Below are 92,433 nucleotides of genomic sequence, written 5' to 3' on the forward strand. Positions count from 1 at the left end.
CCATCTGCGCCGCCAGCACCGGCCCGACCAGCGGCCCCGCGCCGGCAATGGCCGCGAAGTGGTGGCCGAAGAGGATGTGTTTGTTGGTCGGGACGTAGTCCAGGCCATCGTTGTTGAGCACGGCGGGGGTGGCCCGGCGCGCATCGAGTTGCATCACGTTGTTGGCGATGAAGAGGCTGTAGTAGCGGTAGGCGACCAGGTAGATGGCCACGGCGGCGACGACGATCCAGAGGGCGTTGATGGGTTCGCCGCGGCGCAAGGCCACGACACTCAACGCACAAGCTCCCAGAACAGCCACGGCAAACCAGGCGAGGTGTTTAACCAGACGGGTTGTCATTGCGTGTCTCCTGCCGATATCCAATGGATTGCGGCGATTGTTTTTATAGTGTGCCCCGGCTATTCGGAGCCGGCCCAATATCCCTGCAAGTCGTCAATAAATAAATCCGTAGTACTACGTAGACCTCCCATTGCCCCTGTGGGAGCAAGGCTTGCCCGCGATAGAGTTAATACGGTCTTTTATAAACCGCGGCGCCAGCGTCGCGAGCAAGCTTTGCTCCCACACGTCTTGCTCCACAGGTTTTATGCCTCATCCATGGGTTTGGCATATGATGCCGCCATTCGCCTCCCCGCCGAGCCCGGACAGGAGTACAGATGCTGCTCAAACACAAAATCGTCGCCCTCGGGATTTTGCCGCTGGTCCTGGCCATCGCCGTCATCTGCGCCCTGGTGATCTCGCTCAACCGCCAGTTGGGCGACCAACAGGCACAACTGATCGAAGACAGCATCCTGGCGAGCAAGCGCGCCGAGTTGAAGAACTATGTCGAGATGGCGCAGAGCCTGATCGCCCCGCTGTATGACAACGGCCAGGGAGACGCGCGGGCGCAACAGCAGGTCCTGGAAGAACTGCGCAAGCTCAGCTTCGGCATCAACGGTTACTTCTTCGTGTATGACCGCCAGGGCCGCAGCCTCATGCATGCCCGCCAGTCGGAGTTGGTGGGGCAATACCTCTGGGACATGAAGGACCCCCACGGCCTGCCGGTCATCCAGGCGCTGATCAAAAGCGCCGAGTCAGGCGAAGGGTTCCAGCGCTATGCCTGGAACAAGCCCTCCTCCGGCCAGGTGACCGACAAGCTGGCCTATGTCGTGATGCTGGACAAATGGGGCTGGATGCTCGGCACCGGGATTTACCTGGAAGATGTCGAGCGCGCCACCCAGCAGGCCCGTGACGAGGTCGCCCATGGCATCCACACCACCATGCAAGCCATCGCCGCGATCGCGTTGGTGGCGGTCCTGCTGGTGTTTGCCGGCGGCATGACCCTCAATGTCAGCGAACATCGCCTGGCCGACAAAAAACTGCAGCGCTTGAACCAGCGCATCGTCAGCTTGCAGGAAGAAGAACGCTCGCGGGTTTCGCGCGAGCTGCATGACGGCATCAGCCAACTGCTGGTGTCGATAAAATTCCAGTTCGAGCTGGCCAGCCACGTCTTGGAGAATGGCCAGGAAAACGGCCTGGGCATCCTGAAGAACGCCACCGACCGGCTCGGCGAAGCCATCGGCGAGATCCGTAATATCTCCCACGACTTGCGCTCGTCCCTGCTCGACACCTTGGGCCTGCCCGCCGCCATCGGCCAGCTCGCCACCGAGTTCCAGCAGCGCAGCGGGCTGGAAGTGTCCTATCGAAGCAACGAATTCGATTGCCGCCTCGAAAATGGCGCCCCTGTCTCGCTGTTTCGCATTGCCCAGGAAGCCCTGACCAATATCGAGCGCCATGCCGGGGCGAAAAGCGTCGGCATTACCCTGTTCGGCTCCAGCCAGTCCCTGCGACTGACGGTGGTCGACGACGGGATGGGGTTCAACGTCCCGCAAGTGGAACGCGGCCATGCCGGCATCGGCTTGCGTAACATCCGCGAGCGGGTCGAGCATTTCGGCGGTCGCCTGGAAGTGACGTCCGTACCGGGCCGCAGCGAACTGGACATCCTGCTGCCCATGAACCTCTCGGTCACGGAAAACTGATGCACGCCCACGCCAACAAGAGCACTCGTCGATGAACCTGCCTCCCGTGATTCGCGTCGCACTGGTCGATGACCATTCCCTGGTCCGCGACGGCATCAGGGCCCTGCTGTCGGTGATGCCTCAACTGGATGTGGTGGGCGAAGCCGAGAACGGCGCGCAAGCGATCGAAATGGTCGGTCGCTGCCAACCGGACCTGCTGCTGATGGACATCGGCCTCAAGGATAAGAACGGGCTCGAGCTGACCCGGCTGCTGGGCAAGCAATACCCCAGCCTCAAGATCCTGATCCTCAGCATGTACGACAATTATGAGTACGTGAGCGAGTCCGTGCGTTCCGGCGCCAGCGGCTACGTGCTCAAAAATGCGCCATCGCGGGAAATCATCGCGGCCATCGAAGCCATCATCAGCGGCGGCACCTTCTACAGTGCCGAGATCGCCCAGCGGCTCGCCACCGACCCACACACCGACAACGAGCTGACGCCACGGGAAAGCCAGGTGCTGTACAAAATGGTCCAGGGCCTGAACAACAAGGAAATGGCCCGTGAACTGGACATCAGCGTACGTACCGTCGAAACCCATCGCCTGAGCATCCGCCGCAAGCTGAACATCGACAAGCCCGCGGCCCTGGTGAAATACGCGATCGATCACGGGATCATTTCCCGCTAGAGAAACCATTGTGGCGAGGGCGCTTGCTCCCTCGCCACAGGTGCCCCTTATCCCGCGTAATAACCAGGGTGTTCAAGATCATCCAACAACCCCGGGCCGCTTGGCATCCAGCCCAGCAAGGCACGGGTGTATTCGCTGGACACCGCCATGTTCGCCCCCGCCATGTGGGCGAACCAGCCGAAATGCTCGCGCTCCCGGGATTCGACCGGCAACCCCAGGCCACGACCGATCGCCTGGGCAATGTCCTTGAACGGCACGGCCTCGTCGGCGACGGCGTGGTAGACGGATTGCGTCACCCCCTGCTCCAAGGCAAGCCGATAAACCCGCGCGGCATCCTGTCGATGCACACCCGACCAGCAATGGCTGCCGTCGCCTGGGTAAGCCGATACGCCGCTTTCCCGGGCAAGGCGAATCAGGATCGGCACGAAGCCATGGTCGCCGAGGCCATGGACCGAGGGCGCCAGCCGCACCGTCGCCACACGCACCCCACGCTCGGCCAGGTCCCGGGCGGCGGCTTCGGACTTGCGGGGCGAGGCCGGGCTCACCACTTCCAGTTCACTCGCGCCCCGCGTCAATCCAAACAGGCCCGACGTCACCAGCAACGGCCGGTCGGAGCCGCGCAACGCATCGCCCAACGTTTCGATGGCGCGGCGGTCCTGCTGGGCATTTTCGGCAAATCGCGAGAAGTCATGATTGAACGCCGTGTGGATCACCGCGTCCGCCGCCGAGGCTGCGCTGTGCAAGATCTCGAGATCATCCAACGTGCCTGAAATCACCTTCGCGCCTGTCGCAGCCAGTGTCGCGCCTTTTTCTTCGCATCGAGCCAGGCCCGTGACCCGATGCCCGGCGGCGATCAGATCCTGTACCACGGACGCCCCAACCCAGCCCGTGGCACCGGTAACGAATACGTGCATATGCAACGCTCCTGTTCTAAAAAAACGAGACCGAAAATCTTCTATAACCCATCGAAGACTCAGGATTTGTATTGAACTTGTGCTTGCCGTCCTCTGAGCAGCATCAAGGCCACCCCGAAGGACATCCCAACGGCAATGGCGCCGCCCAGGTAAACCGCACCGATGCCCCAGCCACTGGCCAACAAACCGGCCAGCGGACTAGTGATGCCCAGGGAAATATCAAGAAACGCGACGTAGGCCCCCATGGCGAGACCGCGTGCCTGCGGTGGCGCACGCCGTACCGCTTCCACGCCGAAGCCGGGAAACGCCAGGGAGTAACCGAAGCCGGTGAAAGCCGCGCCCACATAAGCCATGGTCGCGGTGTCCGCGCTCCAGATCAGCAGCAACCCAACGGTTTCGATCAATACGCAGACCAGGGCGACGCGAGCGCCGCCAATCTTGTCCGGAAGGTGCCCGAAAAGCAGGCGCGCAGCGATGAAAGCCACACCGAACGCCGTGAACGCCAAGGAAGCGTTGCCCCAATCCCTGGCCGCGAACAACAGGGCAATGAACGCCGTGAGGACACCAAAGCCGACACTGCAAAACGCCAACCCCATGCCGGGAACCCATACAGCACCGAGCATCGTGTAGAACGGTGTACGCCGGGTCGCCGTAGGGGCGACAGCGCGCACGCCCGCGACAATCGGCAAGGCCAGCAGCGGAATGAACATCGAGGCCATGGCAATGCCGGTGAACCCCCAGGCGCCGTTGAGCACCACGCCGAGCGGAGCACCCAGTGCGTAGGCCCCGTACATGGCGATGCCGTTCCAGGCCATGACCTTGCCGGCATGCTGCGCCCCCACCAGACCGATGCCCCACCCCAGCGCACCGGTGACAACGAGGCTTTCACCAATTGCCAGCAGCACCCGACCGCCGGACAAGAGCCAGACCGACGTGACCGGCGCGGCAACGAACGCCAGAGAAAGCAGATAGACCAGCCCTGAAACCGCAGCTGTCACCAACCCGGTCATGACGGCGCGTTTGCCACCGCGCATGTCGGCAAAATTGCCGGCCCAGGCCCGTGACAACAGCGCCGCGGCGAACTGTGCCCCGACCACCAGGCCAATCACCAGCGTGCCCATGCCCAGCGCGTCATGCAGATGGAGGGGCAAGACAGGCAGTTGCATGCCGATCGTGAGAAAACCGATGAATACGGTCAGTGTGAGCGGCAACAGCTTGAGCGCCGGATTGGCCTCGACGGCTGCCTGAGGCGCCGAAGAAGCGCCGAGATGAATATTGTCTTGTGTCATAACCCTACCCACGGAAAGGATGCGATGTGACGTTGAACGCTGCCTGCGGAGGCGACTAGAATGCGATCAATTCGTCGCATTCAAGATACGAATAATCCGTCGCATTTCCTATTCGCATTCCCTGCCGAGGTTCAAGCCCACATGTCCGAACGCCCAAGCCCGCAGATTTCCTCGCGTAAACAGCCGAAACAGGCACGCTCCACCGAGCTCGTCGCCGCGGTTCTGGAAGCGGCTGTTCAGGTTCTGGCGACCCAGGGCGCGGCACGTTTCACGGTGGCCCGTGTTGCCGAACGCGCGGGCGTCAGCGTCGGCTCGGTGTATCAATACTTCCCGAACAAAGCGGCGATCCTGTTCCGCCTGCAAAGTGATGAATGGCGGCAAACCAGCGACATGCTGCGCGAGATTCTTGAAGACACCCTCAAGCCGCCCTTCGAGCGCCTGCGTATCCTGGTGCAAGCGTTCATCCAGTCCGAATGTGACGAAGCCCAGATACGCGTCGCCCTCAATGACGCCGCCCCGCTCTACCGCGACGCCCCCGAGCACCAGGCCGCGCGGATGTCGGTGCAACAATCGGTGGACGCTTTCATGCTGCAAGCATTGCCAGACGCCCCCGCACAGGCCCGCGCCCTGGCAGGTGACCTGGTCATCAGCACGCTCAGTGCCGTGGGTAAGCGCTTTTCATCAGCGCCCCACTCTCCCGTGGACGTTGCCATCTACAGCGACGCCATGGCCGATATGTTCTGCGCCTACCTGGAAAGCTTGCAGCGACGCCCCTTTGAGACCGCTGTCTGCTGACGGTTCGTCAGCCATGCTCCAGTGACAGCCTGCCAACACTTTTACTACACTCCCCGATCTTGTTTCCCTCCGCTACGAGACGTCCCCTCACAATGAAAACCATAACAAGCTCGATGACGTTCTGTGGCCTGTTGGCGCTCTCTTGCGGCGCCTTGGCCGAACCGGCACCTTCGCTGCTGGACCAGGTCCTGCAACGCGGCGAACTGAAGGTGTGCACCACCGGCGACTACAAGCCCTATACCTTTAAAACCGAAGCAGGCGAGTACGAAGGCATCGACATCGACATGGCGCGCTCCCTGGCCGCCAGCCTCGGCGTCAAGGTGCAATGGGTGCAGACCACCTGGAAAACCCTGATGCCGGATATGGTTGCAGGCCAATGCGACATCGGCATGGGTGGGATTTCGGTGACGCTGGAGCGTCAGAAGAAAGCCTATTTCAGCACCACCCTGGACGTGGACGGCAAGATCCCCCTGGTGCGTTGCGAAGACAAGGAGCGTTACCAGACCCTCGAGCAGATGAACCAGCCTTCGGTACGCCTTGTCGAGCCGGCCGGCGGCACCAACGAAGCCTTCGTCCGGGCGTTCCTGCCCAACGGCCAGCTCAGCTTCCATGACAACGTGACCATCTTCCAGCAACTGCTGGACAAGAAAGCCGACGTGATGATTACCGACGCCTCGGAAGCGCTCTACCAACAAAAACTCAAGCCCGGCCTGTGCGCCGTCAACCCGACCCGCTACCTGCAATATGGCGAGAAGGCCTACCTGCTGCCACGGGATGACAACACCTGGAAGATGTACGTGGATCAGTGGCTGCACCTGAGCAAGGCCAATGGCAGCTACCAGAAGGTGATTGGCCAGTGGCTGGCCGTTCCAGCCGCCCAGTAACCATTGGCTGAAACACCCGCCCTGTGGGAGCGAGCTTGCTCGCGATGGCGTCAGGTCAGCCGCATTGAGGTTGGCTGACACACCGCTATCGCGAGCAAGCTCGCTCCCACAGGGGGATCTGTGGCGTATATGAATCCTGGGCCAGCCCAAAACAACTGTGGGAGCGAGCCTGCTCGCGATGGCGTCAGGTCAGCCGCATTGAGGTTGGCTGACACACCGCCATCGCGAGCAGGCTCGCTCCCACAGGGGACCTCCTGTGACGGGGTCTGGTCCGGACAGGCCCATTCACCTCACTGTGCCGCGCGCACCTTGGCGATTTCCTCGTACATCGTCTTCACCAGGTCGCCATCCAAGGATTTGGCGAACTTGTCGACCACCGGTTTCACTCGCTCACGCAAGCGATCTTTCTCGGCTGGGGTGATTTCATTGACGGTCATCGCAGCGGCCAATGTGGCCTTGGCCTTGTCCATGCTCGCCGCCGTGACTTCACGCTGGAACGTTTGCGCCTCGGCCGCGGCCGCGCGAATCATCGCTTTCTCATCGTCGTTGAGACGGTTCCAGGTTTTCTGGCTGATGATCAACGATTGCGGATTGAAGATGTGCCCCGTGACGGAAAGGTACTTCTGCACTTCGTAGAACTTGTTGCCCTCAATCACCGTGAAAGGGTTTTCCTGGCCGTCGATGGTGTGCTGCTCAAGGCCGGTGTAGACCTCGGGGAACGCCATCGGCACGGGGTTGGCGCCCAGGGCGGAGAAGGTCTCCAGGTAGATCGGCGACTGGATGACGCGAATCTTCAGGCCCTGCATGTCTTCAAGCTTGGTCACCGGATGCTTGCTGTTGGTCAGGTTGCGAAAGCCCAGGTCCCAATAACCCAGCCCTACCAGCCCTTTGTTGTCCAGTTGCGCCGCCAGTTTCTGCCCGACCGGCCCATCGATGACCGCATGGGCTTCCTCGACGTTGTTGAACAGGAACGGGAAATCGAGCATGGCGTAATCCGGTGCCTGGGCGGCCAGGATGCCGGAGTTGAGCACCGTGATGTCCAGTGTGCCGCCCTGCAACGCCGACACCGTTTGCACATCACCGCCCAACGTACCGCCGGGGAACAGGCGGACCTTGATCTTGCCGCCGCTCTTCTCGCTGAGCAGATCGGCGAACTTCTGCGCGCCCTGGCCCTGGGGGTGTTCCTTGACGTTCTGGAAGGCGAATCGCAAGGTCCGTTCGCGGATTTCGTCCGCGTGGCTGGCCACGCCGGTCAACAGCAAGCCCGTCGCGCACGCCCCGGCCAGCAGGGTTTTCATCAGTTTTCCCATGTCACTCTCCGATCGTTATTGTTTTTAAGGTCGAGCTAACAGCACCGGTGTTAGCCGGTGAAGAATTTCAACGGCCCCAGGACCAATTGCGGGAACAGGACCAACAGGAACAGCACCACGAACTGCGCAAACATGAACGGCCATACCCCGCGCACGATTTCCTCGAAGTCCAGCTTGGCCACCCCGCAAACCACATTGAGCACCGTGCCCACGGGCGGGGTGATCAGGCCGATGGCCGTGTTGATCAGGAACAGCACGCCGAAGTACACCGGGTCGATCCCGGCCTGGATGACGGCCGGCATCAGCACCGGGGTGAGGATGAGGATGGTCGGGGTCATGTCCATCACCGTCCCTACCAGGATGATCAGCACCATCATCACCAGCAACAGAACGGTCTGGTTGTCCATGAACGGCGCCAGCAGCTCCGCCAGTTGGCCCGGCAGGTCGGCGATGGTCACCAGCCACGATGAAACCATGGCCGCCGCCACCAGCAGCATCACCACCGAAGTGGTCTTGGCCGAGGACAGGATCACTTCGTATAACTGGCTGACCTTCATTTCCCGGTAGATCACCAGGGACACGAACAGCGAATAGACCGCCGCGACCACCGCCGCTTCCGTGGGCGTGAAGATGCCGAATTTCAGGCCCAGGATGATGATCAAGGGCAGGCCCATCGCCCAACTGCCGTCGAGCAACGTGCGCAGCACTTCGGCACGGGAGCGCTTGGGCGGCGTCTCGACGTTCTCGCTGCGGGAGATGTACCACCAGGCAACGGCCAGCGAAGCCCCCAGCATCAACCCCGGCACGATCCCGGCCAGGAACAGCTTGGAAATCGACACCCCGGATGCCACACCAAAGACGATGAAGCCAATGCTCGGCGGAATGACCGGCGCAATGATGCTACCGGCGGCGATCAGCCCGGCCGAGCGCCCTCGGTTGTGCCCAGCCAAGACCATCATCGGTATCAGCAACGCCGCCAGAGCCGCCGCATCGGCCACGGCCGAACCGGACAACGATGCCAGCAGGCAGGAAGCGATGATCGCCACGTAACCGAGGCCACCGCGCTTGTGCCCTACCAGCGCCATGGCAATGTTGACGATACGTTTGGACAGGCCACCGACGTTCATGATTTCGCCGGCCAACATGAAGAACGGCACAGCCATCAGCGGAAAACTGTCCGCGCCGTTGAGCAGGTTCTGGGCAATGATCTGCGCATCGAACAGATCCAGGTAAACCATCAACGCTACGCTGACCACCAGCAAGGCAAACGCGATAGGCATGCCCAGTGCCATGCTGCCGATCAAGGACCCGAGGAAAATAACCAGCGTCATGGGCGGGTACTCTTGATCGGATTAGGGGTGCCGGGGTGATGAGTGATCGCGTCGTTGTCCTTGACCATCACCAGCTCGTCATCCCCGAGCTTGCCGAACAGCGCCAGGTAGAGTTCGTAGAGCAGGATCGGTGCGGCACTGGCGCCGAACACCAGGCCGGCGCCATAGAACAGCGCCATGGATAATCCCGACGCCGGGGCGACTACGTTCAGGTTGATCGCCGCCTGTTGCCAACTGCCACTGAAGATCAGCCAACAGATGTACAACATCAGCAGATGCCCGATGACCAGGCAGATCCGCTTGCCTGTCGACGGCAAGCGCCTGACCAGGCTGTCCATGCCCAGGTGGGCACGGTCCTTGAGCGCCACCAGGGCGCCGAGAAAAATCATCCAGACGAAGAACCAGCGCGACAGCTCCTCCGACACACTGATGCCGGAATTGAAGGCATAGCGCAGCACCACATTGCCGAACACCAGCACGATCATTGCGAGCATGCACAGCACGATCAGCAGCTTCAGCAGCTTGAAATACAAATCGACGACTTTTGCCATCTTGAAGACCTCTCGGATTGTCGAGTGCCGGGTTCCAACCGGCGCGATAGAACGGCGACGGTGTCCGCTATCGAGTCCAAATGGAGGTGTTCCGAAGGGCTTCAGGCCAGTAGCGCCAGACCGAGGGAAAGGTGTCGGGCGCTTGCAGACAGGTTCGCATGAGGTGTTCCTCTATTTTTTATTATGGTCTTGGCAATGCGTCGCAAGACGTATGTGGCGCTTAAAATGTACCAACCGGTTAGTTCGGTCAATATCCCAGGCACGAACGCATTACAAAGCGTGCGATTATCGGCTAGAGGGACAAGCGATTTCCGCGGCACCCGATGGGTTTAAGGCAAGCCTCAAGGCGGGTGGCTTACTTAAGGATCGTGCTGTTTTGCGAAGACTAATAATGCCTATCGCAGGCCCTGAACTACTTAAACAAAAGCTCAAACTAAATTGAACTTTCATCAACTTGTAAGACTTGGCACTTAGGTACTAAGGCTTGCGCCCTACTTGACAATATACAGGCGTCATTCTAATGACGAACCCAAGGCTTACATAAACGTTGGCGCTTTCTGTCAAAAAATCGACAGCCACGCGCATTGCTGAGCCAATGGCGATTAACGAAGCCAGAAAGCCTATAAAAATCCTTATTAATCAAACAGTAACAAACGAAATAAAATCAATGCCCAGCGCCTTCCTCCAGCCTTTAATAAACGCTTTAAAAAAATTTATTGAAACTTCACATATAAAACTTTGCGGCAGCGATCTTTAATGTTATTAATTTGACGGTTCAGATCGCAAGATGCCACTACCGTCACGTCCTGTGCACGCAGGTATTTGCCTGACTTTCAGATTTACTAACTTAAACCGCTTGCCTGGCCAGTCACCTACCGTGCCTGGATGGCTGTTGTGCGGCGCAGAAAACTGCGCGAGGAAGGCGTCATCGCAACTCAAGACTCACGGATCAAGATCCTTTCGATCTTCGGTACCCGTCCCGAAGCCATCAAGATGGCTCCTTTGGTCAAGGCCCTCGCCGCCGAACCAGGCATTGAATCGCTGATCTGCGTCACCGGCCAGCATCAAAGCATGCTCAAGCAGGTGTTGGATCTGTTCGATCTCAAGGCTGATTTCACCCTTGACGTGATGACGCCGCACCAGACGCTCAACTCCCTGACTGCCGCCCTCTATAGCGCCATCGACCCGGTCCTGGAACAGACCCGGCCGGATCGGGTGCTGGTCCATGGCGACACCACTTCGGCCATGGTGGCCTCGATGGCCGCCTTCCACCGGCGCATCCCCGTAGGCCATGTCGAAGCCGGGCTGCGCACCGGTGATATCTATAGCCCATGGCCGGAAGAAATGAACCGTCGCTGCATCGACCTCAGTGCCGACCTGCTGTTTGCCCCTACCGGCCAATCCCGCGACAACCTGCTGGGCGAACGCCTGCAGGGCCGCTGCCTGGTGACGGGCAACACGGTGATCGATGCACTGCAACTGACTGCCCAACGTATCAATGACGATGCCCGGTTGCGCGGTGATCTGGACCAACAGTTCCCGTTCCTGCAAACCGGACGCAAGCTGCTACTGGTGACCGGTCATCGTCGGGAAAACTTCGGCGAGGGTTTCCTGGACATCTGCAAGGCCTTGCGCGAGCTGGCCCAGCGCACTGATATCCAGATCGTCTACCCGGTGCATCTCAATCCCAACGTACTGGGACCGGTGACCGAACAACTGGGTGACCTGCTCAACGTGCACTTGATCAAGCCCCTGGATTACCTGGCGTTCGTGCGCCTGATGCAACATGCCCACGTCATCCTCACGGACTCCGGCGGTGTGCAGGAGGAGGCGCCGTCCCTGGGCAAACCCGTCCTGGTGATGCGCGACGTCACCGAGCGCCCCGAAGCCGTGGCCGCCGGTACCGTGCGCCTGGTGGGCACATCCCCGGCCTCGATCATTGCTGGCGTGAACGCGCTGTTCGACGACGCGGCCTTGTGGCGTCGTGCCTCTCAAGCGGTCAATCCCTACGGCGATGGCAAGGCCAGCCAGCGCATCGTCGACACCCTGATGGGACGCGCGGTCGACGACTTTGTCGTGGGTCAGGTGCAACCGGCCCACGAGCCGTCACACACGCCGCTGTCCGAGCCACGCGAGTTGCTCGCCGATTTCACCTCATAACTGCTACCCACCCTTATCAGATCGAGATTTGCCTGAATGAAGCCTTCCGTTGCCATCCCTACGGGCGCGCTCAGCGCCCTTGCCTGTGGCCTGAGCCTGCTCGCGCTCATGCCAAACTTTGCCCTGGCTGCGGATAGCCCGCTCACCCAGGCAATCAACCGACTCAACGCCGATACCCGCCAGGAGCGTGAGATCCGCTTGAGCGACCTGGGCATCACCGCGCCAATCCTGCTGGGTGCCAGCGACGCTCGACGCGAACTGTATTTGCCGGTACCCGCCGGCGTGACCCTGAGCGATGCGACACTGCAACTGGACGCCAGCTATCTCAATGGCGAAGGCGGCCGCAATACCATGCTGCTGTCGCTCGATGGCTACCCGGTGCGCGCCGAAGGCCTCAGCGAAGCGCAGGGCGATGCCAGCGTTAAACTGGGCGTCGACCAGGCCCCACGGGACAACGGCCTGGTGCGCCTGGGCATTGCCTGGTCGTCGGTGGTCTCCCTACCGCTGTGCGAAGAAGACCGGGTCATCGGCAACGTGCTGCGCATTCAGCCTGATACCCGCCTGAACTACAGCTACGATGCCAGCCAACTGAAGGATGTCGGCGTCGCCTGGACGACACTGCCGGCCAACCCTGGCATCCTGGTCGCACCGGGCTCGTTGTCGGCCGGCAGCTATGATGCCGCCTGGCGATTGGGCGTGGCCCTGGAGCGGATCGGCAAGCATGCCCGTATCCTGCCCTTCCCTGCCCTGCAGGACAGCGTCGACCTGAGCAACCTGCGCGTCCCGGCCGAACTGTTGAACATTCCCGCCTTCGCCAGCCTCAACGGCAAGGGCCAGCATACCTTGGCCACCCCAGCCGAAATCGGTGCGCTGCTGATGCTTGGCCAAGTGCCGAACCTGCAGGCCGACCTGGCCATCAGCGACCCGCAACTGCTCCAGGCCATCAACCAGTCCCTGGATGCCTTGCAGAAGCAGGTCCAAGGCGTCGACGCCACGGCAGCAGCGGCCTTGACCCAATGGCGCAATGCGCACGTCAACGCCGCCCTGGTGGGCACCGGCACTGACAACGTGCGCCTGGCGCTGCTGGGCACTCGCCCGGTGCTGACGATCGCCCCGGATGCGACCGGCAAAGCCTTGTCCTTGCTCGGCTCTGCCTGGAACAAACTGGCACGCAGCCGCCAGTTGACCGTGAACGAAGCGCAAACGCCGTTGAGCGAAGATGGCCGCGTGGCCCTGTCGCGACTGGGCGGCGCTCCTGGTAACTTCGATGTGGCCTCGCGATTCGACTGGAGCACTTCGTTCCCTCTGGGCAGCGTGGCGTATGACGGTCGCCTGCCCGTCACCGCAGTGGTCGACGTCTCCGCCGCACCCGGCGCTTCGGACACCGCGCCCGTGGCCTCGCTGTTTTTCAATGACTTCCTGATCGGTGCCCAGCAACTGACCACCGATGGCGAACCACAACGCATCCAGGCTCACATCCCACGCTACGCCCTGGGTTCGAAAAACGTACTGCGCGTCTCGTTCCAGCGCCAACCGGTCAGCGACCGTTGCCTCGAAACGCCTCAGGCGTTCCCGGTGTCCGTACTGCCTACCAGCCATATCGTGCTGGACAAAACCTCCCTGGGTGACGATTTCGCCGGTATCGCCGCACGCTTTGCCGTAGATACCCAAGTGCTCGTTCCCCAGGCATACCTTGACCATCCGGCCAGCAGCCTGGCCCAGGTGATCCCGGTGGCCGACGCCTCGGGTGTTTCGCCGCTGCGCGCGCAGTTGAAAGTCAGCACCGATCCGAAAGCCGCCGTCAGCCCGGACAAAGCGTTCCTGGCTTTCGAACTGCCGCTCAAGGACAGCAAGGAGTCGGTCCAGGTCGACGAACAGGGTCACCTGCGGATCAACCATAAGGACCAGGTGATGCTGGATGTGCAGCGCCTCAACCAGTTGGCGTCGTTGCAAGTGGTGCAGACCTCGGGCCAGCACGGCCTGGTCTATCGGGCCCTGGGCGAACAGCCCCCGAGCCTGGCCAAGCCGGTCGTACTGACTCGTGGCGATGTGGCGATTCTAGGCGACAACGGTGCCGTGGCGATCTTCGATACCCAGGATCCCAACGGCAGCCAGTTGATCGGCGAGGAAGAACCCAAGGGCCTGGATGCCTGGCGCAAACCTTCGCTGCTTTGGCTGATCCCCGGTGGCATTGCCTTGTTCCTTATCTTGTTGCTGGCTGGCCGTAGCGCCCGTCGCAATCGCCAGTAACGGTAACCTTTGATGACGTCGCTTTATTGGCCCTATTGGCTGGCCCACTACTACAACTACCTGGAAGTCGCGACCATTGTGGTCGCGGTACTGATCCTGATCTCCAGCCTGGACGATCTGATCATTGACGTGTGGTACTGGTCTCGTCGCCTGTACCGCAAGTTCACCGTGGATCGCCGCTACCGGCCGCTGACCGTCGAGCAATTGTTGGCCCGGGACGAACAGCCCCTGGCGATCATGGTCCCGGCCTGGCTGGAATACGACGTCATCGCGCCGATGATCGAGAACATGGTGTCGACGCTCGACTACCAGAACTACGTGGTTTTCGTCGGCACCTATGTCAACGACCAGCGCACCATCGATGAAGTCGAGCGGATGCGCCGGCGCTACAAGCAGCTGCACCGCGTGGAAGTGCCCCATGCCGGGCCGACCTGCAAGGCTGACTGTTTGAACTGGGTGATCCAGGCGATTTTCCTGCACGAGAAAACCCATGGCATGACCTTCGCCGGCGTCGTGCTGCACGACAGCGAGGACGTGCTGCATCCGCTGGAATTGCGCCTGTTCAACTACCTGTTGCCGCGCAAGGACATGATCCAGTTGCCGGTGGTCTCGCTGGAACGCAACTGGTACGAATGGGTCGCGGGCGTCTACATGGACGAGTTCGCCGAGTGGCACGGCAAGGACCTGGTGGTGCGTGAAAGCATGACCGACACTGTGCCCTCCGCCGGCGTCGGCACCTGTTTTTCCCATCGTGCCCTGCGGGTGCTGGCCGGTGAAACCGAAAACCAACCGTTCAACACCGACAGCCTCACCGAGGACTACGACGTTGGCGCACGATTGGCCAAGGTCGGCATGAACGCGATCTTCGTACGCTTCCCGGTGCAGTTCCGGGTGCTGCGCAAATCCTGGTTCCGCAAGCCCTATGAATCGACCCTGACGATGCCGTTGTGCGTGCGCGAGTTTTTCCCCGACACCTTCCGCACCGCCTTCCGGCAAAAGGCCCGCTGGACCCTGGGCATCGGCCTGCAAGGCTGGGAACAGATGGGCTGGAATGGCTCGCTGGCCAACCGATACCTGCTGTTTCGCGACCGCAAGGGTGTGGTGACAGCGTTCATCAGCATCATTGCCTACGTGATTCTGGTACAGCTGCTGGGCCTGATTATCCTGCGCAACAGTGGCTTGTGGGACGTCAGCTTCCCAACGCCTTTTGAAACCAGCGACGTGATCAAATACCTGTTGCTGGCCAACGGCGTTGCCTTGGCCTGGCGCATCCTGCACCGCTATTACTTCACCACGGTACTGTACGGCTGGCAGCACGGTTTGCTGTCGATCCCGCGCATGCTGGTGGGCAACTTCGTCAACTTCATGGCCGCCTCTCGCGCCTGGCGCATGTTCCTGGTGGGCAAGGTCATGAACCGCAAGCTGGTCTGGGACAAGACCATGCATGACTTCCCGTCCACCGACCTGGTCGCCACCGCACCACGCCGCCTGGGCAGTGTATTGCTGTCCTGGCAAGCCATTACCGACACCCACCTGCAAAGCGCACTCGACGAACAGCAGTCGCGCAATGTGCCGCTGGGTCGGATTCTGCTCAATAACGGCTGGCTGGACGACGAAACCCTGGCCGAAGCCATTGCATTCCAGAATGACCTGCCGCGGGTCTTTGAGGTGGCCGAGAAAGCAGCGGCCTCAACGTCGTCACTGGCCAGCGAGTTTGCCTTGCGCTGGCGCGTCATTCCCTTGGGGCGCAATGGCGAAGGACGTGAACAGATCGCCGTCGCTAACCCACTTTCCGACGAAGGCCTGGACCAGGTCAGCGCCGAATTGGGCAGCGAGCCGGTGCAATTGATCGCCCGGGAGAGTGAAATTCTCGCGTTGTTGCGCCGATTGCCAGCGAACAACGGTCATGCCGTACCGAATGCCAGCGCGCCGCTACTGGGCGACCTGTTGATCGAAATGGGCCTGCTCGATCGCGATCAGTTCAGCCACGCCATGCTGCAGTATCGTCCGCAGCATCACGGTCGGATCGGCGACTACCTGGTCGACAGCGGCGTATTGCCCCGGGCAACGATCGAACAGGTGGTGGCACGCCAGCACAGCCTCTACCCAATGGAGCTTCCGGCATGAACCGCCCCCTTCTGACCCTCTTGGCCGCGGGGCTGAGCCTGATTCCCGTGCTGGCGTCTGCCGAGACATTGCCGCTGCCGTTGACAGGGCCGGCCTACACCGCCGCCAACGAGGCCTACAGCGCCTACGAGCGCAAGGACTACGACCTGGCCATCGCCAAGGCGCGCGAAGCCCTGCGCCTACGCGCTGATGTGACGCGCTTGAACACGCTGATCGAGTTGGCCGAACGGGACAAGAAACTGCGCGACCAGCCCCAGACCGCCAGGTCATCCCGCGCCGCGCCGGCAGCACCGGGCTTCGCCGCCGCGTCCCAGGGCTTCAAAGCCTATGATCGCGAACAATTCGGCCTGGCCGCGCAATCGGCCCGCAAAGCCATTACCCAGGCGCCCCGTCGTCGCGAGTATCGATTGCTGCTGATCGATTCCTTGCAGCGCCAGCAACACTTGGAAGAAGCCGACCAGGCCACCACGGATGCCCTCCGGACCTTCGCCAACGACAACACATTGCTGCTGCGTCGCCAAGCGATCCGCCGTCAACTGGCGGTGCCGGTGGCGACCCAGGGCTACCGCGCCCTGGAGCAAGGCAATGCGGCCATGGCCGTGGACCAGGCCCGTAAAGCGGTGACCTTGGCTCCGGAAGTTTCCGCCAACCAGCAACTGCTCATCAGCGCCCTGCTCGCGGCCAAGGACTACCCCGCCGCCGAACAGGCCGCGACAAACGCCCTGGCGCTGGACGACAGCAAGACCGCCCCGTGGGTCCTGCGCAGCTATGCTCGTGAGCGTCAAGGCAAGACACCGGCGGCCCAGGCCGACCTGAACCACGCCCTGGCCCTGCCCGGATTGACAGCCGGTGAACGCCGTGACCTGCGCCTCTTTGCCGTCGACGCTACGCTGGCCCGAGGCGAACCTCAGCAAGCGCTGAACCAGTTGCAAGCCTTGGGCGGTGACGACAGTGATGAAGTGACCCGCCGACGTACCGCTGCAAGCATGGCACTGCGCCAGAAAAACAAGGGGTTCGCCACCGCCGTTCAATTTGCGCCGCCGCCCCTGGAATGCCAGGAAAGCACTTTCGGCCTGACCTGCGCCATCTGGCCCGGCAGCGCCCACGATGCAGGCACGGCGCTAGCCTCCCAGGCCTATGCCGCCCTCGCCCGCAAAGACCCGGCAACCGCGGTCGACTTGACGAATCAGGCCATTGCCCGTGCGCCACGGAATCCGTCCTATCGCTACCTGCTGGTCAGTGCCCTGACGGATCAGAAACGCTTGCCCGAAGCTATCGTGGCGGCCGGCCAAGGCCTGCAGGCCAATGGCGAAGACGCCCGACTGTTGGTCATGCGTGGACGCCTGCGCCAACAAACCGGGGATGATGCCGGCGCCCGCGACGACTTTACCCATGCCCTCGCGCTGGGCACCCTGCCGGCCTACGAAGAGGCCGGGCTGTATGCCGCCATCGGCCAGCGCCGCACGGCTCGTGAGCGTCTGCAAGAGGCACGCAGCAGCGGCGAGCTGGCTTCAGTCAGTGACCTGCAGCTGGCGTATGTCTCGATGCAGGCCGGCGACGATGAAGCCGCCCACGATGCGTTCCGCAAGGCCGATGCGGCCACGCCACTGAAGCCGGCGGCAGCCCAGGACGCCGCCTACAACGCCATGCGTGTCCATGAGGACGACGAATCCGTCGCATACTTCAAGCGCGTGATCGATGGGCAAAAAACTGCAGAAACGCCCATGTCCGCGCAACAACTGTTCGATACCCGTCGCACCGTGGGTGACGTTTCGCGCAGGATGGGCCTGACCAGCACCACCAGCTATCGCGGCTCCAGTGGCCTGAGCGGAGCGCCGAGCACCAATAACAGCGGCGGCAGCGAAAGCAACGACCTGCTGCAAAACAGCACCGAACTGTCCTGGCGCCCATTGGGTTATCGCAACGCCCGCTTTGTCGAACTCTACGGGCGTATCACCGACACCCTGTGGAGCAAGAACAGCGACTCGGACACCGGTGCCGATGCCCTGCAGGGCGCCGTTGGCGTACGGGTCAAGCCCTTCAGTTCGATCAACATCATGGCCGCCCTTGAACGCACGTTCCCGCTCGGCTCTTCCAATGTCGACGGCGACTGGCTGGTGCGCCTGGGCTACGGTTCGAGCATCGGTACCGACCTGCGGGTCGACGTGCCGAGCTGGTGGACCTCGCAGTTGTATGCCGAGGTCGGCCATTACATCAATGACTCGCGCAATTACTTCAACAGCGAATGGCAAGTGGGCCGCAGCTACGCCATCGGCGGGACCGGTTCGCGCTGGGTGACCTTCCCCCATGTCGTCGCGGCGATCGACTACGATTCGAAGATGAAGAGCGAAGCCGGTGGCGGCTTTTCTTCCGGCGACGCCGGAGGCATCGGGATAGGAAACAACGTACGCTATTGGTTCCGGGAAGACGCCTACAACGCGCCACGTTCCTATGTGGATTTTTCCCTGCAATACCGAGCCAGGGTGTTCGGCGAGGATCGCGCCAAAGGGGTGTTCGCGCGCTTGACCTACTCCTATTGATCCGGTGGGTGTACCAGTCGGTCCATCGTTACGAAAAGCGGCTCGTCTTGCCGAGCCGCGACTACACTGCATCCAGAAGGAACTTGTTTGAAAAGCTTCGCAACGTTCATCCATCGCAAGACTGTCGCGGCGCTGTTACTGGCCGCGCTCCTCGCCGCAGGTACAGGGACGTACTACATGACCACCCGCACGGCACCGAACATCGTCGGCATCGTCTGGCAGCCGGACAACCAGACCGTCGGCATCAGCGGCAATTGGGAAAAACTGGGCGTGCATGAACTGCTGGTGCAATGGACGGTGGTGGACGACCAGGCCTTCGTGCCCGGCACCGGCCTGACCAGCGTGCCGGTACTGCCGGATTGGGCGCGCATCGCCAAAACGCCCTGGGCCCAGGATGTCATCCTCGGGCTGGCCGGCTATTTTAGCGAGAACCGCTCTCGGGACGATATCGAGCAACTGGCGGCGCTGTCGGAGCGCATCGCTGGGCTGCCCACGCCATTGCATGTCACCGGTTGGTACTTTCCGGCTGAAGTCGACCCCAGTTGGTCAGGCGCCACGGAATTACCGGCCCTGCTCGCCAAGCTGCCGCGGCCGCTGTGGATCAGCGTCTACGACGGTGCCAACATCGGCCCCGCCGCCACCGCTGACTGGCTCAAGCAATGGCTGCCAAACGACATCGGCGTGTTTTTCCAGGACGGCGTCGGCGTCTACGCCCGCACCGCCCCGGTGGCCCGAAACTACGCCGATGCCCTGCGCGATCGGCTTGGCAAGGATCGTGTGCGGATCATCGTCGAAGCCTTCCGCCCCCAATACGGCGGTGGTTTCCGCGCCGCCACCGTCGCCGAGCTCAAGCCACAACTGGCGGCCTATTCGGGCTACCCGCTCTACCTGTTCGATGGCCCGCACTACATGACACCTGCATTGGTGGACCAGCTGAAGCAAGCCCTGGCCACGCCTTGATCAGGGCTTGATGTTCTTCAGCTCATTGAGCAAGGCGAGCAGTTGCTGCATCTTTTCCTCGCCGAACTGTTCTTCGATCCGCCGGTAGTTGCCTTCCATGCCCTCGCTCATCGACACGAAGCACTGCTGGCCGCGTTCGGTCAGGCCGACGAAAACCCGGCGCTGGTCCTGGCTGGACTTCTGCCGACGCACCAGGCCATCGCGCTCCAGGCGACTGAGCACACCGGTCATGCTCGGCTTGAGAATGCAGGCCTGATGGGCGAGCTGGTGGCTTTCCAACTCACCTTGCTGATGGAGGATGCGGATCACTCGCCACTGCTGTTCCGTGAGGTCATGCTGGTTCAGCGCCGGGCGGAAAAAAGCCATCGCCGCTTCGCGGGCTTGCAACAGGGTCAGGGTCAAAGAAGGTCTGGGGTTAGCCATGTTCGAACTGTGTGGATGGGCGAGTCGGCAGCTTAGTGTCGCTGTCACAGGGCTGCAAGCGCTCAACGCAACCCCGATTGCCGTTGGCGATACTCCCCCGGCGTGAGTTGGGCGTAACGCTGGAAAAACCGACTGAAATACGCCGGGTCCTTGAACCCGAGCTGGTAGCAGATTTCATTGGCCGAGCTGCCGGTGAACAACAGCAGTCGCTTGGCTTCCTGCATCAGCCGCTCCATGATCAGGCGCTTGGAAGGCAGGTCGGCGATGCGTCGGCACACGTCGTTGAGGCGCGCCTCGGTCACGCCGATACCCTCGGCGTAACGCGACAGCGGCCAATGTTGCAGGTAGTGGGCTTCGATCAGCTCGTTGAATCGATGAAAGATCTTCAGGTCTTCATGCCGTGCCGGCCTGGCTTCCAGGGAATTGGAACACAGCCGCAACAGGCTGATCATGATCAAGCGCGTCAACCCATCCAGCGCCGCACTGCGCCCCGGACGCCCCGCCACTACCTCCTCGCTCAGCTCCTCGAACAAGTATTCCAACCGTCGCACCTCCCCCGAGTGCCCAGGCCCCAGTTGCGCCAAGGCCACGCAGGCGGCCGGCATTTGCACGCCAGCCGGCGCCAGGCTCGGATCGGCGTCGATCAACTGCCACACCAATTGCTGGCGCACCGTCAGCACATGCCCGTCACTGTCGGCTTCGGTCACGAAGGCATGGGGAATGGTCGGCGGAGTGAGGAAGAACATCGGACCGGATTCGACGTACTGCTGGTCATCGAGGTACACGCGCACAGTGCCGCTCTTGACGTAGTGCACCTGGAAGAACCGGTCGTGGCGATGCACCGGCATGTTGCGGCCGAAAAAACCCGCCAGGTTGGCGAGCCGGTCGTAATGCACCTCGGCGTCGCTGTAGCGCTGGTCATACACCTGACCAATGTTGATGTTCGGGATCGGCTGGCGGTCGGTCATCACGCAGGGCTCGTTTTTATTCTGATTCAGGTACCTGTCGCACTCATCCTGCACCGAATCCGACGAGGCAACCAGTGCCGGTCATTCTGTCACGCTTGACGATAGTTAACATCTTAATTATAACTGTTAACACATTAACAATAATCGCAGAGCCTCATCACTCTGCCATCGCCAGGAGACAAGCATGAGCCGTGCCCTGCATGACGTCGCGACCGGCACCCTGTTCGGGGTCGCACTGAACTATCAGGGGCTGCTGAAGCAGCGCCTCGCCGAGTTCGAGCAACCGCCCTACCAGAAGCCGCCGCTCAAGCCCGTGCTGTTCATCAAGACGCCCAATACCCGCAACCGGCACGGCGCCGCAGTGGTTCATCCGGGTCATGGCGAAAGGCTGCAACCCGGACCGGCCCTGGGCGTGGTGATGGGCAAGTCGGCCAGCCGCGTCAGCACCGCCGAAGCCCTGGACTACGTGGCCGGCTACACCGTCGTCAATGAATTCAGCCTCCCGGAAGACAGCTATTACCGCCCCGCCGTCAAGGCCAAGTGCCGGGACGGCTTCTGCGCCATCGGCCCGGAACTGGTGCCGCTAGCCCAGGTGGCTGACCCCCATAGCCTGGCGATCACGCTGTACGTCAATGGCGAGGTGTGCCAGCAAAACAGCACGGCCAATTTCGTTCGCAACATTCCCCAGTTGATTGCCGAAATCAGCGAGTTCATGACCCTGCATGCCGGCGACGTCTTGATCACCGGCACGCCTGAGGGCCGGGTCGACGTATTGCCCGGTGACCGTGTCGAAGTGGACATCAGCGGCCTGGGCCGTCTGGTCAATACCGTCGTGGCCGAGGAAACAGGAGCAGGTTCATGAAGCACGCGCGCATTCGTTTTGAAGGCCAGGATCACGCCGTCACCGTTGAAGCTCACAACGCCGTACGCCTGGCGGACGGTCGCCTGCTGGCCGAGGACCAGGTCCAGTGGCTGCCCCCGGCCACCGGCAGCATGTTCGCCCTGGGCCTGAACTATGCCGATCACGCCGCCGAGCTGGCGTTCAAGCCGCCGACCGAACCCCTGGCGTTCATCAAGTCGCCCGGCACCTACACCGGCCATAACCAGGTGACGTGGCGTCCCGACAACGTCGCCTACATGCATTACGAGTGCGAGCTGGTGGCGGTCATCGGCAAAGCCGCGCGCAACGTCAAGCGCGAAGATGCACTGGGCTACCTGGCCGGCTACACCGTGTGCAACGACTATGCGATCCGCGACTTCCTGGAAAACTACTACCGCCCCAACCTGCGGGTGAAGAACCGTGACGCGACGACGCCCGTCGGCCCCTGGATCGTCGACGTGGCCGATGTGCCGGACCCGAGCAGCCTGAAGCTGCGCACCTGGATCAACGGCCAGTTGCGCCAGGAAGGCAGCACGAAGGACATGATTTTCGATATCCCCTACCTGATCGAATACCTGTCCAGCTTCATGACCCTGCAGCCCGGCGACATGATCGCCACCGGCACGCCGGAAGGCCTGGCGGACGTGGTACCCGGCGATGAAGTGGTGGTGGAAGTGGAAGGCGTCGGTCGCCTGGTCAATCGAATTGTCAGCGAAGCCGAGTTCTTCGCATCCCGTAAAGAGGCTTGAGCAGCATGATCAAACACTGGATCGACGGCCGTGAGGTCGAAAGCAAAGACGTCTTCGTCAACTATAACCCGGCCACCGGGGAGGCCATCGGCGAAGTTGCCAGCGGCGGCGCCGAGGAAGTGGCCCAAGCGGTCGCGGCGGCCAAGGAAGCGTTTCCGAAATGGGCCAACACCCCGGCCAAGGAGCGCGCCAGGCTGATGCGCAAGCTCGGTGAACTGATCGAGCAGAACGTGCCGAAGCTGGCCGAACTGGAAACCCTCGACACCGGTTTGCCGATCCACCAGACCAAGAACGTGCTGATCCCCCGGGCCTCCCACAACTTCGATTTCTTTGCTGAAGTCTGCACACGAATGGACGGCCATACCTATCCGGTCGACGACCAGATGCTCAACTACACCCTGTACCAACCGGTGGGTGTCTGCGCGCTGGTATCGCCCTGGAACGTGCCGTTCATGACCGCGACCTGGAAAACGGCGCCGTGCCTGGCCCTGGGCAACACGGCCGTGCTGAAGATGTCCGAACTGTCGCCGTTGACCGCCAACGAGCTGGGGCGCCTGGCGGTCGAGGCCGGCATTCCCAATGGCGTGTTGAACGTGATCCAGGGTTACGGCGCCACCGCCGGCGATGCGCTGGTGCGCCACCCGGATGTGCGGGCGATCTCCTTCACCGGCGGCACCGCCACCGGCAAGAAAATCATGCAGACCGCCGGGTTGAAAAAGTACTCGATGGAACTGGGCGGCAAGTCGCCGGTGCTGATTTTCGAAGACGCCGACCTGGAACGGGCACTCGATGCCGCGCTGTTCACCATTTTTTCCCTCAATGGCGAACGCTGCACCGCCGGCAGCCGGATCTTCATCCAGGAAAGCGTCTACCCGCAATTCGTGGCCGAGTTTGCCGCCCGCGCCAAACGCCTGATCGTCGGCGACCCGCAAGACCCGAAAACCCAGGTCGGCTCGATGATCACCCAGGCCCATTACGACAAGGTCACCGGCTACATCAAGATCGGTCTCGAAGAAGGCGCCACCCTCCTGGCCGGTGGCCTGGAACGCCCGGCCAACCTGCCGGCGCACCTGAGCCGCGGCCAGTTCATCCAGCCGACGGTGTTCGCCGACGTGAACAACAAGATGCGCATCGCCCAGGAAGAAATCTTCGGCCCGGTGGTCTGCCTGATCCCGTTCAAGGATGAAGCCGAAGCCTTGCAACTGGCCAACGACACCGAATATGGCCTGGCTTCGTACATCTGGACCCAGGACATTGGCAAGGCCCATCGCCTGGCCCACGGCATCGAGGCCGGCATGGTGTTCATCAACAGCCAGAACGTGCGCGACCTGCGCCAGCCTTTCGGCGGCGTGAAGGGTTCCGGAACCGGCCGCGAAGGCGGACAGTACAGCTTTGAAGTGTTTGCCGAGATCAAGAACGTTTGTATTTCCATGGGCAGTCATCACATACCGCGGTGGGGGGTATGACCCGCACCGATTGATACCCCGTGCACCTATGGCAAGTGATACACCCTGTGGCGAGGGAGCTTGCTCGCGCTGGGCTGCGAAGCGGCCCCCGCTTTTCCTGGCGAGTGCTGCGCAATCGAGCGGGAGCAAGCTCCCTCGCCACAAGGTTCGTCATCGATACTTGATTCACCCGCTGTCCCGAGATTCAACAAGAACAATTTTTCAGGAGAATCATCATGGGCGAAGTCGTCCTGGCGGCGAAAATCTGCCACGTTCCCTCGATGTACCTGTCGGAGCTGCCCGGCAAGCACCACGGTTGCCGCGCCGCCGCGATTGCCGGCCACAAGGAAATCGGCCGTCGCGCCCGTGAGCTGGGGGCCGATACCGCCGTGGTGTTCGACGTGCACTGGCTGGTCAACAGCGCCTATCACGTCAACAGCGGCGAGCACTTCAAGGGTGTCTACACCAGCAACGAGCTGCCGCACTTCATCAAGAACATGGAGTACGAATACTCGGGCGCCCCGGAACTGGGCGAGCTGATCGCCGCCGAGGCCAATGCCGTCGATGTGCGCACACTGGCCCACAACATCCCAAGCCTTGAACTGGAATACGGCACGCTGGTGCCCATGCGCTACATGCACATGGATATCGCGCAAGACCAGAAATTCAACGTCGTGTCGATTGCCGCCTGGTGCGCCTGGCATCGCCTGCAAGACAGCTTCGCCTTCGGCGCCGCTGTACGCCGGGCCATCGAGAAAAGCGATCGCAAGGTGCTGGTGCTGGCGTCCGGTTCGCTGTCGCACCGTTTCTCCGATGATCGCAACGCTGAAGCCAACATCCACAACTGGACACGGGAATTCGACAAGCAGGTCGACCTGCACGTCGTCGAGATGTGGCGCCAGGGCCGCTGGAAAGAGTTCTGCGCAATGCTCCCGGACTACGCCGAACACTGCTTCGGCGAAGGCAAGATGCATGACACGGCGATGCTGCTGGGGTTGCTCGGCGGACCGGACTACGACAAGCCCGCCGAAATCATCACCGAACCTTTTGGCAGCTCCGGCACCGGCCAGATCAACGCCATTTTCCCAGTCTGAGAAACAGCCACACGTTGCAAGCGGACCGCTTGCAACTTGCCGCTTGTAGCTCACCACTCGAAGCTACCGACGCAGGAGGCTCCCATGCCGCATTTCATCGCTGAATACACTGACAACATCGAACGACAAGCCGATCTGCCCGGCCTGTTTGAAAAGGTCCACGCCTTGCTGGGCGACAGCGGCGTGTTCCCCCTGGGCGGTATCCGCAGCCGTGGCGTGCGCCTGGACACCTGGCGCATGGCCGACGGCAAACATGACTACGCCTTCGTGCACATGACCTTGAAAGTCGGCCATGGCCGCGACCTGGCCACCCGCCAGAACGTCGCGGAAAAACTCTTCGAGGTGATCACCGCGCACTTCGCCGAACTCCAGGCCCAACGCCTGCTGGCCCTGTCGTTCGAGATGATCGAGCTGCACGAGCAACTCAACTTCAAGGCCAACAACGTCCACGCCTTTCTCAAGGCCCAAGCCACCTGAATCCGCCTGCCCCACACTCCCCATCGGCCTCTCTGACAAAAAGTACAAGATCATGAGCACAGCCAATACCGCCAACACTGCCGGCACCGTCGCCCACGACCGCACCCATGCCACCATCACTTGGCGGCTGATGCCGTTGCTGCTGGTCTGTTACCTCTTCGCCCACCTGGATCGCATCAACATCGGCTTCGCGAAGATGCAGATGAGCGCCGACCTGCAATTCAGCGATACCGTCTACGGCTTCGGCGCCGGCCTGTTTTTCATCGCTTATGCGCTGTTTGGCGTACCCAGCAACATGGCCCTGGACCGGGTCGGTCCGCGGCGCTGGATCGCCACCCTGATGGTGGTCTGGGGCGCCCTGTCCACCGGCATGTTTCTCGTCGAGAGCGCCGCTGGTTTCTACGTGTTGCGCTTCCTGCTCGGCGTGGCCGAGGCCGGTTTCTTTCCTGGCATCCTGGTCTTTCTCAACCGCTGGTATCCGGCCCGGCGCCGGGCCCAAGTGACCGCCTTGTTTGCCATTGCCGTGCCGATGGCCGGGATGATTGGCGGGCCGTTGTCCGGTGGCATTCTCGAACACTTCCATGACCTTGGCGGCCTGCGCGGCTGGCAGTGGATGTTCGTCATCGAAGGGCTGCCGGTGATCCTGCTCGGCCTCGTGGTGCTCAAGTGCCTGCCGGACAGTTTCGAGACGGTCAACTGGCTCACGCCGCACGCCAAGCAACAATTGCGTGAACAACTGAGCCTTGAAGAACAGCGCAAATCCATTACGTCGTTCTCGGCGATCCTCAACAACCCACAGGTCTGGCTGCTGGTGGCGGTGTATTTCGCGGTGATGCTGGCGGTGAACACCCTGGCCTTCTGGATGCCGACCCTGATCCACGGCGCCGGCATCGGCAGCGACGGCAAGGTCGGGCTGCTCAGCGCGGTGCCCTACCTGGCTGGCTGCTTTTTCATGATCGGTTGCGGGCGCTCCTCCGACCGCAACCGTGAACGCCGTTGGCATCTGTGCGTGCCGCTGCTGATGGCAGCGGCAGGCATTGCCGTCGCCGGACTCTCACCCACCGACCCGACCCTGGTGCTGACTGGCCTGATCGTCGCCGGCATGGGCGCCAGTGCAGCGCTGCCGTTGTTCTGGCAATTGCCGCCGGCCTTCCTGTCCAACGGCACCCAGGCCGCCGGCATCGCCCTGATCAGCTCCTTCGGCAGCATCGCCTCGTTCTTCGCGCCCTACCTGATCGGCTGGATGCGCGACACCACCCAGAGCGCCAGCCTCGCCCTGTACGTACTGGCCCTGCTCATCACCCTTGGCGGCTTGCTGGTGCTGCGCACCCGGGCGGCCATCGTCAATCCTCAATAAGAGACCCTTGCCATGCTTGACCAGACTGTCATCCAACAAGCCGCTGCCCGCCTCGACCGTGCCGAACGCTCCCGCGAACAGGTACGGCAGTTTTCCCTCGATCACCCGGACATCACCCTTGAGGATGCCTACGCCATCCAGCGTGCCTGGGTGGCACAAAAAATCCAGGACGGACGCAAGCTGGTCGGCCACAAAATCGGCCTGACCTCCCGCGCCATGCAGGTGTCGTCGAACATCACCGAACCGGACTACGGCGCGCTGCTGGACGACATGTTCTTCGACGAAGGCACCGACATTCCCTTCGAGCGCTTCATCGTGCCACGGGTGGAAGTGGAGCTGGCGTTCATCCTCGGCAAACCCTTGAAAGGCCCGAACGTGACGGTGTTCGACGTGCTCGACGCCACCGAATGGGTGATCCCGGCGCTGGAAATCATCGATGCGCGTATCCAGCAGATCGACCCGCAGACCAAGGCGACCCGCAAGGTGTTCGACACCATTTCCGACAACGCCGCCAATGCCGGGGTGGTCATGGGCGGTCGCGCCGTACGCCCGACCGAGATCGACCTGCGCAAAGTGCCGGCGGTGCTCTACCGCAACGGTGTGATCGAAGAGTCCGGCGTTTCGGCGGCGGTGCTCAATCACCCAGCCAAAGGCGTGGCCTGGCTGGCGAACAAGCTGGCGGCCTACGACGTCACCCTGCAACCAGGACAGATCATCCTCGGTGGCTCCTTCACCCGCCCCGTGGCCGCCAACCCCGGCGATACCTTCCATGTCGACTACGACATGCTCGGCTCCATCGCCTGCCGTTTCGTCTGATCGGAGACCGCCTCATGGACATGCCCATCAATACCTTCAAGCAACGCCTGCGCAGCGGCGAGGCACAGATCGGCCTGTGGCTGGGGTTGGCCGATGCCTACTGTGCGGAACTGGCGGCCAATGCCGGCTTCGATTGGCTGCTGATCGACGGTGAACACGCGCCGAACGACTTGCGCACCTTGCTCGGCCAACTCCAGGCCGTGGCGCCCTACCCCGGCCAGCCGGTGATACGCCCGGTGGTCGGTGACACGGCGCTGATCAAGCAGGTGCTCGACATCGGCGTGCAAACCCTGCTGGTGCCCATGGTGGAAAGCGCCGACCAGGCGCGTGAACTGGTGCGCGCCATCCACTACCCGCCCCAGGGTGTACGTGGCGTCGGCAGCGCGCTGGCCCGGGCGTCACGCTGGAACAGCATCCCCGGCTACCTCAACAAGGCCGATGAGCAGATGTGCCTGCTGGTGCAGATCGAGAGCCGCGAAGGCCTGGCCAACCTGGATGCCATTGCCGCGGTGGAAGGTGTGGATGGGGTCTTTATCGGCCCGGCGGACCTGAGCGCGTCCATGGGGTTTCGCGGCAACCCCGGCCACCCGCAGGTGCAAGCGGCCATCGAGGACGCCATCGCCCGCATCCGCCAGGCCGGCAAGGCCGCCGGGATTCTCAGCGCCGATGAAAAACTGGCCCGGCGCTACATCGAACTCGGCGCGGCGTTTGTCGCGGTGGGCGTGGATACGACGGTGTTGATGCGGGGCTTGCAGACCCTTGCGGCGACGTTCAAGGACACGCCAAAGCCTGCGGCTGGCGGCGTGTACTGATCGTTATCAAATACCTTGTGGCAGGGATCTGTGGGAGCAAAGCTTGCTCGCGAAACAGGCACCTCGGTCTCTGAAAGACCGCAGCGTCTTCATCGCGGGCAAGCCTTGCTCCCACAGAAAACAACCAGCCCGGGATCTCAGCGCCTGATCATCTTCAGCTCATTGAGCAACCCCAGCAACGTCTGCAGTTTTTCCTCCCCTAACTGGTCCTGCAACCGCTGATAATTCTCTTCCATGCTCTGGCTCATCGAATCGAAGCTCGCCTGCCCTTGCGGCGCCAGGCGCACCAGCACCCGCCGCTGATCCTGTTCGGCCTTGCGCCGCACCACCATGCCCGCCGCTTCCATGCGCACCAACACGCCGGTCATGCTGGGCTTGAGGATGCAGGCCAGTTCGGCCAGGCGATTGATCTCCAGCTCGTCGTGCTGGCTGAGAATCCGGAGGACCCGCCATTGCTGCTCGGTCAAGCCGTGTTGATTGAGGGAAGGCCGGAAAAACCCCATGGCCGCTTCACGGGCTTGTAGCAGGGTCAGGGTCAAGGATTGGCGCGGCTTGGGCATGGAATGGGTTCGCGAGAAGATTTAGTTAATGAGTTAACTAAATCTTAACAGCTTCCACCCATGCCGGACCATCCGTTCACAGAATCTGGATCCAGCGATGGCCCTTGCTCCCGCTGGACTGCGCACATAACCCTGTGGGAGCGAGCTTGCTCGCGATAGGGGCCTGTCAGTCAACATCAGTATCGACGGGGCCACCGCCATCGCGAGCAAGCTCGCTCCCACAGAAATGCATCGGCTTGACCAGGGGTGGATGCCAGTCATGTCGCTCAAGCGCCCTTGATCACCCCCTTGAGCACTTGTTTGAAATGCTCGACCTGTTCCTCGCTGAACTGGCCGAACACCTTGTCCTGCTGTTCCTTGGCGATGGCCCAGAGCCCTTCGGTCTCATCGATGCCCTTGGCGGTCAGGCGTACCCGCTCGCCTTCATCGCTCACCAGCCCCTTGCGCTTGAGGTTGGCCACGGCCTCTTCGATCTCGCGCACCGGCATCGCCACCTCCCGCTGCAGGTCGCACAGGTTCAGCCCGGCGTCGTTCTCCAGCACCATCAACATCCGTGCTTCGCTGGTGCGCAGCCCAGTGGACAACTGACGCGGCTGGTAACTGGCCTGATAGGCCCGCAGCGCCTGGGTCATCAGGTAATACAGGTTATGGCTCAAGCGGCCCTGGAAATGACTGCTGGGGGACTGGCCCTCTTCCCGTTTGGTCATGCGAGTGTGGGGCAGCACCATCGAGTAGGCGCCCTGGTGATAGAGCAAGGGCGAGCGTCCGAAATCGTCAAAGGCCACGACCTTGCCGATCATGATCCAGTGATCGCCACCGTCGACCTGCTGGAATTTTTCACAGTGAAAACGCGCCGAGCAATCGACAAACACCGGAGCGCCACCTTCACCGGTCTCGAACTGGATGTCAGCGAAGCGGTCCTCCTTGGGTCGAGCGAAGTTGTTCGACAGGTCGATCTGGTCGGCGGCCAGCACGTTCACCGCGAAATGGCTGGCGGCTTCGAACACTTCGTGGCTGCTGGAGCGCTTGTCGATGCTCCACAAAATCAGCGGCGGATCCAGGGACACCGAGTTGAAACTGTTGGCCGTCACACCGACCTTGCGGCCATCTTCAGTGGCGGCGGTGACCACGGTCACGCCGGTGGCGAAGTTACCCAGGGCCCGGCGGAACGCGCGGGTGTCGAAAGCGGTATCACAAAGACTGGACATGCAAGACTCCCGGCCGCCTCAAGGGGCGGCCTCGATTATTGTTCTAGGGTTCAGCGAACAGGCGGTCAAACCATGGACGGATCGGGTTCGAGCCCCATCAGCTCACGACCGAGGATCTGCGCGCAGACGTCGTAGTCGGTGTAGGCATGGGCGCCGGTCAGGTGGGCATCGCGGAACAGCCGTTGCAACTCGTTGTTCTCGAACCAGGCGCCACCGCCGGCCGCCTCCATCAAGCGGTCGACGGCCTGGATGCACATCTTGGTGGCGTACCCCTGGTTGGTCCGCCAGAACGCCAGGGTTTCCCGGCTGGGGTACTCGTGGCGCTCGCCATGTTCGGCGTGCTCCTGCCAGGTTTTCTCGAGGAAGGCACGGGCCGCCGCCACCTGGTGGGTGGACTCGGCCAGGCGCATCAACGCCGGGGTGGCGGCACCGACGGCCGCGCCGGTGTAGGCCCGCACACGGTTCCTGGTTTTCTCGCGAAAGACCTCCAGCATGCGTTCGGCCACGCCCAGGCTGACCGTGGAGAAACCACTGGCGAAATACGGCCGGTAAGGCGAGTAGAAAATCTTGCTGTCGGGGTACAAGCCGAATCCACCGGACTTGCCTTCCATCATGTCCTTGGCCTTCTGGATCCGGTGTTCCGGCACGAAAGCGTTGTCGATGATCAGCGTCTTGCTGCCACTGCCGCGCATGCCCACCGCGAACCAGTCGTCGCGAATTTCATAGTCGCTGCGCGGCAGCACCGCGAAGCAATAGTCCTGGGTGCCTTCGGCGTTTTTCCGGCGAAACCCCACGATCGCCCATTCGGCGTGATCGCAGCCGCTGCTCCAACCCATTTCACCGCTGAACATCACACCGCCGTCGACTTCCTCGGTGCGGCCAAACGGTGCGATGCTGCTGCTGGCGGTGGCATCCGGATCATCGCCCCAGACCTCTTGCTGGGCCTTGGCCGGAAACATCGCCAACTGATGGCTGTGGGTGCACAACAGGCTCATGGCCCAGGCCGTGCTGGCGCAGGCACCGGCCAGCAGCGCGATGCAATCGGCGAACTGCGGCAGGGAAATCTCCAGGCCACCGTAGGGTTTCGGCTGGAAGGCCCGGTGCATGCCGATGCTTTTGAGCAGGGCAATATTCTCGGCAGGCACGCTACGGTCTTTCTCCGCCTGGAAGGCGTTGGCGGCGATGGCCGGCAGGAGGGGCTTGAGGTCTTCGAGCAGCGGGTTTGGCTTTTTCATGGACGGGCTCTTTTATTATTGGCATCTGCCGATCCCGCCTCTGCCCGGCAACCTCAGGTTGCACAAACAGCGGGATCCGTGATTAAGGCCGGTCCAGTATGGGCAATCGCTGGCAGGTGAAAAATGCACCTTCCAGATCCAAGATTGTACTTTTCATGGGGCAGGTTTCGGCGCCATGGCGCGCTCGGTCAAATCCCCCGGCACGGATGATCAAGACAAGCGCCCCGCCAAGGCTCTTAATAGGGCCATCCCCTGCAATGCCTTGCGTAGGCGTGGCATCGGAGTTTCCTTTCACTTTGTCAGGTTGCGTCATGATCAATATCGAAACGCCCACCTATTACACGGCCACCAAGAAATACAACCTCAGCTTCCCCACGCTGGAACAGGACGTGGAAGCCGACGTCGTGATCATTGGCGGTGGTTTCTCCGGCATCAATACCGCGCTGGAACTCGCCGAAAAAGGCATCACCAACATCGTAGTGCTGGAGGCGCGTTACCTTGGGTTCGGCGGCACCGGGCGCAATGGCGGGCAGATCATGGCCGGCATCGGGCATGACCTGGAAAAGATCAAGAAGGACGTCGGTGAAGACGGCCTGCGCCAGGTCTTCGAGATCAGCGACCTGGGCGCCGACATCATCAAGGACCGTATCGCCAAGTACGCTATCGATGCCGATTTCTGCCACGGCTACGGCTACATGGGTTTCAACGCCCGCCAGGAAAAAACCCTGCGGGCCTGGGAAAAAGACTTCAAGTCGATCAACAGCAAACATGAGATCCGCTTCCTCGGCGGCTCCGACGTGCAGCAGATCATTGGCTCCAAGGCCTACAGCAGCGCATTGCTGCACATGGGCGGCGGGCATGTGCACTCGCTGAACCTGCTGCTGGGTGAAGCCAAGGCGGTAGTCAGCCACGGCGTACGGATCTTCGAAAACAGCCCGGCCCTGGAAGTCAGCTATGGCGAACGCATCACCGTGCGCACCGGACGCGGCTCGGTCAGGGCCAGCAAGCTGCTCTGGGCCTGCGACAGTTTCCTCAATAAACTGGAACCGGAACTGCACCGCTCGACCATCAACACCTACGCCTTCCAGATGATGACCGAGCCACTGTCGGACGAACTGATCCAGCGCATCAGCCCGATTCGCGGTGCCTACAGCGACATTCGCCCAGTGATCGACTACTACCGCGTCACCAACGAAAACCGCCTGCTGTTCGGTGCCGCCACGCCGTTGGTGGAACACATTCCCCAGGATCTCAAGGCCTGGAACCGGCGCCTGATGCTGAAGATCTTCCCGTACCTCAAGGACGTGAAGATCGACCTGGCCTGGGGCGGCCCGATGGCCTGCAGCCCGAACCTGTTCCCGCAGATCGGCACCCTGCCCGGGCGCAGCAACGCGTTTTTCGTCCAGGGTTACTCAGGCTTTGGCGTCACCCCGAGCCACATCATCTGCAAGGTGCTGGCCGAAGGCATGAGCGAAGGCTCGGCGCGCTACGACCTGGTCAGCTCGATCCACCGCCCGACCATCATCGGCAAAGACGCCATTCGCCCATTGCTGCTGACTGCCGGCAAGTCCTGGCACCAGCTGTCGGGCTACTGGAACGGCCGTCGCTGACGGCCAACCTCCTTCTTCCTTTCAATCATCAGGAGTCACCTGCCATGCCCCTCATCACCCTCGAAAAAGACATCCAGCTGTCCGACCTGGACGCCTGGGGCACCGTCGCCGACCTGGGTTCGCAGATTCTCGAAGGCGAAGTCAAGGCCTTCGGCAAGATGACCTTCGGCGCCCCCACCGACCCGGTCAGCAGCGCCTACTTCGGCACCACTCAAGGCAAGTTCCGGATGGTCTACCCCTTCGCCGAACAAGCCACCGTGGTCACCGGTGAAGTGGTCCTCACCGACGAGGCCACCGGCCAGAGCACCCGCTACAAGGCCGGCGACAGCTGGTTCGTGACCAAGGGCACACCGGTGCTGTGGGAAGTGGTCAGCGAAAGTTTCGTCAAGCACTACTTCGCGGTAGTCTGACCGGACAGGGCTGCCGGCTCACCCGGCAGCCCGCTTGCGAAGGTTGCGACCATGAACGTCATCGCCCAGGACATCGCCGGCCATTGCCTGCACGCCTTCACCCAGCTGGTTCCCGTCAGCCGGGCGGCGTTCTACTGCGTCGATCGGCAGTTGCAAGCCCACGACTTCAGCCTCCATGGGATGAGCGGCGAGATGCACCGCGACTACCTGGACAATTACCGCCAGTTCGACCCCCTGCAGCCGCGCCACTGCACCTCCAGCGAACTGGCCGTGGTGCCGCTGGGCCTGGCGATGGCCCGCCAACCGTTGCGTGACAACCATCGTTATCGCGACTTCCTGCAACGCTACGGCGTGGTCGACGTGGTGGAAGTCTTCGCCCATCGCGATGGTCAGCCCCAAGCCGCGATTTCGTTGTTGCGCACCGCCGAGCAAGGCGTCTTCACCGGTCAGCAGCTGAGCCAACTCAGCGCGTTGCAGACCTTGCTGCAACTGGCCGTGGCCCATTTGCCGGCCCATGAGGATGCACTGGGCGACTTGACGCCCAAGGAGCGCCAGATCGCCTGGCTGTTACGTCAAGGCGTCAGCAACAAGCAACTGGCCCGGGAACTGGGGGTGGGCTTGCCGACCATCAAGACTCACCTGATCCACCTGTTCCGCAAAGTCGGTGTGAGCAGTCGCACCGAGCTGGTCAGCGCACTGTTCCTCTGATCAACCATTCGGTTGATAGGCCGCCACTGCGCGGCGCCGCATGATCCGAGTGGCTAATTCAACCACCGGAACCTTGCAAATGAGCACATCTACAGACTGGATCACCGTCGGCGCCCTGGCCGATGGCTTTGCCCCCGAAGCCTTCATCCTGCCAAACCTGGCCGACCTGGACGGCAAGACGTTCACCCTGCACTTCGCCAACGGCTGGCAGATCGAGCATCGCTTCGAGCAGGACACCCTGACCTGGAACGCCGCCGATGGGCACTCCAGCGGCACCGCCACCTACCGGGCCACATCCGTACGACCGGGCCTGTACCTGGTGGACTTCATCAAGCGCGAAGGCGAGCTGACCTCGTCGATAAGCCTCGTGCTCGATACCGCCAGCGCCGCCTTCACCGCCGTGATCGGCCGCATGCCAAGCCAGCCAGAAACCGGCGAAGGCCTCTACAGCCGGGCATTGGCCGGCAAACCATTGACCTCGGTTCAAGCGCAGTTCCTGCACGGCAGCCTCGACCGTCCCTGGCAGCCTGGCCTGTGCCCGCACGCACCGACCACGGAGCTGGTGGGGCTGCGCAACCTGTATCGCTACAGCCCGAGCGAAGTCTACGAACACATTTACCTCAACGACCAGTTCTACTCCTGGCAGTGCCTCAAAGGCGTTGAGCAAGGCCTGTGCGACACCGATCGCTGCGACACCTACAAGATCGCCGATCAGTTGTACCTGTTCGTGTGGCGAGAAAAGATCATCCCGACCCTGGGGTTGGTGCTGATCGACCTGCAGCAGCACCGCAGTGACGGCAAGATCTTCGGCTATGCCGGTGAGTCCTTCGATGAGTTTTCCAATTTTCCGGTCAGTTCCTACTGCCAGGTGCTCAATCAGACGGAGTATCCCGATGCCTGAAGCACGCACCGTAGTGATCACCGGTGCCGGTACCGGCATCGGCGCCGCCTGCGCCCGCCTGTATGCCGCCGAAGGCGCCAACCTGGTGCTGATCGGCCGCCGTCGCGAGCCCCTGGAAGCACTCGCCGCGGACATCGGCGGCCTGGTGCTGGTGGGCGACGCGGCCTGTCCAGACACCTGGGACGGCTTCGTCGAGCAGATTCGCACACGTCATGGCCGACTCGACGTGCTGCTCGCCTGTGCCGGTGGCTTGGGAATGGGCAGCGCCACTGAGACTCAGCCATCGGCCTGGGAAGCGGCCCTGCGCAGCAACCTCGACAGCGCCTTCTACAGCGCCCGGGCGTGCCTGCCACTGCTGCAGGAAAGCGCCGGCAATATTGTGCTGATCGCCTCCATCGCTTCATTGGCGGCAGGCCCCCACGTGTGCGGCTACACCACCGCCAAGCACGCCCTGCTGGGCCTCAATCGCTCCCTGGCAAGGGATTACGGGCCTCACGGCGTACGGGTCAATGCGGTCTGCCCAGGCTGGGTTCGCACGCCCATGGCCAATGAAGAAATGCAGGCATTGATGCAGTTCCATGGCGAAACGTTGCAGCAGGCCTATGACCGGGTCTGCGCCGACGTGCCGTTACGCAGGGCTGCCAGTGCGGAGGAAATCGCCAACGTTTGCCGCTTCCTGGCCTCGCCTGATGCGTCGATCATCACCGGGGCGACGCTGGTGGCCGATGGCGGCTCCAGCATCGTCGACGTGCCGACGCTGGCCTTCAGCCGGATGGAGGTCAGCGATGTCTGAGGATCTGGATTTCAGCGGCCAGACCGTACTGGTCACGGGCGGCGCCCAGGGCATTGGCCGGGCCATCGTCGAAGCGTTTGCCCTGCGCGGGGCACGCGTGGTCATTGCCGACCTGGGCCTGGCCCGCGCCGAGGCGGTAGCCGACGAACTGACGGCCGTAGGCTGTCAGGTGCAGGCGGTGGGCGTTGACCTGGCCGACGCGACGGCGATCTTCGAAATGATGAGCGCGCTGGAACAGCGCTTGGGGAGGCTGGATACCCTGGTGCACAACGCCGGGTATTTTCCGTTGACGCCGTTCGCCGAGATCACCCCGGCGATGCTTGAGCGAACGCTGGCGGTGAACCTGTCGGCGCTGTTCTGGCTGACCCAGGCGGCGCTGCCGATGTTCCGGCGCCAGGGCCGAGGCTGCGTGCTGGTGACCTCCTCGGTCACCGGCCCGCGGGTAGCGTATCCGGGGCTCAGCCACTACGCGGCCTCCAAGGCCGGGGTCAATGGTTTCATTCGCAACGCCGCGCTGGAACTGGCGGCCGAGAATGTCCGCGTCAACGGGGTCGAGCCGGGCATGATCGCGACACCGGCCATGGCCAACCTGGGCGACGATGAAGTCAACCAGGACATTGCCCGTCGGGTGCCGCTGGGTCGATTGGGCCAACCAAGCGACATCGCTGGCGCCATGCTGTTCCTGGCGTCGAGCCTGGCCAGCTATGTGACCGGGCAGACGTTGGTGGTCGATGGGGGTTCGACGTTGCCGGAGGTTTGAGCCTGAGTGGGAGAGTCAGCTTGCGGTGAGGGTGGATGGACCACCGTCATCGCGAGCAAGCTCGCTCCCACACTTTCCAGTGTCACCCACAAAACTCATGTTCAGCACAAATCCCTTTGTGGGAGCGAGCTTGCTCGCGATAGCGACCGTCCAGTCAGCGACGACCTCATTCAAGCCACCCCCTGCCCCACCTGCAAACGACTGGAGCGAAACTCCTTGGGCGACAGCTCGAACTGCTTCTTGAACGAACGGCTGAAGTGCGCCGAATCGGTAAAGCCCCACTTGTAGGCGATCGAGGTAATGGACTCGTCCCGCAGGAACGGGTTGGTCAGGTCATCGGCGCTGCGCTTGAGGCGGGCCCGCTGGATGTAGCGGCAAACGCTGTCATCCTGCTCTTCGAACAAACGATACAGATGCCGCACCGAAATATTCAGCCGATTGGCCAGGCCCACCGGGCTGAGACCGGGCTGGGTGAGTGATTCGTCGATGACCTTCTGCACGTAGCTGCGCAAGTGACTGCCCTGCAAGGCCACCCCTTCGTCACGGCCATCGCTCCCCTGTTCCAGGGCCGAGCCCAACAGTGAAACGAAGGCACTCTGCAAGGCTTCACCTTCGCCCGCCGCGCCCTCGCCGTCCGGTGTGTCCTTGCACAGTTGGTCCATCAGCACATGCAGCATCCGTCCACACGCCTTGCTGGACGAAACCTTGCCGAAGGTCTTGGTTTCCCCGCCCAATTGTCGCGACACGTCCTGGCGAGACAAGGACAGCACCGCGTGTTCGATCAGGCCGAACGGGGTGATCTCAAGCGCGCCAACGGAGTCCATCAACAACAATTCACCGGGCGCCAACTGGATGCTCCGACCGTTCTGGGTAATGCGGCAGTAGCCACTGCGCTGGCTGACCAGAAGGCAATCCTGGTCATCATCGTGATCGGCGCTGGGTGAGTGACGCTTGATGCTGCCGGCATTGGTGCGCAGGTTCGCGAGGGCAAGGCCACCCCGATGGAAATTCGACACCTCACCAATGAACAAGGCGCGATTGAAGGCCAGCTCGGTATCGAAGTGGCCGCAAGTCGCCCGCAGATCCCGGTTCCAGATGTCCAGACCGTCCTGCCCAACCTGTTGCATGCTCATGGCATTCTCCGCAGTGGCTTTTTGTTTTTGTGCGGCAATAGTTAACATGTTATCTATATGCGCGCAACAAGTACCTGATCGCCAGAGCAGTAGCAGGAATGATGCCAGGACAGCTCAACAGGATCAGAGCGTTGCCAGCACCCGCTGCAGGCCGCTCAAGGTTGCCAGCAAGACGCCGCGTTGCTCGCGGCTCAACGGGATGTAACGTCGAAAGGCCGGCATGCGATTGACCACTTCGCTACCGCCCATGTGTTCCAGGCGCACGCACCACTGGCGCCCCTGCAGATCGATGCGCAGCCGTTTGAAATCCAGCGGCATGAGAGCCTGATACAACGCAGGATCCGTCTCCACGGCCGCCTGCAACCGGGCCGCCAGGTCACTGCGCCCGTCCCGCTGCCGGCAACGAATGCCGCTGCGCCGCAGAGCCCCGCCGTGGTGCAGTTCCAGGCGTGCCGTGCCCTCTCGGGAAGCAGGCACGCGCAGGACGAACTCGGTCATCACCAAGTGCATCAACAACTGCGACTCGGTGCGTTCGACGATCTCCAAGTGCAAGCTGCCGTCGTCGGTGACTGCCGTGGCCATGGCCGGGCCTGCGACCTCGAATCGTGCCAATGCGAGGTTGCGCCGCAGGTGCTCCAGGGTCACCCCGGGCCGATAACCGGCCGGGGCGCGCTGGGTGCCGAACAACTCAGACAGTTTTTGCAGCAGGGTCGATAAACTCGCCCACAGGTTGCCCTGGCTCATGGGAAAACTCCTTGGCCAGCACGTCTTCCACCGACGCTGGCTTGAATGGATTGACCTTCTGCACCACCAGGGTCCAGAACAAGGCGTACGCCGCGGTGCCGCCGAGCATCACCGCGAAGGGCACGTAGATGTCCGCCGGATTCATGCCGGGTGGGGTGATGAACCACATGCCCAACAGAATGCCGACACTGGACAGGATCTGTGGCAATGGGAACCACGGCGAGCGATAGGCGCGCGGCAGATCAGGGCGACGAATCCGCAGGCTGACCACCGACACGGTCACCAACAGGTAGGCAAAACTCCAGGCGCACACCGCGGCCAGCACCAGGTGCATGATGTTGTCGGGATTGCCGCCCAGCCACAGCGCATGCAGGCAAGGAATCAGCATCGCCACCAGGATGCACACCAAAGGTGTCTTGAAGCGTGGATGCAGATAAGTGAAGACCTTCGGCAACGCGCCGTCCACCGCCATGCCGTAGAGAATCCGTGGCACGCCGGCCATCAGGGTGTTGATGGTCGCCGCACCGGCAAACAGAAAACCAATGCCCAGCCACATCGGGCCGATATCGCCCATGACCTGTTCGGCGAACCGTGGAATCGCCATGGGGGTGTCCAGCAAATGTACGCCGCTGGTGGCATCGAGCAGCACGTTTTCCACTTGGCGCTTCATCGCCGCGCCGTAGATGAACATGCAGGTGGCAACGCTGAACAAGCCCAGCATCATCGCCCGAGGCATGGTCCGGGCGGAGTGGCGCAGGTCCGGCGCCAGCGGCGTGACGAATTCGCAGCCGACAAACATGAACATGGCCATGCCCACCAGCGACAGCACCGTGACCAGATCGGTGCCCACCACGGACGCGCCAAACCAGCCCTCCAGCTCCACCGCCGGCGCGGCGATCAGGCCCAACACGCCGAACACCATCAAGGTGGTCCACATGCCGAACGTCAGGATGATTTCGGCCCGGCCAAAAGCACTGACACCGAACGCATTGAGCACCCCGAACACCACCACGAACCCCACGCCCAGCAACCAGGAACCGCCGGCCGATTCGGCCAGTGTGTTGAGGTGTTCGAAGTTCACCAGGGCCATGACGCCGGCCAGGATGGTTTCGGCGGTACCGGCGAACACATGGACAATCAGATAGGCCGACAAGGTGCCGGTGATCGCGAAGAAACGGCCCATGCCGCAGTTGATGTAGTCATAGACCGAGCCGGTGGTTGGAAGAATCGACGCAGCCTCGGCGAACGTCGTCGCCTGGGCCAGCATCATCACCACGGCGATCAGCATCGCCACGGCAAAGGCGCTACCGCCGATGCCAAAGCCCATGGTCGCGGTGAGAATCACGGGGCTTGCCATGATCAGGCCAATGGTGCTGGCCAACGCAGTGGGAAACCCCACCGAACCCCGGTTCAAGTGCTCGGTGAGCCTGTCATTGATCGACATCGTGCAGATCCTCGAAAGCGGATTTTTAGTATGGATGCCACAGCCGTCCAGGAGCCGGCGATCATGCCTTCCCCAACCGGTCCCTGATCGAAACGGCGTTGCGTGCAGCCTTACTCTGCGCCGCCCCGCCCCGGGCGTCTTGCCCGTGTCTGCCGCCGGTTTTGTTGCTGCCTGCCAACGCTGCCACGCTGGCGGCCTGGATCAACTCCATGGCAGGCAGGTGAAAGACTTCCCCGGGTGCCGCTCCCTTTAATGCGCGCTCTGCTGTCCTATCACACTGGGGAATCCACCATGGAGCACACACGCCGTACACCTTTGCTGCGCAATGCCATCGGCCTGGGCATCGCCCTGCTGGTCGCCGATTCATCGGCCCAGGCTTATGAGCTTTACGCCGACGAAGACACCACCGTCACCGGCAACTTCCTGGCTGTCTACGGGCTGTTCAACAGCCGCAAGAACTACGATGGCACCGCCGGTGGTTCGAGCTGGCGCGAAGGCTTCATCAAGTATGGCCTGAGTATCGACCAGACACTCGGCGGCCTGGGCAGTGTCTACGGGACGGCCAACCTGGTCAGCTCCGGGACCTGGGGCGACGGCGATGCGGCCGGCCTGAGCGATGGCTCCGAACGCACCACGAAGTTCGACGAAGCCTTTGCCGGCTGGCGTTCGGGGGATCTGTTCCCGGTACTGGGCAAGGACGGGGTCGACCTGTCCTACGGCCGCCAAGTGATTACCCTCGGCGATGGTTTCATCATCAACGACGATGGCCTGAACCTGGGCAAAGGCGTGGCCGATGGCGAGTTCAACCGCGGTGGCGCCTATTACCTGGCGGCCCGGCATGCCTTCGACGAGACCGCCGTGCTGCGCCTGGGCGGCAAGGAAGGCGTGCATGGCAGCCTGATGTGGCTCAAATCCGACAACCGCGCCCAGGCCAACACCGAAATGGCCGCCGGCACCCTGGAGTACACCGCGGCGCCTGGCACCCTGGGGCTGACCTATATCCATGGCATCGATGTCGATGACCGCTATGCCAGCGATTTCCAGAAGCAACGCGAAGGCATGGATATCTACAGCCTGCGCGGCGCCGGCAATGCTGGCATCGAAAATGCTCACTTCGCCTTCGAGTACGCCTGGCAGGACAAGGACGCGGGCCCGGAGAAAGCCTGGTACGCCGAAGCCGGCTACACCTTCGCCGACCTGCCCTGGACGCCTGACCTGACTTATCGCTACAGCCGCTATTCCAAAGACTGGGACTCGATGTTCAACGGCCAGAGCCGCGGCTATGGCACCTGGTTCCAGGGTGAAGTGGCGGGCAACTATGCCGGCCCGTTCAACAGCAACACCGCCATCCAACACGTCGGCCTCAAGCTCAAGCCCGCAGAAACCGTGACCCTTGGTGCGCTGTTCTTCGACTACCAGACCCTGCACGGCCGCCAAGCGTTGAACCTCGACGCGCAGGAACTGGACCTGTACGTGGAATGGGCGGTGAACGAACACCTGATCGTCACGCCGCTGGTAGGTTTGTACAAGCCGCAGAAGGATGCGGACAGCGGTGGCAACCAGGTCGGCGGCAACGGCACCAACGTCTACAGCCAGTTGGTGGTGGCGGTTCCGTTCTGACAGCCAACTGCCGCAGGCTGTGATCCTTTGATCTTTCCCTTGGGACTCAAGTGCCGGGGGAAAGATCGTAGCCTCGCTCCGCTCGTCAGCTCCTACGGGGTAGCGATTACCTTTATCTGTGCTGGTGCAACATGGTCTGGATCTGATGGGTCGCCTGCCGGGTGCTTTGTGCCAGCTTGCGCACCTCATCGGCCACCACCGAGAAACCGCGCCCGACCTCACCGGCCCGGGCCGCTTCAATCGCGGCGTTCAAGGCGAGCAGATTGGTCTGGTCGGCGATGCCCTTGATCACCCCTACCACCGTGGCAATCTGGGCGTAGGTCACCTGATTCTGCTCCAGCATGCGCTGATGGGTGGACTGGGCCGAGCGCTCATCGCTGATATCACGCACCGCACCGATGACCCGGACCAGTTGCCCGAGCGGGTCGCGTACCGCCCGCCCGCGCTCGCGGCACCAGATGTAATCCCGGCGCTTGTGGCGCATGCGGTATTCGAAGACATATTCACCGCTGCCCTGGGGACCGAGGATCTCCCGGTCGAAAATGGCCATGATCTTTGGCAAGTCATCCGGGTGAGTGATGCCAACCTGGGCATCCCAGCCATCGGGCAAGTCGTCGGGCCCGTAACCCAGCAGCGACCGGAACTGACTGGAAAAGCGCATGGCACTGGCCGGGTGCTGGAGATCACCGTCGACCACGGTAATGTCCCAGCAACCTTCCGTCAGGGTCGACTGCAGCAGCTCCCAGATCTGCGCATCCTGGCGATGTTGCTGCAGCTGCTGGTCGTGTTCGCCCAGACGACGCTCAAGCACCTGCTCGCGCTCGCGGGCTTGCTCCAGTTGCTGGCGGGCCTGGTGCAACGCCTGCTCGCTGTGCTGCCAGCGCAGGGTTTGCGCCTCCGCCTGTGCCTCGGCCTGGTGCAACTGCGCAGTGGTGTTCGCCATCTGCCGCGCATGCTGCTCAAGGACGGTCCGCAGTGGCGGATAAGCGTCGAGCGTCGGCGTGCCCTCCGTTTCGCCGGCCAGCACACGCTGCACCTGTGCGATCAACGCCAGTTTCTGTTTGTTGGTCTGGAGAAACATCGCCCGCCCCTTTGCCTATCAAGTCGAAACCGGATCTGATCGCAAACCGGCCAGGCTGGCTTGTCCCTGCCTGCACGGGCCTTGCTCCTGGCTGCCAGCCCCACGGGCTGGCAGCCACAGACATAGCGCGCGGCAGGCACAGTCAAGCCGGGCGGTCGTGCCGGGATTACTCTCGGGCTTTCCCTTGTTCGCGATCAGGAAACCCTCATGAGCGATATTGCCCTGCTGCCTCAGGTCGAAGCCTTTCTCGGTCGACGCCACGCCCTGTTCATCGACGGAGGTTATGTCGAAAGCCAGAGCCACCAGACGCTGGACGTGGTCAACCCCGCCACCGGCCAGGTCATCGCCCAGGTCAGCGACGCCAGCCCCAGCGATATCGATGCGGCGGTGGAGTCGTCCCGTCGCGGCTTCAAACAGTGGTCTCAAACCGCGCCGGCGGTGCGCGGCCATGTGCTACTCAAGTTGGCGGACCTGTTGGAGCGCAACCGCGAAGAGCTGGCGCAGATCGAAACCTGTCAGTCGGGGAAGATCATCCACATCTCGCGGGCCTTCGAAGTCGACCAGGCCGCGCACTTCCTGCGTTACTACGCCGGCTGGGCGACCAAGATCAATGGCGAGACGATCACGCCCTCGTTGCCCTCCTTCGCTGGCGAACGCTACACCGCATTCACCCTGCGCGAACCGGTTGGGGTGGTGGTCGGTATCGTGCCGTGGAATTTCTCCACCATGATCGCCATCTGGAAACTGGCCTCAGCCCTGGTGACCGGTTGCAGCGTCATCATCAAGCCCAGCGAGTTCACCCCCCTGACCATTCTGCGCATCGCCGAACTGGCCATGGAGGCCGGCCTGCCGGCCGGTGCCCTGAATGTGTTGACGGGCGGCGGCCAGGTGGGCAAAGGGCTGATCGAACACCCGGGCACCAACAAGGTTTCATTCACCGGCTCCGTGCCCACCGGCCTGGCGGTGGGCCAGGCCGCCATGGGGGCCGGGTTAACCCGGGCAACCCTGGAATTGGGCGGGAAGAATGCGGCGGGGTTCCTGCGTGACATCGACTCCGAGGTGGCGGTCAACGGCATCATCGAGGCGGGTTTTCTGCATTCGGGACAAATCTGCGCGGCGGCGGAACGGTTCTTCGTCCACCGCTCGCAGATCGAGTCGATCATGGACAAACTGGCCCAGCGCCTGAGCAAACTTACCATCGGCTCGCCCCTGGACGAACGCACCGAATTCGGCCCGGTAACCAACCGCCAGCACCAGCACAAACTCGCGGAGTTCTTCGCCAAGGCCCGTGCGCAGAACAACACCATCATCCACGGCGGCAAGCTGATCGATGGGCCGGGTTGCTACGTCGAGCCGACCATCATCCTCGCCAATCGCCGCGACGACGCCTTGCTCAACGAAGAAACCTTCGGCCCGATCGCCACGTTCTTTCCTTACGACACTGAGGAGGAACTGCTGGAACTGATGAACGACACACCCTACGGCCTGAGCGCCAGCCTCTGGACCAACGACCTGGGCAAGGCCCTGCGCATGGTCCCCGCCATCGAAGCGGGCACAGTATGGGTGAACATGCACACCCTGCTCGACCCAGCCGTGCCTTTTGGTGGCAGCAAGTCTTCCGGGGTGGGCCGTGAATTCGGCAGTGCATTCATCGACGACTACACCGAACTGAAATCGGTGATGATCCGCTACTGAGCAACAAAAGGGCTCTGGAGCGACACCCCAGAGCCCTACCCAGCCAAAATCCCCTTTGTGGCAGCGAGCTTGCTCGCGATAGCGGAGCGTCAGCAATGATGATGCGGACTGACACAACGCCTTCGCGAGCAAGCCCGCTCCCACCGTTTTTCCGAGTCATCCAAGGCATCCGCGACCACCACAAATCCCCTGTGGGAGCGAGCTTGCTCGCGATAGCGGAGGGTCGGTCAATGATGATGCCGACTGACACAACGCCATCGCGAGCAAGCTCGCTCCCACAGTTTTCACCGCCGGCAGGCGTTGACCGCTGGGACTCGGCCGCGCCAGGGTTGGGCGCGCTCCAGTTGGGCGGCCAGGGCCAGCAAGGTGTTTTCCTCGCCAAAACGCCCGGCAAAATGCGCCCCCATCGGCAACCCATTGGCGCTCCAGGACAACGGCACTGACATCGCCGGCTGGCCGCTGGCATTGAACAGCGCGGTGAACGGCGAATAGCTGTGGTAGCGCTCGATCAGTTGATCCAGGCTCATGCACACATCCTGCAGGTCCAGCTCGCCAATCAGCACCGGCTCGCGAGTCAGGACCGGAGTCAGGATCACGTCGTAATCCTGCATGAACACCGCCAACTGCCGGCCGAGGGCATGAATCCATTCCACCGCCGCGGCATATTGGGCGCCGCTGACGTTGCCCTTGTCTCGCAAGATGATCCGGGTGCGCACCTCCAGTTCTTCCGCTTGCACGGCAAACCCACGCATCTGGCCCAGCAGATCGACATAGTGACGAGAGCTGGCGCCAATAATGGTGAACACGTGGTCGAGAAACTCCAGCAACCCCACCGGCAGGTTCACCGGCTCGACACGATGCCCCAGGGCCTCGCACAGCCGGGCCGCCTCGCCCACGGCCTGGAGACTTTGCGGCGCGGTGGGCCAAGGGCCGAGCTGTTCGACCAGGGCAATGCGCAACGGCTTGGGATCGACCTGCACCGCCATCACATACGGCAACGCCTGGACCGGTGCGGCATAGGGCGCCCCCAGGTCCATCCCGGCGGTGGCGTCCAGCAGCGCCGCACTGTCACGCACCGACAAGGTAATCGCATGGGGCGTGCCCATCCCCGCCCAGCCCTCGCCCACTATCGGCCCCGACGGCATCAGGCCACGGCTGGGCTTGAACCCGAACACACCACAGCAAGACGCCGGCACCCGCAATGAACCGCCGCCGTCGTTGCCATGGGCGAACGGCACCACGCGGGCCGCCACCAACGCCGCCGCGCCGCCGCTGGAGCCACCGGCGCTGTGCTCGCTGCTCCAAGGATTGCGGGTGGCACCGAAACGCGCGGACTCGGTGGAGTACGACGTGCCGAACTCCGGCGAAGTGCTGGTGCCCATCACTTGGCATCCGGCACGGCGCAGGCGCGTCACGACTTCCGATTCGAAATCCGCCCGGAAGTCACCCAGTGCACGCGAGCCGTTGGTCATCGCCGCGCCGTGGACCGGCGAAAACAGGTCTTTGATCAAGGTCGGCACACCGGCCAGCAGGCCTTGGCCAACTTGTGGCGTGCGCGCTGCTTGCCGGGCCGAATCGTACAGCCGCTCGGCCACCGCATTGAGCTGCGGCTCGACCCGCTCCAGCCGCTCGATGGCGGTTTCCAGCAGTTCGCCGGGCTGGACTTCGCCACGCCTGACCCACTCGGCCAGCGCCGTGGCGTCTTCACTGTCCATCAGATGGTGGATGTCTTGCATACCCATGTTTCAGATTCCTTATGTCACGACGATTGATGTGATCCGACGGTGCTCGCCTGCCCCTGGCCCCGTGCGCGCAGGCCAGCAATGACCCAGAGCAGTGCCAAGGCAAAACTGGCCAGGGCCAGCCACTGGATGGCGTGACGCAGGTCAGCGGCGAAGACAACCACCAACGCCACCACCAGCGGACTGACGAATTGGCCGATGTACAGGCACGAGGTAAACCCGCCCAAGCCCCGGCCGCGGGTGCTGGCGGTCAAGGCATTCATCACCGGCGCCATCACGTTGGGCACCAGCAACCCGGCCCCCAGGCCCTGGATGAACACCGCCACCAGCACAGCGTTGTAGCTTTGCCCGCGCATCAGCAACCACAGCCCCAGGCCCATCAGGCCGAGTAACAATGCGTTGCAACCGGCGATGCCGAAGCGACGGCGCAGCAACGGCCACATCAGCGAACCGCCCAAGGTCGCCAACAGGCTCAGTCCCGCCGCCAGGCCGATCATCGTGCTGGAGGTGATGCCCAAGCTGACCAACAGCGTCGGCGCCTGGATCGGCATGATGAACGTCAGGACCATACCGCCCAGGATCATCAGGTAGCCGACCAGCAGTGGCAGCACGGCGACCTTGGCCGGAGCCGACTCATCGACGCGCTGCTCGACCTTCTGCCGCTTCGTCACCGGCGGTTCCCAGAGCACTTTCATCATGGCCGGCACCAGCAGCAGTGGCAGCAGATACAACAGGAATGGCGCCCGCCACGAGTGCTCCCCGAGCACACCGCCCACCACGAAAAACAGCGCCCCCACCAGGCCGATAGTCACCACCTGCCGGTTGACGTAGCGCAGTCGCTCCTCGCCCTGCCAATAGTCGGCGATCAGCGTCGCGCAGCAAGTCATCACCGCCGCCTCCGTGCACCCGAACAACAGCCGCACACCGACAATCGAAGGCAAGCTATCGAGCAGGGCCGGCAAGGCGCCGAGCAAGGCGTAGAGCACCGTGGCAATCACCAGCAACGCCTTGCGTCCAACCCGGTCGGCCAACCAGCCAGCCAACGGCGCGCACACGGCAATCGCCAGGGCCGGACCGGTAATCGCCAACGGCACCAGCAGATCGGCGCGCGGTTCCAAGGGACCGAATTCGGCACCCAACCGGGGCAGGATGGGCGTGACCATCACCGCGCCCATGATCGTCAGGCTGCTGCCCAACATCAGTACCCCGCCTTCGCGCCAACTGGCCTGGCGCGACGGGGTGGCCGCCGTTGAAGCGGAACTTGATTGGTTCATGACGAGCCCCTTCTAGAAACTGTGGGAAATACGCAGCGCCGCGGTATAGCCCTCGGCGCGGTTGCGCGCATCGAGCTCCTTGTAGACATGCAGCCACACCGGTGGAATGCCGGGCTTGAAGTAGCTCACCGCCGGCCCGACGGCCAGCACCCGGGCGCGATTGCCGGTTTCCAGCCCCGGCGCGTCGTCATCGGTGAACTGACGGTAGTAGTACCCGCCCACGCCCAAGGTCCATGGCCCGACGTGCTGGCCCACGGCAAATTCGTGACGGTACTCGACGCCGTTCTTGTAGTCGGTGGCGTGGTTGCGGGTGTTGATGTCGGCTTCAAAGCTCGAAGACACCTCGAAGCCGCTGTCGGAGATGTACGTGGCGTTGAGGATCGGCGAGAAGGTCCAGTGGTTGAGACCCGGTGAGATCAAGCGATCCTGGTCGTAGTCGCCGGTGGGGGCCTGGATCTGGAACTGGGCATTGACGAACAGGTTCGGCGAAAGCGTCCACTGCAGGATCACCGGCAATACCTGCATGTCAGCCATGCGAAACGGATCGGCCTCCAGGTTCAGCGGGCCGACAGGCGTCTGCACCTGCAGCGACGCGTCCATCTGGAAGAACGGCACGACGGCGCCGAAGCCATACTTGGCACCCAGCACGGTGTAATCGGTCATGCGCATGTAGGCGACGCCGATGGACAAGACATCCAAAGAGAAATTGTTGTCCACGGACTTGCCGTGGCGATCCTTCTGCACATTGGCCGAATAGAACGCAGTGCGCAGGCCGACGGTGCCAAAGGGCGTGGCCGGCGGCATCATGCCCGCGCCGAAATCATAGACCCCGACCGCCGTGGTCGGCGCGCCGTTTTCGGTGCCATGGGCAGCGGTGCAGGCACCGATCAGCCCCAGGGTTAACCACGTACAGTGCCAGACGTTTGTTTTTTTGTTTTGGTACATCGAATGCCCCTCCGACCATGTGGTGTTGGGGTCATCCTAGGGAGCCGGCCGGTCAGCCGTTATCCGTTTTCAGCACAGATGCGTGCGACGCAAGGTGTGTGACGGGGTTTCGCCAAACAGGGTCCGGTAATCACTGGAAAACCGGCTCAAATGCCAGAACCCCCAGCGTGCCGCCACCTCCTGCACACCCAGCACCTGATCGCCATTGCGCAGCTCACGGCGCACCGCATTGAGGCGCAACGCCCGCAGATAAGCCACCGGATTGATGCCCAGGGTCTCTTGGAAGCAATACTGCAATTTGCGTCGGCTGGCACCGATGTGATTGCACAGGTCGAGGATCGACAGCGGCTCATCGACATGGGACAGGGCGTACTCCCGGGCGCGGTCGACCATGCGTTTGCGCGCCGTGGGACTGAGCGGCGGTGCTTCGTCCGGCGCCACCAGTTCCAGTATGTGCAACATCACCGTGTCCCGCAGGCCCCGGCGAATCGACTCGTACCCCAGCAACGAATCACGCCCCTGCTCGCCCCCTTCAAGCTCATCGAACAACGCCGCAAGCTCGGCGGGCAGCGTCGAGTTGCCAAGACGGTAACACTTGGGAAGATCGGTAATTCGAAAGCGACTGCCTTGTCGCTCCAGCACATGCTCCAACGCCTGCTCGTCGATGGCGACACCGAGCAGATCCAGATGCTGGGGCGTGCGCAACTCAGGCAGGTTATGCCCATGGGCGACCAATAGGCTGGGTTCGACAATCGGGTGCCCGGAGCAAAAGACCGGCCCATCCGCACTCAGCGGCACGCTGAAGGTGATGGCCCCCTCCCAGGCCATGCCTCGCTTGGTCAGGGCCTGATTAGAGCGGTCGCGCACCAACTGCATCCAATCCGAGCGGAACTCGATCAACTCGCCGTCGAAGCGACCGGGGGTCAACTGGTCATAGCAGACCTGCCAGCCCCCCATGTTGCGAGCGTGCTCGTCGATGTCCGTGGTACGGAACCGATTGATCGGCAGCATCGGCAACCCATCCGACGAGACCGCTGGCTGCGCCATGTTGTCATTGTTCATTGACCCGACCTTTGATGATTCCAGGGCTTATGGGTCAAAGCTCAGGCAAGTTCCATTCCGCCCCGTGGACCGGTCGTGCAATTGTGCCGAAAACGGATAACCGGCCCGGATTCAGCTGCCAGCGTCGGCATGGGCTTCTTCGAAGAAATAGTCCTTCCAGCTGTCGGCCTTGTTTTTCAACACGCCCAGTTCATGCAGTTTTTCAGCATAGATGTAGGTGCGTTGCGGAACGACGGTGAAGTCGATTTCGGGGTCGGTGACGATTTTTTCCACCAGCGCCAGCGGCAACTTGGACTGTTCTACGCGGATGTAGGTCTGGGCAGCGGCTGGCTTGTCGGCCTTGATGATGCCTTGCGCCTCCACCAAGGCATCGTAGAAGGCCTTGTAGGTCTTGGGGTTTTCGTCGTGGAATTTTTCCGTGGTGTAGAGCACGTTGAACGTCGCCGGCCCGCCCAGCACATCATAGGAGCTGAGCACCTTGTGCACATTGGGGTTTTGCAGTGCCTGGTACTGGAACGGTGGGCTGGAGAAGTGCGAATTGATCTCCGACTGGCCGGCGATCAGCGCCGCCGTCGCATCCGGGTGCGGAAGGCTGACCGAGATATCGTCGAATTTCTTGAAGTGATCGTTGCCGAACACCTTGGCGGTTTCGATCTGCAACGTGCGCGACTGGAACCCGACACCCGCCGCCGGGACAGCGATCCGGTCCTTGTCGGTGAAGTCCTTGAGGCTCTTCACGTTCGGGTTGTTGGTCAGCAGGTAGTTGGGCATCGACCCCAGCGAGGCGATGGCCTTGACGTTCTGCTTGCCACGGGTCCGATCCCAAATCGTCAACATCGGCGGAACGCCCGCCGACACCACATCCAGGGCGCCGGTCAGCAAGGCCTCGTTCATCGCCGTCGCGCCGGAAATGCTGTTCCAGTCCACTTTGATATCCAGGCCCTGGGCCTTGCCATGCTTCTCGATGAGCTGCTGGTCACGCACCACATCCAGGATCAGGTAGCCGATACCGAATTGCTGGGCGATGCTGATCTTGCCCTCGGCGTGGGCCAAGGGATTGAGCAGCGCAGTGGCCGCCAGGGAAATCAACAAGGTGCGCGCAGAACGCTTGAAAGCCATGGTCTGATGAACCTCACAGTAGGTGAAAGACTGAAGGCCACGACTTTAAAGCTATAAGAATATTAATTTAAATACCTTAATAGCATATCAATAGCACCTAAATGTTCGGCATCCGAGCCCATGAAATCGCCCTCACCGGCACGTTCCCTTGATAACCTTGCAGACCTCCCCTGACGAACACCTGCGCGAAGCGAACATGAACGAGATGAGCCTGGATATCGGCATCGCCGCCGAGTCCGTTTCCCAACCGCGCACCCTGGTATTCCTGGCCTACCCGCAGATGGGTTTGTTGGACCTGACCGGGGCCCAGACCGTGTTCTGGGCCGCCACCAAAGCCATGACCGAGCGCGGCCTGCCCGGCTACGCCATGCATACCGCGAGCCTGGCTGGCGGGTTGATGCAAAGCGCCGAAGGCCTGGTCGTGGACACCCGTGCCCTGCATGAGCTCGACGGGACGCTCATCGACACGCTGATCGTCCCCGGCGCACCGGACATTCGGCAGGCGATGATCGACTGTGTCGACCTGGTGCACTGGCTGCGCAAGGCCTCGGTCCAGGCCAGGCGCACCGCATCGGTGTGCAGCGGCACCTTCCTCATGGCCCAGGCCGGCTTGCTGGACGGACGCAGGGCCGCCACCCATTGGGCCATGTGCGAGATGCTCAAGAGCGGTTTCCCGGCGGTTGAGGTGGACCTCGATGCGATCTTCATCCAGCAGGGCAACGTGTGGACCTCGGCCGGTGTCAGCGCCGGCATCGACATGGCCCTGGCATTGGTCGAAGCCGACTGTGGTCGCGATGTGGCCTTGCAGGTGGCCCGTGAGCTGGTGGTGTTTCTCAAGCGCCCCGGCGGGCAGGCGCAGTTCAGCCAACTGTTGCAATTGCAGATGCAAGAGAGCGCCGGCTTCGATGAACTGCACGTGTGGATTTCCGAGCACCTGGACGACAACAACCTCACCGTCGAACGGCTGGCCCGCCAGGCCAGGATGAGCCCGCGCAATTTTGCCCGGGTCTACAAACGCCAGACCGGCCGAACCCCGGCCAAAGCCATCGAGATGTTCCGCCTTGAAGCGGCGCGTCGAATGCTCGAAGACTCCCCGCGCAACATCGACCAGATCGCCCGATCCTGCGGTTTCGGTGACGAGGAACGAATGCGCCACACGTTTCAGCGCCATCTCTCGATATCCCCCCGGGAGTACCGCAGCCGGTTTTCTCGCTGAGTGCGAAACCCTTGCGCAACTGTCCGTCAGGCCACTCGCCTGGATTGCTCCTGCGGGTCGGCCTGTTCAGCCAGGAGCGCGCTGCAACGGGAACGCAACCAACGCTCCCCCGGATCATTGTGCGAAGCGCCGCGCCAGACCATGGAAAGCTCGTGCTGGGGCAAGCAGATCGGGGCCGCTTGCGCCCGCATGCCGGTCACCCCGGCCATCGCCTGGGCAACGTAATCCGGCACGATGGCAATCATGTCGCTCTGGGCCAACAGCACGGGCAAGGCACTGAACTGCGGCACGGTCAACACCACCCGGCGCTGTCGGCCCATCAGGCATAACGCGCGGTCTGAATCGTCGATGACATTGCCCATGGACGATACGACGGCATGGGGCCGACGGCAGAATTCGTCCAGGGTCAGCTCGCCGGGCTGCGAATCGGCGCGCAACAGCATCGGTCGAATCGGCCGCAGGGTCTTGCGCCGGGCATTGGCCGGCAGCTCCAGCGTCGGGCTGATACCCAGGGAAATCTCGCCACTGGCCAACAGTTGGGAGACCTGCCATTGATCGGTCCGGCGCACCACCAAGGTGGTGCCCGGTGCCTCGACCCGCAGGCGTCGCAACAGCTCCGGCAGCAGGGCGTACTCGACGTCATCGCAAAGGCCGATATGGAAGGTCGCCTCGCTGGTGGCCGGCTCGAACGCCTGGCAGCGACTCAAGGCGGCGGCGATGCCGTCCAGGGCCGGGGACAGGTTGGAGAAGATTTCCCGCGCCCGGGAGGTCGGTTCCATCAACCGCCCCGAACGGATGAACAAGGGATCATCGAACATCAACCGCAAGCGCGCCAGGGCACTGCTGATCGTTGGCTGGCCGAGAAACAGCTTTTCGCTGACGCGGGTCACATTTCGCTCGTGCATCATGGTTTCGAAGACCACCAGCAGATTGATGTCAGCACGACGCAGGTCATTTCTGTTCATCATAGTCGTCGCCTCAGGCGCCAGGCCATTGAGTCGGGAGTGGACAAGAACATCGCCTGCGCCCTCCATCAAGGCCTACGGCGACGAGCTGTTGAAAGCGTAATCCCCGAGGCGCGCCAGGTCTGTTGTACGTGGGGACACTCGACTCACCCTTTGGGCAACGTCATCGATACTTCGGTATATATCCAGGCCCGGGCGAACACCGCCTTTGTGGCGAGGGAGCTTGCTCCCGCCGGGCTGCGCAGCGGCCCCCTCTCCTTGGCACGGCTTGGCGGGATTTCAGGGTTTTATGTCCTACCTCAGGCAAAGCGGCGCTTCTAAGATACGAACCGATGCTCTGTCGCCCCGACATCCCAGAGCGAGACCACGTAAAAAACCAAAGGTCTGCCAGCGTGCCCCTACCCTCCGCGATGCTCAAGAACGTCTATGACAGCCTTCGATACAGCCCAAGCCAGAGCGGGCCTCGACCGTCGATGGGAATCAGCACCCACCCACTGGTGAACGCCCTCGGCTGGGCGGTGGGCCTGGTGGTGGCCTGCGGCATTGTCATCATCAACTCCGAAACCCATTCCGACCTGGCGCCGACCCTGCTGTACATCACCTTGTTGTTGATGGCAGCCAACCTGTTCTCCATCAATCTGGTGATCACCGTCGCGCTGATGTGCATGGGCTTGCTCACCGCGATGTTCCTCTACAACGGCGGCTATCACCGCTGGGAATCGACCACCGGCTTCTTCCGCTGCCTGACCGCGCTGTCCGCCATTGCTTTCCTGGCCCTGCGCAGCAAGCAGGCTTCCGACAGCCTGCGGCACAACGAGGCTTACCTGACCGGCGCCCAGCGTCTGAGCCAGACCGGCAGCATGGGCTTTCGCGGTGATCGACAAGCGTTGTCCTGGTCGGAGGAATCGGCACGGATTTTCGAGTACCCGCCCAGCAAGACGCCAACGGTGTCGATGATGCTGGAGCGCGCCCATCCTGAAGACCTGGAGTTGGCACGCGGGGTTTTCCAGCAGGCCGCCGCTGGCGAACCGCAGATCGAGGTCAAGCTGCGGCTGCTGATGCCTGATGGGCGTATCAAGCACATCCACATGATCGCCAGCCCCCTGCTCGTCCAGCATGGCCGTTTCCAGTATCTCGGCGCGCTCATGGACGTGACTGCCAGCAAGCAGGCCGAAGAAGCGTTGTTTCGCGCCCAGAGCCAACTGGCCCACGTCACTCGCTTGACCTCCCTGGGGGAAATGGCCGCGTCCATTGCCCACGAGGTCAACCAGCCACTGACGGCTATCACCAGCAGCGGCGAGGCCTGTCGCCGCTGGCTCAAACGCCCGCAACCCGATCTCGGGGAAGCCCTGGATTGCCTCGACCGAATCGTCGCCAACGGCTGTCGCGCCAGCGAGGTCATCAGCGGTATCAGGGCGCTGTCGCGCAAGTGCGACCCGTTGCGCCAGCCCGAGCGACTGGACGACATCGTCCGCGAGACCCTGAACCTGGTCCAGCAGCAACTGGCTCATCATAAAGTCCGGGCCAAGGTGGACCTGGCAGCGACCGAGGGCCAGATCAGCGCAGACCGGGTGCAACTGCAGCAAGTGATCATCAACCTGATCATCAATGCCTGTCACGCCATGGACGGGGTCAAGGTACACGCACGAACCCTGCGCATACGCACCTGGACCGAGAGTGACGAAGTGCTGCTGGAGGTGACTGACCACGGAACCGGCATTACCCCCGAGGACCTGCCGTCCTTGTTCAATGCGTTTTTCACCACCAAGGAAAACGGCCTGGGCATGGGCCTTTCCATCTGCCGGTCCATTATCGACTTCCATGACGGCAGGATCTGGGCAACCAGCGAGGTCGGCCAAGGCACCTCGTTCAGGTTCGCGCTGCCGCGGCTCACGTGCACCGCTCTGTCGGGGAGCGGGCAATGACCTCCATACCGCCCTCAAGCCCGATTATCGACAACGCCCCCATCGTCTACATCGTTGATGACGACGCACCGCTGTGCCAATCCCTCGGCAGCCTGCTGCGTTCCATCGGCTTGCAGGTCCATCTGTTCGGTTCGGTCGCGCAGTTCATGAACCATTCCAGGCCCGAGCAACCCAGTTGCCTGGTCCTGGATGTGCGCCTGCAAGGCACCAGCGGCCTGGATTGCCAACGGGAGCTGGCTGCAGCCAACGTTCAACTGCCGATTGTGTTCATGACCGGTCACGGTGACATCGCCATGACCGTGCGGGCGATGAAGGCCGGTGCCGTGGATTTCCTCGCCAAACCGTTCCGCGAACAAGACCTGATCGACGCCGTGACCGCCGCCCATCACCAGGACCGCCAGCGGCGCGACGCTGAACGCGGCCATCAGCAAGTGCTTGACCGCTACACCACCTTGACGCCCCGGGAGCGGCAGGTCATGGCGCTGGCGGTGTCAGGCCTGATGAACAAACAGATCGCCGGAGAACTGGGCTTGAGTGAAATCACGGTCAAGATTCACCGTGGCCAGGCCATGCGCAAGATGTGCGCACACTCGTTTGCCGATCTGGTGCGCATGGCCCAGGTGCTGGAATGGCGCCTGGCTGACACAGGCCGATAGTCAATCGAGCATTTCGGCACTTTGGCCGAGCGTTTCGGCACAGTAACCACTCTTTGTTCATCCTAGACTCGAGCTTCACTTCAAGCCCCAAATGGAATCACGATGAAAATCAGGTCAATCCTGCCTGCACTCACCATGGCCGTAGCAATCAGTGGGTACGCTGCCGACTTCTCACTGACCAGCCGGGATATTGCTGACAACCGTCCGCTGACCAGTCGCGAAGTGTTCCAAGGCTTCGGTTGCGAAGGTGGTAACACGTCCCCTGAGCTTTCCTGGACAAACGCTCCCGCTGGGACTAAAAGCTACGCGATCACGGTCTATGATCCCGATGCCCCGACGGGTAGCGGTTGGTGGCATTGGACGGTGGTTAACTTACCCACTTCTACCCATAGCTTGCCAAGCGGAGTGGGAGCGAACCTGCCTGCCGGTGCCGTACAAGGGCGAACCGATTATGGCCAGCCAGGATTTGGCGGGGCTTGCCCACCTGTAGGGGATAAACCCCATCGCTATCAATTCACCGTATGGGCATTGAAAGTCGATAAGCTGCCACTCGACGGTGAGGCCAGTGGCGCCTTGGTTGGGTACATGCTCAATGCCAACGTCCTGGCCAAAGCGACCATTACTTCAACTTACGGACGTTAAAAACGATGCGCCCTTGTGACGGCATACAGCACCGGGAAAACATTATCGATGCGTGTGTCATACAGGCGCGACAGCCCCTTACCTTATCAAGGGTACCGGTGTTCGTGACCACCCTGTGTCGAGTGCGACAGGGGGAAAAACTGTTGCAATGGGATGACCGGGAGATGCGCGCGGGGCCGCAACATCTGATTCTGATGCCGGCCGGACGCGAGCTTGGTATCTCGAACTTCCCCGGCCCTCACGGTCACTACATCGCCGATGCGGTCACCTTTCCCCTCTCGACACTGCGTAACTTCAGCAGCCGATATAGCCAACAGATCATGAGCCGTCGCGGTGCACTGAAGACCGATCTATGCGTCCCTCTGGACAAGCACACAACACAGGCATGGAATCAGTTGTTGGCCGCTATCAATGCGAACGCGCCGGACGCATTACGCGCGCTCTATGGGGAAGCGGTTCTTCTGAGTCTGTGCCTTGGTGGCCAGATCGGCCCCCTGCTGATGGGGCGCAACGATCCAATTTGCGAACGTGTGCAGCAGATGGTGATGGGCAGCCCGGAGAGAGACTGGACGGTTGCGAGCGTTGCACAGCAACTTAACCTGGGTGAGTCGACGTTGCGCCGCCAACTGGCGAATGAGGGGGACAGTTTCCGGAGCATCCTGGAAGGCGTTCGACTGGCGACAGCGTTGCAATGGTTGCAAACAACGTCTCGTCCCATCGGTGAAATTGCCGGTGCCTGCGGTTACGCCTCGGCCTCACGTTTTGCGGTGCGTTTTCGCTCACACTATGGCCTGTCGCCACGCGAATTGCGGGCAGCGATTTAAGCATTCCGGTGAGGTTCCCTCCCTGTCGTTGCCCCGCGACACGCTGGAAAGTTCATACACACGTATACTTGGCGGGGCCATTGGACAGCGTATCTTGCAGTGACACGGGCGCCTTTATGGCTACCTGATATCAAACTCCAGGTATCGACATGTCCAGCACTGCAATCATTTCAATCATTGATGACGATGAGTCAGTTCGAATTGCATTGGATGGTTTGTTACGCTCCCACGGATATCGGGTTAAAACATATGCCAGCGCCTTGGATTTTTTATCTTCCAGCGAACTTGAAAACACGGCGTGCCTGATATCGGATATTCAAATGCCTGGCATGACGGGCATTCAGATGTACGATCGATTATCGACCCTGGGCATTCATCCCCCGATCATCTTCATCACCGGATACCCTGGCGTGCCCCCCCGTATCAGCGCCGGTACGCCCGAGCCGGTGGCGTTTTTCCCGAAACCCTTCGACTGCGCCGAACTGATCACCTGCATCGAATCGGTACTGGCCCGGTCTGCCTGACTGCGTCGCGCCCTCATACCTTCGTATAGATCTCCCCTACCCAGGCATAGGCGCGATGACCTTATGTAGAAGTGTCAAAAACAGGTCCTGCCAATAAGCTTCCCTACAGCGAACCGAAACTGAATGTGCTCGATGGCAACTCATTGCAGCCAGGCGCTTTTGGAGTACTTCGCGACACGGTCACGCTGAAACAGTTAAACAATTCAACGTATCGATTTTGTCTTCGGGAGCTCATCATGAAACAACATATTCTGGTTGTTGGCGCAGGTTTCGGCGGGGTCTGGAGCGCATTGAGCGCGGCCCGGCTGCTGGACCAACACGATCGTCATGACGTGCAGATCAGCGTCCTGGCCCCCCAGGCTGAACTGCGCATTCGTCCTCGTTTCTACGAGCCGGACGTCCATACCATGGCTGCGCCGCTGGGCAGTCTGTTCGACGCAGTGGGCGTGAACTTCGTACAAGGCTCGGCGAGCAGTATCGATGTCGACAACAAACGGGTGGGCTACGTGGATGCGTTCGGTACCCAGGGCACCCTGGGCTATGACCGCCTGGTGCTCGCGGCGGGCAGCCAACTGGTTCGCCCCGACCTTGAGGGCATGATGGAGCATGCCTTCGACGTTGATGAAATCGAACAGGCAAGCCGTCTCGAAGCCCATATCAAGTCGCTGAAAAATCTGCCGGACAGCCCGGCCCGCAACACCGTGGTGGTGGCCGGTGGCGGCTTTACCGGGATCGAAACCGCCACCGAAATGCCCGCACGCCTGCGCGCCGTCCTCGGCGAGGATGCGGACATCCGGGTTATCGTGGTGGATCGCGGGCCGCAGATTGGTGCAGCGTTGGGCGACGGCATAAGCCCATCCATTGTCGAAGCGTCCGAACACCTGGGTATCGAGTGGATTCTCAACGCCTCGGTCGAATCGGTGGATGCCGGTGGCGTCACCCTGTCGAGCGGCCAGCGTATCGAGTCCCATACCGTGATCTGGACCGTGGGGTTCCGCGCCAGTCCGTTGACCCAGCAGGTACCCGCTACCCGCGATCGCCAGGGGCGCCTGCACGTCGATGCCAACCTGAAAGTCCTGGGCCAGAACGACATATTCGCCAGCGGTGACGTGGCCTACGCCGCCACCGACACGCTGGGCAACTATGCGGCGATGTCCTGCCAGCACGCCATCGCCCTGGGCCGCTATGCCGGCAACAACGTCGCGGCCGACTTGCTGGGCGTGGCGCCAATGGCCTACAGCCAACCCAAGTATGTGACCTGCCTGGACCTGGGTGCCTGGGGCGCGGTGTATACCGAAGGCTGGGATCGCCAGCTCAAGTTGGTCGGGCAGGAAGCCAAGGAGCTCAAGACCCAGATCAACACAGTGTGGATCTACCCGCCCGCGGCTGATCGCGCAACCGCCCTGGCCGCCGCCGACCCGTTGATCCCGGTAGCCTGAAAGCCGTTTCCGCCCCCGGCCAGTCCCTCCTTTCTGCGCCGGTCTTTCCCAGACGCCTGCCAACGATCCTTGGGCAGGCGTTTTTTTCCGGCGCTCTTCACCAAGCCAGCCTGAATATCGTCACTGCCCAGCAAAATCCGTATCAATGCCCGCCCACCGCCCTCCGTGCACAAGGTAAGGTAGGCAGAAATCATCCGGATCGAGGTGTGCCGTGGCGTCCTATTCCTTGCGTCAGCTGAAGTACTTCGTCACCACCGTCGAATGTGGCAGCGTCGCCGAAGCCTCCCGCAAGCTGTACATCGCCCAGCCGTCGATCGCCTCCGCCATCAAGGGCTTGGAAGACAGTTTCGGTGTGCAATTGCTCATTCGGCATCACGCCCAGGGGGTATCGCTGACGCCCGGCGGTGCGCGCTTCTATCGCAAGGCCCAGGAGCTGTTGCGCATGGCCCGGGAGTTCGAGCAGAACGCGCTGGCCGATAACGATGTGGTCAGCGGGCAGATCGACATCGGCTGTTTCGAAACCGTCGCCCCACTCTACCTGCCGCGGCTGATCGCGGGCTTTCGCGAGCGCTTCCCGGGGGTGGAAATCCGCGTGCAGGATGGCGAGCAACAGGAGCTGGTGCAAGGCCTCACGGGGGGGCGTTTCGACCTGGCGATTTTCTATGAACACGACCTCGACAGTACCATCGAGACCGAAGCACTGACGGCGCCGCAACGCCCCTACGCGTTGTTGCCGGCGGGGCATCGCTTCGCCGACCAGGCCCAGGTATCGCTGCGCGACCTGGCCCTCGAACCGATGATCCTGCTGGACGTGCAGCCCAGTCGCACCTATTTCGTGAGCATCTTCGAGGAGCTGGGCCTGACGCCCAACATTGTCTTCAGCTCGCCGTCCATCGAGATGGTGCGAGGCATGGTCGGCCAGTCCTTTGGTTTTGCCGTACTGGTGACCCGCCCGCACTCCACCTGCACCTACGATGGGCAACACCTGGTGTGCGTCGACATCGCCGAGGACGTGACCGGTTCGGCACTGGTGGCAGGCTGGCTCAAGCGCGCGCACCTCACCAAACCGGCGCAGTTGTTTGTCGACTATTGCAAGGAACAGTTCAGGCAATGGCTGCCTTGAGCCACGGCAGGCCAGGCACAACTGCCCGCCCCGGCCTGTAAGTAAAACACCAACCCCGTGGCGAGGGAGCTTGCTCCCGCTGGGTTGCGCAGCGACCCCATGCAAGCCGAACGCGGTCAGGCTGATACACCGAGGCGCCTGGTGTCGGGGCTGCTGCGCAGCCCAGCGGGAGCAAGCTCCCTCGCCACAAGGGATATGTCTAGCGAGCGGCCCAGGCGTTGAAGCGTTGTTCCAGTTCCTCGCCATGGTCGACCCAGAACTCCGCGTCCACGGCTTGGGCATCAGCCAGGTTGGCCTCGGCGGTGGGTAACTGTTCCTGTACCGCCGTCGGCAACAGCGCCAGTGTCTTGCGGTGCACCGGCCCATAAGGGATGTTTTCCGAAAACACCTTCTGGGTCTGCGGCTGGCTGGCAAAGGCAATGAACTGCTCGGCCAGGGCCTTGTTCGGCGTGCCCTTGACCACGGCCCAGTACTCCGGGTCGTAGAGGCTCTGCGGCCAGACGATGCTCAGCGTCATGCCTTCCTTTTGCGCCGACGCGATGCGCCCGTTGTAGGCCGCACTCATCGCCACGTCCCCCGCCACCAACCACTGCGCCGGTTGCGCGCCGGCTTCCCACCATTGGATGTTCGGCTTGATCTGGTCGAGCTTGGCGAATGCCCGGGACACGCCTTCCGGGGTGTTCAGCACCTTGTACACGTCCTGCGCCTTGACCCCGTCGGCCAGCAAGGCGATTTCCAAGGTGTACTTGGCGCCCTTGCGCAGGCCGCGCTTGCCCGGGTACTCGGCCACGTTCCAGAAATCCGCCCACGACTTGGGTGCCTTGGCGAGCTTGCTCTGGTCATAAGCCAGGACCATCGACCAGACGTAGGTGGCGACCCCACATTCATTGAGCGCTCCCGGCACATAGTTCGCCGGGTCGCCCAGGCGCCCCAGGTCAAGCTTCTCGAACAGCCCCTCCTCACAACCACGCAACAGCTCGGGGCTCTCCACTTCGACCACGTCCCAGCTGGTGTGGCCGGCTGCGACCATGGCCTTGATCTTCGACAACTCACCGTTGTATTCGCCGGCCACGATGTTTCCCGCACCGCTGGCATTGAAAGGTTGGAAGTAGGCCTTGTCCTGGGCCTGCTTGGTGGCGCCGCCGAAGGAAATCACGGTCAGGCTCTGTGGCGCGGCCAGGACACTGGTACTCAGCAACGCCAGGGCACACGCAATATTGCAACGCAAGGATCTGGACATGAAGCGGTTCCTCGAAAATACCGGCTCGCCCGCACGAGCCGGTGACGGGACTCAAAAGTGACCGTAAATACGGGCGGCAAGGTCTACAGCAAAGGCTCTTGTCGGCCTGTTCATGGGTGTCGCCTGGCTGACCGCGAGGAATCTCCTTCCATTGAAATCGTCCTCCTCAGGCACCTTGCGGTCAGCAATCATTGGGTTCACAGAGATAGCTCGCCAGCCGATCCATCAAGCGGTCGCAGGCAGCCATTTGTTCAACGCTCACGTATTCGTCGGGCTTGTGCCCCTGGTCCATGCTGCCGGGGCCACAGACCACCGTCGGCACCCCGGCCTGATGGAACAGGCCGCCTTCGGTGCCAAAAGCGACGGTGCTGAAAGCGTCGCTGCCGCACAGCCGTGCAACCAGTTGGGCGGCCGCGCTGTCCGGCGAAGTGGCCAAGCCCGGGTAGGCCGACAACGGTTCGAAGCGGATCGCTGTATCCCCCGCCACCGCCTGCATTGCCGGCAGCAGGGTCTGCTCGGCATAACCTTGCAATTGCTCAGCCACCACGAGGGGATCGAAATCCGGCAAGGCGCGTACCTCGAAATCGAAACGACAGTCCGCCGGGACGATGTTCAGCGCCGTGCCGCCGTGGACCACCCCGACCTGCACTGTGGAAAACGCCGGGTCGAAGCGCGGGTCGTGCCGCGAGGGTTCGGCCAATTGCGCGCCGATCTCGCCCAACCGCCCGATCAGGCGCGCCGCCTGTTCGATGGCGTTGACCCCGTAAGGGGCATAGGCCGAATGACAAGCCGCCCCTCGGACATGACAACGCATCGCCAGCTTGCCTTTGTGCCCCAGCACCGGTCGGAGTTGGGTGGGTTCGCCAATCAGGCACAGGGCCGGTTGCGCAATCCGCCGAACCAACACCTCCAGCAAGCTGTGAACGCCCAGGCAACCCACCTCTTCGTCATAGGAAAACGCCAGGTGCACCGGTCGCCGAAGCGGGCTGGACAAGAACACCGGCACCGCCGCGAGCACCGAGGCCAGGTATCCCTTCATGTCCGCCGTGCCGCGCCCGAACCATTTACCGTCCATCTCGGTCAGGCAGAACGGCTCGACCGTCCAGGCCTGCCCGTCCGCCGGCACCACATCGGTGTGCCCGGACAACACCACGCCACCGGGCAGCGCCGGGCCAATGCTCGCCAGCAGGTTGGCCTTGGTTCGCTCGGCGTTGTAGATCAGCTCGCTGTTCACACCCAGCCCTTGCAAGTAGTCGCGCACGAACTCGATCAAGGCCAGGTTCGAATCGCGGCTGACCGTGGCAAAGCTCACCAGCTCGGCAAGCAGCGCGCGACTGCGCAGCTCACTCATCACCCGGCACTCCATAACTCGGCGCCAGGGTCGGGTTGAGCGCGCGGGTCAGGTAATCCTGCAATTGCGGCTGATAGGCGAGCCAGAGTTTTTCCAGCTCGCCGATGGGATTTTCCTCGGCCCAATCCACCCGCAGATCGACGATGGGCCAGGTCAGGTCATCGACCACCGACAGCGCCGCCGAATGCACCGCCCCGGCCTCCCCGCCCGTCGCCTGCCCGGCCCGCAACGCGCTCATCAAGCGTGACGCAAGACAACCACCGCCCTGCTCGAAGGCCGTGACCATGGCCTCGATCACCCCAGCGTTGGCCAACAGATTGCCGGCCGCCACGCATTGCTCACCGGCCACGGCGTTGTGGGTGCCCAGGGTATGCTCGCCGCTGAAAATCGCCGTGCGGCCCTCGGCATCGATCACCGCCACTTGCCGGTATTGGCTGTAGCCGTTGCGCGCCAGGGTCCGCTCCAGCGCCGCTTGCGCCGCCAGGCCGCCCGCCAGTTCATCGAGAACCTGCGGACCCAGGGCCGGCAGGGTAATGTTCTGGCTCGACACCGCGCCGACGCCCGCGCGCAACCAGGGGCAACGGGCGCCGACGGCAATGCTCGAGGAACTGATGGCGATGCCCAACTGGCCGGTTTCGGCACAGCGTCCAACGATGGAAAAGGTCATGTTCCGTTCCTTATTCAGGGATCACCGCGATCACGTCGATTTCCATCAGCCACTGCGGCTGGCCCAGTGCACTGACCACCAAGCCGGTGGAGATCGGAAACACGCCCTTGAGCCACTTGCCGACCTCCTGGTACACCGGCTCGCGATAGCGCGGGTCGATCAGGTACGTCGTGGTCTTGACGATGTGGCTCAGGTCGCTGCCGGCCTCTTCCAGCAATTGCTTGACGTTGCGCATGGCCTGCTCGGCCTGGGCGCGAGGATCGCCGAGGCCCACCAATTGACCGTTGAAGTCGGTGCCGACCTGGCCGCGCACGTAGACGGTGTTGCCGGCCCGTACGGCCTGGCACAGGTCGTTGTCCAGCGTCTGGTTCGGGTAGGTGTCCTTGGTATTGAACATGCGAATACGCGTGTGAGTAGGCATCAACGAACTCCCGTGAGACTGGTTTTCGAACGGTGTGAATCGCTGTCGAGTGCCGGGGCCTGGCGCTGGGCAGCATCTTGATAGGCGAGGTAAATGCGTTGCTTCACGATGTGATCGGCAATATGCCGGGCGTCATGCCAGACACCCCAGATGAACGCCGAGCCTCGTCGCGACAGCCAGGGCAAGCCGACGAAATACAGGCCCGGTTCACTGGAAACGCCACGCTGATGTCGAGGCTTGCCATTGGCGCCGAGGGTGTCGACCTTCAGCCAGCTGTAGTCCACCGAGTAGCCGGTGGCCCAGATGACACTGGTCACGCCGGCGGCGACCAGGTCCAGTTCCAGGATCGGCTGGGTCAGGCATTGCGGATCAGGCAGCCGGCGGCGAGCTTCCGGTTCGAGCGGCAGGTCCAGGCCATTGCGGGCGATGTAGGCGTCGGCGGCATCCAGCAGCGCCAGGTAGTTTTCATCGCCGCGGGCGATGTTTTCGGCCAGATTCGGTTCAAAGGTCACCACGCTGCCATTGAACGATTTCGTCAGCCCCACCAGGGTGATGCCCTCGTGGGCCAGCCGGCGAAAATCCACGGTATGGCCACCACGGGCACCGCTCACCGCGATGGTGACGTGCTCCTTGCCCGGCTGGACCGCCTCCGCGTCCCACTCGCCCAGCACGCCCAGCCACCAGCAGAAATCGCGGTTGCGATAGGCCCGGGGCGGACGATCGTGGGCCCCCACCGAGAGATAGACCTGCTTGCCGGCGCGCTGCAGTTCATCGGCGATCTGCACCCCCGACGACCCGGCGCCCACCACCAACACAGCCCCCTCGGGCAATTGCCCGGGGTTGCGATACTGAGCCGAGTGAAGCTGGGTGACCGTCGCCATGTCCGACGCAATCGGTGGAATCACCGGGCGCTGGAAGGGCCCGGTGGCGACGACCACGTGGATCGCTTCGATCAGGCCGTCGGAGGTTTCAACGGTGAAGCCCGGACGGCCGATATTGCGCTCGACGCCCCGGACCTCCACGCCAGTACGGATCGGTGCGTTGAACTGGCGGGCATAGGCTTCGAAGTAATCGGCCACCTGGTCCTTCGTCGCAAAGGCATCCGGGTCGAGCCCTTCGAATTCCAACCCCGGAAAGCGGTCGTGCCAGGCCGGCCCGTTGGCCACCAGCGAATCCCAACGCGCCGTGCGCCAGGCCTCGGCAATGCGGCTGCGCTCCACGACAAGATGAGGCACGCCTTGTCGGCTCAAGTGCTCACTCATGGCCACGCCGGCCTGGCCGGCGCCTATAACAAGCGTATCGATGCGTAGGGTTTCAACGGGCATGTCTGTGCACTTCCGGCATTAGGTTCGATTCAGGCCGGCATGGCGCCGGTTTTCTTGTTGTTCTGCGGTTGCGGTTATCGAGATGAGGTGTCGAGGCGATTGTGTTGGCAGGCGGGGATTTGCGAAACGAGGGTTTTTGTCGTTGCTGGGAAGGAAAAAAATGGGCTACTGCCCGAGCGTGATGCCCAAGGGAACAAGGCAAGTCTTGTTTGGACCTGAGACATACGGAACCTGTGGCGAGAGGGAGTGCCTTTGTGGCGAGGGAGCTTGCTCCCGCTGGGCTGCGCAGCGGCCCCAGACCCGTTATCGAGATCTTTCAGGCAGATTGCGCTCAGCTTTTTTAGGCTGCTGCGCAGCCAGCGGGAGCAAGCTCCCTCGCCACAAGAGCGGTTTAGCGGTGTGGCAAGAAGGTCGATGCACGCGGTAAGCGCCCCCCCGACATCCACATCCTGGAGAAGGAATGCCTTTGTGGCGAGGGAGCTTGCTCCCGCTGGGCTGCGCAGCGGCCCCAGACCCGTTATCGAGATCTTTCAGGCGGATTGCGTTCAGCTTTTAGGCTGCTGCGCAGCCAGCGGGAGCAAGCTCCCTCGCCACAAGAGCGGTTTAGCGGTGTGGCAAGAAGGTCGATGCATGCGGTAGGCGCCCCCCTGACGTCCACATCCTGGATAGGGAATGTCTTTGTGGCGAGGGCGCTTGCTCCCGCTGGGCTGCGCAGCGGCCCCAGACCCGTCACCGAGATCTGTCAGGCGGATTGCGCTCAGCTTTTAGGCTGCTGCGCAGCCAGCGGGAGCAAGCTCCCTCGCCACAAGAGCGGTTTAGCGGTGTGGCAAGAAGGTCGATGTACGCGGTAAGCGCCCCCCCCCCAACATCCACATCCTGGAGAAGGAATGCCTTTGTGGCGAGGTGCGGCACAACGGGCTTATCCCGCCACGACACTGGCCTGGAAATCGGCGATCTGTTGCCACATCGCCACGGGGTTGGAGTACATCGGGAAATGCCCGCAATCGGCGATTGGCGCCAACCGGACGCCTTCGGCCTGGAGGTGCGACAGGTAGGACAGCGAGGCATTCTGCTCGCCGAACATGAACATCCTCGGGCACGGCAGGCCGAGAAACTTGCCCATCAGGTCGGCATTGTCGGAGAGCTCCACCATGGAGTGGAAAATCCCCGGCACGGCGCCTGCGCGGACCTTATGCCTGAGACTCGCCGAATAAAGACCACTGGCGTAGGCCGGCGCGTGGCGGGCACGCTCGATGAAGGCAGTGAAAAACGCCTCGGGATCACCGCTCGGATAGTCCACGATCTGTCGACTGAGGAAACAGTCTTCCGGGGCCACGTTGCCTTCGATATTGACAAAGCTGAGCACCCGGCCAGGGAAGTGATGGGCCAGCATCAGTGCGGTCAACCCGCCCATGGAATGGCCCACCAGATGAAAACGTTCGATGTCGAAATGCGCCAGTACCTGCAGGGCCGTTTCCAGCAGGAACGCAATGCTGATCCGGGAAAGGTCGGCGCACCGGGTTTCGCCGCAACCCGGTGCGTCATAGGCGACAAACGGATGACCATCGAATGCCGGGTGCAGCACGAGGTCGGCATAGTCTTCCTTGGTCGAGCCAAATCCATGCAGGAACAGGATAGGGGCACGCTCGCCCTCACGCCGCAGAGTGGCGACGTTCAGTGCAACACCCTCCACGGTCAGGGGGAGTTTCAGTTCAGAGAACATTTCGACTGGGGACACGTGAGTCATTCCTTGAGTGAACAGAGTGTGCCAGGACGCATTGCCGGCAATCAGGCTCGCAATGTCGGGGCAATCCAGGGTTCTGTAAATTCCTGATTCGGGATGGCCTTGATATGCCAAACCTATCAATCAACCCTCTGTTCGTCCTCGCCCCTGGAAACGGGCCACCACCTCCTCCACCAGCGGATTGAGCCGTCCGGCATTCCAGGCCACGGCGGTGGTCACGACGTTGAGCTTCTGGCTGAGTGGTCGGAACACCACGTTCTGCGGCGCCATTTTCTTCAACGACGCCGGCACCAGCGCGATGCCCTGGCCATAGCTGACGAAGGCAATTTGCGAGGCAACGGAGCGCACTTCATGCAGTACCCGAGGCGAAAAGCCGCTGGCCCGGCAGGTCGCGATCAGGTTATCGAAGTACACCGGGCTGACCTTGCGGGAAAACATCACCAAAGGCTCGGTGGACAGGCTCGACAGGCTGATCCTTGTCCGCGAAGCCAGGGGATGATCGCTGGGCAAGGCCACCACCAGGCGATCTTCCCTCAACGGCAATGACCTGATCGAATGCCCCAGGTCCCCGTCCAGCCGGGCGAAGGCCAGGTCGATGTCTCCGGCTTCCAATGCCGGCACGGCTTCGACACTGTCGATCTCACGGACAGACACGGTGAGGTGCGGATGCTCGGCCTTCAGTTGCTCGATCAACCCTGGCAACACATCGAACATGGCGGTGGAGATCGCACCGATGGTCAGCAATCCCGACTGCCCTGCCACGGCTTCTTCCACGGCCAGTTCCAGGCGCTCCAGTTGATCGGCGAATTTACGCACCGCCGGCAGGATCGCCGCCCCCACGGGGGTCAGTTGCGCCCCACGTCGCGAACGCTCGAACAACTTGACCTTGAGCGCCTGCTCAAGCACCTGGATTTGCTCGCTCAGCGGTGGCTGGGACATGCCCAGGCGCTTGGCCGCGCGACCGAAATTCTGTTCCTCGGCAACCGCCAGGAACAGCCAGAGATGACGAATCAAACGGAAGTTGATCATGGGCGATCCATAGGTTCAGCGTATCTGTGGGTTACGTGATCAGTAATATACCTATGAAACCTCCTCCTCGACACTGGGCCCCTCCGCCACCTTAGGGGTTTGCCCATGAATGCTATGAGTTTGCTGGATCGCTTGGCGGCGCTGGACACCAACACGGTGTCCGACGCCCTGGATTTCCTCGGGTTGCCGGGAGCCACCGTTGGGCTGCGCCCACTATGGAATTGCCCGAAGATCGTCGGCCGCGCCAGCACCGTGCTGCTGGCCGCTAAATCCGACAACGTCCCCACGGTCCACCTGATCACCCCGGTGGTGGAGCAGATCGACAGCGATGATCGCGTCTTGGTGATCGCAGGTGGAATCGAAGGCGTCTCTTGCTGGGGCGACATTCTCGCCAACGCCGCGGTCGGCAAGCAGGTGCGCGGTACGGTGATCGACGGCTTCAGCCGCGACATCGACGGCAGCGAAGCCATTGGCTACCCGGTGTTTGGCCGTGGCGTGACCATGGTCAGTGCCCGCAACCGCGTCATTCAAATCGACGCGGCAGTGACCATCCCCGTCGCTGGCGTCGATGTCAGCGAAGACGACTTTGTCATTGCCGACAACTGCGGGACCGTCTTCATTCCCCAGACCCACATCGACAAGGTGCTCGACCTGGGCGAGCGCATCGGCCGCCGCCAGGACGGCATGGTCGAGGCGGTGCGCAGCGGTCGCTCGGTCGCCGAAGTGATGCATGACACCCAGTTCGAAGCCATCCACGTGGAGCACTCCTGATGAACCTTGAAGATAAAAGCCTGGTCGCCTTGTTCGAAGGCCTGGACACCCCAGGCATCTCCGACGCACTGGACAAACTCGGCCTGCCCGGCCAATGCCTCGGCGTAGCGCCCCTGGACAACTACAACCAAGTCATCGTCGGGCCGGCATTTACCGTGCAATACGTCTCGGCCAGCGCTCCGCCGGGCACGGTGGGCGACTTCATCGAAGACGTGGCCGCTGGCGACGTAGTGGTCATCGACAATGGCGGCCGCACCGACTGCACCGTGTGGGGCGACATCATGACCCAGTACGCAGGCTCGCGGCAGATCGCCGCCACCGTCATCGACGGTGTCTGCCGTGACGTGAACAAGGCCCTGGGCGATGGCTATCCGATCTTCAGCAAAGGCCGCTTCATGCGCACCGGCAAGGACCGCGTGCAGGTGCAGTCGGTGAACCAGCCGGTGTCCATCGGCACCGCCCGGGTCTGTGCCCGTGACATCGTGGTCGCCGACGCCAACGGCGTGGTGATCGTCCCCCGTGACCGGGCCGCGGAAGTGGCGGCCTGCGCCCGGCAGATCGAATCGGTCGAGGCCGACATCCGTGCCCTGGTCGCCCAAGGCAAGACCTTGAAACAAGCCCGCGCCGCACTGGGCTACCACAGCCTGCAGAGGAAAGTCTGATGACCACGCTCCTGTTTCCCAAGGATTTTCACGCCCGGGCCAAGGTTTTGGGCAGCTCGACCCTGTATGAAGCCTGCCACCAGCCTTGCGCGGTCGACAGCGCGATCCGCCCGGTCTGGGACGGAGCCTTCATCGCCGCACCCGCTTACCCATTGGAATGCTCGCCGGGTGACAACCTGGCCCTGCACCTGGCCATGGAACGCGTACCCCGTGGCAGCGTGCTGGTCGTGGGCACGGGCAGTTTCATCGCCGGCTACTGGGGCGAAGTGCTCACCGTGGCGGCTGAAACAGCGGGCGTGGTCGGCCTGGTCATCGATGGTGGCGTGCGCGATATCGCGGCGCTGAAAAGACGCCGGTTCCCGGTGTTTGCCCGAGGCATTTCGGTCAAAGGCACGGTCAAGGCCAGCGCGCCGTCGGTGGGCCAGCCGTTCAACTTCAACGGTGCCCATGTTGCCCAAGGCGACCTGGTGGTGGCTGACGAAGACGGTGTGATCATCATTCCCAAGGCGGATGTCGCACGAACCCTGGCCGAAGGCGAAGCCCGCGCCAACAAGGAAGCCCAGATGATGCAAGCATTGACCGAAGGCCGCTCGACCTTGGAACTGATGAACCTGACCGAGTGGAGAACCCGCGCATGAGCGTCGACATCCAACGACTGAATCGGCGCCTGGCGCGTGCGCAACCCTCGGCGACCTATCGGATCATGGACCGGGTGGCCGAACGTCGCGCACAGGGGGCGAAGATCATTTCGCTGTGCGCCGGCGAGCCTGATTTCGATACGCCCAAGCACATTCGCGAGGCGGCGATCGAGGCCATCGAACAGGGTCATACCCGCTACACCCAGGTCGCCGGTGTGCGTTCGCTGCGCGAAGCGGTGGCGGCCAAATTCCGCCGGGAAAACGGCCTTGACGTCACCTGGCAGGACACCCTGGTCTGCAACGGTGGCAAGCAGGTCATCTACAACGCCCTGGCCGCGACCCTTGACGAGGGGGACCAGGTCATCGTGCCGGCGCCCTATTGGGTCAGTTATCCAGAGATGGTCCAGCTCTGTGGCGGCGAGTCCCGGATTGTCACCTGCGATGCCGACAGCGGCTTCAAGTTGACGCCCGCCGCGCTGGATGCGGCGATCACCCCGCAGACCCGCTGGTTGATCCTCAACTCGCCGTCCAACCCGACCGGTGCGGTGTATAGCCGCGAAGAACTGCAGGCCCTGGCCGACGTGTTGCTGGCCCATCCTCACGTACTGATCCTGGCGGACGACATCTACGAGCATTTGATCTTCGATGATCAGGTGTTCTATACCCTTGCCCAAGTCGAACCACGGCTGGCTTCGCGCACCCTGACCATGAACGGGGTTTCCAAGGCCTATGCCATGACGGGCTGGCGCATCGGTTTTGCCACCGGGCCACGCTGGCTGCTGGAGGCCATGGAAAAACTCCAAGGGCAGCAGACCTCGGGCGCCAGCTCAATCTCCCAACAAGCAGCCTTGGCTGCATTGGACGGCCCCAAGGACTTCATTCGCGCAAGCCGTGCCGTGTTTCAGCGTCGTCGTGACTTGATGGTGGCGCTGCTGAATGCCACGCCGGGTCTTGCTTGCACAAGCCCGGGTGGCGCCTTCTATGCGTTCGCCTCCTGTGCCGGCTTGATCGGCCGGACCTCATCCGGAGGACGGGTGCTGCACACCGATGAAGATGTCGCTCACGCGCTGCTCGATGAAGCAGACGTGGCAGTGGTACACGGCAGCGCGTTCGGCCTTGGCCCTTACATTCGCATTGCCTACGCCCTGGACGATGCGTCCTTGCGCCAGGCCTGCGAAGCGATTCGCGGATTCTGCGATGCACTTCGCTGAACCAGGATCAAACGGTGGGCACAGACTCGGATCGTAATGGCCAGCTCAGTTCAACCGCGCCGGAAACGCCTTGAGCTCCAGCTTTTCCATCACCAGCCCAATGAACGCCGAGACCGCCAGCGGCAATTGGCGCCGGCTCGGATAGAGCACATTGAGGCCGAAGCCAATACGCTGGTACTGCGGCAACACACGTACCAGCCTTCCAGCGTCCAGGTCCACGCTGCTCAGCGCCGAGGGCAGCACGGCGATGCCCAGGCCCGCCACGGCAGCCTTGCGCAACGCTTGAGCGGTGTTGGCGTTGAAGCGGCTGGGAACCTGCACCTCTTCCTCGGTGCCGTCCGGGCCGATGAGCCGCCAGTGACTCAAGCCGCTGGGATGGGCAAAGGCCACGCTGTCGTGGTGAGCCAACTCCTGCAGCGAACTCGGCGCACCGCGCTTGGCGATGTAGGCGGGGCTGGCGACCATCCCATCACCTTCGTTCTTGATGAGTTGGCGCCCGACATACCCGGAGTCCTGTAGCGCACCGCCGCGAAAGGCCACGTCGATGCGGTCGGCAATCAGGTCGACTTTGGCATCGCTGAGCACGAAATCAAGCTGCACCCGAGGATGCGCGACGAGAAAGTCGGCCACCCATTGCATCGGGAAAAAATCGAAGAAATCCGCCATCGCCGCGATACGCACCAGGCCACTGGGTTCATCGCTGCCCTTCATCAGTTCCTGCCCCGCCTCGGTCAGCCCATCCACGGCGCTGACGCAGCGTTCATAGAACCCCTGCCCCACCTGAGTCAGCGTGAGTTTGCGAGTGGAGCGTTGCAACAGTCGCTTCCCCAATTGCGCCTCCAACTGCTGGACCCGCCGGCTCACGGTATTGGAAGGCATGCCCAGCCGCCTGGCTGCTTCGGCAAAGCTGCCGCTGCGCACCACCTGGACAAACAGTGCGACATCATTCAGATCGAGCATCAGGTCGCGATTCCTTCATTTTTTGGATGAGTTCAATCCGATTGTATCGACTAATCAATCTATTGCCAGACACTTATCCTTCTCGCATCGAGGCCACCAACGCTCAAGAATCCGAGGTCATCCATGAACAGCATCGTCGCAGCGCCACCGCGTACCATCGTCCACCGCACCCGGGGCAACCGCCACGGGCCGATCACGCGCCTCATGAGCCCGGGCGACCTCGGCCAACTCTGCAAGCCCTTTGTGTTTCTCGACCTCTTCGCTTTCACGGACAACGTCATGCCAAAAGGTTTCGGCATGCACCCCCACTCCGGTATCGCAACGCTGACCTACATGATCGACGGCCAGGTGACTTACGAAGACACCACCGGTCAATCGGGCGTGTTGCCCTCCGGCGGCATGGAATGGATGCACGCAGGCAATGGTGTATGGCATGACGGCAGGCCAGTGGAGGGCTCGCCGATCAAAGGCTTCCAGCTTTGGGTCGCGCTGCCGGCGAGAATGCCCCGGCCCACAGTGTCTACCTGGCGCCCTCCGCTATCCGCCGGGAGGGTCCGGCGCTGGTGTTGCTCGGCCAACATGGCGCGGCTCGCAGCAGCGTTGCAGCCCCGGCGGGCATGAACTACTTGGCTGTGCAATTGAAAGACCAGGAACGCTGGCGCTATACGCCACCGGCTGGGCACACCGTTGCCTGGCTGGCGGTCAACGACGGCAGCCTCGACGCTGGCGGCAACGTCAATGCCGGGGAAATGGTGGTGTTCGAAGAATCCGGCGCAGCCATCGACATCGTTGCCCAGGGCGCGACCTCCTTCGTGCTCGGTTCGGCGGTCAAGCATCCCCACGACCTGGTGATGGGTTATTACTCCGTGCACACCAGCGAGGCCGCCCTGGAAAAAGGCGAGCAAGAAATCCAGCGCATCGGCGCCCTTTTGCAGCAAGAGGGTCGGTTGGGCTGACCGACCCTCGCCTCAATACCTGTCCATCCCCCATTCCTTAGAGGTGCATCATGACTGACATCGGTCTCGATCTTCTGTTGTCCCGTGTCCAACTCGGCAAGCTGTCCCTGAAAAACCGCATGATCATGGCGCCGATGACCCGCAGCCGCGCAGGAACAGGCGATGCGGCCACGGCCCTGATGGCCGAGTACTACAGCCAACGCGCCAGCGCCGGCTTGATCATCAGCGAAGGCTCCCAGGTGTCGGCCCAGGGCAAGGGTTACCTGAGAACGCCGGGGATTTTTACCCCTGAGCAAATCACCGGCTGGAAACAAGTGACCGACGCGGTCCATGCCGAGGGTGGGCAAATCTTTTTGCAGCTCTGGCACGTGGGTCGTCTGTCCCATCCCCTGGTGCAAGTCAACGGCGCCCAACCCGTAGCGCCCTCGGCGATCAAGGCCGATGGCGAAATCTACACCCCCGAAGGCCTCAAGCCTTATGAGCTGCCACGGGCGCTGGAACTCGATGAAATCCCGGGCGTGATCGCCGACTTCCGCCAGGCTGCAGCCAACGCGAAGCTGGCTGGCTTCGACGGCGTGGAGATCCACGGTGCCAATGGCTACCTGATCGACCAGTTCCTGCGTGACGGCACCAACCAACGCACCGATGCCTACGGCGGCTCGGTCGAGAATCGTGCCCGTTTCCTCAAGGAAGTGGTCGAGTCAGTGATCGAAGTCTTCGGAGCCAGTCGGGTCGGCGTGCGCCTGTCGCCGATCTTCAGTTACTTCTCGATGAGCGACAGCAACCCGCAGGCGACCTTCGACTACACGGCCAGGATGCTCAGCCGCTATGGCCTGGCGTACCTGCACATCGTGGAACTGGGTGAAGGCCCGTTCGACTTCCAGGAACTCAAGCGTCGCTTTGGCGGGCCGTACATCGCCAATGGCGGCTACAGCGCCGAACGCGCCGCCAGCGCCATCAGCGATGGTGAAGCGGACCTGGTGGCGTTCGGCACGCCGTTTCTGGCGAACCCGGACCTGGTGGAGCGTTTCAAACGGGGCCAGGCGCTGAACGCCCCTGACGCATCGACGTTCTACCAAGGCGACGAGCGGGGTTATACGGACTATCCGACCCTGACAGAGGCTCAAGCAGGCCAAGAGGTTTAATAACCAAGAGCTGAGGGAGCGAACCTGTTCGCGATAGCGGTGTATCAGTCACCCTTCATACCGACTGACCCGGCGCCATCGCGAGCAAGCTCGCTCCCACAATGTTTCTGGTTGGCCGCAATATCTACATCCACCCTCAATCCCCTGTGGGAGCGAGCTTGCTCGCGATAGCGGTGGCTGAGAATGCTCAAACATTCAGGTGCTTTCCGGCACATCGATCTGAAGCGGCACCACCCGCCTCGGCGCCGGTCCTGGCGGCGTGACTGTCGCGGCCTCGACCAGTGCTTCGACCGCCTGTTCGGCCATGGTCGCGACGGGATGGGACAGCACCGCCTGGACCAGCCCCGTCTTCAACGCCTCGCGTGTCAGCGGCGTCAGGTCGTGGCACACCACCACGGGCAGGCGAAGCTGCTGTTCCTGGAGGCTGCGCAAGGCACGCAACACGCCGGCGATGCCGCCGCCGGCCACATACAGCCCCGCCAGGTCGGGCTCGGCCGTGAGCAAGTCCAGCGTGTTGCCATACGCGAACTCATCGTCCTCCAACGTCAGGCGCGACGCGAGCAGCTCCCATTCGCTGGAATGCTCGGCCAGATAACTGCGAAAGCTCAGCTCACACAACTCCTGGCACTGGAAACGCTGGCTGCTGAGCATGACGGCCGCCGCTCCGGGTCGACTCGCCAGACGACTGATGAACCAACCTGCCGTGCGGCCCGTGAGGCGATTGTCCAACCCGACATACCCCGTGCCGCTGGCGCTGGACAGCTCCGACAGCAGCGCCACCACCGAGACCCCCGTCTCGCGCAATTGCGCAACCGCCTCCCGGACCCGGGGATGATCCACCGCCACCACGCCCAGGCCATCCACCTGATCGCGCAGGGCCAGGATGCGTTGCGCCACGATCACCGGGTCGAGGTCATCCAGATAACCAATCACCACGCGAATCCGTGCTCGCGTGCAGGTCGCGGCAGCGTTCGACAAAGCATGGGCGAGCCCTTGGTAAAAAGGCACACCGCTTTTCTGCAACAAGAAGCCAAGCCGCAAGGTCGGACGGTCGTTGAGCACCCGCTGTTCGATAACACCCTTGGCATGGAACCCCAAGCGCGCAGCAGCTGCGGCGATGCGTTGGGCCGTGTCGGCACGCACATCGGCACGCAGGTTCAGCACTCGGTCGACAGTGGACAGGCTGACCCCGGCTTCCCGAGCGACATCGGCCATGGTGGGGCGAAGCAATCGGCGTGGCTTTTCTGACATGTTTTGACACCTCTATCCGGCATCATGAGGGGTTTTGACAGATTAAGCCATCACCCCATGGCCCCCTCCCCGGCAACCCAATAGCATCAGGCCAAGCACATAAAAACAAACACAGCCGGAGTGCTCCATGACGATCCACATCTGCACCGCGCCTTGCTGCTGGGGCGTCGACGACGTCAAGAATCCTTTCCTGCCACCGTGGCGCCGGGTGCTTGGCGAAGCGGCCGAAGCTGGCTATCGTGGCATTGAGCTGGGGCCGTACGGTTACCTGCCGCTGGACGCCGAAACCGTCAGTCCAGCCTTGTCCGAACAGGGCCTGCATGTGGTCGCCGGGACAATCTTCGACGACCTCGTTACCCCCGCCAACCTGCCCGAACTGCTGCGTCAGACCTACAATATCTGCGCGTTGCTCAAGCAACTGCCCGCCCTGAAAAAGCAAACCGGCCAGCGCCATGCCGGGCCCTACCTGGTGATCATCGACTGGGGTCACGAGGCACGCGACTACGCAGCCGGTCACTCGGACCGCGCCCCGCGCCTGGACGATGCACGCTGGAACACGATGATGACGCACATCCGCGCCATCGCCGACATCGCCTGGCATCAATACGGCATCCGCGCGGTCATCCACCCCCACGCCGGCGGCCACATCGAGTTCGCCGACGAGTTGGCGCGCCTGGTGGACGACATTCCCGATGAAGTCGCCGGGTTGTGCCTGGACACCGGGCATCTCTACTACGCCGGCATGGACCCGGTCGCGTCGCTACGCACCTACACCCATCGCCTGGACTACTTGCACTTCAAGGACATCGACCCAGTGGTGTTCGACCAGGTGTTGAACGAACGCATCCGCTTCTTCGACGCTTGCGCCCGGGGCGTAATGTGCCCCATCGGGCGTGGCGTCATCGACTACCCGGCGCTGCACAGCCTCGTGAATGAACTGGGTTACGTGGGCTGCATCACCGTCGAACAGGAGCGTGACCCACGCCATGCGCAAGGCAGCCTCGACGACGTGGCCGCCAGCCGCGCCTACCTGGCCCGCATCGGTTTCTGATCACACAAGGACAACGTCATGATCAACGGCAGCAAAACAATCACACGGCCCATCCGCTGGGCCATGATCGGTGGCGGCGAGCACAGCCAGATCGGCTACATCCACCGCTCGGCGGCCCTGCGCGACCGGAACTTCGAATTGGTCGCTGCGGCGCTGGATATCGACCCCGTCCGTGGCCGAGCCTTTGGCGAGCAATTGGGTATCGACCCCGCGCGCTGCCATGCGGATTACCTGAGTCTGTTCGAGCGGGAGGCGCAACGCCCTGATGGGATCGAGGCGGTGTCGATCGCCACGCCCAACGGCACCCACTACGCCATCACCCGCGCCGCCCTGGAAGCCGGGCTGCATGTGGTCTGCGAAAAGCCGCTGTGTTTTACCCTTGAACAGGCCGAGGCGCTGCGCACCTTGGCGCACGCCAAGGGACGCATCGTGGGCTTGACCTATGGCTACGCCGGGCACCAGTTGATCGAACAGGCCCGGGCGATGATCGCGGCCCAGGAATTGGGCGAGATCCGCATGGTGCACATGCAGTTCGCCCATGGTTTTCACAGCGCGCCGGTGGAGGCACAGAACCAGGCGACCCAGTGGCGCGTCGACCCGCGCCAGGCCGGGCCCAGCTATGTCTTGGGGGATGTCGGCACGCACCCGTTGTATGTGTCCAAGGTGATGCTGCCCGACCTCAAGATCAAACGCTTGATGTGCAGCCGACAAAGCTTCGTCGCCAGCCGCGCCCCGTTGGAGGACAACGCCTACACCTTGATGGAGTACGAAGGCGGCGCCATGGGCATGGTCTGGTCCAGCGCCGTGAACGCCGGTTCCATGCACGGGCAGAAAATCCGCGTGATCGGCTCCCGTGCCAGCCTCGAATGGTGGGACGAGCGGCCCAACCAACTGAGCGTCGAGATCCAGGGCCAACCGGCGCAGATCCTGGAGCGCGGCATGGGCTACCTGCACCCCGCCGCACTGCAGGACGACCGCATCGGTGGCGGGCATCCCGAAGGGCTGTTCGAAGCCTGGTCCAACCTTTATCGCCGCTTCGCCCTGGCCATGGATGCGGCCAAACGTGGCGACGCCGAGGCGCTGGCCGCCCTGCGCTACCCCGACATCGATGCCGGTGTGGACGGCGTGCGCTGGGTCGAACGCTGCGTGGAGTCAGCCAACCTGGATTCAACCTGGGTCGCCTATTGATCCAATGCCCGCCAGCCAAGAAAAACACTTGTGACGAGGAAGCGAACCCCCTCGCCATGGTCATGAGCGTTACTTAACGGAGAACAACAATGAAAATCGCCCTCGACCCCTACATGCACCGCCACCTGAGCCTGCCGGACCTGTGCCGCAAGACCGCCGAGCTCGGCTTCGAGTACCTGGAGCTGTCGCCACGAGAAGACTTCCTGCCCTGGTGGGTACGCCCCCGCGCCCACAAGGAGCGTATCGCCGAGTTCAAGAAAGCCCTGCGCGACCACCATCTGCAACTGGCCTCGCTGCTGCCGATGTACCGCTGGGCCAGCCCTCATGAAGACGAACGCCGGGCAGCGGTGAACTACTGGAAGGAGGCGATCCAGGTCGCCGTGGAGATGGGTTGCACCACGATGAACTCGGAATTTGGTCGCGGGCCGTCGCCTGATCGCGGGCATACCGTCAGTTGCTGCGGTGGCGTGCACAGCCACGAATCGAGCGAAGCGGCCTGGTGGCGCTCGATGGAGGAACTGGTGCCGATCCTGGAAAGCGAGGGCGTCACGCTGAACGTCGAACCTCACCCGGAGGACTGGTGCGAGACCCTGCACCCGGCCCTCGACATGCTCAAGACCCTCGGCTCGGACAACGTCAAGTTCCTGTACTGCACGCCGCACACCTTCTATTTCGGCGACGACATGAAAGCCATGATCGCCGAAGCCGGGTCGATGATCGCCCATGTCCACATCGCCGACACCTACAACCACAAGGCCTCGTCCGGCCTGCGCTACATCGTCAACCCACCCGGCGCCAAGGTTACCGTCCACCAGCACATGGACATGCACCAGGGCGAGATCGACTGGGACCTGTTCTTCAGTGAACTGGCCAAGACCGGCTTCGACGGCATTGTCACCGCGTGCGTATTCGGCTGGGAGGAACGGGCTGATGAATCCGGGCGTTTCATGCGCAAGGAAATCCAGGCCTACGTCGACAAGTACTTCAGGTAAACGGGCTCATTCCAACAACCGGACCAGCCGCGGCTCGATCGCCTGTTCACTCACCTCAAGCAGCGCCAGCGTCACCGGCAACTTGAACCGTCGCCGGCCGGCGCTACCAGGGTTGAGGTAGAGCCGCTCGCCACGCCACTCGATCAGCGGTTTATGGGAATGGCCGGTGATCACCAGCCTCACGCCCGGGTCGAGTAGCGCCGGCACATCCGCGATGTCATGGACCAGCAGTACCGGCCATCCTCCCAGGTCGAATTGCAGGCAATCGGCAAGGTGCCCTGCCCACTCGGCCTGCAAATCGTTGTTGCCGCGCACCACGTGCAGCTCGCCGATGGATGCCAGGACGTCGAGGATTTCCGGGCTGCCGATATCACCGGCATGAATGATCCGCTCACAGCCTTGCAGCGCGGCAAGTGCTTCGGGACGCAACAGGCCGTGGGTATCGGAAATGACGCCGACTTTCATGAAACCTTTCTCCCCAATCGTGTGTCGCCGCTTGTACCTGCCTCGTCGCAGTCAGCTAACATGCTGAATTCGAATAGGATAGGCTGCGCCGTGAAAGGTGCAGACCCGTCGTGGAAAGGATACGTCAATGCTCGGACGCAAGCAGCCAGAGCCCAAGATCGAAAGCCCAGATGAGGCCTTCTCCCAGCAAGCTGTGCGGGCAGGAGCGGCATTCCGGCTGACTGTGAGTTTCATGCTCGTGGTCGTCATCGCCTTCCTGGCCGTCGAAGGCTGGCGGACCTGGCGCGACTACCGCGCCGCTTTTGCGTCTGCCCGGGATTCGGTGACGAACCTGGCGCGGGCGACGGCCCAACACGCTGAAGATACCATTCGACAAGTGGATGTGGTCACCGCCGCCCTCGCCGAACGGGTGGAGGGCGATGGCCTGCAGAACATGGACATCCCACGCATCCATAAGCTATTGGTGCAGCAGGCCGCCATCATGCCGCAACTGCACGGGTTGTTTATCTATGGCCCGGACGGCCAATGGCTGGTGACGGACAAGGAAGTGATCCCGGAAATGGCGAACAATGCCGACCGCGACTACTTCCAATACCACCGCACCCACGAGGATCAAGGCGTGCGCATCGGTGACGTCGTCAATAGCCGCTCCACCAACGACCTGATCATTCCCATTTCCCGCCGCCTCAACAACCCCGATGGCTCGTTTGCCGGCGTATTGCTGGGGACCGTGAAGGTCAGCTATTTCGTCGACTACTACGGCGACTTCAAAATCGATGGCAAAGGCGCACTGGTCCTGGCCAAGCGCAGCGGAACGATCCTGGTCCGACGCCCCTTCGTCGCGTCGGTGATTGGCAAGAGCCTCGTCAACAGCGTGATTTTCAGGGAACATTTACCCACCTCCAACCAAGGGGTTGCCGAAGCCAAGGCTGTCGTCGACGACACCGAGCGCCTGTACGGCTACCGGGCCCTGACCACCTACCCGCTGGTGGTGGAAGCCGGCTTGTCCCGCGAATCGATCATCGCGCCCTGGCGCCGCGACCTGTTCAAGACCGGTTTGGTGCTGATTTTCCTGATCGCGATCCTGATGGGCTTCGGGCTCATCGTGTTGAGCCAGCTGCGCTACCGCATGGCCATGGAAAAGCAGATTCGCAGCGCCCACCAGGCCATGCGCGACATGGCGCTGACCGACAGCCTGACCGGGCTGGGCAACCGCAGGCGGCTGGACATCGCCCTGGCCGATGAGATCCGCCTGGCCAGGCGCCAGGGTTCGTCCCTGGCCCTGATCATGCTCGACGTCGATTACTTCAAGCGTTTCAACGACAGATATGGCCATGCCGCCGGGGATGATTGTCTGCGGGCGATTGCCGCCGCGCTCGGGCAGACCATCAAAAGGCCGGGCGACCTGGCGGTCCGCTACGGCGGTGAAGAGTTCACCGTGCTGCTGCCAAACACCGACAGCACTGGCGCCACCAAGGTCGTGCAGCAGATCCTCGAAGCGGTCAGGGCCTTGAACATTGAACATGGCGACCATCCCTTGGGCATTGTGACCATCAGCGCGGGCGTCACCACCTGCCAGCCGAGCGGCGAGGACGTCACCCCGGCCATGCTGATCAGGGCCGCCGATGCCTTCTTGTACCTGGCCAAGAACACCGGGCGAAACCGCTGGTGCAGCGCCGGTTCGACGCCGGGGTGACCCCCGCGGCAGCGCCGCGCATCGGTCAGATTCGTGCAAACCCAAGTCCACAGGTGCCGACGAGGCGCCTGGCGGCTACAATGCGCGCTTCGACCGTGACCAGCCTGACTAAAAACAAATGTCCTTGCCCAAACATCATCTGGAATTGCTCAGCCCCGCCCGCGACGTGACCATCGCCCGCGAGGCCATCCTGCATGGCGCCGACGCCGTGTACATCGGTGGCCCGAGTTTCGGCGCGCGTCACAACGCCTGCAACGAGGTGGGCGATATTGCCCGGCTGGTGGAATTCGCCCACCGCTACCACGCCCGTGTGTTCACGACCATCAACACCATCCTGCACGACAATGAACTGGAGCCGGCCCGCCAGCTGATCCACCAGTTGTACGATGCTGGCGTCGACGCGTTGATCGTCCAGGACCTGGGGGTGATGGAGCTGGATATCCCGCCCATCGAATTGCACGCCAGCACCCAGACCGACATCCGCACCCTGGCCCGGGCAAAGTTTCTCGACCAGGCCGGTTTCTCGCAACTGGTCCTGGCCCGTGAGCTGAACCTGCAGGAAATCCGTGCCATCGCCGACGAGACCGAGGCGGCCATCGAGTTCTTCATCCACGGTGCGCTGTGCGTGGCGTTTTCCGGCCAGTGCAACATCTCCCACGCCCAGAACGGCCGCAGCGCCAACCGTGGCGACTGCTCCCAGGCCTGTCGCCTGCCCTACACCCTCAAGGATGACCAGGGTCGGGTGGTTGCCTATGAAAAACACCTGCTGTCGATGAAAGACAACAACCAGAGCGCCAACATCCGTGCCCTGGTCGAAGCCGGCGTGCGTTCGTTCAAGATCGAAGGGCGCTACAAGGACATGGGCTATGTGAAGAACATCACCGCCTATTACCGCCAGCGCCTGGACGATGTCCTCGAAGACCGACCGGACCTGGCCCGTGCGTCCAGCGGCCGTACTGCACACTTCTTCGTCCCCGACCCGGACAAGACCTTCCACCGTGGCAGCACCGACTATTTCGTCAGCGAGCGCAAGATCGACATCGGCGCCTTTGATTCGCCAACCTTTACCGGCGTGCCGGTGGGCGTGGTGGAAAAAGTCGGCAAGCGCGACCTGCAAGTGGTGACCTTCGATCCGCTGTCCAACGGCGACGGTCTCAACGTACTGGTCAAGCGCGAAGTCGTCGGTTTCCGCGCCAACATCGCCGAGCCCAAGGGTGAATTCGAAGAGGACGGCCAGAAGCGCTACCGCTACCGCGTCGAACCCAATGAAATGCCGGCCGGCATGTACCAGTTACGTCCCAACCACCCGTTGAGCCGCAACCTGGATCACAACTGGCAGCAAGCGTTGCTCAAGACCTCCTCCGAGCGCCGCGTCGGCCTGGCCTGGAATGCACGCCTGCGCGAAGAACGCCTGGAGCTGACCGCCACCAGCGAGGAAGGCATCAGCGCCAGCAGCGCCCTGGACGGGCCGTTCGGCCTGGCCAACAAGCCGGAACAGGCCCTGGAGCAACTGCACGACCTGCTCGGCCAATTGGGCACCACCGAATACCACGCCACCGCCATCGAGCTGGATGCGCCCCAGGCGTTCTTCATCCCCAACTCGCAGCTCAAGGCCTTGCGCCGCGAAGCCATCGAAGCCCTGACCGCTGCTCGTGTGGCGGCTCATCCACGGGGTGGCCGCAAGGCCGAGACCAGCCCGCCGCCGGTCTACCCGGAGTCGCACCTGTCGTTCCTGGCCAACGTCTACAACCAGAAGGCCCGGGACTTCTATCATCGCCACGGGGTCAAGCTGATCGATGCGGCGTTCGAGGCCCACGAGGAAACCGGTGAAGTGCCGGTGATGATCACCAAGCACTGCCTGCGCTTCTCGTTCAACCTCTGCCCCAAGCAGGCCAAGGGTGTCACCGGCGTGCGCACCAAGGTCGCGCCGATGCAACTGATACACGGCGATGAAGTGCTGACACTGAAGTTCGACTGCAAACCCTGCGAGATGCATGTGGTCGGCAAGATCAAGGGGCACATCCTTGACCTGCCATTGCCCGGCAGCACGGCGCAGCCCGTGGTGGGCCATATCAGCCCTGAAGACCTGCTCAAGACAATTGCGCGCTCACCGCACTGAGTCCGCAAGGCCTGCTACCCGCACAGATCCCTGTGGGAGCGGGCTTGCTCGCGAAGGCGGTGTGACAGTCGACATCAATGTAACTGACCCACCGCCTTCGCGAGCAAGCCCGCTCCCACACTGGATCTGCGGTGGAGGAATGGCCGAAGTATCCCACCGCCACTTTTCATTTCTGCGCCGTTTTCGCTTTTCCGGGCGACAAATTCTGTTCAAGGGCTCCCCCGCCGCGGGTTCATGGTGTTAGGTTGTAAGTGATTGTTTCATCAAACGACACTTCTCCCCTGCAAAGGAATGCCTGCCACCATGAACTTCCCGTTCAAGCGTCTTGCCGTTGCCACCCTCATACTGTCCAGCCTGTCGTCATTCGCGATGTCGGCCAACGCCAATATCACCGCACAACAAAGCGCGACCCTCGTCAAAACCTTCTCCGACACCTCCGTCACCGATTTCCGGCAGTTCCTCGCAGAAGTAGCCAAAAGCGACCTCGCCAAAACCGCGAACCTCGGCCCGGCCATCAGCGCCTTCCAGGACAACAAAACCCTGTCGGCTGAACAACAGAACGAAATCCATCGCCTGCTGGGCCTCTACGCCCGAGTGAAATACGGCACAGCCGCTACCGAGACGCTGAAGGAACTGGTCGCCATCCCGACCTTTCGCAAGGACGGTGTAGCCCAGCACGAGAATCCGGAATTCCTCAAGATCGCCGACAAGATCAAAAGCCTGGCCGAAGCGTTCAAGCTGAACTTCCGCAACATCGACAACCGCGTCTATGAGATTTCCCTCGAAGGCAGCGGTGACGAAGTCGTCGGTATCCATGCCCATGCCGACGTGGTGCCGGTCACGCCGCAAAACTGGGTGTTGAAAGACGGCACCCGCCTCGATCCGTTCAAGGTCACCCTGGTGGGCGACCGCATGTATGGCCGGGGCACCGAGGACGACAAGAACGGCATCGTCGTGGCGCTCTACGCCATGAAGATCATCAAGGAAGAAAAACTGCCACTGGCGCGCAACTTCAAGCTGCTGGTCGACACCACCGAGGAAACCACCGGCGACGCCATTCCCTATTATTTCGAACGCAACCCGACGCCCAACTACAACCTGGCGCTGGATGGCGGCTACCCGGTGGTGATTGCCGAGAAAGGCTACGGCACCGTCATGGCGAACTTCGCCCGGCGTACCGCACAGGGCAAGGGCGCGCAAATCACCGCATTGACCGGCGGCCTGGCGACCAATCAGATTCCGTCGACCTCCGTGGCCACCTTTACCGGCGACAAGCCTGCCGAACTGGCCGCCGACCTGCTCAAGGCCGCTACCGACTATGCCAAGCGCAACGGCGGCAATTTCGAAGTGGGCACCCAAGTTGTCGGCAAGGACGTGCAACTGACCTTCACCGGCGTATCCGCCCACTCCTCCGAGCCCGAGTCAGGCGTCAACCCGGTCGCGCGGATGCTGGACTTCATCAATGGCCTGGACGGCAAGGTCGCGCTCAAGCACAACCACATCACCGACGCCGCCCGCTACGCCGCCGACAACTGGGGCCTGGATTATCTGGGCAGCAAACTGGGAATTGGCTTTTCCGATGCCTTCATGGGCCCGCTGACCGCGTCCCTGACGTTCGTCGGGATGGATGAGAAGACCTTCAAGCTTGCGGTCAACCTGCGGGTACCGGTTGGCAAGCCCACCGAAGCGATCAAGACTGACATTGCCGATAAATTGGCCGCCTGGAGCAAGAAATCCAAGGTCGCCGTGGCTTTCGATTACTCCATCGACGAGCCGATGTACCGCAACCCCGAGGGTGAATGGGTCAAGGCGCTGTTGGCCGTGGCCAGTGAGAACCTGGGCATGGAACACAAATACGGCACCTCCGCCGGCGCCACTTCGGTCCATGACTTGCCCAACGGTGTGCAATTCGGCCTGGCGATGCCCGACGTCAAGTACACCGGCCACAACGACAACGAGTTCAAGACGGTGGAGCAGTTCCTGTTGGACTTGCAGATCGTGACCGAAATGATGGGACGGATCGGGCAGTTGCCGAAGTTGTGATTGTCCGAGCCACACCGTGCACTTGAAGCTTGCTTGCCCCTGAGGCTTGCTTGGTTCCTGTGGCGAGGGAGCTTGCTCCCGCTGGGTCGCGCAGCGGGAGCAAGATTTTGCGGGCGCTGCGCACCCGAGCGGGAGCAAGCTCCCTCGCCACAGGGTTGCTTCATTCCTTCATGTAAGTGGCGCTGGGATCGATGACCTTGGCGGTAATGTCGACCAGCTCCAGCCCCCAATCCCCATGCAGGTACCAATCGTCCCCAATCATCTCGGCCGGGTGCATGGTTCGATCGGCACCATTCCCACAGGCCAAGGCATTGGTCGGACAGTAACGATCACAGCCCCAGCAAATGCGCTCGGGATGTTTGGGACTGATGGGAAAAGGCTTTGCCATGACGACCCCGCATAACAGATGGGTGTGCCCGTACCCTACCCCGTCGGGACAGCGCCACCCTTGATCCCGATCAAGAACAGCCGCGCGCGAGCAACAAATGCTCCCCGAGCAAAATTTCGCGCTGAAAATTGACAAGAATCATTATTATTCGCAGCGAAGCTTCCTAGACTCGGCGCCATTATTTAGCCAACCAGGAAGTCATCATGCGCCCCGTTGCTCCGTTGTCCCTCGCCCTGCTGTTACTCGCACCGCTGGCCCAGGCCAAGGAATACCCCATCGGCGAACCGCAACTGTGCCCGGGGCTGGAAGTCGGTGCGGTGTACCTGCAACCGATCGAAATGGCCCCCGCCGGCATGATGCGCGCCACCGCAGATTCGGATGTGCACCTGGAAGCCGACATCCGCGCCACGGCGGACAACCAGCAAGGCTTTCAGGAAGGCAGTTTCGTACCCTATCTCAACGTGTCGTTCCAGCTGAAGAAACAAGGCAACGACACCGAGCTCAAGGGCGACTTCCACGCCATGGTCGCCAATGACGGGCCGCACTACGGCGACAACGTCAAGCTGCTCGGCCCTGGCAAATACCAATTGACCTTCACCGTCCTGCCACCGGGTGGCCACGCGTCCCTCGGTCGTCATACCGACAAGGAAACCGGCGTGGCGCCGTGGTTCGAACGCTGCGAGCTGCATTACGAATTCGTCTACGCCGGGATCGGTAAAAAAGGCGGGTATTGAACATGCGCCGCCGATCCTGGCCGTCATGCCTGGCCTGGCTGATGCTGGCCGGTCTGCTGCTGCCGTCAATCGCCCAGGCCGAACTGCCCACCTATGAGTTGAGCATGCGCGACGGGCATTTCACGCCGCCGCAGCTGGAAGTGCCGGCCGGGCAACGCTTCAAGATCGTGCTGAAGAATGTCGGCCAGGGCCCGGCGGAATTCGAAAGCACGCCATTGCGCGTCGAAAAAGTGCTCTCGCCCGGCGTCACGACCTTCGTGGTCATCCATCCGCTGCGCCCCGGGCACTATCCGTTTTTCGATGAATTCAACCCGCAACTGCCCGAGGGCGGGATTCTCGCCCAATGATCGGCCTGCAGGAGGCATTTGCATGACTCAATCGATGTTTATTGTCTGGCGCGAAAGCGTCGAGGCGTTGTTGGTGATCGGTATCCTCCAGGCCTGGGTCAGCCGGCAACAACAGGCCAGCCATCTGTTGCGGTACCTATGGAGCGGCGCACTGCTCGGCTTGCTGTTGTCGGGCGTATTGGCCGGTTTGATCCTGCTGGCCGGCGAAGCCATGAGCGGCAGCGCCAATGAATGGTTCCAGGCTTCGCTGGCGTTGATCGCGAGTCTGTTGATCGTGCAAATGGTCGGCTGGATGCATCGCAACGCGGGGACACTGAAGCAGGACCTGTCGCGCCAAGCCGACCAGCGCCTGAGCCGCCAGGGTGGCCTGGGCCTGATGGTGCTGGCGTTACTGGCGGTCAGCCGCGAAGGCAGTGAAACCGTGGTCTTCCTGTACGGCGCCGGCGCCCGCTTGCAAGGGCCGTCACTGGGCCTGTTCGCCGTGGGTGCAATCGCTGGCCTGGTGCTGGCGCTGTTGAGCGTTTCCTTGCTCCACGGCAGTCGTCGGTTCATCTCCTGGCCGCGTTTCTTCGCCATCAGCGAAGCGATCCTGCTGCTGTTGGGTGCGGCGTTGCTGGTCAGCGGCATCGAGCGGATCGGCGGGCAATTGCTCGCGATGGATTGGCCCGAGCCGGTGTACCGTGGCATTGGCGATGCACTGTGGAACAGTAGCGCGATACTGGACGACGGCCATGGCCTGGGCGGATTCCTCGCCGACTTCGCCGGGTATCGCGCCAGTCCCAGCGCGCTGACCTTGCTGGTATGGCTTGGCTATTGGCTGGCCGTCGCAGGATGGTTGCGGACACCCAAGGCGGAAAACCTGCCATGCCCCACCTGACCCCCTGGCTCCAGCGCCTGGGCGACGGCATGCGGCGCCACGGCGCAACCATTCGTGCCGTGCAATGGGCGGTGGTGCTGTTCTACGCGGTGCTGCTGGTGATACCCGCCCTGTTACCATTGCCCAGCAGTCAGGCGCACCTGTTCGACAACCTCACGCTGCTGGCGCAGTTCCTGTTCTGGGGCCTGTGGTGGCCGTTCGTATTGCTCTCGATCGTCTTGTTCGGTCGGCTCTGGTGTGGCGTGCTGTGCCCCGAAGGCGCCTTGAGTGAATGGGCCAGTCGCTACGGCAAAGGCCTGGGTGTGCCGAGAAGCGTGCGCTGGGCCGGCTGGCCGACCCTGGCGTTCTGCCTGACGACGATTTATGGCCAACTCATCAGCGTCTACGACTACGCCCAGGCGGCGCTGCTGATCCTGGGTGGCTCGACCGTCGCGGCAGTGATCGTTGGCCTGCTGTTCGCCCGTGGCAAGCGAGTGTGGTGCCGTTATCTGTGCCCGGTCAGTGGCGTCTTCTCCCTCCTCGCCCGCCTGGCACCAATGCACTTTCAGGTGGACGAACAACGCTGGCTGGAAAACCCTGCGCCGCGTCGCCCCGCACCCAACTGCGCGCCCTTGCTGGACATCCGCCGAATGCGCGGCGCCACCGATTGCCACGCCTGTGGTCGCTGTAGCGGCCAGCGCGATGCGGTGCGCCTGATCGCCCGCTCCAGCAACCAGGAAATCCTTCAGTCAACGCCCACCACGCTCTCGCCCTGGGATGTGCGCTTGCTGTTGTTCGGCGTCATCGGCCTGGCCATGGGGGCCTTTCAATGGACCGTCAGCCCCTGGTTCATCACACTGAAGCAGGCACTGGCGCAATGGCTGGTGGCACACGACCTGTTCTGGCCGCTGCAAGACAACGCGCCCTGGTGGCTGCTGACGCATTATCCGCAACTCAACGACAGCTTCAGTTGGCTCGATGGCTTTTGCATCGTCGCCTATTTGGGCATGAGCGCCCTGTTGCTGGGGACTTCGCTGATGCTGCTGATGCGCCTGGCGGCACGACTTGCGGGCGATTGCGCAGAGTATTTGCCCCTAGCCGTCACCCTGACGCCCCTTGGCGGTGCGGGACTGTTCCTAGGCCTGTCGGCCACCACCGTCAAGTTGCTGCGCTATGAAGGGCTGTTGCTCGAGTGGGTGCAACCGGCTCGAGCCGGATTGTTGGTGGCGGCGATAGCCTGGAGCCTGTGGCTGGGTTGGAAACGCCTGGAGCAGACGACTACATCGCCCGTTCAGCGACTGCCCGCCATGGCCTGCCTGATAGTGGCCAGCGGTCTGGTGGGTTATGGGTGGTGGTTGCAGTTTTGGGGGTGGTGACACACTAAATCCTGTGGGAGCGGGTGCTCTCAATATCTGGGCTCAACACAAAATCCTTGTGGGAGCGGGCTTGCTCGCGAAGGCGTTGGTACATCCAACATCATCGCAAGCTGACCCACCGCTTTCGCGAGCAAGCCCGCTCCCACAGGGGGGGGGTGGCGGGCAATCACTCAACCCAGCGTGCGTTCAACTGCGTAATACAAACGAGGGAAACAGCTCGCGCATGGCGGCCCACAAGTCTGGCTGCAAGGCCTGCGCCGAGACGCTGGAGAGATGGGGGTCGAGCATCCGCGCGGTGCGCACCAGCTGCACGGCAAACCGGTTGACACCGCGCTCGCTCAGGCGTCGGGCCAGGGTCAGCAACCGCTCCGGGTCGAACAGATGCCAGTGCACCGTCGTGCGACATTCATAATCAACGCCGCTGTCCAGCAGGTGGTCGAGGCTGCGCCAGTTGGCGGCGCCGCTGCCTTCGACCCGGGTCACCTCCAGGGCATCTTCGGGCAAGGCCTTGATGTCGAACCCCACCCAGTCGGCAAGCCCGACCACTTTGGCGAAGGCCGCCGGCTTGATGCCGGCGCTGTGCAGGCCGATGCGAAAACCCATCTGCCGCACTTGCTCCATGGCCGGCGCCAGGCCGTCCTGCAAGGTCGGCTCACCGCCGCTGAACACCACGGCGTCGAGCAGGTCCTGACGGCGTTGCAGGAACGCCAACACCCGACACCAATCCACCTCCTCGCTGCCGCGTGGCGGGATCAGTTGCGGGTTATGGCAATAACGACAACGCCAGGCACACCCCTGGCAAAACAGCACACAGGCCAGTTGGCCCGGATAATCGAGGGTGGTCAGGGGCACCATGCCCCCGACCCGTAGCACTCGACTCATGGACGCCCGGCCGCGCGTTCGGTGAAGTGCACCCGCTCACGATGCTCGGATTGCTTACCGGGGTTGAAGGCCGCCACCGGGCGGTGATACCCCATCACCCGGGTCCAGACTTCGCAACGTTGACGCTGTGCGGGTGGAAGGCTTTGTGATGCATTCATAGGTGAAGCTCCTTGCGGTCGATGGATCGGATCAGTGAACGCTGCCTGCCAACTGCTGTTGCAGCAGCAAGGCCTCGTCGCATTTGGGGCAGAACTCGTGTTCGCCGGCCAGGTAGCCGTGCACCGGGCAGATGGAAAAGGTCGGCGTGATGGTCAGGTACGGTAGGCGGAAACGTCCCAGGGCCTTGCGCACCAGTTGCTTGCAGGCCTGTGTCGAGGAAATCTGCTCGGCCATGTACAGGTGCAACACGGTCCCGCCGGTGTATTTGCATTGCAGTTCGTCTTGCAGCTCCAGGGCTTCGAACGGATCGTCGGTGAAGCCCACCGGCAGTTGCGACGAGTTGGTGTAGTACGGCGCGACCGGGCTGCCAGCCTGCAGGATATCCGGGTAGCGCTTGAGGTCTTCCTTGGCGAAGCGGTACGTGGTGCCTTCGGCGGGCGTGGCTTCGAGGTTGTAGAGGTGGCCGGTTTCCTCCTGGAAACGCAGCAGCGTCGCCCGCACGTGATCCAGCAGTTTCAGCGCAAATGCACGGCCCTGCTCGGTGTGCAGGCCTTGCTGGTCGTCGGTGAAATTGCGCAGCATTTCATGCAGGCCGTTCACGCCGATGGTGGAGAAGTGGTTGCGCAACGTGCCGAGGTAGCGCTTGGTGTAGGGGTACAAACCGGCATCCATGTGATGCTGGATGACCTTGCGCTTGACCTCCAGGCTCTCTTTCGCCAGTTCCATCAGGGTATCGATGCGTTGCAGTAACCCGCTGGTGTTGCCTTTGTACAGGTAGCCCAGGCGCGCGCAGTTGATCGTCACCACGCCCAGGGACCCGGTCTGCTCCGCCGAGCCGAACAGGCCGCCGCCGCGCTTGAGCAGCTCGCGCACGTCCAGTTGCAGGCGGCAGCACATCGACCGCACTTGGTTGGGTTGCATGTCCGAGTTGAGGAAATTCTGGAAATACGGCAAGCCGTAGCGGGCGGTCATTTCGAACAGCCGGTCGGCGTTCTCGCTGTCCCACGGGAAGTCATGGGTGATGTTGTAGGTCGGGATCGGGAAGGTGAAGACCCGGCCTTTCGCATCGCCGGCCTGCATCACCTCGATGTAGGCGCGGTTGATCAGTTCCATTTCCGCTTGCAGGTCACCGTAGGCGAACGGCATCTCTTCACCGCCGATGACCGGGATCTGTTCGCGCAGGTCCTGGGGGCAGACCCAGTCGAACGTCAGGTTGGTGAACGGGGTTTGCGTGCCCCAGCGCGACGGCACGTTGAGGTTGTAGATGAACTCCTGCAACGACTGGCGAACCTGGTCGTAACTGAGCCGGTCCTTGCGTACATAGGGCGCCAGGTAGGTGTCGAACGAGCTGAACGCCTGGGCGCCGGCCCATTCGTTTTGCAGGGTGCCGAGGAAATTCACCATCTGCCCCAGGGCGCTGCTCAGGTGCTTGGGCGGCCCGGCCTCGACCCGCCCTGGCACGCCGTTGAGGCCTTCATGCAAGAGGGTGCGCAAGGACCAGCCGGCACAGTAGCCGGCGAGCATGTCCAGGTCGTGGATATGCAGGTCCGCCTCGCGGTGCGCCTCGCCGATGGCCTGGCTGTAGACTTCGTCGAGCCAGTAATTGGCGGTGACCTTGCCCGATACGTTGAGGATCAGCCCGCCGAGGGAATAGCCCTGGTTGGCGTTGGCCTGCACGCGCCAGTCTTCGCGGTCCAGGTATTCGTTCATCGAAGTGGCGACTTCCACCAGCGTACGACGATCCCGACGCAGGCGTCCGTGTTGCTCGCGATAGACGATGTAGGCGCGCATGGACAGGAAATACCCGGCGTCCATCAGAACGCGCTCGACGCGGTCCTGGATCTGCTCGACGTTCAACCGCGACTGCCCTTCCAGCCGTGCCAATACCGCCTCGAGCAACCCTTCGGCCTCGGCTTCGGCGTACTCACCAGTGGCCTTGCCGGCGGCGATCAGCGCCTGGCGGATCTTGTCCGCATCAAAGGCGACCACACTGCCATCGCGCTTGTGCAAGCGGTTACACCCTACTGAGATCAACGTGCTCTGCATTTTGGCTCCAGACACTACATATAGGCTTTTTAATTTGTAAAAACACAATATGCAGTGGAGAGTACGGCCAAATGATCGAGTTGCAATTGATCGATATCAAGAATCGGGGGCAACGACCAACCTGCTTGGAAGGGAGCAATGCGCCTCACACAAGGGGATTGGAGCACGACCGTGAGAATCAGGTCGGCTATAAGGCCGCCTTCGCGAGCAAGCCCGCTCCCACAGTTGGATCGGGGTATGACCGTGAGAGTCAGGTCGGCTATAAGGCCGCCTTCGCGAGCAAGCCCGCTCCCACAGTTGGATCGGGGTATGACCGTGAGAATCAGGTCGGCTATAAGGCCGCCTTCGCGAGCAAGCTCGCTCCCACAGTTGGATCGGGGTATGACCGTGAGAATCAGGTCGGCTGGCAGGCCGCCTTCGCGAGCGAGCCCGCTCCCACAGTTGGATCGGGGTATGACCGTGAGAGTCAGGTCGGCTATAAGGCCGCCTTCGCGAGCAAGCCCGCTCCCACAGTTGGATCGGGGTATGACCGTGAGAATCAGGTCGGCTATAA

82 protein-coding genes and 4 pseudogenes are annotated in these 92,433 nt (G+C 62.4%); 50 read left to right on the top strand and 36 right to left on the bottom strand.

Annotation, left to right across the window (positions count from 1 at the left end; genetic code table 11):
• On the bottom strand, window positions 1–337 hold a 337-nt coding region (locus IB266_RS28305; protein ID WP_318646608.1), incomplete at its 3' end, for a carbon starvation CstA family protein.
• Window positions 338–651: 314 nt separating this feature from the next.
• Here IB266_RS28305 and IB266_RS28310 point away from each other — a divergent pair.
• Window positions 652–2,013, top strand: a complete 1,362-nt coding sequence (locus tag IB266_RS28310; RefSeq protein WP_060742185.1) for a cache domain-containing protein — start codon at window positions 652–654, stop codon at window positions 2,011–2,013.
• A 31-nt stretch (window positions 2,014–2,044) separates the two neighbouring features.
• Window positions 2,045–2,677, top strand: coding sequence for a response regulator (locus tag IB266_RS28315; RefSeq protein ID WP_024619432.1), 633 nt, complete (start codon window positions 2,045–2,047; stop codon window positions 2,675–2,677).
• A 47-nt stretch (window positions 2,678–2,724) separates the two neighbouring features.
• Here the strand turns inward: IB266_RS28315 and IB266_RS28320 are convergent, their stop codons facing one another.
• On the bottom strand, window positions 2,725–3,591 hold the full coding sequence (locus IB266_RS28320; protein WP_192263842.1) for an SDR family oxidoreductase: 867 nt from the start codon (window positions 3,589–3,591) through the stop codon (window positions 2,725–2,727).
• A gap of 59 nt (window positions 3,592–3,650) precedes the next feature.
• Window positions 3,651–4,880, bottom strand: a complete 1,230-nt coding sequence (locus tag IB266_RS28325; RefSeq protein WP_192263844.1) for an arabinose transporter — start codon at window positions 4,878–4,880, stop codon at window positions 3,651–3,653.
• A 141-nt stretch (window positions 4,881–5,021) separates the two neighbouring features.
• Between IB266_RS28325 and IB266_RS28330 the strand changes: the two genes are divergently transcribed.
• Together IB266_RS28330 and IB266_RS28335 are read left to right on the top strand one after the other, a co-directional pair.
• Window positions 5,022–5,675, top strand: coding sequence for a TetR family transcriptional regulator (locus IB266_RS28330; RefSeq protein WP_192263846.1), 654 nt, complete (start codon window positions 5,022–5,024; stop codon window positions 5,673–5,675).
• Between the two features lie 92 nt (window positions 5,676–5,767).
• A complete protein-coding gene (locus tag IB266_RS28335; RefSeq protein ID WP_192263848.1) occupies window positions 5,768–6,559 on the top strand; it encodes a transporter substrate-binding domain-containing protein in 792 nt (263 codons plus the stop codon).
• 290 nt (window positions 6,560–6,849) lie between these two features.
• Here the strand turns inward: IB266_RS28335 and IB266_RS28340 are convergent, their stop codons facing one another.
• The 3 genes from IB266_RS28340 to IB266_RS28350 are packed head-to-tail and all read right to left on the bottom strand — an operon-like array spanning window position 6,850 to window position 9,751.
• Window positions 6,850–7,869 (bottom strand): TRAP transporter substrate-binding protein, encoded by a 1,020-nt coding sequence (locus IB266_RS28340; RefSeq protein ID WP_192263851.1) that lies wholly within the window; start codon window positions 7,867–7,869, stop codon window positions 6,850–6,852.
• A gap of 50 nt (window positions 7,870–7,919) precedes the next feature.
• Window positions 7,920–9,200, bottom strand: coding sequence for a TRAP transporter large permease subunit (locus IB266_RS28345; protein WP_192263855.1), 1,281 nt, complete (start codon window positions 9,198–9,200; stop codon window positions 7,920–7,922).
• A complete protein-coding gene (locus tag IB266_RS28350) occupies window positions 9,197–9,751 on the bottom strand; it encodes a TRAP transporter small permease (RefSeq protein ID WP_192263858.1) in 555 nt (184 codons plus the stop codon). Before IB266_RS28350 ends, IB266_RS28345 begins: the two co-directional genes overlap by 4 nt.
• A gap of 927 nt (window positions 9,752–10,678) precedes the next feature.
• Between IB266_RS28350 and wecB the strand changes: the two genes are divergently transcribed.
• The 5 genes from wecB (at window position 10,679) to IB266_RS28375 (ending at window position 19,788) form a co-directional block, all read left to right on the top strand.
• A complete protein-coding gene (wecB, locus tag IB266_RS28355; RefSeq protein WP_192263984.1) occupies window positions 10,679–11,911 on the top strand; it encodes a non-hydrolyzing UDP-N-acetylglucosamine 2-epimerase in 1,233 nt (410 codons plus the stop codon).
• A 36-nt stretch (window positions 11,912–11,947) separates the two neighbouring features.
• Entirely contained in the window at window positions 11,948–14,161 is a 2,214-nt protein-coding gene (locus tag IB266_RS28360; protein WP_192263862.1) for a hypothetical protein, read from the top strand.
• Window positions 14,162–14,173: 12 nt separating this feature from the next.
• Window positions 14,174–16,288: a glycosyl transferase family protein gene (locus tag IB266_RS28365; RefSeq protein ID WP_192263865.1), complete on the top strand. Its 2,115-nt coding sequence runs from the start codon at window positions 14,174–14,176 to the stop codon at window positions 16,286–16,288.
• Window positions 16,285–18,828 carry an NfrA family protein gene (locus IB266_RS28370; RefSeq protein WP_192263868.1) on the top strand — a complete coding sequence of 848 codons (2,544 nt, stop codon included), beginning with the start codon at window positions 16,285–16,287 and terminating at the stop codon, window positions 18,826–18,828. The genes IB266_RS28365 and IB266_RS28370 overlap by 4 nt, the downstream gene beginning before the upstream one ends.
• 177 nt (window positions 18,829–19,005) lie before the next feature.
• Window positions 19,006–19,788 (top strand): hypothetical protein, encoded by a 783-nt coding sequence (locus IB266_RS28375; protein ID WP_225613681.1) that lies wholly within the window; start codon window positions 19,006–19,008, stop codon window positions 19,786–19,788.
• On the opposite strand, the gene hpaR (IB266_RS28380) is transcribed toward IB266_RS28375, so the two are convergent.
• Together hpaR (IB266_RS28380) and hpaA are read right to left on the bottom strand one after the other, a co-directional pair.
• Entirely contained in the window at window positions 19,789–20,211 is a 423-nt protein-coding gene (hpaR, locus tag IB266_RS28380) for a homoprotocatechuate degradation operon regulator HpaR (RefSeq protein ID WP_060742174.1), read from the bottom strand. It lies immediately after the preceding gene.
• A gap of 62 nt (window positions 20,212–20,273) precedes the next feature.
• On the bottom strand, window positions 20,274–21,179 hold the full coding sequence (gene hpaA / locus IB266_RS28385; RefSeq protein ID WP_060742173.1) for a 4-hydroxyphenylacetate catabolism regulatory protein HpaA: 906 nt from the start codon (window positions 21,177–21,179) through the stop codon (window positions 20,274–20,276).
• Window positions 21,180–21,363: 184 nt separating this feature from the next.
• Between hpaA and IB266_RS28390 the strand changes: the two genes are divergently transcribed.
• The 8 genes from IB266_RS28390 to hpaI all read left to right on the top strand — a co-directional run bounded on the left by IB266_RS28390 (window position 21,364) and on the right by hpaI (window position 28,809).
• Window positions 21,364–22,041, top strand: a complete 678-nt coding sequence (locus IB266_RS28390) for a fumarylacetoacetate hydrolase family protein (protein ID WP_192263874.1) — start codon at window positions 21,364–21,366, stop codon at window positions 22,039–22,041.
• The gene (locus tag IB266_RS28395; RefSeq protein WP_192263877.1) at window positions 22,038–22,808 is read left to right on the top strand and encodes a fumarylacetoacetate hydrolase family protein; all 771 of its coding nucleotides are present in this window, start codon (window positions 22,038–22,040) and stop codon (window positions 22,806–22,808) included. Before IB266_RS28390 ends, IB266_RS28395 begins: the two co-directional genes overlap by 4 nt.
• 5 nt (window positions 22,809–22,813) lie before the next feature.
• Window positions 22,814–24,274 (top strand): 5-carboxymethyl-2-hydroxymuconate semialdehyde dehydrogenase, encoded by a 1,461-nt coding sequence (hpaE, locus tag IB266_RS28400; protein ID WP_072404191.1) that lies wholly within the window; start codon window positions 22,814–22,816, stop codon window positions 24,272–24,274.
• 215 nt (window positions 24,275–24,489) lie between these two features.
• Window positions 24,490–25,347, top strand: coding sequence for a 3,4-dihydroxyphenylacetate 2,3-dioxygenase (gene hpaD, locus IB266_RS28405; RefSeq protein ID WP_092258020.1), 858 nt, complete (start codon window positions 24,490–24,492; stop codon window positions 25,345–25,347).
• 84 nt (window positions 25,348–25,431) lie between these two features.
• Entirely contained in the window at window positions 25,432–25,824 is a 393-nt protein-coding gene (locus IB266_RS28410) for a 5-carboxymethyl-2-hydroxymuconate Delta-isomerase (protein ID WP_060742168.1), read from the top strand.
• 52 nt (window positions 25,825–25,876) lie between these two features.
• A complete protein-coding gene (locus tag IB266_RS28415) occupies window positions 25,877–27,181 on the top strand; it encodes an MFS transporter (protein WP_192263879.1) in 1,305 nt (434 codons plus the stop codon).
• Between the two features lie 12 nt (window positions 27,182–27,193).
• On the top strand, window positions 27,194–27,997 hold the full coding sequence (gene hpaH, locus IB266_RS28420) for a 2-oxo-hept-4-ene-1,7-dioate hydratase (protein WP_192263882.1): 804 nt from the start codon (window positions 27,194–27,196) through the stop codon (window positions 27,995–27,997).
• A gap of 14 nt (window positions 27,998–28,011) precedes the next feature.
• Window positions 28,012–28,809, top strand: coding sequence for a 4-hydroxy-2-oxoheptanedioate aldolase (gene hpaI, locus IB266_RS28425; protein WP_192263883.1), 798 nt, complete (start codon window positions 28,012–28,014; stop codon window positions 28,807–28,809).
• Between the two features lie 137 nt (window positions 28,810–28,946).
• Here the strand turns inward: hpaI and hpaR (IB266_RS28430) are convergent, their stop codons facing one another.
• The 3 genes from hpaR (IB266_RS28430) to IB266_RS28440 form a co-directional block, all read right to left on the bottom strand.
• Window positions 28,947–29,369 carry a homoprotocatechuate degradation operon regulator HpaR gene (gene hpaR, locus IB266_RS28430; RefSeq protein ID WP_192263884.1) on the bottom strand — a complete coding sequence of 141 codons (423 nt, stop codon included), beginning with the start codon at window positions 29,367–29,369 and terminating at the stop codon, window positions 28,947–28,949.
• A gap of 266 nt (window positions 29,370–29,635) precedes the next feature.
• A complete protein-coding gene (locus IB266_RS28435; protein WP_060742163.1) occupies window positions 29,636–30,577 on the bottom strand; it encodes a p-hydroxyphenylacetate 3-hydroxylase reductase component in 942 nt (313 codons plus the stop codon).
• Between the two features lie 65 nt (window positions 30,578–30,642).
• The gene (locus IB266_RS28440; RefSeq protein WP_192263885.1) at window positions 30,643–31,812 is read right to left on the bottom strand and encodes a p-hydroxyphenylacetate 3-hydroxylase oxygenase component; all 1,170 of its coding nucleotides are present in this window, start codon (window positions 31,810–31,812) and stop codon (window positions 30,643–30,645) included.
• 311 nt (window positions 31,813–32,123) lie between these two features.
• Here IB266_RS28440 and IB266_RS28445 point away from each other — a divergent pair, with 311 nt between their 5' ends.
• The 6 genes from IB266_RS28445 to IB266_RS28470 all read left to right on the top strand — a co-directional run bounded on the left by IB266_RS28445 (window position 32,124) and on the right by IB266_RS28470 (window position 36,994).
• Entirely contained in the window at window positions 32,124–33,422 is a 1,299-nt protein-coding gene (locus IB266_RS28445) for an NAD(P)/FAD-dependent oxidoreductase (RefSeq protein WP_192263886.1), read from the top strand.
• A gap of 44 nt (window positions 33,423–33,466) precedes the next feature.
• Window positions 33,467–33,832, top strand: a complete 366-nt coding sequence (locus tag IB266_RS28450; protein WP_053122428.1) for a cupin domain-containing protein — start codon at window positions 33,467–33,469, stop codon at window positions 33,830–33,832.
• 51 nt (window positions 33,833–33,883) lie between these two features.
• Window positions 33,884–34,540, top strand: coding sequence for a helix-turn-helix transcriptional regulator (locus IB266_RS28455; protein WP_192263888.1), 657 nt, complete (start codon window positions 33,884–33,886; stop codon window positions 34,538–34,540).
• Window positions 34,541–34,619: 79 nt separating this feature from the next.
• Window positions 34,620–35,441, top strand: coding sequence for a molybdenum cofactor biosynthesis F family protein (locus IB266_RS28460; RefSeq protein WP_060742159.1), 822 nt, complete (start codon window positions 34,620–34,622; stop codon window positions 35,439–35,441).
• Complete coding sequence (locus IB266_RS28465; RefSeq protein WP_192263890.1) at window positions 35,434–36,234, top strand: SDR family NAD(P)-dependent oxidoreductase; 801 nt, start codon at window positions 35,434–35,436, stop codon at window positions 36,232–36,234. Before IB266_RS28460 ends, IB266_RS28465 begins: the two co-directional genes overlap by 8 nt.
• Window positions 36,227–36,994 carry an SDR family oxidoreductase gene (locus IB266_RS28470; protein WP_060742157.1) on the top strand — a complete coding sequence of 256 codons (768 nt, stop codon included), beginning with the start codon at window positions 36,227–36,229 and terminating at the stop codon, window positions 36,992–36,994. The genes IB266_RS28465 and IB266_RS28470 overlap by 8 nt, the downstream gene beginning before the upstream one ends.
• A 170-nt stretch (window positions 36,995–37,164) precedes the next feature.
• Here IB266_RS28470 and feaR read toward each other — a convergent pair whose 3' ends face one another.
• The 3 genes from feaR to IB266_RS28485 all read right to left on the bottom strand — a co-directional run bounded on the left by feaR (window position 37,165) and on the right by IB266_RS28485 (window position 40,315).
• Entirely contained in the window at window positions 37,165–38,127 is a 963-nt protein-coding gene (gene feaR / locus IB266_RS28475; protein WP_060742156.1) for a transcriptional regulator FeaR, read from the bottom strand.
• A 123-nt stretch (window positions 38,128–38,250) separates the two neighbouring features.
• Window positions 38,251–38,871, bottom strand: a complete 621-nt coding sequence (locus IB266_RS28480) for a DUF3156 family protein (RefSeq protein ID WP_192263892.1) — start codon at window positions 38,869–38,871, stop codon at window positions 38,251–38,253.
• Window positions 38,816–40,315 (bottom strand): APC family permease, encoded by a 1,500-nt coding sequence (locus tag IB266_RS28485; RefSeq protein WP_192263895.1) that lies wholly within the window; start codon window positions 40,313–40,315, stop codon window positions 38,816–38,818. The genes IB266_RS28480 and IB266_RS28485 overlap by 56 nt, the downstream gene beginning before the upstream one ends.
• A gap of 291 nt (window positions 40,316–40,606) precedes the next feature.
• Between IB266_RS28485 and IB266_RS28490 the strand changes: the two genes are divergently transcribed.
• Window positions 40,607–41,935 (top strand): hypothetical protein, encoded by a 1,329-nt coding sequence (locus IB266_RS28490; RefSeq protein WP_192263898.1) that lies wholly within the window; start codon window positions 40,607–40,609, stop codon window positions 41,933–41,935.
• Window positions 41,936–42,056: 121 nt separating this feature from the next.
• On the opposite strand, the pseudogene IB266_RS31315 reads toward IB266_RS28490, so the two are convergent.
• Together IB266_RS31315 and IB266_RS30995 are read right to left on the bottom strand one after the other, a co-directional pair.
• Window positions 42,057–42,248 (bottom strand): annotated as a pseudogene (locus tag IB266_RS31315) (methyl-accepting chemotaxis protein); the annotation flags it as partial.
• Window positions 42,249–42,353: 105 nt separating this feature from the next.
• Window positions 42,354–43,016 (bottom strand): annotated as a pseudogene (locus IB266_RS30995) (PAS domain-containing protein); the annotation flags it as partial.
• Between the two features lie 207 nt (window positions 43,017–43,223).
• Here IB266_RS30995 and IB266_RS28500 point away from each other — a divergent pair.
• Window positions 43,224–44,711, top strand: a complete 1,488-nt coding sequence (locus IB266_RS28500; RefSeq protein WP_192263904.1) for an aldehyde dehydrogenase family protein — start codon at window positions 43,224–43,226, stop codon at window positions 44,709–44,711.
• Window positions 44,712–44,995: 284 nt separating this feature from the next.
• Here the strand turns inward: IB266_RS28500 and IB266_RS28505 are convergent, their stop codons facing one another.
• The 5 genes from IB266_RS28505 to IB266_RS28525 form a co-directional block, all read right to left on the bottom strand.
• Window positions 44,996–46,453: an amidase gene (locus IB266_RS28505; RefSeq protein ID WP_192263906.1), complete on the bottom strand. Its 1,458-nt coding sequence runs from the start codon at window positions 46,451–46,453 to the stop codon at window positions 44,996–44,998.
• Between the two features lie 17 nt (window positions 46,454–46,470).
• Complete coding sequence (locus IB266_RS28510; RefSeq protein WP_192263908.1) at window positions 46,471–47,727, bottom strand: MFS transporter; 1,257 nt, start codon at window positions 47,725–47,727, stop codon at window positions 46,471–46,473.
• A 12-nt stretch (window positions 47,728–47,739) separates the two neighbouring features.
• Window positions 47,740–48,672 carry a transporter gene (locus tag IB266_RS28515; RefSeq protein WP_092198541.1) on the bottom strand — a complete coding sequence of 311 codons (933 nt, stop codon included), beginning with the start codon at window positions 48,670–48,672 and terminating at the stop codon, window positions 47,740–47,742.
• A gap of 69 nt (window positions 48,673–48,741) precedes the next feature.
• Complete coding sequence (locus IB266_RS28520; RefSeq protein WP_192263910.1) at window positions 48,742–49,734, bottom strand: helix-turn-helix domain-containing protein; 993 nt, start codon at window positions 49,732–49,734, stop codon at window positions 48,742–48,744.
• A 111-nt stretch (window positions 49,735–49,845) separates the two neighbouring features.
• Window positions 49,846–50,853 (bottom strand): ABC transporter substrate-binding protein, encoded by a 1,008-nt coding sequence (locus tag IB266_RS28525; RefSeq protein ID WP_192263912.1) that lies wholly within the window; start codon window positions 50,851–50,853, stop codon window positions 49,846–49,848.
• A gap of 205 nt (window positions 50,854–51,058) precedes the next feature.
• Here IB266_RS28525 and IB266_RS28530 point away from each other — a divergent pair, with 205 nt between their 5' ends.
• Window positions 51,059–52,069 (top strand): GlxA family transcriptional regulator, encoded by a 1,011-nt coding sequence (locus IB266_RS28530; RefSeq protein WP_103308705.1) that lies wholly within the window; start codon window positions 51,059–51,061, stop codon window positions 52,067–52,069.
• A 26-nt stretch (window positions 52,070–52,095) separates the two neighbouring features.
• On the opposite strand, the gene IB266_RS28535 is transcribed toward IB266_RS28530, so the two are convergent.
• Window positions 52,096–53,037, bottom strand: coding sequence for a LysR family transcriptional regulator (locus tag IB266_RS28535; protein ID WP_318646609.1), 942 nt, complete (start codon window positions 53,035–53,037; stop codon window positions 52,096–52,098).
• A 470-nt stretch (window positions 53,038–53,507) separates the two neighbouring features.
• Between IB266_RS28535 and IB266_RS28540 the strand changes: the two genes are divergently transcribed.
• The 7 genes from IB266_RS28540 (at window position 53,508) to IB266_RS28570 (ending at window position 60,167) form a co-directional block, all read left to right on the top strand.
• Window positions 53,508–54,959 carry an ATP-binding protein gene (locus IB266_RS28540; RefSeq protein ID WP_192263989.1) on the top strand — a complete coding sequence of 484 codons (1,452 nt, stop codon included), beginning with the start codon at window positions 53,508–53,510 and terminating at the stop codon, window positions 54,957–54,959.
• Entirely contained in the window at window positions 54,956–55,615 is a 660-nt protein-coding gene (locus IB266_RS28545; protein WP_192263913.1) for a response regulator transcription factor, read from the top strand. The genes IB266_RS28540 and IB266_RS28545 overlap by 4 nt, the downstream gene beginning before the upstream one ends.
• A 102-nt stretch (window positions 55,616–55,717) precedes the next feature.
• Complete coding sequence (locus tag IB266_RS28550; protein WP_192263915.1) at window positions 55,718–56,257, top strand: kinase inhibitor; 540 nt, start codon at window positions 55,718–55,720, stop codon at window positions 56,255–56,257.
• A gap of 5 nt (window positions 56,258–56,262) precedes the next feature.
• Window positions 56,263–57,081: a helix-turn-helix transcriptional regulator gene (locus IB266_RS28555; RefSeq protein ID WP_192263917.1), complete on the top strand. Its 819-nt coding sequence runs from the start codon at window positions 56,263–56,265 to the stop codon at window positions 57,079–57,081.
• A 149-nt stretch (window positions 57,082–57,230) separates the two neighbouring features.
• Window positions 57,231–57,605 carry a response regulator transcription factor gene (locus IB266_RS28560; protein WP_192263921.1) on the top strand — a complete coding sequence of 125 codons (375 nt, stop codon included), beginning with the start codon at window positions 57,231–57,233 and terminating at the stop codon, window positions 57,603–57,605.
• Window positions 57,606–57,841: 236 nt separating this feature from the next.
• Window positions 57,842–59,044: an NAD(P)/FAD-dependent oxidoreductase gene (locus IB266_RS28565; protein WP_103308693.1), complete on the top strand. Its 1,203-nt coding sequence runs from the start codon at window positions 57,842–57,844 to the stop codon at window positions 59,042–59,044.
• 211 nt (window positions 59,045–59,255) lie between these two features.
• The gene (locus IB266_RS28570; protein ID WP_192263923.1) at window positions 59,256–60,167 is read left to right on the top strand and encodes a LysR substrate-binding domain-containing protein; all 912 of its coding nucleotides are present in this window, start codon (window positions 59,256–59,258) and stop codon (window positions 60,165–60,167) included.
• Between the two features lie 199 nt (window positions 60,168–60,366).
• On the opposite strand, the gene IB266_RS28575 is transcribed toward IB266_RS28570, so the two are convergent.
• The 7 genes from IB266_RS28575 to IB266_RS28605 form a co-directional block, all read right to left on the bottom strand.
• Complete coding sequence (locus IB266_RS28575) at window positions 60,367–61,407, bottom strand: ABC transporter substrate-binding protein (protein ID WP_192263925.1); 1,041 nt, start codon at window positions 61,405–61,407, stop codon at window positions 60,367–60,369.
• A 181-nt stretch (window positions 61,408–61,588) separates the two neighbouring features.
• The gene (gene argE, locus IB266_RS28580) at window positions 61,589–62,758 is read right to left on the bottom strand and encodes an acetylornithine deacetylase (protein WP_192263927.1); all 1,170 of its coding nucleotides are present in this window, start codon (window positions 62,756–62,758) and stop codon (window positions 61,589–61,591) included.
• A complete protein-coding gene (locus IB266_RS28585) occupies window positions 62,751–63,425 on the bottom strand; it encodes a DUF1028 domain-containing protein (RefSeq protein WP_192263929.1) in 675 nt (224 codons plus the stop codon). The genes argE and IB266_RS28585 overlap by 8 nt, the downstream gene beginning before the upstream one ends.
• Window positions 63,426–63,435: 10 nt before the next feature.
• Window positions 63,436–63,846: a RidA family protein gene (locus tag IB266_RS28590; protein ID WP_003201555.1), complete on the bottom strand. Its 411-nt coding sequence runs from the start codon at window positions 63,844–63,846 to the stop codon at window positions 63,436–63,438.
• Window positions 63,846–65,171 (bottom strand): flavin-containing monooxygenase, encoded by a 1,326-nt coding sequence (locus tag IB266_RS28595; protein ID WP_192263931.1) that lies wholly within the window; start codon window positions 65,169–65,171, stop codon window positions 63,846–63,848. The genes IB266_RS28590 and IB266_RS28595 overlap by 1 nt, the downstream gene beginning before the upstream one ends.
• Window positions 65,172–66,090: 919 nt before the next feature.
• Window positions 66,091–66,894, bottom strand: a complete 804-nt coding sequence (locus tag IB266_RS28600) for an alpha/beta fold hydrolase (RefSeq protein WP_192263991.1) — start codon at window positions 66,892–66,894, stop codon at window positions 66,091–66,093.
• A gap of 144 nt (window positions 66,895–67,038) precedes the next feature.
• Window positions 67,039–67,944 (bottom strand): LysR family transcriptional regulator, encoded by a 906-nt coding sequence (locus IB266_RS28605; protein ID WP_192263933.1) that lies wholly within the window; start codon window positions 67,942–67,944, stop codon window positions 67,039–67,041.
• A 105-nt stretch (window positions 67,945–68,049) separates the two neighbouring features.
• Between IB266_RS28605 and IB266_RS28610 the strand changes: the two genes are divergently transcribed.
• Genes IB266_RS28610 through IB266_RS28625 form a run of 4 tightly spaced genes read left to right on the top strand, consistent with a single transcriptional unit; the run spans window position 68,050 to window position 71,226 of the window.
• Window positions 68,050–68,715 carry an RraA family protein gene (locus IB266_RS28610; RefSeq protein WP_192263937.1) on the top strand — a complete coding sequence of 222 codons (666 nt, stop codon included), beginning with the start codon at window positions 68,050–68,052 and terminating at the stop codon, window positions 68,713–68,715.
• A complete protein-coding gene (locus tag IB266_RS28615; protein ID WP_192263940.1) occupies window positions 68,715–69,377 on the top strand; it encodes an RraA family protein in 663 nt (220 codons plus the stop codon). The genes IB266_RS28610 and IB266_RS28615 overlap by 1 nt, the downstream gene beginning before the upstream one ends.
• The gene (locus tag IB266_RS28620; RefSeq protein WP_060742128.1) at window positions 69,377–70,015 is read left to right on the top strand and encodes an RraA family protein; all 639 of its coding nucleotides are present in this window, start codon (window positions 69,377–69,379) and stop codon (window positions 70,013–70,015) included. The genes IB266_RS28615 and IB266_RS28620 overlap by 1 nt, the downstream gene beginning before the upstream one ends.
• Window positions 70,012–71,226, top strand: coding sequence for a pyridoxal phosphate-dependent aminotransferase (locus IB266_RS28625; RefSeq protein ID WP_192263943.1), 1,215 nt, complete (start codon window positions 70,012–70,014; stop codon window positions 71,224–71,226). The genes IB266_RS28620 and IB266_RS28625 overlap by 4 nt, the downstream gene beginning before the upstream one ends.
• Window positions 71,227–71,271: 45 nt before the next feature.
• On the opposite strand, the gene IB266_RS28630 is transcribed toward IB266_RS28625, so the two are convergent.
• Window positions 71,272–72,186, bottom strand: a complete 915-nt coding sequence (locus IB266_RS28630; RefSeq protein ID WP_192263946.1) for a LysR family transcriptional regulator — start codon at window positions 72,184–72,186, stop codon at window positions 71,272–71,274.
• Window positions 72,187–72,309: 123 nt separating this feature from the next.
• Between IB266_RS28630 and IB266_RS28635 the strand changes: the two are divergent.
• Together IB266_RS28635 and IB266_RS28640 are read left to right on the top strand one after the other, a co-directional pair.
• Window positions 72,310–73,142: pseudogene (locus IB266_RS28635) on the top strand (pirin family protein).
• A 50-nt stretch (window positions 73,143–73,192) separates the two neighbouring features.
• Complete coding sequence (locus IB266_RS28640; RefSeq protein WP_192263949.1) at window positions 73,193–74,287, top strand: alkene reductase; 1,095 nt, start codon at window positions 73,193–73,195, stop codon at window positions 74,285–74,287.
• Window positions 74,288–74,482: 195 nt separating this feature from the next.
• On the opposite strand, the gene IB266_RS28645 is transcribed toward IB266_RS28640, so the two are convergent.
• Entirely contained in the window at window positions 74,483–75,538 is a 1,056-nt protein-coding gene (locus IB266_RS28645) for a LacI family DNA-binding transcriptional regulator (RefSeq protein ID WP_192263952.1), read from the bottom strand.
• 127 nt (window positions 75,539–75,665) lie between these two features.
• Between IB266_RS28645 and IB266_RS28650 the strand changes: the two genes are divergently transcribed.
• From IB266_RS28650 to IB266_RS28660, 3 genes are all read left to right on the top strand, one after another.
• Complete coding sequence (locus IB266_RS28650; RefSeq protein WP_192263955.1) at window positions 75,666–76,589, top strand: TIM barrel protein; 924 nt, start codon at window positions 75,666–75,668, stop codon at window positions 76,587–76,589.
• Between the two features lie 18 nt (window positions 76,590–76,607).
• Window positions 76,608–77,777 carry a Gfo/Idh/MocA family protein gene (locus tag IB266_RS28655; protein ID WP_192263958.1) on the top strand — a complete coding sequence of 390 codons (1,170 nt, stop codon included), beginning with the start codon at window positions 76,608–76,610 and terminating at the stop codon, window positions 77,775–77,777.
• Between the two features lie 89 nt (window positions 77,778–77,866).
• On the top strand, window positions 77,867–78,769 hold the full coding sequence (locus IB266_RS28660; RefSeq protein WP_192263960.1) for a sugar phosphate isomerase/epimerase family protein: 903 nt from the start codon (window positions 77,867–77,869) through the stop codon (window positions 78,767–78,769).
• Between the two features lie 6 nt (window positions 78,770–78,775).
• Here the strand turns inward: IB266_RS28660 and IB266_RS28665 are convergent, their stop codons facing one another.
• Window positions 78,776–79,234 carry a metallophosphoesterase family protein gene (locus tag IB266_RS28665; RefSeq protein ID WP_192263962.1) on the bottom strand — a complete coding sequence of 153 codons (459 nt, stop codon included), beginning with the start codon at window positions 79,232–79,234 and terminating at the stop codon, window positions 78,776–78,778.
• 127 nt (window positions 79,235–79,361) lie between these two features.
• Here IB266_RS28665 and IB266_RS28670 point away from each other — a divergent pair, with 127 nt between their 5' ends.
• The 3 genes from IB266_RS28670 to IB266_RS28680 all read left to right on the top strand — a co-directional run bounded on the left by IB266_RS28670 (window position 79,362) and on the right by IB266_RS28680 (window position 85,092).
• Entirely contained in the window at window positions 79,362–80,930 is a 1,569-nt protein-coding gene (locus IB266_RS28670; RefSeq protein WP_192263964.1) for a sensor domain-containing diguanylate cyclase, read from the top strand.
• A gap of 118 nt (window positions 80,931–81,048) precedes the next feature.
• Window positions 81,049–83,049, top strand: coding sequence for a peptidase U32 family protein (locus tag IB266_RS28675; protein ID WP_192263966.1), 2,001 nt, complete (start codon window positions 81,049–81,051; stop codon window positions 83,047–83,049).
• A 303-nt stretch (window positions 83,050–83,352) separates the two neighbouring features.
• A complete protein-coding gene (locus tag IB266_RS28680; RefSeq protein ID WP_192263968.1) occupies window positions 83,353–85,092 on the top strand; it encodes a dipeptidase in 1,740 nt (579 codons plus the stop codon).
• A gap of 160 nt (window positions 85,093–85,252) precedes the next feature.
• Here IB266_RS28680 and IB266_RS28685 read toward each other — a convergent pair whose 3' ends face one another.
• Window positions 85,253–85,480 (bottom strand): DUF3079 domain-containing protein, encoded by a 228-nt coding sequence (locus IB266_RS28685; protein ID WP_192263970.1) that lies wholly within the window; start codon window positions 85,478–85,480, stop codon window positions 85,253–85,255.
• A gap of 203 nt (window positions 85,481–85,683) precedes the next feature.
• Between IB266_RS28685 and IB266_RS28690 the strand changes: the two genes are divergently transcribed.
• From IB266_RS28690 to IB266_RS28705, 4 genes are read left to right on the top strand one after another with little or no spacing between them, the layout of a single operon-like run.
• Entirely contained in the window at window positions 85,684–86,214 is a 531-nt protein-coding gene (locus IB266_RS28690; RefSeq protein WP_192263973.1) for an iron transporter, read from the top strand.
• A 2-nt stretch (window positions 86,215–86,216) separates the two neighbouring features.
• Window positions 86,217–86,561, top strand: a complete 345-nt coding sequence (locus IB266_RS28695; protein WP_192263976.1) for a cupredoxin domain-containing protein — start codon at window positions 86,217–86,219, stop codon at window positions 86,559–86,561.
• 22 nt (window positions 86,562–86,583) lie between these two features.
• Window positions 86,584–87,438, top strand: a complete 855-nt coding sequence (locus IB266_RS28700; RefSeq protein ID WP_192263979.1) for an FTR1 family iron permease — start codon at window positions 86,584–86,586, stop codon at window positions 87,436–87,438.
• Entirely contained in the window at window positions 87,426–88,793 is a 1,368-nt protein-coding gene (locus tag IB266_RS28705; RefSeq protein ID WP_192263982.1) for a 4Fe-4S binding protein, read from the top strand. Before IB266_RS28700 ends, IB266_RS28705 begins: the two co-directional genes overlap by 13 nt.
• A gap of 186 nt (window positions 88,794–88,979) precedes the next feature.
• Here the strand turns inward: IB266_RS28705 and IB266_RS28710 are convergent, their stop codons facing one another.
• From IB266_RS28710 to IB266_RS28720, 3 genes are read right to left on the bottom strand one after another with little or no spacing between them, the layout of a single operon-like run.
• Window positions 88,980–89,675, bottom strand: coding sequence for an anaerobic ribonucleoside-triphosphate reductase activating protein (locus IB266_RS28710; RefSeq protein WP_225613679.1), 696 nt, complete (start codon window positions 89,673–89,675; stop codon window positions 88,980–88,982).
• Window positions 89,672–89,833 carry an anaerobic ribonucleoside-triphosphate reductase gene (gene nrdD, locus IB266_RS30930; protein ID WP_092174522.1) on the bottom strand — a complete coding sequence of 54 codons (162 nt, stop codon included), beginning with the start codon at window positions 89,831–89,833 and terminating at the stop codon, window positions 89,672–89,674. The genes IB266_RS28710 and nrdD overlap by 4 nt, the downstream gene beginning before the upstream one ends.
• Window positions 89,834–89,864: 31 nt before the next feature.
• Entirely contained in the window at window positions 89,865–91,880 is a 2,016-nt protein-coding gene (locus IB266_RS28720; RefSeq protein ID WP_060742104.1) for a ribonucleoside triphosphate reductase, read from the bottom strand.
• A gap of 71 nt (window positions 91,881–91,951) precedes the next feature.
• Between IB266_RS28720 and IB266_RS30835 the strand changes: the two are divergent.
• Window positions 91,952–92,433: pseudogene (locus IB266_RS30835) on the top strand (hypothetical protein); the annotation flags it as partial.

The organism is Pseudomonas sp. Pdm06, from assembly GCF_014851795.1.
GTDB classification, from domain to species: domain Bacteria; phylum Pseudomonadota; class Gammaproteobacteria; order Pseudomonadales; family Pseudomonadaceae; genus Aquipseudomonas; species Aquipseudomonas fluorescens_AA.

What these genes read in the sequence shown, in the direction of transcription:
- IB266_RS28310 (WP_060742185.1), top strand. Translation starts at nt 652, where the DNA reads ATGCTGCTCAAACACAAAATCGTCGCCCTCGGGATTTTGCCGCTGGTC.
- IB266_RS28315 (WP_024619432.1), top strand. Translation starts at nt 2,045, where the DNA reads ATGAACCTGCCTCCCGTGATTCGCGTCGCACTGGTCGATGACCATTCC.
- IB266_RS28320 (WP_192263842.1), bottom strand. Translation starts at nt 3,591, where the DNA reads ATGCACGTATTCGTTACCGGTGCCACGGGCTGGGTTGGGGCGTCCGTG.
- IB266_RS28325 (WP_192263844.1), bottom strand. Translation starts at nt 4,880, where the DNA reads ATGACACAAGACAATATTCATCTCGGCGCTTCTTCGGCGCCTCAGGCA.
- IB266_RS28330 (WP_192263846.1), top strand. Translation starts at nt 5,022, where the DNA reads ATGTCCGAACGCCCAAGCCCGCAGATTTCCTCGCGTAAACAGCCGAAA.
- IB266_RS28335 (WP_192263848.1), top strand. Translation starts at nt 5,768, where the DNA reads ATGAAAACCATAACAAGCTCGATGACGTTCTGTGGCCTGTTGGCGCTC.
- IB266_RS28340 (WP_192263851.1), bottom strand. Translation starts at nt 7,869, where the DNA reads ATGGGAAAACTGATGAAAACCCTGCTGGCCGGGGCGTGCGCGACGGGC.
- IB266_RS28345 (WP_192263855.1), bottom strand. Translation starts at nt 9,200, where the DNA reads ATGACGCTGGTTATTTTCCTCGGGTCCTTGATCGGCAGCATGGCACTG.
- IB266_RS28350 (WP_192263858.1), bottom strand. Translation starts at nt 9,751, where the DNA reads ATGGCAAAAGTCGTCGATTTGTATTTCAAGCTGCTGAAGCTGCTGATC.
- IB266_RS28360 (WP_192263862.1), top strand. Translation starts at nt 11,948, where the DNA reads ATGAAGCCTTCCGTTGCCATCCCTACGGGCGCGCTCAGCGCCCTTGCC.
- IB266_RS28365 (WP_192263865.1), top strand. Translation starts at nt 14,174, where the DNA reads ATGACGTCGCTTTATTGGCCCTATTGGCTGGCCCACTACTACAACTAC.
- IB266_RS28370 (WP_192263868.1), top strand. Translation starts at nt 16,285, where the DNA reads ATGAACCGCCCCCTTCTGACCCTCTTGGCCGCGGGGCTGAGCCTGATT.
- IB266_RS28375 (WP_225613681.1), top strand. Translation starts at nt 19,006, where the DNA reads ATGACCACCCGCACGGCACCGAACATCGTCGGCATCGTCTGGCAGCCG.
- hpaR (WP_060742174.1), bottom strand. Translation starts at nt 20,211, where the DNA reads ATGGCTAACCCCAGACCTTCTTTGACCCTGACCCTGTTGCAAGCCCGC.
- hpaA (WP_060742173.1), bottom strand. Translation starts at nt 21,179, where the DNA reads ATGACCGACCGCCAGCCGATCCCGAACATCAACATTGGTCAGGTGTAT.
- IB266_RS28390 (WP_192263874.1), top strand. Translation starts at nt 21,364, where the DNA reads ATGAGCCGTGCCCTGCATGACGTCGCGACCGGCACCCTGTTCGGGGTC.
- IB266_RS28395 (WP_192263877.1), top strand. Translation starts at nt 22,038, where the DNA reads ATGAAGCACGCGCGCATTCGTTTTGAAGGCCAGGATCACGCCGTCACC.
- hpaE (WP_072404191.1), top strand. Translation starts at nt 22,814, where the DNA reads ATGATCAAACACTGGATCGACGGCCGTGAGGTCGAAAGCAAAGACGTC.
- hpaD (WP_092258020.1), top strand. Translation starts at nt 24,490, where the DNA reads ATGGGCGAAGTCGTCCTGGCGGCGAAAATCTGCCACGTTCCCTCGATG.
- IB266_RS28410 (WP_060742168.1), top strand. Translation starts at nt 25,432, where the DNA reads ATGCCGCATTTCATCGCTGAATACACTGACAACATCGAACGACAAGCC.
- IB266_RS28415 (WP_192263879.1), top strand. Translation starts at nt 25,877, where the DNA reads ATGAGCACAGCCAATACCGCCAACACTGCCGGCACCGTCGCCCACGAC.
- hpaH (WP_192263882.1), top strand. Translation starts at nt 27,194, where the DNA reads ATGCTTGACCAGACTGTCATCCAACAAGCCGCTGCCCGCCTCGACCGT.
- hpaI (WP_192263883.1), top strand. Translation starts at nt 28,012, where the DNA reads ATGGACATGCCCATCAATACCTTCAAGCAACGCCTGCGCAGCGGCGAG.
- hpaR (WP_192263884.1), bottom strand. Translation starts at nt 29,369, where the DNA reads ATGCCCAAGCCGCGCCAATCCTTGACCCTGACCCTGCTACAAGCCCGT.
- IB266_RS28435 (WP_060742163.1), bottom strand. Translation starts at nt 30,577, where the DNA reads ATGTCCAGTCTTTGTGATACCGCTTTCGACACCCGCGCGTTCCGCCGG.
- IB266_RS28440 (WP_192263885.1), bottom strand. Translation starts at nt 31,812, where the DNA reads ATGAAAAAGCCAAACCCGCTGCTCGAAGACCTCAAGCCCCTCCTGCCG.
- IB266_RS28445 (WP_192263886.1), top strand. Translation starts at nt 32,124, where the DNA reads ATGATCAATATCGAAACGCCCACCTATTACACGGCCACCAAGAAATAC.
- IB266_RS28450 (WP_053122428.1), top strand. Translation starts at nt 33,467, where the DNA reads ATGCCCCTCATCACCCTCGAAAAAGACATCCAGCTGTCCGACCTGGAC.
- IB266_RS28455 (WP_192263888.1), top strand. Translation starts at nt 33,884, where the DNA reads ATGAACGTCATCGCCCAGGACATCGCCGGCCATTGCCTGCACGCCTTC.
- IB266_RS28460 (WP_060742159.1), top strand. Translation starts at nt 34,620, where the DNA reads ATGAGCACATCTACAGACTGGATCACCGTCGGCGCCCTGGCCGATGGC.
- IB266_RS28465 (WP_192263890.1), top strand. Translation starts at nt 35,434, where the DNA reads ATGCCTGAAGCACGCACCGTAGTGATCACCGGTGCCGGTACCGGCATC.
- IB266_RS28470 (WP_060742157.1), top strand. Translation starts at nt 36,227, where the DNA reads ATGTCTGAGGATCTGGATTTCAGCGGCCAGACCGTACTGGTCACGGGC.
- feaR (WP_060742156.1), bottom strand. Translation starts at nt 38,127, where the DNA reads ATGAGCATGCAACAGGTTGGGCAGGACGGTCTGGACATCTGGAACCGG.
- IB266_RS28480 (WP_192263892.1), bottom strand. Translation starts at nt 38,871, where the DNA reads ATGAGCCAGGGCAACCTGTGGGCGAGTTTATCGACCCTGCTGCAAAAA.
- IB266_RS28485 (WP_192263895.1), bottom strand. Translation starts at nt 40,315, where the DNA reads ATGTCGATCAATGACAGGCTCACCGAGCACTTGAACCGGGGTTCGGTG.
- IB266_RS28490 (WP_192263898.1), top strand. Translation starts at nt 40,607, where the DNA reads ATGGAGCACACACGCCGTACACCTTTGCTGCGCAATGCCATCGGCCTG.
- IB266_RS28500 (WP_192263904.1), top strand. Translation starts at nt 43,224, where the DNA reads ATGAGCGATATTGCCCTGCTGCCTCAGGTCGAAGCCTTTCTCGGTCGA.
- IB266_RS28505 (WP_192263906.1), bottom strand. Translation starts at nt 46,453, where the DNA reads ATGGGTATGCAAGACATCCACCATCTGATGGACAGTGAAGACGCCACG.
- IB266_RS28510 (WP_192263908.1), bottom strand. Translation starts at nt 47,727, where the DNA reads ATGAACCAATCAAGTTCCGCTTCAACGGCGGCCACCCCGTCGCGCCAG.
- IB266_RS28515 (WP_092198541.1), bottom strand. Translation starts at nt 48,672, where the DNA reads ATGTACCAAAACAAAAAAACAAACGTCTGGCACTGTACGTGGTTAACC.
- IB266_RS28520 (WP_192263910.1), bottom strand. Translation starts at nt 49,734, where the DNA reads ATGAACAATGACAACATGGCGCAGCCAGCGGTCTCGTCGGATGGGTTG.
- IB266_RS28525 (WP_192263912.1), bottom strand. Translation starts at nt 50,853, where the DNA reads ATGGCTTTCAAGCGTTCTGCGCGCACCTTGTTGATTTCCCTGGCGGCC.
- IB266_RS28530 (WP_103308705.1), top strand. Translation starts at nt 51,059, where the DNA reads ATGAGCCTGGATATCGGCATCGCCGCCGAGTCCGTTTCCCAACCGCGC.
- IB266_RS28535 (WP_318646609.1), bottom strand. Translation starts at nt 53,037, where the DNA reads ATGATGAACAGAAATGACCTGCGTCGTGCTGACATCAATCTGCTGGTG.
- IB266_RS28540 (WP_192263989.1), top strand. Translation starts at nt 53,508, where the DNA reads ATGGGAATCAGCACCCACCCACTGGTGAACGCCCTCGGCTGGGCGGTG.
- IB266_RS28545 (WP_192263913.1), top strand. Translation starts at nt 54,956, where the DNA reads ATGACCTCCATACCGCCCTCAAGCCCGATTATCGACAACGCCCCCATC.
- IB266_RS28550 (WP_192263915.1), top strand. Translation starts at nt 55,718, where the DNA reads ATGAAAATCAGGTCAATCCTGCCTGCACTCACCATGGCCGTAGCAATC.
- IB266_RS28555 (WP_192263917.1), top strand. Translation starts at nt 56,263, where the DNA reads ATGCGCCCTTGTGACGGCATACAGCACCGGGAAAACATTATCGATGCG.
- IB266_RS28560 (WP_192263921.1), top strand. Translation starts at nt 57,231, where the DNA reads ATGTCCAGCACTGCAATCATTTCAATCATTGATGACGATGAGTCAGTT.
- IB266_RS28565 (WP_103308693.1), top strand. Translation starts at nt 57,842, where the DNA reads ATGAAACAACATATTCTGGTTGTTGGCGCAGGTTTCGGCGGGGTCTGG.
- IB266_RS28575 (WP_192263925.1), bottom strand. Translation starts at nt 61,407, where the DNA reads ATGTCCAGATCCTTGCGTTGCAATATTGCGTGTGCCCTGGCGTTGCTG.
- argE (WP_192263927.1), bottom strand. Translation starts at nt 62,758, where the DNA reads ATGAGTGAGCTGCGCAGTCGCGCGCTGCTTGCCGAGCTGGTGAGCTTT.
- IB266_RS28585 (WP_192263929.1), bottom strand. Translation starts at nt 63,425, where the DNA reads ATGACCTTTTCCATCGTTGGACGCTGTGCCGAAACCGGCCAGTTGGGC.
- IB266_RS28590 (WP_003201555.1), bottom strand. Translation starts at nt 63,846, where the DNA reads ATGCCTACTCACACGCGTATTCGCATGTTCAATACCAAGGACACCTAC.
- IB266_RS28595 (WP_192263931.1), bottom strand. Translation starts at nt 65,171, where the DNA reads ATGCCCGTTGAAACCCTACGCATCGATACGCTTGTTATAGGCGCCGGC.
- IB266_RS28600 (WP_192263991.1), bottom strand. Translation starts at nt 66,894, where the DNA reads ATGTTCTCTGAACTGAAACTCCCCCTGACCGTGGAGGGTGTTGCACTG.
- IB266_RS28605 (WP_192263933.1), bottom strand. Translation starts at nt 67,944, where the DNA reads ATGATCAACTTCCGTTTGATTCGTCATCTCTGGCTGTTCCTGGCGGTT.
- IB266_RS28610 (WP_192263937.1), top strand. Translation starts at nt 68,050, where the DNA reads ATGAATGCTATGAGTTTGCTGGATCGCTTGGCGGCGCTGGACACCAAC.
- IB266_RS28615 (WP_192263940.1), top strand. Translation starts at nt 68,715, where the DNA reads ATGAACCTTGAAGATAAAAGCCTGGTCGCCTTGTTCGAAGGCCTGGAC.
- IB266_RS28620 (WP_060742128.1), top strand. Translation starts at nt 69,377, where the DNA reads ATGACCACGCTCCTGTTTCCCAAGGATTTTCACGCCCGGGCCAAGGTT.
- IB266_RS28625 (WP_192263943.1), top strand. Translation starts at nt 70,012, where the DNA reads ATGAGCGTCGACATCCAACGACTGAATCGGCGCCTGGCGCGTGCGCAA.
- IB266_RS28630 (WP_192263946.1), bottom strand. Translation starts at nt 72,186, where the DNA reads ATGCTCGATCTGAATGATGTCGCACTGTTTGTCCAGGTGGTGCGCAGC.
- IB266_RS28640 (WP_192263949.1), top strand. Translation starts at nt 73,193, where the DNA reads ATGACTGACATCGGTCTCGATCTTCTGTTGTCCCGTGTCCAACTCGGC.
- IB266_RS28645 (WP_192263952.1), bottom strand. Translation starts at nt 75,538, where the DNA reads ATGTCAGAAAAGCCACGCCGATTGCTTCGCCCCACCATGGCCGATGTC.
- IB266_RS28650 (WP_192263955.1), top strand. Translation starts at nt 75,666, where the DNA reads ATGACGATCCACATCTGCACCGCGCCTTGCTGCTGGGGCGTCGACGAC.
- IB266_RS28655 (WP_192263958.1), top strand. Translation starts at nt 76,608, where the DNA reads ATGATCAACGGCAGCAAAACAATCACACGGCCCATCCGCTGGGCCATG.
- IB266_RS28660 (WP_192263960.1), top strand. Translation starts at nt 77,867, where the DNA reads ATGAAAATCGCCCTCGACCCCTACATGCACCGCCACCTGAGCCTGCCG.
- IB266_RS28665 (WP_192263962.1), bottom strand. Translation starts at nt 79,234, where the DNA reads ATGAAAGTCGGCGTCATTTCCGATACCCACGGCCTGTTGCGTCCCGAA.
- IB266_RS28670 (WP_192263964.1), top strand. Translation starts at nt 79,362, where the DNA reads ATGCTCGGACGCAAGCAGCCAGAGCCCAAGATCGAAAGCCCAGATGAG.
- IB266_RS28675 (WP_192263966.1), top strand. Translation starts at nt 81,049, where the DNA reads ATGTCCTTGCCCAAACATCATCTGGAATTGCTCAGCCCCGCCCGCGAC.
- IB266_RS28680 (WP_192263968.1), top strand. Translation starts at nt 83,353, where the DNA reads ATGAACTTCCCGTTCAAGCGTCTTGCCGTTGCCACCCTCATACTGTCC.
- IB266_RS28685 (WP_192263970.1), bottom strand. Translation starts at nt 85,480, where the DNA reads ATGGCAAAGCCTTTTCCCATCAGTCCCAAACATCCCGAGCGCATTTGC.
- IB266_RS28690 (WP_192263973.1), top strand. Translation starts at nt 85,684, where the DNA reads ATGCGCCCCGTTGCTCCGTTGTCCCTCGCCCTGCTGTTACTCGCACCG.
- IB266_RS28695 (WP_192263976.1), top strand. Translation starts at nt 86,217, where the DNA reads ATGCGCCGCCGATCCTGGCCGTCATGCCTGGCCTGGCTGATGCTGGCC.
- IB266_RS28700 (WP_192263979.1), top strand. Translation starts at nt 86,584, where the DNA reads ATGACTCAATCGATGTTTATTGTCTGGCGCGAAAGCGTCGAGGCGTTG.
- IB266_RS28705 (WP_192263982.1), top strand. Translation starts at nt 87,426, where the DNA reads ATGCCCCACCTGACCCCCTGGCTCCAGCGCCTGGGCGACGGCATGCGG.
- IB266_RS28710 (WP_225613679.1), bottom strand. Translation starts at nt 89,675, where the DNA reads ATGAGTCGAGTGCTACGGGTCGGGGGCATGGTGCCCCTGACCACCCTC.
- nrdD (WP_092174522.1), bottom strand. Translation starts at nt 89,833, where the DNA reads ATGAATGCATCACAAAGCCTTCCACCCGCACAGCGTCAACGTTGCGAA.
- IB266_RS28720 (WP_060742104.1), bottom strand. Translation starts at nt 91,880, where the DNA reads ATGCAGAGCACGTTGATCTCAGTAGGGTGTAACCGCTTGCACAAGCGC.